Source organism: Mesorhizobium sp. M1169, from assembly GCF_040318345.1.
GTDB lineage: Bacteria > Pseudomonadota > Alphaproteobacteria > Rhizobiales > Rhizobiaceae > Mesorhizobium.
Window position 1 is genome coordinate 113,770 of sequence record NZ_JAMYME010000005.1, and the last position, 115,343, is coordinate 229,112.

The following is a 115,343-nucleotide window of genomic DNA, read 5'->3' on the forward strand; positions in this document are numbered from 1 at the left end:
CCAGTTGCTCGAACGAGCCGGGCGCCATAGCCGCAACCGGCTCGTCAGCGTGCTCGAGGGCGGCTACGATCTGCAGGGATTGGCATTTTCAGTCGCCGCCCATGTCGGGCGGCTGATGAAGGGATAGATGATGGCTGGTGAGACCAACGAGGACGTCAAGGCGATGAGCTTCGAGCAGGCGCTCGAGGCGCTGGAGAGGATCGTCGACGATCTGGAGCGCGGCGACGTTCCGCTCGACCAGTCGATCCGCATCTACGAGCGCGGCGAGGCGCTGAAGGCGCATTGCGATCGGCTGCTGAAGGCGGCCGAGGACAAGGTCGAGAAAATCAGGCTGTCGCGTGACGGCAAGCCGGTGGGGACAGAGCCGTTGGACGCGGATTGAGGCGCGGCGTCGAACGACAATTTTGCTTACCGGCTTTGGACATCATCACGATTGAGGGTAAAACTCATCCCGTTTGAAACGGCTCCAGGATGAGAGGAGATTGCGAAGGATGTGCAGAAACATCAAGACCCTGTTCAATTTCGATCCGCCGGCAACCAATGACGAGGTCCGCGATGCCGCACTTCAGTTTGTCCGCAAGCTGAGCGGAACGACGCGGCCGTCGAAACAGAACCAGCATGCGTTCGACCATGCCGTCGAGGCCATTGCCGCCTCGGCGCGCGAATTGCTCGACAGCCTCGAGACGACGCAGCATCCGCGCAATCGCGAAGAGGTGACGGCCAAGGCGAAGGCCAAATCCGCACTTCGCTTCGCCTGAGGGGACCGCGTGAGCTTCTTTCCCGGAAACGATCCGCAGATGGGCGATGCCTTCGCCAGCGATCAGATCGAGCTGATGGTCATTCCGAATGCCAAGGACATCGGCGGATTTCAGGTTCGCCGCGCCTTGCCGACGGCCAGGCGCCGGCTGGTCGGACCTTTCATCTTCTTCGACCGCATGGGTCCAGCCGTTCTGCGAGCGGGCCAGGCGCTCGACGTGCGTCCGCACCCACATATCGGCCTGTCTACGGTGACTTACCTGTTCGACGGCAAGATCAGGCACCGCGATTCGCTCGGCACCGAGATGGTAATCCAGCCCGGCGATGTGAATTTGATGACCGCCGGCCGTGGCATCGTCCATTCGGAGCGCACGCCGGAAGAACTGCGCGGCGCGCCGATGTCGGTTTCCGGGCTGCAGACATGGCTGGCGCTGCCGGACGGCAAGGAGGAGGTCGCGCCGGTCTTCGAGAACACCGCAGCCCTGCGCCTGCCCGAAGTCGAGGCCGAGGGGGTCAGCGGCCGTGTGATCATCGGTGCGTTTTCCGGACTGCGCTCCCCGGTCGCCACCGCTTCGGACACGCTTTATGCCGATCTCAGGCTGGCGCCGGGTGCCAGCGTGAAAATCCCGGCCGATGCCGAGGAGCGCGCCATCTATACGCTGGAAGGCGAGGTTTCGATATCCGGTGACCGCTTCCCGGCCGAGCGGCTGCTGGTCTTCCGGCCCGGCGACGAAATCGTTGTCTCATCGGAACGCGGCGCCCATTTCATGCTGTTTGGCGGCGCCTCGCTCGGTTCGAAACGCTATATCTGGTGGAATTTCGTATCGTCCTCAAAGGAACGCATCGAGCAGGCGAAAGAAGAATGGAAGACAGGCCGCTTCGATATCGTTCCTGGAGACGAGCAAGAGTTCATCCCGCTGCCCGAAAGCTGATGCGCGTTACCGCCACATTTACATTCGCCGGCCAGCGGCATATTTCACGATGAACAGAAAATCTGACCAGGCTCGCAAACAGTGAACGCAAAGCCCGATACGCCGCTTCTCGACAAGGTCCGCGTCCCAGCCGATTTGCGCACGCTTGCCGAAGGCGACCTGCCGCAGCTTGCGTCAGAGCTTCGCGCCGAACTGATCGACGTCGTTTCCCACACCGGCGGCCATCTCGGCGCCGGCCTTGGCGTGGTCGAGTTGACCGTCGCGCTGCACTACGTCTTTAACACGCCGGACGACCGGCTGATCTGGGACGTCGGCCACCAGGCCTATCCGCACAAGATCCTGACCGGCCGTCGCGACCGCATCCGCACGCTGCGCCAGGAGGGCGGCCTGTCCGGCTTCACCCGTCGCGTCGAGAGCGAATACGATCCGTTCGGCGCAGCCCACTCCTCGACCTCGATTTCAGCCGGCCTCGGCATGGCGATGGCGCGCGATCTGTCCGATGGCCGCAACAATGTCATTGCCGTCATCGGCGACGGCGCCATGTCGGCCGGCATGGCCTATGAGGCGATGAACAATGCCGGCGCGCTCGATGCCCGGCTGATCGTCATCTTGAACGACAACGATATGTCGATCGCTCCGCCGACCGGCGCAATGAGCGCCTATCTGGCCCGTCTGGCGTCGGGCAAGACCTATCTAGGCTTGCGCGATTTCGGCAAGAAGCTGACGTCGTATCTCGGCGAGCGCGCCGATCGCGCCATCAAGCGAGCGGTCGAGCATGCGCGCGGTTACGTCACCGGCGGCACGTTGTTTGAGGAAATGGGGTTCTACCACATCGGCCCGATCGACGGTCACAACCTCGAGCACCTGATCCCGGTGCTGAAGAACGTCCGCGACAATGCCGACGGCCCGGTGCTGATCCACGTCGTGACCCAGAAGGGCAAGGGCTACGCCCCGGCCGAGGCAGCGGCCGACAAATATCATGGCGTCAACAAATTCGACGTCATCACCGGCGCCCAGGCCAAGGCGCCCGCCAATGCGCCGAGCTACACCAAGGTGTTTGCCGAAAGCCTGATCCAGGAGGCCCGAGAGGACGACCGCATCGTCGCCATCACCGCCGCCATGCCGAACGGCACCGGGCTTGACCTGTTCGGCGAAGCGTTTCCGGCGAGGACCTTCGATGTCGGCATTGCCGAGCAGCATGCGGTGACCTTCGCCGCCGGCCTTGCCACGGAAGGCTTCAAGCCTTTCGCGGCGATCTACTCGACCTTTCTGCAGCGCGCCTACGACCAGGTCGTCCACGACGTGGCGATCCAGAAATTGCCGGTGCGCTTTCCGATCGACCGCGCCGGCTTCGTCGGCGCCGATGGTGCCACCCATTGCGGCGCCTTCGACACGACCTTCCTGGCGACGCTGCCCGGTTTCGTCGTCATGGCCGCGGCCGATGAGGCCGAGCTGCGCCACATGGTACGCACCGCTGCAAGCTACGATGACGGCCCGATCGCCTTTCGCTACCCGCGCGGCAACGGCGTTGGTGTCGAGATGCCGCAACGCGGCTCGGTATTGGAGATCGGCAAGGGCCGGATCGTCAGGGAAGGCACCAAGGTTGCGCTGCTTTCCTTCGGCACCAGGCTGCAGGATTGCCTGGCCGCGGCCGAGGAGCTTGGCGCGGCCGGGCTTTCGACCACGGTCGCCGATGCCCGTTTTGCCAAGCCGCTCGACGAGGACCTGATCCGGCGGCTGGCCCGTTCACACGAGATACTGGTGACGGTGGAAGAGGGCGCGGTCGGCGGCTTCGCCAGCCATGTGCTGCAGTTCCTGGCCCATGAAGGGCTGCTGGAGAGCGGCCTGAAGGTGCGCCCGCTGGTGCTGCCCGACACATTTGTCGACCATGCCAAGCCGGAAAAGATGTATGCCGATGCCGGGCTGGACAGCGCCGGCATCGTGCGCACCGTGTTCGTGGCGCTGGGGCATACCGCGCAGGCCCAGCGCGCCTAGTTTTTAGACGCATTTCCCGCGACGCCGAAGCGATTCAACTTGGCTGCAAGATGCTAGCCTGAATCAATATCTCAATTGCTTGAATCAAATTGCCGGCGAACAGTCGTAACCTGCTGTTTACGCTGCCGTTTGGCGATTTGCTTACCGTGTCCTTTGGCCGTTCTTCAACGCTGCCCTGCTAGAAGGCAACCAGGCAGGGGAAAGAAGACCAATGAGATCGCTTTTGGGCGGCATCGCGCTTGCGGCCATCTTCGCCGCGTCGGCCGGGGCCGAAACGCGCTACGACCGCAAACTCGAAGAGGCGGTGATGGGCATCGTCGCCGGCAAGATCGGCGAGATCCGTGGCGGCTTTTCCTACAAGCAGGCGCCGCAATTTGTCGTCATGCCAGATACCTCACCGAAGGCGTCAATTTCCGTTGACCGGCCGCGCATACAGGTCTCCGGCGACAGCAGCGACGGTCTGACGCCGGCCGTCGAACGGCGGGTTTCGCGGACCATATTCTAAAGCATGATCCCGAAGAGACTCTAGAAACTAGAACCACATATCCCGCACACAGCGACCATCTCTCGGCAAATCCTCGAATGCATCGAGACCATCGAAATGGTCGATCGGGAGATCGGCGACGGCCTCGGGCGGCGCAAGCCTCACATTGACGGCGATGCGGTAGCGCCCAGCCGCATCGGGATGCAAACCGCGCCAGGCCAGGACGCAAGCGCAGGTTGGGCAGAAGAGAATCTCAAGCGAAGGATGAGCCTTTCCGACGCGCCGATAGGCGCTTACGGGCCCGGCAAGGCGGATGCGTTCGTCGACATGGTCATAAGCCCAGAGCGTGCCGTAGCGACGGCAAAGTGTGCAATTGCAGGCAGTGATCGAACCGGGATCGCCCTCCAGGGTCCAGTGGGCTGCGCCGCAGTGGCAGGTTCCCGTCAGCATGTTTCCTCCTCCACGTTTCGACGGCTAAACGGCATCTCTTTCTTAGCATTGCGTCGGATCTCGTGCGAGGCTCGACAAACAGCGCAGCGGCTTGATGCGCTCACCCGCCTTGTCTGATCGCCAAATTCCTTGCCATCATCGTTGGCTTTCGCCATGAAGGCCGATGACTTCCCTTCCGCCAGCCAGCATACGCCAGCGGCTCGACGAATTGCTCGTCCAGCGCGGTCTGTTTGCCAGCCGCTCGCGTGCCCGCGACGCGGTCGAGCGCGGCACCGTGACGGTCGATGGCATCGTCGCCCTCAAGCCGGGCCAGGCCGTTCTGCCTGAGTGCAATATTGTCGTTGACGATCCGGCGCAGGGTTACGTGTCGCGCGCCGCACTGAAGCTGAAGGCTGGTCTCGACCATTTCGCCCTCGACCCCACCGGCAGCGAAGCGCTCGATGTCGGCGCCTCGACCGGCGGCTTCACGCAGGTGCTGCTCGAACGCGGCGCGGCGCATGTCACGGCGATCGATGTCGGGCACGGCCAGATGCACTCCGACATCGCCGGCGATCCGCGCGTGACGGTAATTGAAGGCCTGAATGCGCGCGAACTGTCGGCCGCCGATCTCGGCGGCCGTGTGCCGGATTTCATCGTGTCGGATGTCAGCTTCATATCGCTGAAACTGGCGCTGCCGCCGGCGCTTGCCTTGGCCAGGAATAGCGCAAAAGCTGTGTTTCTGGTCAAGCCGCAATTCGAGGCCGGCCGCGAGGCGATCGGCAAGGGCGGCCTGCTGAAGGACCCCTATGATGCGGCGCGCATTGCCGGCCTGATGCAGGACTGGCTCGATGCCATTCCCGGCTGGCGCTCGCTGGGGCTTCATCTGTCACCGATAGAGGGCGGCGACGGCAACCGCGAGTTCCTGCTCGGCGGCATCAAGGACGTCGAGACCCAGAAGCGATGAGCACCCGTTTCACGATCGCGAGGTTGGGCTCGCAGGGCGACGGCATCGCCGAGACGGAAACCGGCGAGGTTTTCATTCCGTTCGCGCTGCCGGGAGAGGTGGTCACCGCCGCGCGGGAGAAAGATCGCGCCACCTTGATGTCGGTCGTTGAGGCTTCGCCGTTGCGGGTCGATCCGCCGTGCCGGCATTTCGGCGCATGCGGCGGCTGCGCCGTCCAGCATCTCGAGACTGAAGCCTATCACCGGTGGAAGCGCGAAAAGGTCGTGCATGCGCTGAAGAGCAAGGGCATCGCTTGCGATGTCGGGGCGCTGGTGCCGTGCGCGCCGCACACGCGCCGCCGCGTCGTCTTCACCGCCCGGCGGAGTGAGGCGGGAATGCAGTTCGGCTTCGTTCGCGCGCTGTCATCCGAGATCATCTCGATCGAGGAATGCCCGATCTCGGCGCCGCAGATCGTCGCTGCGCTCGATCGCTTGAAAGCCCTCGCTGGGCTGATCTGCACCACGACCAAATCGTTCCATGTGGCTGTGACGGTGACCGGTTCCGGCCTCGATGTCGCGGTTCAGGATTCCGGCAAGCTCGGCGAGAACCAGCGCCGCGTCGCTTCCAACTTCGTCATCGCCGAGGGGCTAGCCAGGCTGTCGGTCGACGGCGAGGTCATTATCGAACCAAACAAACCGGTCGTCCTGTTTGGTGGCGTCGCCGTCGCAGTGCCTCCGGGCGCTTTCCTGCAGGCGACCGAGGCTGCCGAACAGGCGATGGCCAACATTGTCGGCCAGCATTTCGCGCGCGCCAAAAAGGTCGCCGATCTCTTCGCCGGCTGCGGCAGCTTCGCGCTGCGCCTGGCCGCAAGATCGGAGGTTCATGCGGTGGAAGGCGATGCGGCAGCACTCGCGGCGCTCGACCGGGCATTCCGTTTCGCCAGCGGCCTGAAGCGGGTGACCGGCGAACGTCGCGACCTGTTCCGGAGGCCGCTCACATTCAAGGAGTTGAATGCCTTTGACGGCGTTGTCTTCGACCCGCCTCGCGCCGGCGCCGAGGACCAGTCGAAGCAGATCGCGCGCTGCGACGTGCCGCTCGTCGCCGCGGTGTCTTGCAATCCGGTAACGCTGGCGCGGGACCTACGCATCCTCATGGACGGCGGCTACGCCCTGAAGAGAGTGACGCCGATCGACCAGTTCCTGTGGTCGCCGCATGTCGAGGCCGTGGCGCTGTTGGAGAAGCCGAGACGAAGGCGCTAGCAGCCAGGGCCTGAAACGCGCACCAAAAAAGCACATTTTTAGCGCACGTCGTTCAGACCGTGCTAGGGAATTGCCATGAGCACCGCAGCCTTCGAAATTTCGCCATCGTGCTTCGGCGAGGAGCGGGCGCCGTTTCTCTCGCCAAGGCGGGTCGCTGAACTGCTAGGGGTCAATACGACAGAACTGGCGGGGCTGACCGGTCTCGCGCGCAACACGCTTGCCGCCGAGTCCGGTGCGCGCAAGGTCGACGCCGCATTGAGTCCCATCGTCCGTATCCTGGCGATGGCCGGCGAGATGGCCGGTGATGAACATCGTGCGGCGATCTGGTTCAAGCATCAGCCGATCCCCGGTTGGGCCGGAAAGACCGCCTACGATCTGGTTCGCGAAGGCAAGACGGACAAGGTGCTTGCCTATCTGGAGGCAGTCCGCTCCGGCATCTATGCCTGAAACCAGGCTGACCCTGTGGCGCGCTTTTGTGCCGCGCTGGGCCGCTGTGAGCTGCTATGCTTCTTGCACGCGTTCGTATCCGGCCGCCTTCGCGGCCCTGACGAACTTGCGGTCAAAAGTCGCGAAGCCAGCGCAGTGAGCGGACTTGCCCAGATGCAGCGCATCAGCGAAATCCAACCCCTGTTCCGAGAGGTCGAGCGCGGACGACACGACCGCCCCGTCTTCCACCTCTACCGTGGGAAGCCCGCTAAACATCCGTAGCGTACGGGCGATTTCAAGCGGCGCAAAACCGTAGGCGCTGCGCAACACCCATTCGACTTCCAGCATCACCGTGACGGCGACAAAGACCGGCTGGCTATCGATCAGCGCCCGGGCGCGGGAAGACTGCGACGGGTGATCGCCCGTCAGGTAGCGGACGATCAGGTTGGTATCAATTGCGAGCATGGCGCCGCCGCGCTTCGGCGAGCACGCCCGCGTCCATTTCCTCCAACGTCTTCGGCCTGCCACTATAGCGCAGCGATCCAAACACGTCCTCTGGCCGTGTCTCGGCGAAGACTGGCGCAGGCTTCAGTAGCACGCCCTCCGGGGTATCCTCGACCAGAAGGCGTGTGCCGGCATGCCATTCCCTCCGTTTCCGGATCGCGCTGGGCAGGATGACCTGTCCCTTGGTCGAGACCGTAGTTACGAGCTTCTTTGCGGCAGCCATCTGCGTACGTCCTTAGGTGTAAGACGAATGTAAGATAGTCGAAGCTCTCCGCAAATTCAAGGCGCAAGCTACTCCTACTTAAAGCGATGACAAGGCAGTGGGCGGCGGGGATCGGTTGTTCCGGAGCGGCGATAATTCGGCGTCAACTCCATCAAACCCTGGTGCCGCCGACTGTCATCTGGTTCATCCTGAGATGCGGCTGGCCGACGCCGACCGGCACGCCCTGTCCGGCCTTGCCACACATGCCGATGCCGGTGTCGAGCTTCATGTCGTTGCCGATCATCGCCACACGATGCATGGCATCCGGCCCGTTGCCGATCAGCATGGCGCCCTTGATCGGTTGCGTCACCTTGCCGTTCTCGATCATGTAGGCTTCGGTGCAGCCGAACACGAACTTGCCCGAAGTGATGTCAACCTGGCCGCCACCGAACGACACGGCATAGATGCCGTTCTTGACCGAGGCGATGATCTCGTCCGGCTCCATGTCGCCCGCTGTCATGTAGGTGTTGGTCATGCGCGGCATAGGCTCGTGCGCGTAACCTTGGCGTCGCCCGTTGCCGGTGGCTTTCATGCCCATCAGCCGGGCGTTCTGGCGGTCCTGCATGTAGCCGACCAGCTTGCCATCGTCGATCAGCACGTTATGGGCCGATGGCGTGCCCTCATCGTCGACGGTAAGCGAGCCACGCCGCTCGGGCAGGGTGCCGTCATCAACGACGGTGACGCCTTTCGCTGCCACCTGCTGGCCAAGCAGGCCGGCAAAGGCCGACGTCTTCTTGCGGTTGAAGTCGCCTTCCAGCCCGTGGCCGACGGCCTCGTGCAACATGACGCCCGGCCAGCCGCTCGACAGCACGATGTCGAAAGTGCCGGCAGGTGCTGGAACCGCTTCGAGATTGACCAGCGCTTGCCGCAATGCCTCCTTGGCCGCGTGCCGCCAGCTGTCCTCGATCAGGAATTCACCAAAATCCTTGCGGCCTCCCATGCCGTAGGAGCCGCTCTCCTGGCGGTCGCCGTCGCCGACCACCACCGACACGTTGATCCTGACCAGCGGACGGATGTCGCGCACCATCTGGCCGTCGGCGCGCATGATCTCGACATGCTGCCAGGAGGCGGCGAGCGACGCCGTCACCTGCCTGACGCGCGGATCCTCGGCCCGCAGCCATGCATCGATTTCCTGAAGCAGCTTGGCCTTGGCCTCGAAGGAAGGCGAGGGGATAGGGTTTCCGTCGCCGTAGAGGTGGCGGTTGGTGCGGGCAGGCGCTGCGGCAAGCGTGCCGGAATAGCCGCTCTTCACCGTCGAAACGGCATCGGCGGCGCGCAGCAGCGAGGCTTCGGAGAGATCGCTGGAATGGGCGTAGCCGCTGGCTTCGCCGGCGACGGCGCGCAGGCCGAAACCCTGGTCGGTGTTGAAATTCGCGGTCTTCAGCTTGCCATTGTCGAACATCAGCGATTCGCTTTCGCTATATTCGAGAAACAGTTCGCCGTCGTCGGCGCCGTTAATAGTCTCGGCAACGATTTGCTTGATGCGATCGTCGGAAATGTCAAATTGGCCGATCAGGCTGTTCATGGCAGGTCCATTCGCAGGAGGATTGTTTCCCACGATGTAGGCGCGAAGGCCCGCACAGACAATCTGAAATGAGATTTGCCGTGACCTCGGCCGGTCAACATCACTGGATCGTCTTACAAGACCCAGTCTCAAGGCAGGGCGGCAAAGCCGTCGGCGAAACCCTTGAGGTCGACGGGAATGCCGATGCCCTCTTCCGGCGTCTGGAAGACGATGAAGGTGGCGGACGTACCGGTCTTCAGCGTGTCGAGCAGCGGCTTTTCCAGGATGACCTCGGCATAGCAGCCGTCCTGGAAACAGCGCACGAAATAGGCGCGGCCGATATCCTTGCCGTCGACATTGAGGCCGAGGCCGTTCGGCAACAGCACGCCGAGCGGCGCCAGCACACGCAGGATTTCGGCCTTGTTGTCGGCTGTGCGCAGCACGACGACGGAAAGACCCATTTCCGGACGGTCCTCGGCGACGACGTTCTGCATCATCACGCATTGTTCGGATGTAGCACCGGCGGGCGTATCGCAGATGATCGACCACGCCCCATGCGTTGACTTCACCGTGCCGCTTGGCTGCGCGGCATTGGCCAGGCCGGCGCCGGACAAGCCTATTGCGGCGGCAACAAAGATGACCTTCGCCAAGGTTCTCGAAAGCCAAGGGTTCATGACGGCTCCATTGCGAATCACGGCACTTTAAGCCGCACTAAACCCAAGTAAAGGACGAGACCCCGGCGATCTGCCCCGACACAGGCGACAATGCGCTTTTCAGTGCCAATTTCGCCCTAATTGCGACAGCTCCGCACGCCGCGCGGCTCATTCTACCCGGATGCCGCTCTGGTGATTCGCGGCGAGCCGTCACCGCACGAAGCCAGCGCCGCACTTGCGCGCAAAAATGCCGCACGGGTTCCGGCGCTCCTTTCTTGCGGAGGCAAATAGAGTATGGTTTGAACCAGCCTTGAATTGTCCGGGATTCCCGTCCCGGCATTGTTCGACATTCTTGCGGTCCGATCGCGAGGAACTGGGAGATGACGAGGGCGATGAAAAAATTCCTGGCAACCGCCAAAATCGTAGCTAGTGCCGCCGCCACGTTGTTTGCCGCTGCATCCGCTCATGCAGCCCAGCCCCAACCTTGGGAAACCAGTTTTCAGCCTCCGGCGACCGACATTATGCGGCAGATCGAGTGGTTCGGGAACTACTCGTTCGCGTTCATCATTGTGATCACCGCCTTGGTGCTTTTCCTGATTGCCTACTGCATTTTGCGGTTCCGGGCGAGCGTCAACCCGACGCCGTCGCGCACCAGCCACAACACGCTGATCGAGGTCATCTGGACTGTCGGTCCCGTCGTCATCCTGCTCTGTCTCGCCATTCCCTCGTTCCAACTGCTGACCGCGCAATACACGCCGCCGGAAGAAGCCAAGCTGACCGTCAAGGCGACCGGCAATCAGTGGAACTGGGACTACGAATACCAGGTCGACAACACGCTTTCCTTTAATTCCGCGATCCTTCAGGATGCCGACAGGGCTGCTGCCGGCAAGGAAGATCGCGCCGCGTATCCGCGCCTGCTCGCCGTCGACAATGAGATGGTGGTGCCGGTCAGCACCATGACCCGCGTGCTGGTGACGGCGACCGACGTCATTCACGCCTTTGCCATGCCGTCCTTCGGTATCAAGACCGATGCGGTGCCGGGCCGCATCAACGAGGTCTGGTTCAAGGCGGACAAGGAAGGCCTCTATTACGGCCAGTGCTCGGAACTCTGCGGCAAGGACCACGCCTTCATGCCGATCGCCATTCGCGTCGTCTCCGATGCACAATACAAGACCTGGCTGGCGGCAGCCAAGACCGACCTTCCCGGCGCCAACAAGGCGCTGATGGCCGAGGTCGATGGCACGAACAAGGTAGCGGCCGCCGGCAACTGATGCCGCGACCAGAAAAGATTCAGGGAACGGAGCCGACCATGGCGCACGCTGCAGCTCACGACGACCACGACCACAAGCCGTATCATGGCTGGGTCCGGTGGGTGTATTCGACCAACCACAAGGACATCGGTACGCTTTATCTGATCTTCGCGATCATGGCGGGCTGCATCGGTGGCGCCTTGTCGGTCGTCATGCGCATGGAATTGCAGGAGCCGGGCATCCAGATATTCACTGGCCTGGCGCAGATGGTCTACGGCATGAATGGCGACGCCGCCATCGACGGGGGCAAGAGCATGTACAATGCTTTCACCACCGCGCATGCGCTGATCATGATCTTCTTCATGGTGATGCCGGCGCTGATCGGCGGCTTTGCCAACTGGATGGTGCCGATCATGATCGGCGCGCCGGATATGGCCTTCCCGCGCATGAACAACGTCTCGTTCTGGCTGCTGCCGCCGGCTTTCATCCTGCTGATTTTCTCGGCCTTCGTCCCGAGTGCGCCCGGCGCCTACGGCGTCGGCGGCGGCTGGACGCTTTATCCGCCATTGTCGACATCGGGCCAGCCCGGACCGGCCATGGACCTGGCGATCCTGTCAATCCACATCGCCGGCGCCTCCTCGATTCTTGGCGCCATCAACTTCATCACCACCATCTTCAACATGCGCGCGCCCGGCATGACCATGCACAAGATGCCGCTTTTCGCCTGGTCTGTGCTGATTACCGCCTTCCTGCTGCTTCTGTCGCTTCCGGTGCTGGCCGGCGGCATCACCATGCTGTTGACCGACCGCAATTTCGGCACCACCTTCTTCGCCCCGGACGGTGGCGGCGATCCGATCCTGTTCCAGCACCTGTTCTGGTTCTTCGGCCATCCGGAGGTCTACATTCTGATCCTGCCGGGTTTCGGTATCATCAGCCATATCATCTCGACCTTTTCGAGGAAGCCGGTGTTCGGCTATCTCGGCATGGCCTATGCGATGGTAGCCATCGGCGCGGTGGGCTTCATCGTCTGGGCCCACCACATGTACACGACGGGCCTATCGCTCGACACCCAGCGCTATTTCGTCTTCGCCACCATGGTCATCGCGGTGCCGACGGGTGTGAAGATCTTCTCGTGGATCGCCACTATGTGGGGCGGGTCGATTTCGCTCAAGACCCCGATGCTGTGGGCGATCGGCTTCATCTTCCTGTTCACTGTTGGCGGCGTCACCGGCGTGCAGCTGGCCAATGCCGGCCTCGACCGCCCGCTGCACGACACCTATTTCGTGGTCGCGCACTTCCACTACGTGCTGTCGCTGGGCGCGGTCTTCGCGATCTTCGCCGGCTGGTACTACTGGTTCCCGAAAATGACCGGCTACATGTATTCGCCGGTGATCGCGAACACCCACTTCTGGGTCACTTTTGTCGGCGTCAACCTGGTCTTTTTCCCGCAGCACTTCCTCGGCCTTTCCGGTATGCCGCGTCGCTATATCGACTATCCGGATGCCTTCGCCGGCTGGAACATGGTGTCGTCCTACGGCTCGTACATCTCGGCTATCGGCGTCGTCATCTTCCTGTTCGGCGTCTTCGAGGCGTTCCAGAAGAAGCGGGTCGCCGGCGCCAATCCTTGGGGCGAGGGTGCGACCACGCTGGAATGGCAACTGCCTTCGCCGCCGCCGTTCCACCAGTGGGAACAGTTGCCGAAGATCAAGTAGGCGGTTGCCTCCTTTAATACGGAGCCGCCGGCCGACCGGCGGTTTTGGCCAACGGAATGATGGACTTAAGTACGCATGGCCCTTGCCGAAGACAGACTGATTGACGAGCCGGGCTTCCGCATGTCGGAAGCGACGGCGGGCGATTTCTTCGCCCTGCTGAAGCCGCGCGTCATGTCGCTGGTGGTGTTCACTGCGTTTGTCGGCATGGTCGCCGCTCCGGTGACCATCAATCCGCTGCTGGCGGTGATCGCGATCCTAGCTATTGCCATCGGCGCCGGCGCCTCCGGTGCGCTCAACATGTGGTATGACGCAGACATCGATGCGGTGATGACGCGCACCGCCGGCCGTCCCGTGCCGGCCGGCCGTATCCGGCCAGGCGAAGCATTGAGTTTCGGGCTGGTGCTGTCGGTTCTGTCGGTGATGACGCTCGGCGTGCTGGTCAACTGGTTGGCAGCATCGCTTCTGGCCTTCACCATCTTTTTCTATGCCGTCATCTATACGATGTGGCTGAAGCGCTGGACGCCGCAGAACATCGTCATCGGCGGGGCTGCCGGTGCCATTCCGCCGGTCATAGGCTGGGCGGCGGTAACCGGATCGGTCAGCGTCGAAAGCTTGGTGCTGTTCCTGGTCATCTTCCTGTGGACGCCACCGCATTTCTGGGCGCTCGCGCTGTTCAAGTCGGATGACTACGCCAAGGCAGGCATTCCGATGATGCCGAATGTCGCCGGCCAGGCCTCGACCAGACGCCAGATCTTTGCCTATGCGCTGGTCCTCGCGCCGGTTGGCGTGCTGCCCTGGGTTCTCGGGTTCACCACGCCGGTCTATGGCATCGTTGCATTGCTGCTCGGCGCCGGCTTCGTCTGGTATGCGTGGAAGGTGCTGCAAATGGCCGATGACGACCGGGCGATGAAGCCGGCCAAGGCCTTGTTCGGCTATTCGCTGCTCTATCTCTTCGCCATCTTCGCCGCCTACCTTGGCGATTGTGTCGTCGCGCGTGCGCTGACCATTGGTGGAGCATGAGCATGGCCGAAAAGAAGCTTGAACTGGTCACGTTGACCGAACGTCAGCAGAAGGCCCGCCGCAATCGCTCGGCCGCAATCGGTTTCGCGCTGGCGGCGCTGGTCGTCATATTCTACGTCGCGACCATCGTGAAATTTGGTCACAGTTTCCCCGGCTCGATGTGAGCTTAACATGACCAGGCAAACAGTCACCGATCCTAAGAAGAAGAATACGAACCGCGTCGTCGCCGGCGTCTGCATCGCGTTCTTCGGCGGCATGATCGGCATGGCCTACGCCGCGGTGCCGCTCTACGCGATGTTCTGCCAGGCGACAGGCTACGGCGGCACCGTCAAACGGGCGACCCAGCAATATGCCGATCGGGTGCTCGATCGCGACATCACCATCCGCTTCGACGCCAACACCGCCGGCGTTCCCTGGCAATTCCAGCCGGTCGCCCGCTCGATCACCATCAAGATCGGCGAAACCGCCGAGGCGCATTTCAGCGCGACCAACAAATTCAGCCGTCCCATCACTGGACGCGCCACCTTCAACGTGCAGCCGGAACTGGCCGGACCTTACTTCAACAAGGTCGAGTGTTTCTGCTTCACCGACACGACGCTGAAGCCGGGCGAGACACTGGACATGCCGGTCGTCTTCTATGTCGATCCCGACATCGTCAACGCGCCGGAATTGAAGGATCTGACGACGATTACCCTGTCCTACACGATGTTCCCGGTCGACAAGACCAAGCCGGTCGCATCATCGGTGCCGGCCGACGGCCGCCGCAACAAGATTTCAGATACCGAAGCAAGCCTCGGGGGTTGATATGGCAGACGCACACGCAAAACCACAACATGACTACCACCTCGTCGACCCGAGCCCGTGGCCGTTCCTGGGCTCCGTCGGGGCGCTGGTGACCGCGTTCGGCGGCGTCTGTTACATGCAATACCTCAAGGGCGGCGATTTCCCGATCTTCGGTTTCAATGTCGCCAATCCATGGCTGTTCTTCATCGGCCTGCTGATCGTCATCTACACGATGTTCGCCTGGTGGTCGGATACGATCAAGGAGGCGCATGAGGGACACCACACCCGTGTCGTGTCGCTGCATCTGCGCTACGGCATGATCATGTTCATCGCCTCCGAGGTGATGTTCTTCGTCGCCTGGTTCTGGGCCTTCTTCGACGCCAGCCTGTTTCCGGGCGAGGTCCATCAATACGCCCGTACTGCCTTCACCGGCGGCGTCTGGCCACCCAAGGGCCTCGAAGTTCTCGACCCTTTCCATCTGCCGCTCTACAACACCGTCATCCTGCTTCTGTCGGGTACCACGGTGACCTGGGCGCACCACTCGCTCATCCACGGCGACCGCAAGGGCCTGATCAATGGCTTGGTGCTGACCGTCGGCCTCGGCATGCTGTTCACGATGGTGCAGGCCTACGAGTACATGCACGCGCCGTTCGGCTTCAGGGATTCGATCTACGGCGCCACCTTCTTCATGGCGACCGGCTTCCATGGTTTCCACGTCATCATCGGCACGATCTTCCTGTTGGTCTGCCTGATCCGCGCCATAAAGGGCGACTTCACGCCCAAGCAGCATTTCGGCTTCGAGGCCGCCGCCTGGTACTGGCACTTCGTGGACGTGGTGTGGCTGTTCCTGTTTGCCTCGATCTACGTCTGGGCATCGAACGGCGCGATGATCGAACCGCACTGAGATCGAACTGAGGAAATCGACAAGGCGGCTGCGGCGACGTGGCCGCCTTATCTTTTGCGGCAAATGCTCCTAGGATGATCCCATGAGCGACGACAAGGCGATCTGGCCACCAATCGATCCGATCTCGGCCGGCTTGCATGGCCGCTGCCCCCGCTGTGGCGAGGGCAAGCTGTTCTCCGGGTTCCTCACGGTCGGCAATCGCTGCACCAATTGCGGCCTCGATTATTCTTTCGCCGATGCTGGTGACGGGCCGGCGGTGTTCGTTATCCTGATCATCGGCTTCATCGTCGTCGGCCTGGCACTGTGGATGGAGGTGACGCTCAATCCGCCGCTCTGGCTGCACCTGCTGCTGTGGATTCCACTGACGCTGGTGCTTTGCCTGGCGGCGCTCAGGCTGATCAAGGGCGTGCTGCTGACGCTGCAATACCGCAACAAGGCGGCCGAGGGCCGACTGGACCGCGGCGAATGAGCGAGGCATCAGGTTCGGTGGCCGGCCGGTCGCGGCCCAAGCGCGCATTGGCGCTCGGCCTGGGTATCGTCGTGTTTTTGATCCTGCTGGCGCTCGGCACCTGGCAGGTTCAGCGCCTGCACTGGAAAGAGGGCCTTCTCGAGACAATAGACCAGCGCACGCATTCGGCGCCCGTGCCATTGGCCGAGGTCGAAAAGCGGTTTGCTGCCGCCGGCGACGTGGACTACACGCCGGTGATAGTGACCGGCACTTTCCTGCATCAAGACGAGCGGCATTTCCTCGCCACCTGGGAAGGCCAGTCCGGTTTCGACGTTTTCACGCCGCTGCAGCTCGACGATGGCCGTTTCGTGCTGATCAACCGCGGCTTCGTGCCCTACGATTTCAAGGATCCAGCCAAGCGGCCGCAGGGGCAGGTAACGGGCAAAGTGACGGTGACAGGGCTCGCCCGCAACCCGCTGCCGGCCAAGCCCTCGATGATGCTTCCCGACAATGACCCGCAGAAGAACATCTTCTACTGGAAGGACCGTGACGCGATGGCCTCGAGCGCCGGCCTGCCGACAGGTGCGGCGCTGGTGCCGATCTTCATCGATGCGAACGCCACGCCCAACCCCGGCGGGCTGCCGGTTGGCGGTGTCACCGTCATCGACCTGCCGAACAGCCATCTGCAATATGCGATAACCTGGTACGGCCTTGCCGCCGCCCTTGCCGGCGTCCTGATCTCCTGGCTCCGCCGCTCGGCGAAAGACCAATGATCGCCGCCACTACCCTTGACAGGGCAGGGCCGCGCACCTCATTTCGCGCCTTGAGCTCAGAAGTCATAGTCCGATCAACCGGCCCACAATCAGCGTAAGATGCAATCATGCTTCACACAAAGCCGCCGCTGACCATCCGGCTCTGCCAGCCCCGCGGTTTCTGTGCGGGCGTTGACCGTGCCATCCAGATCGTCGTGCTGGCGCTGAAGAAATACGGCGCGCCGGTCTATGTCCGCCACGAGATCGTGCACAACCGCTACGTCGTCGAAGGGCTGCAAAGCCTCGGCGCGGTGTTCATCGAGGAGCTCTCCGAGATCCCGCCCGAGCATCGCCAGAGCCCGGTCGTCTTTTCGGCGCATGGCGTGCCGAAATCGGTGCCGGCCGACGCCCAGTCCCGCAACCTGTTCTATCTCGATGCGACTTGCCCGCTGGTCTCGAAAGTCCACAAGCAGGCGATGCGCCATCAGCGGCTTGGCCGCCACGTGCTCTTGATCGGCCATGCCGGGCATCCGGAGGTGATCGGCACAATGGGCCAGTTGCCGGACGGCGCGGTAACTCTGATCGAGACCGAGGCCGACGCCGCAAGCTTCGTGCCCGCAGACCCACAAGCGCTCGGCTTCGTCACCCAGACGACGCTGTCGGTCGAGGATACCGCCGGTATCATCCGCGCCCTGCAGCAGCGTTTTCCCGAGCTGCACGCGCCGGCGGCGGAATCGATCTGTTATGCCACCACCAATCGCCAGGAAGCGGTCAAGGAAACAGCGGCCGGCGCCGATCTCTTCCTGGTTGTCGGCGCACCTAACTCGTCCAACTCGCGGCGCCTGGTCGAAGTGGCCGAGCGCGCCGGCGCCTCGATGTCGCTTCTCGTGCAGCGCGCCTCCGAAATTCCGTGGAATGAGATTGCCGGCATTTCGACGCTCGGCCTGTCGGCGGGCGCCTCGGCGCCGGAGATCATCGTCGACGAGATCGTCGATGCGTTCAGGCAGCGCTTCGACGTGACCATCGAGCTGGCCGTGACGGCGACGGAGACGGAGGACTTTCCGGTGATGCGGGTGTTGCGCGATGTCGAACTGACGGCTGCCGACATGGCCTTCGTCAACGGGGCCGCGTAGCAACGATGGCGGTTTACACCGACGTCAACGAGGGCGAGCTCGGCGCATTCCTCAGGAACTATCCGGTCGGCGACCTCTTGTCCTACAAGGGCATCGCCGAAGGCACCGAAAACTCGAATTTTCTGCTGCACACCAGCAGCGGCTCCTACATCCTGACGCTTTACGAGAAGCGCGTCGACAAGGCTGACCTGCCGTTCTTTCTCGGCCTCATGGCCCACCTCGCCAGAAAGGGCATTTCGTGTCCGCTCCCGGTCACCGCACATGATGGCGGCGTGATCGGAACACTTGCCGGCCGGCCGGCGGTCATCATCACCTTTCTCGAAGGCCTGTCGCTGCGGCGGCCGACGGCTGCACATTGCGGCGAGGTCGGCAAGGCGCTGGCGGCACTGCATCTCGCCGGCGCGGATTTTCCGATGACCCGCCCCAACGCCCTTGCCATCGATGGCTGGCGCAAGCTGTGGAATGCCGCCCGCGCCCGCGCCGACGAGGTCGAGCCGGGACTGGCGGCCGAGGTCGATGCCGATTTCGCCGATTTCGAGCGGAACTGGCCGAACGGTCTGCCGCAAGGCATCATCCATGCTGATCTTTTCCCGGACAATGTGTTTTTCCTCGGCGAGAAACTGTCCGGGCTGATCGACTTCTATTTCGCCTGCAACGACCTCTATGCCTATGACGTTGCCACGTGCCTGAACGCCTGGTGCTTCGAGAAGGATTTTTCCTTCAATCTGACCAAGGGCACGGCGCTGCTTGCCGGCTACCAAAGCGTGCGGCCGTTGAGCAGTGACGAGAAAGCTGCGCTGCCGATGCTGGCGCGCGGTTCGGCGCTGCGCTTCATGCTGACCCGGCTCTACGACTGGCTGACGGTCCCGGACGGCGGCCTGGTGATGAAACGCGACCCGACCGAGTATATCCGCCGGATGCGCTTCCACCGGGCGATCAACTCTCCTTCCGAATATGGACTGACATGACCAAGCGCGTTGAAATCTTCACCGATGGTGCCTGTTCGGGCAATCCCGGGCCTGGCGGCTGGGGCGCAATCCTGCGCTTCAACGGCGCAATCAAGGAGCTCCATGGTGGCGAGGCTCTGACCACCAACAACCGCATGGAGTTGTTGGCGGCCATCTCGGCGCTCAATGCGCTCAAGGAGCCTTGCGTCGTCGATCTTTATACCGACAGTAACTACGTCAAGGACGGTATTTTCGGCTGGATCGACGGCTGGAAGCGCAACGGCTGGAAGACCGCCGCCAGGCAGCCGGTGAAGAATGCCGAGCTGTGGCAGCAGCTCGACGCTGCGCGCAACCGCCACCAGGTCACCTGGCATTGGGTCAAGGGCCATGCCGGCCATCCCGAGAACGAGCGCGCCGACGAATTGGCGCGGCTCGGCATGGCGCCATTCAAGACGAAGTCGGCGAAACCCGTGCTCGCGTCCGTGCCGCCGGAGGAAGGCACCCGCTCCAGGCAATCGGCGGCCAAGAAGGTTCGGCGCTCGACGCAAAGCTATTGAATTCCGGCTGCGGGTCCGCTCTCTGGCAGGAAGAGTTCTTATCATGCCGATTGCATACTACATCACGCATCCCCAGGTTCAGGTCGATGCCAACGTTCCAGTGCCGGAGTGGGGACTGTCCGACATCGGGCGAGCGAGAACATCTGCAATGCTCGATCAGCCGTGGGTTGGGTCGATCCGGCGGATCGTGTCGTCGGGTGAACGCAAGGCGATACAAACCGCCGAGATACTCGGAAGGCATCTCCGCCTTGCAGTCGAGGTGAGGGAACGGATGCATGAGAATGACCGATCGGCAACCGGTTTCCTGCCGCCATCGGAGTTCGAAGCGGTCGCCGACCAATTCTTCGCCAATCCAAACAGCAGCATTCGTGGATGGGAGCGAGCTATCGAAGCCCAGCGTCGTATTCTAAGCGAGGTAGACACTGTGCTACGCACCGACGCCGCTGTCGACGTTGCTTTCATAGGTCACGGAGGTGTCGGAACGCTCCTGCTGCTCTCTTTGAGCGGTCGGGAAATCAGCCGCGAGGCGGATCAGCCAGCGGGCGGTGGGAACTACTTCGCATATGATATCAGCGCGCGTCGCGTTATCCATGGATGGCAGCCGATCGACAGGCCGACGCAGCGCCGCGACGGTTAATTACCTATCGGATCAGAAGAGCGGTGCCGAACAGTCCGATGGCAAACACCATATGCGAAACTAGATTGAGGGCGCGGACCTGCATCGGATTGGGCCGCTTCGAAGCGGCCCAGCCGGCGCCCATGCCGGGCGCCAGCAGAAACCACCCGGCGCCGACGGTGACGATGCCGAGCATAAAAGCCGGCAGGAAGGTCGGCGCGGTGAGCCAGGCCGTTCCGGCCAGCACGACCAGTATGACGCCGTAGACGATGCCGACAGCATAATGAAAGGCCCAGCCAAGTACTGATTCATGCGGGTAGGGCGAGGCCTCGCCAATGTCGTCATGGAAGACCTTGCCTTCCCTGAGATGCCAGACCCAGCGGCCGACCAGCCCCCAGTTCGGCCGCGGTTGAGCAAACGCCTTGTTCAGGAAAATCGCCCAGACATCCATAAGCGCGGTTGCGCCGATGCCGATCGCGAGGCTGCGCCAGACGATGTCAGACATAATCGAGGTCCCCAGAAGCAAGCAGTCCCGAAGGGCCGACGCATGGTCCCGAAAACCGGGTCGGCTTTCGGAATGATCATGCGCCGATGCAAAAGTCAGCGTCCTTTGGACGTTGAGCGCTCGAAGGCGCCCTTTGCCGTGCCTGGCCTAGGCTGTCGCCAGGACGGAAAGCTGTCCGAGAATGTGAGCCGCACCGGATTCGTCGACGCCGGGCTTTGTCTCGACGTTGAGTGCGGTGACCTTGCCGTCATCGACGATCATCGAAAAACGCTTCGAGCGTAGCCCCATGCCGCCGCTGGAGAGGTCGGCGTCGAGGCCGACGGATTTGGCGAAATCGCCATTGCCATCGGCAAGATAAAGGATTTTGCCTTCACCGCCGCTGAAGCGGGCCCAGGCCCCCATAACGTGAACATCGTTGACCGAGACAACGGCGATAGTGTCGACGCCGCGCGCCAGGATGGCGTCGTAATTGTCCAGGTAGCCGGGCAGATGATTGTTGCTGCAGGTCGGCGTGAAGGCGCCTGGAACGCCAAACAGCACGACCTTCTTTCCTGAGAATAGCTCGCCCGTCGTTATCGGCTTTGCACCGTCGGCGGTCATTGTCTTGAAGGTCGCATCGGGCAGTTTGTCGCCAACGGAGATCGTCATGATGGTCCTCGCTTGGAAATGGAAGGGAGTGTCCTTGCGATAGCGAATTAAGGCGCGCCCGGCAACCGTCCAGACGTTGGCATCACGGGAATGGCAACAGGCCTTCGACCGCGCCTGCAGCACTTGTCAGTGTGTAGTGCAGGCCGCCATCGGTTGGCGTTGTCGACGGCCTGTCGAGGATCGGCACAGTAAAGATCAGCTTGCCATCCTTTTCGCTGCGCGCCGGGGCACCGAACATGTAGTCGCGTTCGCCGGCAACGAAGAAGTCGGCGCCCTCGGGGCTGCCCGGAAAGCTCGCTTCGACAATCAGCGTTTCGTGGTCGCCCGGCAGTACGTTTATGCCGAAATCGGGCGTTGCCGTGGCGGGCAGGGTGGCAAGGCCTGCCTTGACCAGTGCCGCGTCCTCGGCGTTGTCCGGATCGGCGCCGGGATCGACGGTCAGCCTTGTCTGCACCGGGATGCAGATGGTTTCGCAGATGCCGAGGAAAATGTCCGCATCGATGACGGCCGGCTGGCCGGGCGCGGCAAGCGTGAACGTCACCGGCAACGAAACCGGGTGGTCGTAGCCGGCCCATTTGCCATAACCGTCGTCGTGGCGCTGCGGCGGCGGAAACGAAAGCGTCGCGTCGGCAATGTTGGTGCTGGCCGAGACGTCGATCTGTGGTGGCACGCCCGCATCGCCCGGATCGCGCCAATAGGTCTTCCAGCCGGGCTTCAGCGCAATGTCGAGGACGCCCTGGAGACGCCCGGCCTCATCGGCCTTGCCGCTCGTCACCAGCCGCACCCTGCCGCCTTCGCTATTGTACCAGGCCGATGAGGAGGCTGAGGCGGGGAGGCCGGTCGCCGATCCAATGGCTACGCCAAGCAGCAGGATTTTCAAGCTTTGCATGGCAATGATTTGATCGTCTGTTGATGGCCGCACAATGATTTCATGACGCCGCCGGCATCATATTTGCGTGACCTTCGATTTACGAGCCTGATCAAATCGGGCGCCGCCCATCTTTTCGACGCCCCGGAAACGCGTTACGCTGTGGCCATGGATTTGTTGCGCCATAAAAGGACGGCCGCAGGACCCGGCTTTCTCGACGATCAGTTCCTGATTGCCATGCCCGGCATGAAGGATGACCGCTTCACGCGCTCTGTCATCTACATTTGCGCGCACAGCGACGAAGGCGCGATGGGGCTGATCATCAACCAGACGCAGCAGATGCTGTTTCCGGACCTGCTCGTGCAACTCGGCATCATGAACGAGCTGGAGGCAATTCGCCTGCCGCCACCGGCGCGCGACTTCGTCGTGCGCAATGGCGGACCGGTGGATCGTAGCCGCGGCTTCGTTCTGCATTCGGGCGACTACCGGGTGGAATCCTCGCTCGCCGTGTCCGACGATGTCTGTCTGACCGCGACCGTCGACATATTGCGCGCCATCTCCTCCGGCCGCGGACCCCGGCGGGCTCTGATGGCGCTTGGCTATGCCGGCTGGGGTGCGGGCCAGCTTGAAAACGAGATCGTCGAGAATGGCTGGCTGACTTGCCCGGCAAGTGCCGAGCTTCTGTTCGACGCCGACATCGATCGCAAATATGACCGGATCCTCGCCTCGATCGGCATTGATCTCGCGCATCTCAGCCTGGCTGCCGGTCACGCCTGAACCTCATTACGTCCTGAAACTTGTCACGCTTGGGTCAACGGATACTGTTCCTTCAGCGTCTTCAGCACCTGGTCGCCCGGCATCGGCGCGCCGAACATGAAGCTCTGCACGTACTCGCAGCCCATCTGCCGCAACTCCAGCGCATCGCTCTCGTCCGAAATGCCTTCGGCGACAACCGACAGGCCGAGTTCATGCGCCATATTGACCATGGATTTGAGCAGCACCGCACGTTTCGGCGTCGCGTCGTCGACGAAGCTCTTGTCGATCTTGATGGTGTCGAATGGAAAGCGCGTCAGATAGGCCAGCGATGAATAGCCGGTGCCGAAATCATCCAGCGACAGGCCGATGCCAAGCTGCTTCAGCTTGGTCAGCACATGGGCGGTCTGCTCGGGATTGTCCATCACCAGCGATTCGGTGAGTTCGAGCCGGAAGCAGCGCGGTTTCAGGTTGGCTCGCGCGATCACCGAGCGGACGTCGCTGACCAGGTCGCGGCGGATGAGCTGACGGCTGGACAGATTGACCGAGACCGACAGCGGCGCATCGCCGATCTGCTTTTGCCATCCCGCCAGGTCTTCGGCAGCCTGTTGCATGGCGAACAGCCCAAGCTGCACGATCAGGCCGCAGTTTTCGGCGACCGGAATGAAATCAGCCGGCGGGATCATGCCGCGACGCGGATGGTCCCAGCGCAGCAGCGCTTCGAAGCCTGCGACGCTGCCGTCCTCCAGCCGCACGATCGGCTGGTAGGCAAGCGTGAATTCGCGTCGTTCGATGGCGCGGCGCAGATCGGACTCGAACTGCAGCCGGTCGGTGCCGACGGTGCGGAAGGCGGGACGGAATGGCTCGATCCGGTCGCCGCCGAAGCGCTTGGCCTGATGCATGGCAAGCTCGGCATCCTTGACCATGTCCTCGGCTGAGGTCTGCGTGGCGGTCCAGGTGATCAGCCCGATCGAGGCGGTCAGCACGATCTCGCGCTTGGCGAAGGTGATCGGGTTGTTGATGGCGTGCTTGATGGCATCGGCAATGCCCGCGATGCGAGCCGGATCCTGCTCCGACAAAAGCATCAGCGCGAACTGGTCGCCGGCAAAGCGCGACAGCGAATCCTTCGGCTTGAGCAGTCGGTGCAGCCGCCGCGCGATGGTCAAAAGGATGGTATCGCCGGCCGAGATGCCGAGCCCGTCATTGACCTGCTTGAACCGGTCGATGTCGATGACGAAGACGGTCGGGCGCACCTTCTCTTCGGTGCGGGCGATCGAAATGATCGCCTCCAGCCGGTTCATGAACAGCTCGCGGTTGGGCAGGCCGGTCAGATTGTCGTGCACGGCGTCATGCAGCAGCCGTTCCTCGGACTTCTTCTGCTCCGTCACGTCGACCATGGTGCCGACGCAGCGGATGACCTCGCCGTCCGAGCCGATCACCGGCCGGGCGCGCAGCGAAAACCAGTGATAGTGCCCGTCGGCGCCGCGCAGGCGGAAGTTTTGCGACACCCGGCCGCGCCGGTGCTCGAGCACCACGTCGAGTGTCGTGCGAAACGTGTCGCGGTCGTCGGCATGCAGCACCGGCAGCCAGTTGCGGGCGGGCCCGCCGAGACTGTTGGGGGCAAGGCCGAGCTGAATGCTGACGTCGGGACGAGTGACGACGCGGTCGCGCAGCACGTCCCAGTCCCACACGGTATCGCCCGATCCGGCAACCGCCAGCGCCTGCCGCTCGAGATCGGAGAACAGGCCCTGATGCAGGGCGCCGCCGGCAAAAGCGTGCTGCATCACCGTGAAGCCGATCAGCAGGATGATGAGGATCAGCCCGCCGCCCAGCGCCGGCTGGGCGATATCGTTGTCCAGCATGCCGGTGATTGCCATCCACGATCCGCATAGCCACAGCAGAACCATCACCCAACTGGGCACCAGCATGATGGCGCGGTCATAACCGCGGATACCGAGGAAGATGATCAGGCCGAGCCCGGTCAGCGCGGTGGCGGCGAAGGACAGCCTGGCAATGCCGGCGGCAACCGCCGGATCGATGATGGCGACACCGGCGATCAGCACCAGCCCGAGAATCCAGACCAGCGCGCCGTAGCTGAAATGGCCGTGCCACCGGTTGAGGTTGAGATAGGCAAACAGGAACACCACGAAGGTCGCCGCGAGCGCCACCTCCGTTCCGGCGCGCCACATCTGCTCATTGCCCGGTGAGATCTCTATGATCTTGTTGAGAAAGCCGAAATCGACGCAGATATAGGCAAGCACCGCCCAGGCTAGGGCCGCCGTTGCCGGGAACATCGAGGTCCCCTTGACGACGAAAAGAATGGTCAGGAACAGCGCCAGCAGGCCGGCAATGCCGATGACGATGCCACGAAACAGCGTGTAGGAATTGACCGAGTCCTTGTAGGATTCAGGGTCCCACAGATAGACCTGCGGCAGCTTGGGCGAGGCGAGCTCGGCGATGAAGGTAATCACCGTTCCCGGGTTCAGCGTGACCCGGAAGACGTCGGCGTCGGGGCTGGTCTGGCGGTCGAGCGCAAAGCCTTCGCTGGGCGTGATCGCGGCGATACGGGTCGAGCCGAGATCCGGCCAGAACAGGCCGGAATTTACCAGCCGGAAATGCGGTGCGACAATCAGCCTGTCGAGCTGCTGGTCGGTGGTATTGGCCAGCGCGAACACCGCCCAGTCACCGCTCGAGCGCGCATCATTTGCCTCGACCTCGATGCGCCGCACGATGCCGTCCGGGCCTGGCGCGGTCGACACCTGAAAATTCTCGCCCTGATTCCGGTAGATCAAGACGGCCCCCGAAAGATCGAGCGCAACGTCGTCGCGGGCGATCTTGATCGGTTCTACGGCAAAGGCCGAGGACGCCGCGCAGAGCGTGACGATTGCCGCCAGCATAAAGGCAAGCAGCGACCCCTTGCGCAGAAAATTCGTCAAAATCAGCCCTTTGTTCCAACGCCCGGCGGATCGTCCGCGATTCGGGCGTATAGGTAATGGTCCTGCCAGATGCCGTTGATCCTGAGATAGGATCGTAGCAGTCCTTCGCGCCGGAATCCGGCTTTTTCAAGCACGCGGATCGACCGGGCGTTGTCGGGAATACAGGCAGCTTCGATCCGGTGCAATCGCAGCGTTTCGAAGGCGAAACGCGTCACCACTCTTACGGCATCGGTCATCAGGCCGCGTCCGCTGAAGCGCTCGCCGATCCAGTAGCCGATATGGCCGCTTTGGGCGACCCCGTGGCGGATATTGCCGAGGGTGATACCGCCGGCCAGCTTGCCGCTGCTTTTCTCGAAGATGAAGAAGGCGATCGCCGTCCCCTGCGCGTAGTCCTCGCGGTAGCGCCCGATACGATGCCGCCACGCCGTGCGGTCGAGTTCGTCAGGGGTCCATCGCGGCTCCCACGGCTCAAGAAAAGCGCGGCTTTCACTGCGCAGCACCGACCACTCGCGATAGTCGTTGGTCAGCGGTACGCGCAGCGTGACAAGCTCGCCCTTCAGTGCCGGCAGGTCGCGGCGAAAGAAAGGGAGCGCGAACACGACGCTCGAATAGGCTTAGACGGCAAGCTTACGGGCAGTGGTCTGCGTGCCCGAAAGCGAATCGAGGATCGCCTCATAGGGCGCGAGCGTACCCACCGGCCCGACGGCTGTAAGCGTCGGCTTGGTCGAAAAAAGCCGCGACGACAGATCCGTCAGCCGCTCGACAGTCAACGCCGCCAGCCGCTCCATCAGCTCTTCCTTGGCGATCGGCCTGCCGAACAGAAGCAACTGCCTGGCGATCTGCGAGGCGCGGCTGGCCGGGCTCTCGGCCGACATGATCAGCCCGGCGCGGTATTGGGCACGCGCCCGGTCGAGCTCCTCCTGCAGGATGTTTTCACCGGCCTTTTGCAGCTCGTCGATGATCACAGGCACCAGCTCGGCAATATCGCTTTGTCCGGTCGCCGCATGGACCCCGAAGACGCCGGTGTCGGAAAAACCCCAATGGAAGGCATAGACCGAATAGCACAGGCCGCGTTTTTCGCGGACTTCCTGGAAAAGTCGCGACGACATGCCGCCGCCCAGGATCATCGACAGGACCTGGGAGGCATAGAAATCGCGGACGTGATAGGCGCGGCCCTCGAAACCCAGCACGATCTGCGCGTCCATCAGGTCGCGGTCCTCGCGAAAATCGCCGCCGACATACTGCGCATATTGCGGGATGGTGCCGTCGGCCTTGCCGCGGAAGCTGCCGAGACGCTTTTCGACCTCGCGCACGAAATCGTCGTGCTTGATATCGCCGGCCGCCACCATCACCATGTTCTCGGCGCCGTACTGTCGTTCGATGAAGTCGTGCAGCTGCTTCGAAGTGAAGGATTTGACGGTTTCCGGCGTGCCAAGAATCGAGCGGCCGATAGTCTGGTGGCGGAAGGCGGTCTCGGTAAAGTGATCGAAAACGACGTCGTCGGGCGTATCGTGCGCGGCGCCGATCTCCTGCAGAATCACATGCTGCTCTCGTTCCAACTCCTGCGGATCGAATTCGGATTCCTGCAGGATGTCGGAAAGGATATCGACGGCCAGCGGCACGTCGTCGCTCAGAACCCTTGCATAATAGGAGGTCGTCTCGACGCTGGTGGCGGCATTGATCTCGCCGCCGACGTCCTCGATCTCCGAGGCGATCTCGAAGGCGCTTCGCCGACTGGTGCCCTTGAAAGCCATGTGCTCGAGCAAGTGCGCCATTCCGTGCTCTTCGTCACGCTCGTTGCGTGCGCCCGACTTGACCCAGGCGCCAAGGGCAACAGATTCGAGGCTTGGAAGGGTTTCGGTGGCGACTGTCAGGCCGTTCGACAGACGGCTTACCTCAACACCCATATGGCAATTACTCCCTAACGCGCCGCCCGCGTGTGGCGGCCGACATAATCTTCCACCATTTTCAGGTCGGATGGAAGTACCGTGTATTTTTCCTCGGCACTCATCAACCCGCCTAGCCATGCAGGCAGGGCAGGCGACACGCCGCTGGCGGCTTCGACGGCGGCGGGAAACTTTGCCGGGTGCGCAGTGCCCAGCACCACCATCGGCACCTCACCCGCAGCCTTGCCGGCGGCCACATGCACGGCCGCGGCGGTATGCGGGTCGAGCAGATAGCCGCTCGCCGCAAGTGTGGTGCGGATGGTGGCGGCGACCTCGTCCATGGTGGCGCGGCCGGCGTCGAATTCGGAGCGGATCTTGGCGATTTCGCCGGCCTCGATGGTGAAGGCGCCGGACTGCTTGAGCCCGTTCATGTAGCGCCGCACGGCCGAGGCATCGCGGCCGGACGCTTCGAACAGCAAGCGTTCGAAGTTCGAAGACACCTGGATGTCCATCGAGGGGGACGTGGTCGAAAAGACCCCCTTCATGCGGTATTCGCCGGTCGCCAGCGTGCGCGCCAGAATATCGTTGTCGTTGGTGGCGATGATCAGCCGTTCGATCGGCAGCCCCATCTTCTTGGCGGCATAGCCGGCGAAGATGTCGCCGAAATTGCCGGTCGGCACGGTGAAGGAAACCGGCCTGTCGGGCGCGCCGAGCGACAGCGCGGAGGAGAAATAATAGACGATCTGGGCCATGATGCGGGCCCAGTTGATCGAGTTGACGCCGGACAGCGATACCCGGTCACGAAAACCGTGGTCGTTGAACATGTCCTTTACCAGGCTCTGGCAGTCGTCGAAATTGCCTTCGATCGCCAACGCATGGACGTTTGCGGCGGTCGAGGTCGTCATCTGCCTCTGCTGTACCGGCGAGACGCGGCCGTGCGGGAAAAGCACGAAGATGTCGGTGCGGTTGCGCCCGGCAAAGGCATCGATGGCGGCCCCTCCGGTGTCGCCGGAGGTGGCGCCGACAATGGTGGCGCGCTGGTCACGCTCGGCCAGCGCATGGTCCATCAGCCGTGCAAGAAGCTGCATCGCCACGTCCTTGAAAGCGAGCGTCGGGCCGTGGAAGAGCTCGAGCACGAAGCTGTTCGGCCCGGTCTGCACCAGCGGGCAGACGGCCTCATGGCGGAAGGTCGCATAGGCTTCGCGCACCAGCCGTTCGAACACCGGCGCCGCGATCTCGCCGCCGAGGAACGGCGACAGCACACGGATGGCAAGATCGGGATAAGCAAGGCCGCGCATGGCGCGGATCTCGGCTGCGGAAAAATGCGGCCAGGCGCTCGGCAGGTAGAGCCCGCCGTCGCGCGCCAGTCCGGCCAGCACCGCGTCGGAAAATCCAAGCGCGGGCGCTTCCCCGCGGGTACTCACATATTGCATCGTCACGTTTCCATTGCTGCCCGGAATTTTCGCCCGCCGCGAGGTGGTGGATTTCTGCGCAGGCTCAGTCGCATTTTTGCCGCGCGGTTGATATACGTCACCGGCTTTGCGAGAGGGAAGTGCAGTTCATGGCGTTTCATTCATTCAACGGTCGTTTTGTCGCGGGTCTGGCGCTCGCCGGCTTTATGCTTGCCGCCGCAGGTTGCCAATCGAGCGACAATGGAATTCTCGGCTTCGGCAAAAAGGATACGACGCCGCCACCGCCACCCGATCCCAAGGTGCTTTCCAGCCAGTTGCAGGCCTATTGCCCGAAAGTGACGTTGCGTGACGGCACCGCCTTCTTCAATACCTACGCCAAGAGCGGTCCGAAGCCGAAGAAAAAAACCGATGTTGCCGCCGAGGAAGCCGCCCAGCCGGCAGCGGACGCGGCAGGCGCCGATCAGCCGGACGATTCCGCCAAGATCATCTATCAGGCTTCGATCACCGATGTGACCCGCGACTGCAGCCGCGCCAACGGCTCCTTGTCGATGAAGATAGCCGTCGCCGGCAAGGTCGTGCCTGGCCCGATGTTCACCCCCGGGACCATCACCATGCCGATCCGCATCGCGGTGATGCACGGCACCGAAGTTCTCTATTCGCAGCTTCACTCCTATCAGGTCCAGGTTACCGATCCTTCGAGTGCCACGCAGTTCGTCTTCACCGATTCCAACGTCGTCGTTCCGGAGCCGACGGCGAAGGACTACCAGGCATATGCCGGGTATGACGAGGGCGCTCCGAAAGTAGGGACAGACAAGCCGAGGAAGAAGAAAGCCGCCGCGACCAACTAAGCCGCTGCATTCGTGCCACGGCGGTTGGAGGCGGCCTCTCAGGCGTCCGCCGACCATTCCGACAGCGCGGCGATCACGCTTTTCAGCTCCGCCCAGCGGCGGATGACCGTTTCCGCGCCGGCCTCGGTCAGCGCATCGGCGTGGCCGGGATAGCTGTGCGCCGCGCCGGTGAAGCCGATGACGCGCATTCCCGCCGTCTTGGCGCCGGTGACGCCATGCACCGAATCCTCGATGACAAAGGTGTTCGCAGGATCGGCCTTGAGCTTTTCCGCGGCGAACCGAAACACGTCCGGCGCCGGCTTGGATTTCCCGGTCGGGGTTTCCAGCGAGGAAAAGATACGGCCGGCAAAGAACGGCAAAAGCTGCACCTTCTCCAGCATGAATTCAATTCGCTCCGAACGCGAATTCGAACAGACGCAGCGCGGCCCTGCTACCGCGGCGACAGCCTCGTGCGCCCCGTCGATGGCACGCACGTCGCTGCGCAGCCGACGATCGACCAGCTGTTCCTCCTTGTCGATCAGCGAGGCCTGGAACGGGATCCGGGACTTTTCCTCGACCCGCATCATGATGTCCTTGAAAGTCAACCCGGCATAGACCTCGGAAATCTCCTCGGCCGATATCTCGTAGCCGGCCGAGGTCAACAGCTCGGCATCGATCCGCGCGGCGATGATTTCGGAATCGACGAGCACGCCGTCGCAATCGAAGATGACAAGGTCTGGCTGGGGCATGGTGATCCGGAAAGCGGGATGAAGGGAATGCCGAGGGCTTTTTGGTCCAAACGGCTCAGGCGGCGCGGCATACACCAACAGGCCGGGCTTCGCAAATTCGGCGGGCTGCTTCACTGAATATTTACGCTGATCGGTAACCATAACGGACAGTAAACAGTAACGCGTGCCTTGGGTGTCACAATGTCTGCCGTGCGTCTTCTCGACGAGCTTTCCGATGTTCCCCAGCAATCCGAGTGGCTGGATACGATCCTGAAGGGCGACTGCGTCGCCGCGCTCGAACGGCTGCCGGAAAAGTCGATCGACGTGATCTTCGCCGATCCGCCCTATAATTTGCAGCTCGATGGCGATCTGCACCGGCCCGATCAATCCAAGGTCGATGCCGTCGATGACCATTGGGACCAGTTCGACAGTTTTGAGGCCTACGACGCCTTCACCCGCGCCTGGCTGCTGGCGGCGCGCCGTGTGTTGAAGCCCAACGGCACGATCTGGGTTATCGGCTCCTACCACAATATTTTCAGGGTCGGCGCCAAGATGCAGGACCTGGGCTTCTGGATCCTCAACGACGTCGTCTGGCGCAAGACCAATCCAATGCCGAATTTCCGTGGCCGCCGTTTCCAGAACGCGCATGAGACGATGATCTGGGCATCGCGCGACCAGAAGGGCAAGGGTTACACATTCAACTACGAGGCGCTGAAGGCGTCGAACGACGACGTCCAGATGCGCTCGGACTGGCTGTTTCCGATCTGCACCGGCGGCGAGCGCCTGAAGAACGACAATGGTGACAAATTGCATCCGACGCAGAAGCCGGAAGCGTTGCTTGCCCGCGTCATGACGGCATCGACCAGGCCGGGCGACATCGTGCTCGACCCGTTCTTCGGTTCAGGCACCACCGGGGCTGTGGCCAAGCGGCTTGGCCGCCACTTCGTCGGCATCGAGCGCGAACAAACCTATATCGATGCCGCCATGGAACGTATCGATGCGGTCCGGCCGCTGGAAGGCGCCAATTTGACGGTACTGACCGGCAAGCGCGCCGAGCCGCGCGTCGCCTTCGTCACCCTTCTCGACAATGGCCTAGTGGCGCCAGGCGCCACGCTCTACGACGCCAAGAAGCGCTGGGCGGCAAAAGTGCGCGCCGACGGCACGCTGGCCATCGGCGACAGTGCCGGGTCGATCCACAAGATCGGCGCCGAGGTCCAGGGGCTGGACGCCTGCAACGGATGGACCTTCTGGCATTATGAGCGCAGCGGCGGCCTGACCCCGATCGACGAGCTTCGCCGCATTGCTCGGCTAGGCATGGAGCGGGCGGGCGCCTGACGGCTTCCGAGTTGCGGCAGATCGGTTAATGCGAAGGCTCAACCAACTCCTGGAACCGATTCAAATCACACTTTGATCCCAAGACTCTCAAGGTCCGCCCTGAGCGTCTTTGCATCGGTGAACAGCACCGACTGCCAGCCCGCCGCCTTGGCGCCGTCGACGTTCTTCTGGCTGTCGTCGATGAACAGCGTCGCTGACGGCTCGAGGCTGAACGCGGCGACGTGGTGGTCATAGATGGCGCGATCCGGCTTGATCTGGCGGATGTCGCCGGAAACGGTGACGCCGCGCGGCCGATTGAGGAAATCGAAGCGCTCGCGGGCCTCGGCGAGCGTATCTGCAGCGAAATTGGTGAGCATCGTCACGTCATGGCCGCTGTCGATCAGGCCGATCATGATGGCGACGCTGTCCTCGTAGGCGTGAGGCACCATCTCGTGCCAGTGCCGGCGGAAATTGCGGATATTTTCGGCGTGCTCGGGATATTGCGCGATCGCCAGCGCTTCGGCCTCTTCCCAACTGCGGCCGCGATCCTGCTCGATGTTCCAATCATGCGTGCAGACATTGTCGAAGAACCATTTCCGTTCGTCGGGATCGGGGATCAAGCGACTGAAGGGCAGGTCCGGATCATAGTGGATCAGCACTTTGCCGATGTCGAAAACGATGTGGCGGATTTCAGTCATTCTTCTCTCTTTCAACGCGGCCGCTGCTTTTTCGTCGCGCCCGGTATCGCCGCTTCGATTACCTTTTTCATGACGCTCGGCAGCGCTTCCCCGGAAATTTCATGGGCCAGCGACCAGAAATGCCCGACCGGGGCGGCAACGTCGGTCTCCGCCTTGAACACGTCGAGTTCAAGCGCAAAATGGGTAAAGATATGGCCGATGCGTCCGGCCTGCTGCCAGTTGCCGGGGAGCGGGGCCGCCGCTTCCGTGGTAGCGCCGTCTATGCGCGCCGTCCAGCCGGTCGTCGGCACCTCAGTCATGCCGCCGAGCAGGCCTTTGTCCGCGCGCTTGCGCAGAAGGATGGCGCCGTCGCACCTGACGGCAACGAAGGCGGCACCGCGGCGTAAGGGTCTTTCGGCCTTGGGCAGGCGGACCGGAAAGCGTTCGGGGTCGCCCGAAATCGTGGCGCTGCAGTCCACCCGAACAGGGCACAGAATGCAGCGGGGCCGGCGCGGCGTGCAGATCATCGCGCCCAGGTCCATCATCGCCTGCGCGAAGTCGCCGGGCCTTGTCGGGGGAACCATGCGTTCGACCTGGCCGCGTATCTCGCCCTTGGCTTCGCCCAGCGGCGTGGCGATCGAAAACAGCCGTGAGACGACCCGTTCGACATTGCCGTCGACGACCGCGGCTGGTCGGTCGAAGGCGATCGCTGCGATCGCCGCCGCCGTATAGGCGCCGATGCCGGGCAGTTCCTTCAAGCCGGACTCGCTGTCCGGAAAGCGGCCGCCTTGCCGCGCGACGAGATCGGCACAGGCTTTGAGGTTACGGGCGCGGGAATAATAGCCGAGCCCGGCCCAGGCCTTCATGACGTCTTCGGTCGGTGCCGCCGCCAGCGCCTGGACCGTTGGCCATTTCTGCACGAACGCCCGAAAATAGGATTTTACCGCCTCGACCGTGGTTTGCTGCAGCATCACCTCGGAAAGCCAGACCAGATAGGGATCGGGCCGCGCCCCGCTCGCCAGCGCGCGCGGTGAAACGCGCCAGGGCAAGTCGCGGTGATGCGCGTCGTACCAGGCAAGCAGCCGGGAGGCGATCTCGACATTGTCTCCGGATACGGCCTTGCGGGTCTGGTCGTGCAGTGCCATTGATCGAGGGTCGGCCCTAATCCATTAGTGCTGAAGCTGGAGAACGCACATGGCAGGGAAAAGGCCCTTCGGCAATCCCGTTCCGGTGAGCGATCTCGCAACCGAGATCCTCGACCCAGTGCTGCGCAAACGGGCCGGTATGTCGATCGGACTGGTCCAGTCATGGGAAGAAATTGCCGGGCCGCGGCTTGCCGGCCGCTCGCGCCCGGAAAAGATCCAGTGGCCGCGCCGCATGCACGAGGACGATCCTTTCGAACCGGCGGTGCTGGTGATTGCCTGCGAGGGTGTGGCGGCGCTGCATCTGCAGCACGAGACCGGCGAGATCATCAACCGGGTCAATGCCTTCCTCGGTTTCAATGCGATCGGCCGGATCAGGATCGTGCAGAAGCCGGTATTGGCGGGCAAGGACAAGCCGAAACCCAGTTTGCGGCCATTGACTGCGGCCGAGAAAGCGAAGCTGTCGGGCACCGTTGGTTTGATCGAGGACGGCGGGCTGCGCGCCTCGCTAGAGCGGCTTGGCGCCACCATTCTCGGTCAAAAGAAACCGTGATCTCGCGCTATCGTGATGGTATGCCCGGATTTGGCGATTGGAATAGGGGCGGTAATGCCTTAATTCGCGCCAACTCTCGCTTTTTGTAGACTTTGCATTGCAAAATCCAACTATTGCCAGGTGATTCGTATGATCCGTTCCTTGTCCCGCAGAAACCTTTTGACTTCGCTGGTCGCAATACCAGCGGTGGCGCTGCTTGCCGCCTGCAGCGACTCGGGCGAGAAAGCCGAGGCGCAGGATGTGAAGCCTGCGGCTCCGGAACCTGCGAAGCCGGCCGCTCCGGCCGCCGCGGCGGCGCCGGAGGCTCAGGGCACGGTCGATATGGCGGCACTGCTGAAGCCCGGCGCATTGCCCGACATGCAACTCGGCAAGGACGATGCAAAGGTCACCATAGTCGAATATGCATCGATGACCTGCCCGCATTGCGCGCATTTCGCCGAGACCACTTTTCCGGAGCTGAAGACGAAATATATCGACACCGGCAAGGCCCGTTACATACTGCGCGAGTTTCCGTTCGATCCCAGCGCCGAGGCCGGTTTCATGCTGGCGCGCTGCTCCAAGGACAACTATTTCCCGATGGTCGACGTGCTGTTCAGGCAGCAGGCGAACTGGGTTGGTGTGAACAATATCAAGGACGCACTGCTGCAAATCGCCAAGCTTGCCGGTTTTACACAGGAGTCCTTCGAGGCCTGCTTGACGGACCAGAAACTTCTGGACGATGTGAGATCCGTCCAGAAGCGCGGCGCCGACGAATTCAAGGTCGATTCCACACCGACCTTTTTCATCAACGGAAAGACCTACAAAGGGGCGATGTCGATTGCGGAAATGTCGGCCATCATCGACCCTCTGCTCTGACGTTTCGGCAGCGCCGAAGCGGCGTCGCTTCGGCGTGCGCACTTCTTTGTCTTGCCGCGGGGTCTCCTTGCAAAACCGCGGAACAGCGTTGCGAAACTTGGCTATGGGCCGGCGCGAATGAAGTTCTCGCGCCTTCGCCTGCTCGGCTTCAAATCCTTCGTCGAACCCGGCGAGTTCGTCATCGAACGCGGCCTGACCGGCATAGTCGGGCCGAACGGCTGCGGCAAGTCGAACCTGGTCGAGGCGCTGCGCTGGGTTATGGGCGAAAGCTCCTACAAGAACATGCGTGCGTCCGGCATGGACGACGTCATCTTTTCCGGTTCGGGAACGCGTCCGGCCCGCAACACCGCCGAAGTCACGCTGTTCCTCGACAATAGCGACCGCACCGCGCCGTCCGCCTTCAACGACGCCGATGAGTTGCAGGTCTCGCGCCGCATCGAGCGCGAGGCCGGCTCGCTCTACCGCATCAACGGCAAGGAGGCTCGCGCCAAGGACGTTCAGCTGCTGTTCGCCGACCAGTCGACCGGCGCCCGCTCGCCCTCGATGGTCGGCCAGGGCCGCATCGGCGAGCTGATCCAGGCAAAGCCGCAGGCGCGCCGCGCGCTGCTGGAAGAGGCGGCCGGAATTTCCGGCCTGCATACGCGCCGCCACGAAGCCGAGCTGCGGCTGAAGGCGGCGGAACAGAACCTCGAAAGGCTGGACGACTTCGTCGGCGAGCTGGAAAGCCAGATCGAAAGCCTGAAACGCCAGGCCCGCCAGGCCTCGCGCTTCAAGAACCTGTCGGCCGACATCCGCAAGGCCGAAGCGACGCTGCTGCATCTGCGCTGGACGCTGGCCAAGACGCAGGAAGGCGAAGCGCGTTCGGCGCTGGCGATTGCCACCGCGCTGGTCGGCGACCGTGCCGCCGCCCAAATGGCTGCCGCCAGGGAACAAGGTATCAACGCCCACCGGCTGCCGGACTTGCGCGATGCGGAAGCCGCTGCCGCCGCCGCCTTCCAGCGTCTGTCGATCGCCAAGGCGCAGATCGAGGAAGAGGCGGGCCGCATCCGCGCCCGCCAGGCAGAGCTCGACCGCCGACTGCAACAGCTCGATGGCGACCTTGCCCGCGAGGAGCGCATGGTCCGCGATAATGCGGATATCCTCGAACGCCTCGCCGCCGAAGAAGCCGCGCTCAATGCCGAAAACGCCGGCGCCGCCGAGCGCGAGGCCAGCACCCGCGCGGCTTTCGAGCAGGCGGCATCGACGCTTGCCTCGAGCGAGGCCAGGCTCGCCGCGCTGACCGCCGAACGGGCGGAGGCTGCCGCCTCGCGCAACCAGATCGAACGGACGCTGCGCGACACCGCTGAGCGCCGCGACCGCTTTGCCCGCCAGCTTGCCGATGTCGACCGCGAACTGTCGGAGATCGTCTCCAGGGTCGCCGGCCTGCCCGATCCCGCCGAGAAGCGGCTACTGGTCGATCAGGCGCTGGCGCTGCTCGAAAAGGCCGAGGCAGCCGCCATTGCCGCCGAACAGGCGGTCGCCGAGGCGCGTGCAGACGAAAGTGCTGCCCGCCCACCGGTTCAGGACACAAACGCCGAACTGGCGCGGATCGAAACCGAGGCCCGCACGCTGGCCAAGATCCTCAACGCCGCCAGCGGCGATCTATTTCCCTCGGTGCTGGAGCAGATCAGCGTCGAGCGTGGCTACGAGACGGCGCTGGGTGCCGCGCTTGGCGAAGATCTCGACGTGCCGCTCGACCGCAGTGCGCCGGTGCATTGGGGCCAGAGCGAAATCCAGCCTGCCGACGCCGCATTGCCCGAAGGCATAAGGAGCCTCGCCAGCGTTGTGCGTGCGCCGGCACAGCTGGCCCGCAGGCTGGCCCAGATCGGCATTGTCGAAGCCGCCGACGGAAGACGGCTGCAGACGCTGCTTGCTTCCGGTCAACGGCTGGTCAGCCGCGAAGGCGCGCTCTGGCGTTGGGACGGCTTCACCGCCAGCGCCGATGCCCCGACCGCCGCCGCGCAGCGGCTGGCGCAGAAAAACCGGCTGGCCGAACTCGATGCCGAAGCAGTCCATGCCACGCGCACCCTGCGCGAAGCTGAACAAGCCCTTGCCCAGGCCGAACAGGCGCTTGCCCAGGCGAGCGAGGCCGAACGCAACGCCCGACAGGCCGGGCGCGACGCCCAGCACGGGCTCGACGCTGCCCGCAATACGCTGGCCGAGGCCGAAAAAGCCGGCGGCGAGCTGTCGAGCCGGCGTGCCGCACTTGACGAGGCGCGCGCACGCATTGTCGACAGCCATGAGGAAACGGCGGCGGCATTCGTCGAGGCGGAAATGCTGCTGCAATACGCGCCCGATCTCGGCGACCTGCAGTTGCAGCTCGAGCAGTCGGCGGCCAACGTCGCCCGCGATCGCGCCGCCCTTGCCGATGCGCGTGCCGTTCACGAGGGCCTGAGGCGGGAAGCCGAGGCACGTGCGCGTCGGCTCGATGCCATCGGCGCGGAACGGCGCAACTGGGTGGAGCGCGCCGAAAACGCCTCGACACAGATCGCGGCGCTCGGCGAACGCAAGGCAGAGGCCGAGGCCGAGCGCGAGCAACTGGCCGACGCCCCCGACGAGATCGACGCCAAGCGGCGCGCCCTGCTGTCGCAACTCGCCGAGGCCGAAAGCCTGCGCAAGGCAGCGGGCGACCGCTTGCAGGAAGCGGAGAACCGCCAGTCCGAGCTGGACAAGGCTGCGACTGCTGCCATCCAGTCGCTGGCCGAGGCGCGCGAATCCCGCGTTCGCGCCGAAGAGCGGCTGACCGCCGCCGACGAGCGTCGGCTGGAAGTCGAGGCGCGCATCCAGGAAACGCTGAACACGCCGCCGCATCTGGTGATCCGCCACACCGGCCTCGAACCCGACAGCCCGACGCCCGAAATGGCCGAGATCGAGCGTCAGCTCGACCGGCTGAAGGTCGAACGCGAACGGCTCGGTGCCGTCAATCTGCGCGCCGAGGAGGAGCAGAAGGAACTGTCGGACCGGCTGGAGACCATCGTCTCCGAGCGCGACGACATCATCGAGGCGATCCGCAAGCTGCGGCAGGCGATCCATAGCCTGAACCGCGAAGGCCGCGAGCGGCTGCTCGCCGCCTTCGAGGTGGTCAACGGCCATTTTCAACGGCTGTTTTCGCATCTGTTCGGCGGCGGCACCGCCGAGCTGCAACTGATCGAGTCCGACGATCCGCTCGAAGCGGGGCTCGAGATCCTGGCGCGTCCGCCCGGCAAGAAGCCGCAGACGATGACGCTGCTGTCCGGCGGCGAGCAGGCGTTGACGGCGATGTCGCTGATCTTCGCCGTGTTCCTGACCAACCCGGCGCCGATCTGCGTGCTCGACGAAGTCGACGCGCCGCTCGATGACCACAATGTCGAGCGTTTCTGCAATCTGATGGACGAAATGGCCGCAACCACCGAAACGCGCTTCGTCATCATCACACACAACCCGATCACCATGGCGCGCATGGACCGGCTGTTTGGGGTGACCATGGCCGAGCAAGGCGTCAGCCAACTGGTGTCGGTTGACCTGCAGGCGGCCGAAGCCATGCGCGAAGCAAGCTGACGCATCAGCTTAATGGTGGTCTCCACCTCGGCTTTCGACTATAGCACGACAAAATGGGCCGGATCTGCCGCTCCAGATGCCGGCCCGGCTATGCGCGTGGAGAAGCTTGTTGCCTATACTTGTCACCGGAGCCGCGGGGTTCATTGGCAGCCACGTTTGCCACCATCTGCTCGACCGGGGAGAAGCGGTCGTCGGCGTCGACAACATGAACGACTATTACGACCTGGCGCTCAAAAAGGGGCGGCTTGCCGGCCTTCTGCCCCATAAGGATTTTTCGTTCCACCAGATCGATATTGCCGAACAGGGCGCGCTTGCAGCCGCTTTGGCCGGGCAAGGCATCGTTAGGATCGTGCACCTTGCCGCGCAGGCGGGCGTGCGCCACTCACTCGACAATCCGCGGCTCTATATCCGCTCCAATGTCATGGGCCACCTCGAAGTGCTCGAATTCTGTCGCGCCGAACCGGCATTCGAGCATCTGGTCTATGCCTCGTCGAGCTCGGTGTATGGCGGCAACCGCAGCGTGCCGTTCAGCGAAGCCGATCAGGTCGACAGGCCCGTTTCGCTTTACGCCGCCACCAAGAAAACCGATGAGTTGATGAGCCACACCTACGCCCATCTGTTCGGCATACCGCAGACCGGCCTGCGGTTTTTCACGGTCTACGGTCCCTGGGGCCGTCCCGACATGGCCTATTGGATGTTCACCCAGGCGATGCTCAAGGGCAAGCCGATCCGGGTCTTCAACAATGGCGAAATGTGGCGCGATTTCACCTACATTGACGATGTTGTGAAGGCGGTTGTCGCCGTGCTCGACAAGCCGCCGGCGGCTGACGTTCCGCCGAACAGGCTCTACAATGTCGGCAACAACCGGCCGGTGCGTCTGGGCGACTTCATCGACATTCTGGAAAGGCTGCTCAAGGTCAAGGCAATCCGCCACAACGAGCCGATGCAGGCGAGCGACGTCGAGAAGACTTACGCCGACATGACCGCGCTGGGGCGGGATTTCGGCTTCAGGCCTAGCGTTTCGATAGAGGACGGGCTGAAGAAGTTTGTCGACTGGTACCGGCCGTACTCGAAGCAGTGATTTGCACCGCTCGCCGTGATGCCTTCAAGCTGACATCTGAAGTGGGGCGCAAGTCGATCCGCAAAAGCATCATTTTGTCCTAACATCCTGTTAACCACATGCTCGCTGAAACGTATCCGATTAACCTTTGAGGCGCTTATGACCGCTATGTTTCGTGGCTTGCTGTTCAGTATGAGCTGTGTGGATGTGCGGATTCGGGGGCTATTTCGGTTCAGTCCGGGATGCGGAAGCTTTGCTTGCGCGCATAACGTCTGCGATCGCCCATCGCGGGCCGGATGAACAAGGGAAATTCGTAGCGCCCGAGGCTGGACTTGGGCATGCGCGGCTGTCGGTGATTGGAATTGGTGATGGCCAGCAGCCGATGTCCGACGAAACCGGCAATTTGACGGTTGCGTTCAACGGCGAGATATTCAACTACGTGGAATTGCGCGAAGGGCTGCTGGCCAAGGGCCGACGCTTCCGCACGTCGAGCGATACCGAAGTTCTCCTGCAGCTGTATGAAGAGATGGGCGAAGACTGCCTGTCGCTCCTGAACGGTGATTTCGCCTTCGCGATTTGGGATAACCGGCGGCGGCGGATGGTGCTTGCAAGAGACCGCATGGGTGTTCGGCCGCTGTTCTACACCAGCAAGGACGGGGTGCTCTACTTTGCGTCGGAGATAAAGGCCCTGCTGACGGTACCCGGCGTCTCGGCCGAAATCGATCCGATTGCACTCGACCAGATCTTTACGCTGTGGGCGCCGATCGCTCCACGCACGGCTTTCCGCAACATCCACGAGCTGGAGCCGGCAAGCGTGATGATCGCGACACAGGGGCAAGTCACGGTCAAACCATATTGGCACCTAGACTACCCGTATCCGGATAGGCAATCGAAGATCACCAATGAGGACGACGCGGCCGAGGAACTGCAGGCCCTGTTGACCGACGCGGTGAGGCTTCGCATGCGCGCCGACGTGCCGGTCGGTTCTTACCTTTCGGGCGGGCTCGATTCATCCCTCGTTTCGGCACTCGCGGCCGGCATGACTCCTCTTAAGCTGCAGACATTTTCCGTGACGTTCGACAGCGCCGAGCATGACGAAAGCGCCTTCCAGACCGAAATGGCGTCAGCACTTGGCACGCGCCATCGAACCATTGCGTGTCGTGCCGGCGATATCGCCGGTGTGTTTCCCGAAGTCATCCGCTTTACCGAGCGGCCGATCATCCGCACGGCCCCAGCCCCCCTCTATCAACTGTCCGGCCTCGTTCGCCAGGCCGGTTTGAAAGTAGTGCTGACAGGCGAAGGCGCCGACGAGGTCTTTGCCGGCTATGATGTCTTCAAGGAAGCGCGGGTTCGCCGTTTCTGCGCGCGACAGCCGGCATCGCGCATAAGGCCACAACTGTTCCGCAAGCTTTATCCCTATCTGCCGGGCCTGCAACAGCAGTCCGTGGAGTACCTGGCTGCGTTCTTCGGAACCGGCAGCGCTGCGCTGGACGATCCGCTGTTCTCGCATCGGCCGCGTTTCAAGACCACATCAGCGGCGAAGATGTTCTTTTCCGGTGACCTGCGCGCGACATTGAAGGGGTATGACGCAGCCGAGGACCTGGCCAGCCGGTTGCCTGGGGCGTTTTCCCGGTGGCATCCGCTGCATCAGGCGCAATATCTAGAAACCCGCTTCCTCCTGCCGGGCTACATTCTCTCCAGCCAGGGTGATCGCATGGCCATGGCGCACGGTATCGAAGGGCGGTTCCCCTTCCTTGACCATCGCTTGGTGGAGTTTGCGGCAAGACTTCCGCCGGAGATGAAGCTGAAGGGACTGGTGGAAAAACACATATTGCGCAAAGTTGCCAGACACCTGCTTCCGGCGGCCATCCGCGAGCGCACCAAACAGCCTTACCGGGCTCCGGAAGCCCGCTCCTTCGTGGGAGCCGGAGAATTGGACTACGTACGCGACTCGCTGAGCGAGGCGAGTATCGCATCCGGAGGACTATTCAACGCCAAGGCGGTGGCGAACCTGCACGAGAAATGCCGCTTGCAGCCAGCGTCCGGATTCCGCGACAATGCGGCTTTCGTCGGCATTTTGTCGGCGCAACTGTGGCAGAAGATTTTCACCGGCGAAAAGGTCGGTGAAGCACGAGCGGCCTGAAAAATCGAGGGAATGAAAAATCATGGTAGCAATCAAGGACAAGGTCAAAACCTTTATCGTCGACAACTTCCTGTTCGGCGACACGTCCTACGAGCTTGCAGACACCGCATCACTGATCGAGAACGGCATCATCGACTCGACGGCCGTGTTGGAGCTAGTGGCATTCATAGAGGATGATTTTGGCATAGCGATGGTCGATGCCGACATCGTACCGGCCAATCTGGATTCGATTGACCGTATCTCAGCCTTCGTTAAGGCAAAAGCAGAAGCGCTGGCAGCATAGGCGCCATCGGTGAGGAGCGTCCGTGCGGATCGAACATTTTCTGACGGCGAAGGCCGCTGCCCATCCAGCCAAAACGGTATTGATCACCGAGCACAAAAGGCTGTGCTACAAAGAGCTGGACGATCTCTCGAGCCGCTTGGCCGCCGCCCTTTTTTTGAATGGCGTCAGGCGCGACGACCGGGTGCTGATCTTCATGGACAATTGCTGGGAGGCTGCGGTTTCGATTTTCGCAGTTCTTAAAGCAGGCGCGACTTTCAGTCCGATCAACGCATCCACCAAGGCCGAAAAGCTAGCCTACATCATCGCCGATTGCGATGCCGCCGCGATCCTCACGCAAGCAAGACTGATGCCCGTGGTCGCCGAGGCGTCCGGATCCTCCGGCGAGACGTCCTCCGGCAAGACCGGCATCTTCGTGGCTTCCACCGTTGCTGCCGATAGCCAATGCCCGGCAGGGGCCACATCCCTGGCGGAGTGCTTGACGGTCCAAGTCAGGGAGATTGACCATCGCGGCGTTGACGTCGATCTTGCGATGTTGATCTACACCTCGGGCTCGACCGGCCGGCCCAAGGGTGTGATGATGACGCACCGCAATTGCGACGCGGCGGCCGACTCCATCACCAACTACCTGCGCAACTCGCCCGACGACATCATCTTGAATGTTCTGCCCCTCGCTTTCGACTACGGCCTCTATCAATTGCTGATGGCCGTCAGGCTCGGCGCCACGCTCGTGCTCGAGAAGTCCTTCGCTTTTCCCCAGGCGGTCTTTGAACGCATCCGCCAGGAAGGCGTCACCGGGCTTCCGCTCGTGCCCACGATGGCAGCGATGATCCTGCAGATGAGGGACCTGGCGCCGGGCTTCCTGCCCAGCCTTCGCTATATTTCCAACACGGCGGCTGCCTTGCCGCCGCCTCACATAGAACGCCTTCGGTTCCTTTTCCCCGGTGTCAGGCTCTATTCGATGTATGGCCTGACGGAATGCAAGCGCTGCACCTATCTGCCGCCCGAGGAGCTCGACCGCCGGCCGGGCTCGGTCGGAATAGCAATTCCGAACACCGAAGCCTTTGTCGTCGACGACGAGGGGCAACGGGTGCCGCCGGGCGTAGCGGGTGAGCTGGTCATTCGCGGGCCGCACGTCATGCAGGGTTATTGGCGAAACGAAGCTGCGACGGCACGAGCCCTGCGCCGGGGTCCGAACCCTTGGGAGAAGGTTCTCTACACCGGCGATCTTTTCAGGGCCGATGAGGAAGGCTTTCTTTATTTCGTCGGCCGCAAGGACGACATCATAAAGTCGCGGGGAGAGAAGGTGGCGCCCAAGGAAGTGGAAGCCGTGCTTCACGCTCATCCGGGCATCGCGGAAGCGGTGGTTGTCGGTGTGCCGGATCCCGTGCTCGGGCATGCGATCGGCGCAGTTATAGTACGGTCCGACCCGGCGCTTACCGAAAAGGATATCATACGTCACTGTGCACGCCACCTTGAGGACTTCATGGTCCCCAAGGTCGTCGAGTTCCGCCGCGAGCTGCCGAAGACCGATACCGGCAAGGTCAGCCGTCGGCTTGCGGCAGAAACCATGGAGGCCGCGCAATGAATGTTCGCCCGACCGAGGATGCGCGGACCTTTCTGGCGCAGGCTCTGGCAATCGACCTGATCACCGAAACGGACCGTATCGTAACGGCCTTGCGCCAGCAGTTGCGCGGGCTTCGCAAGCGGGGCCTTGTGCTCGGTCTTTCGGGCGGGATCGATTCGAGCGTGTCGGTCGCGTTGGCGGCACGAGCCGTCGGCCCCAAGAATGTGCTTTGCCTGTTCATGCCGGAAAGCGATTCCGATCCTGAAAGTCTGCGGCTCGGCCGCCTCGTCGCCGAAACTTTCGGTGTCGAGGCTGTGACGGAGGATATCGGACAGATCCTGCGCGCAATGGGCTGCTACAGGCGTCGCGACGCCTTCATCCGCGAATTGGTCCCGGAATACGGCGAAGGCTGGGCTTCGAAGATCGTGATCGCGAACGCCCTTGAGGGCGGGGGCTACAATATCTCGTCCCTGGTGGTGCAAGACCCGGAGGGCAAGCAGACGAAACTGAGAATGCCGCTGCCTGTCTATCTCGGCGTCGTCGCCGCTACCAATATGAAGCAGCGCACCCGCAAGCAGATTGAATACTATCATGCGGATCGCCTGAACTTCGCCGTTCTTGGAACCCCGAACCGGCTGGAATACGATCAGGGTTTCTTCGTGAAGAACGGTGACGGCGCCGCGGACGTCAAGCCGATTGCCCACCTCTATAAAACACAGGTCTATGCGCTTGCGGCCCATCTCGGTATTCCGGAAGAAATCCGCAACCGGCCTCCGACCACCGATACCTACTCGCTGGCGCAGACCCAGGAGGAGTTCTACTTCTCGCTTCCCTATGACCGTATGGATCTTTGCCTTTACGGTCTCAACAACGGCGTGGCGGCTGAGGTGGTGGGGCAGGCGGCGGGGTTGGCCGCCTCACAAGTGGAACACGTCTGGGCCGATATCATCGCCAAACGCAAGGCGACGCGTTATCTGCACATGCGTCCGCAACTCGTCGAGCAAGTCGAAGAACTCGGTACCTGACCTGCTTCGAGACCGGCCACGTCCCAGGCCGCCGTCATGGCCGAGATGGGCGGGAAGTTGCCGTTCGTCTCATCTGCGAGAACGAGCACGTTGCGCCATATCCGGACCCATGCCAGTGATGCCGTGAATGTTAAGTCTCGGCTCCGATGCCGACGTTCCGCCCGAGTTCGAAGACTGACCGCGACCGTTCTGCGGCCTTCGCATCGACAGCGCCAATGAGCGGCGTCCCACATCCCACTCCTTGTGTCCATTGGGAGGGGTCGTTGTGGACCAAGCCCTACTACCCAGGCTTGTGACGAAGCCGATCCAGCGCGTCTCGAAGTGCATTGGCGGCATCGCCACGCTCGTCAGGGGACATCAGCTCCGGTTCAAGTTCCAACCTGAAGTGCGGCAGCTCGGTCCGAACAGCACGACGAGCGGCCGCCAAATTGGCCTTCAGATCGATGACGCGGTAGGTGGCGACGGGATAGGCGATCCCCTTGACCTGGACTTGCCCCAGTTCTTCACAGTCGATTGCGTCCTTCACTTGCGCAAACGTCTCGTAGGAAATGAGGATTGTCCCCGGCGGCGCCTCCTGCTCCAGGCGCGAGGCGAGATTCACGGCGCCGCCGATTATCGTGTAGTCCATCCGGTCCTCGCTGCCGAAGTTACCGACGGTGCAGTAGTCGGTATGGATGCCGATGCGACAGCGCAGCGGTGTTTCGATCCCCATGTCCCGCCAGACTTCGGCAAGCTCGCTAATCCGCTTTTGCATTGCAAGTGCCATCTGCGCGCAAGCCAGCGCGTCCTCCTTGACGCCGCGAGTCTCGGGATCGCCGAAAAACATCAGGATCGCGTCGCCGACATATTTGTCGATCGTAGCGCCGTGATCCGAAGCAATTTTCGACATTTCCGTCAGATAGTGATTGAGGAGTTGGGTGAGATCCTCGGATTCCATTTTGTCAGTGGTCTCGGTAAAGCCCGCGATATCGGAGAAGCATATTGTCAGTTTCTTCCGCTGGCTGGCGATCCTGACCTCCTGGCGGCCGGTGAATATCGAGCGATACACTTGGGGCGCCAGATACTTCGCCAGCTTGCTGGAAAGCGCCTCCAGAACCACGGATTTCTCAGCGAGGTTCTCCTCCCTTTGCTTCAGCTCAGTGATGTCCGAATAGACGGCGACCGTGCCGCCGGCGCTGATCCGCCGCTCGCTGATCATGACCCATCGCCCGTCGCCTCGCCGCTGCACCCAAGGTTCGCCAGGGTTGCGGTGCCGCGAGAGGCGCTCGGCGACCCACTCCTCGACCCGCCCCTCGGCGTCCCTGATGTAGCCGCGCTCAGCGGATCGGCGAATGATTTGCTCGAATGTCGTGCCGGGCGTCAGTTCGGTCTCCAGACCGGTGTAGAGCAATTCGCGGTAGCGGCTGTTGCTGAGGACGAGCCGGTCCTCCCCGTCGTACAGAGCGAATCCTTCGGAGATGCTTTCGATGGCATCGATGAGCCGCTGACGAGCTTCCGCAACGTCGCGCAGGTTCTTTTCCTCGACCTCGACGGCAGTATCCCGGAAAAGTCTCAGCGCTTCGGCCATGCGCCCGATTTCGTCGCTGCCCGCGGCTGGCAGCGGCGCACGAAGGTTGCCCCCCGCAATCGCGAGCATGCCCTGGCTCACGGCCCCCAGTCGGGCGAGGAGGCTGCGGTCGACATAGAGCCAGACAACCAGAACCGAACTCAGGAGGCTGAGGAAGGCGGAGCCGAGCACAACCGCGGTGCCGTAGCGCTGGACGAGCGCGGCTTCGCGACCGGACGCAGCGATCTCCTGGTCTGCCGTGGCGACCAGGCGATCGACGCCAGCGGTGAGATTGCGCGACAGTCGATTGTTCTCGGCCAGAAGCCTTTCGCCCTGTGCCAGGACAGCAAACTCGTCCTCCCGCGCGTTGGGGATGCTGTCCTCGCCGTCGGTCAAGCCCTTGAACTCATCGACACGCTGCCGAAAGCGGGTCCGCAGCTTTTCGTCGATCTCCGTGGAGACCTTTTCAAGAGCAGTGAGCGAACGGCGTAGCGGAAAAAGGATCAACGCCAGGTCGCCCGGCGTCGGCGCGTTCGCGACCTTCACCAGAGCGTCGTTGACTGCCGAGATCTCCAGCTGCGCCTTCTGCTGGGGGATGTAGGCCGCAATCGCCTGGACCAGGTCGGCCATCGCCGCTGCGCGTCGATCCGGCGACAGCGACGTGTCGGCCGCGACCGCCCGCCATTGCGGCAGCCTGGAATCCATCACTAGGATGCCGGTGGCGACAAGGCGCTGGCTTCCGGTTGTCGTCGCGGCGAGACGGTTCAGGAGCTCCTCCTTGCGGGCGACCACGTCGAGCCGGGCGACAACAAGAGAGTCGAGCTCCTTCAGGTTGCGCCTCAGAACAATCGCGGCTTCCTCAATCTCGGCCAAAGGCACTGTGCCCAACGTGGCGTCCCGGAGGTCCGTGCGCAGGGCCTCAAGGCGGGACATCTCGAGCGCGACGGCAGCCGAGACCTCGCTGTGCTGAGCCCTGCTTGTCGCTGCCAGCACCGATGGCGCGGCAGCAGCGACCCGTTCGGCCTGGCGCGACAGCTGGAGGGAGGCGAGCGCCGACGGCACTCGATCCGTGGTAATTCGGTCCACGACGTCGCCAACCTGGAGGAAGGCATAAAGCGCCGCAGCGGTTGCCAGCACCGCAAGGGCGCTGATCCCGAAAAAGGCGAGCAACAGCCGGCCACGTATGCCGAGGCGTTCAAGCATCTCGGCGAGTCGGAACAGTCCGGCCACACTGGTCTGCATCAGACTAGACATCTCAGCCGGCACGCCGGCGATCAGCGAACCCTATTCAACCGGCACGTACTCTCCGCCGCGCCAGACGTACCAAACCCAGCTCTGCTTCGTGAGGTCGCCCTTGTCGTCGAAATCGACCCGGCCGATCACGGTGTCGAATTCCTGTTCGTGCAGTGCCGCAATGACGGCCTTCGGCTCCAGCGAACCTGCCTTCGAGACCGCCTGGGCCCAAACCTGGACCGCGCAGTAGCTCAACAGCGTGTAGCCCGCGGGTTCGAAATTCTCCGAACGGAACTGCTCAACGACCGCGGCCGCTTCGGGGCTTCGCCTCGCCTCCGCCGGGAACGTGAAGAGGGTCCCCTCCGCCGCGGGGCCGGCGATCAGGGCAAATTCCTCGGTCGCCAAAGCATCTCCGGATATGAGCTGAACCGTGTAGCCACTGTCGTGTGCAGCGCGAGCAATCAGCGCAACCTCGGCATGATACCCACCCACATATAAGGCGGAGACGCCGGCGGTCTGCAACGTAGCGACCTCGGCCGAATAGTCGTCCTTCCCGGGAATGTATGCGTCGTAAACGGCCTCAGTCACGCCCCGCTTGTGCAGCTGCTTCCTGGTCTCGTCGGCGAGACCCTTCCCATAGGTCGAGTTGTCGTGGAGGATCGCAATCTTCTTGTTGCCCCAGCGATCGGCAAGGTAGTTGCCAGCGATGAAACCTTGCGCGTCGTCGCGGCCAATGGTGCGAAAGACATTGGCACGGCCCTGTTCGGTCAGCTGCGGATTGGTCGAGCCTGGGGATATCTCAACGACGCCCGCCTCCTCGTACACTTTTGATGCGGGGATCGAGGCCCCGGAGCAATAATGCCCGACGACGAGCACGACCCCGTCAGCCACCAGCTTCTTGGCGGCCGCCACAGCTTGCTCGGGATCGCAGAAGTCGTCGACCGAGATGAGCCTCACCTTTTGGCCGAGCACGCCGCCCGCCGTGTTGACGTCGGCCACTGCCATCTCCGCGCCGCGCTGTCCCTGCTCGCCGATCCAGGCGAGCCGTCCCGTCATCGCAGCCGAGACGCCGATCAGCACCTCCGCCCGTGCGGAGCTGAACACGGCCGCGAGAACCAAGATCACTATGGCGATGATGCGGTGCATGTGTGCACCCCCTTAACTGTAGCTTACGCCAATCCCGTCAAAGCCGACAGCCCCTTCGGCAAGCGCGACTGTCTCGGGCTGCTATTGCAGCGCACACCCAATTTGGCGAAGCAAGCATACACTGGAATGGCGTGTCATAACTTCGTTCGCTGAGGTCGGAATCGCGCGCCAAATCCGGACGTTACCACTGACCGGAGTGAGCGTCGTGATTGGGTCACGGAGCGTCATGCGACGCTCCCAACTGGATGACGGCAAAGGGTCGAACTCGGTCGTTCAGAGTGATTGGGTTTTGACCCAAGCATTCTGCAGCCAAGTGGAAACGCGCCTAAAATAAATAGTTAGAGCGGGATGCCCGCTTCAACTTGAACGCATCCCGCTCTAGCTGAAGCGGCTCCCGATAAGCCGGCTCCACTGCTCGCCCGCAAGGCCGTTCAGGAAGACTTGCGAGTTCTTCATCGCGTCCAAAAGCTCTGGATCGCGTGAATGTACCACCGTTGAGGCAACGGTCAGGAAAGCAATGCGTCGTCCAAGCATCGCCTCCAGAAGTGCAGGTTGAATACGTCCGCGCAGGCCGCTGACGCCGCGCGCGGCGGCGTGATCGATCAGGCAGTCAATCACCGGGCCCGCCTGGCCGGGGAGGGCGAAGATCTGCAGCACGCGACCAATTTCATACTTCCGTGCGTAGTAGGCGAAAGCGCCGACATTGGTGCCGACTGGCGACGTCACACAAACGTAGACAAGCTCCCCCAGATCCGGCTTTTGTGCCGCATCGGTCAGGATGTGGTCGAGTTGATCTTCCGTCCAGTCAGGCCGCAGGGCGAATTGAGCGGTAAACGGTTCGATGAGCCTGGCAAATGCATGGCTGTCGATTTCGGATGTACGAAATGCTCCGTGGCCTGCCCCGTCCACCGCCACACCCGACCAACGTCGTTCGCTGGACGTCATCCTTCTGCAGTAAAATCGGTCGACTGCACGCGCCAGCGGATTGAGCATTCGCGCAAGCGCCATGCGATTGGCGGAAAGGCTGAGCATGAAGGCCGCGGGGCGCATCACACGGACCCAGTCAAGGCTGTATTGCGGCAGGACCACGCCGCGCAGCCGGGTCCACAATTTCACGGAAATATCGTTGGCCGTCTCGCTGAAGGAGATGTCCTGCGGACCATCCAGGTAAGCTTTCAGCAAGCGGGCGCCGGCCAGCGGGTCGTGCTCATGGTCCTCGACCATGAGCGAGCTACAGATGGCCGCGCGTAGTTGTCGGCCGTTGAACGTCATCGGCAGGACGTGGACGCCGACAAATCCGGAGACGCGACCGGCGTCGTTGACATGGACAAGCGACCGGAGGTTGTCTGCGCAACCGGGCGCATCCAGATAAAACCGTTGCATGTATTCCACGAGAGAGGCCGGCGCTTCGGTCCTCTCCTTCAACAGCACGCGCTGAAACATGTTCGCAACTGCCGGGAGGTCGGCGCCTTGCAAGGCGCGAATGACGCTCAAGCCCGGCTCCCGCCACCAAAGTCCCATCCACCGAGCTTCCGGGCCAAGGCGACGCGAGGCACGAGAACATCGGGCGCGCGTTCCAACTCGACGCCCATGAAGTCGTGCAACCTCGGCCAGTTGGCATCGCCCCGGTGACCGAACGGAGTGCTGAATTGCTGCGGCAAGGTGGAACCCTTTGCTTGACCGACGAAAAACGGCGTCATTGCTGCTAGCAGATTCAGGTAAACCGATATTAAAGTCGTTGCTTTGAATGATAGCGAACCGGGTTTGTCCGGGCCCCATAGCTGGACATCAGCAATTTTGGTTCCTGGCGGACTCTAAACGACCAGCGGCATGAGTTGCGTGCTGCGCGCCGAACCGTTTCGGCTGGCCAAAGTTTCGCGTGGCGGCTCTTGACTGGGAGCGCGGGCGTAATACGGTGAGGACAAATACCGGCTCCGACCGCCGGGCGGCAAGAATGCCTCGTATGCCTCGCCCTGCGGCGGTGGCTGCGGGGCATTGTCATTTTTGAGGCATTGCTTGAAACGGCATATCGACATCGGCATTCTCTATTCGCGGTCCGGCAACTACCGGCTGGTGTCCGAATCCTGCCGTGCGGGTGCGATGAACGCCATCGCCGACGTCAACGGCGATCTCGCTATCCCATTCGAATTCATCCCGATCGAGCGCGACCCGCAGGGCAACATCGATCGCTATGCAAGCGGCTGCGCGGACATTCTCGCCAACAGCGGCGCGCGTCACATCATTGGCTGCGTCACCTCGTGGAGCCGCAAGGAGGTCATTCCAATCCTGGAAAGGGCAGGCGGCACGCTGTGGTACGCCTGCCCGTACGAGGGCTTCGAAGCCAACGAGCATGTCGTCTACACACACGCCTGCCCCAATCAGCATCTCGTACCGCTGCTCGCCTATGTCGTGCCTCGTTTCGGCGCCGATGGCTTCCTGCTCGGTTCCAACTACATCTGGGGCTGGGAGACCAACCGCGTGGCGCGCGACCTGATTGCGGACGCTGGCGGCAAGGTGCTGGGCGAACGCTATCTGCCGCTCGGCGAGGTCGATGTTGCGCGGCTGATCGCGGAGATACAGGCGACGAGACCTGATTTCATTCTGAACAATCTCATCGGCCCTTCTTCTTATGCCTTCATCGCTGCCTATGCGGAGCTTGGCCGGCGCGACCCGCATTTCAGGCCGGAGCGTTGCCCGATCCTGTCCTGCAATCTCACGGAATGCGAATTGCCGGCGCTCAACGGGGCAGGCGATGGCCACCTTTCCGTTGGGCCCTATTTTCACGACATCTCGGGGGCGGATCGCGGTGCGGTTCCAGTGCCTTCCGTCATGCCGGCCTCATCCTTCGAGGCGGCGGCTTATGCCTCGGTGCGCATGCTCGCCGAGATCCTCACCCTTAACCCCGGTGCACAATGGACGGACCTTCCCAAGGTCTTTTCCGAAACATCATTTCGAACGCCGCTGGGCGACATCGCCATCGACCAGCAAACCCAGCATGCTACCTTGCCGGTGCTAATCGGACGTATCGATGGAACATCGTTCAAAACGGTCACACTGACGAAGGGCGTGGCACCCGATCCCTACCTTTCCCGCTATGACCGGACGGAGACGTTCGGGCGGCCACGCCTGCGGGTGGTGTCGTGAGCAAGATGGCGCGTATCCCGAACCTTGGAGGCGCCAGGGCTTTTGTCCTGCATCGTCCACATCCGACCGTGCAGGCGATCACAAGGCAATTGTCGGCCATCGGCCTTGAGGCGATTGGCTTCTGGCCGGAACTGCCGGCCGAAGCCTTGGCGGCGGACTTCGTCTTCTTCGACGTCGATCTCGGCTTTGACGAGCAATTTCCGTGGAAGCCGGGCGAGGCGCCGATGCCGCTGATAGCACTGATCGGCTCCGAGGCGCCGGGGCGCGTCGAATGGGCATTGTCGCACAAGGCCGATGCGCAGTTGCTGAAACCGGTCGGCAATGCCGGCGTCTATAGCGCCCTTTTAATCGCAAGGCAGAGTTTCGAGGCGCGCAAGCTTCTGGCCAGCGAGATTGCCTCGCTTCGTCAGCGGGTCGCGGAGCGCCAGACCATCGTACGCGCGGTAGAGGTCTTGTCGAAGGGCGCCGAGGACGGCCGTGCCTATGCGCAGCTCCGCTCGCTGGCGATGAGCTGGCAAATCAGTGTCGAGGAAGCCGCGCGCAGGATCGTGGCGATGACACAAGAAGAAGGCGACGATGACCAATCCGATCGCGCCTGAGCTTTCGGCCGCGGGGCGTATGCCAGCCAAGCCTCGCGCCGGCGTCTGGCGACGTCTGCTAAAACGGCCTCTCGCTTTGCTCGGCCTCGGGATTATTGCCGTTGTCTTGGCCGGCGCCATTCTTGCACCGTGGCTGACAGGCTACGATCCGAACGAGCAGATGTTCGACGGGCTCACGCTTGAAGGCGCGCCACTGCCGCCGGGAGCCCAGTTCTGGCTGGGCACCGACCTGCTTGGCCGCGACCTGCTGACCCGTCTCCTATTCGGCGCGCGCACGTCGCTGATCATCGGCATCGTCGCCAATGGCGTGGCGCTTCTGATCGGCACGCTGGTCGGCATCACCGCCGGCTATTTCCGCGGCTGGATCGGCAGCGCGCTTATGCGCTTCACCGATTTGATGATGGCTTTCCCGGCGCTGCTGCTCGCCATCTGCCTGGCGGCGGTGCTCCAGCCGAGCCTGTGGATCGTCGCCATGGTGATCGCATTGGTGAACTGGGTGCAGACCGCCCGCGTCATCTACACCGAGACAAGTTCGCTCTCCGAACGCGAGTTCATCGATGCCGAGCGCACCATCGGCGCTAGCGCTCCACGCATCCTGTTCCGCCATATCCTGCCACATCTTTTGCCGACGATCATCGTCTGGGGCACGCTCGGTATTTCGACCACGGTGCTGCTCGAAGCGACGCTCAGCTATCTCGGCATCGGCGTGCAACCGCCGACCGCGTCATGGGGCAACATCATCTTCGAGAACCAGACCTATTTCCAGGCCGCGCCCTGGCTGGTCTTCTTTCCCGGTGCGGCGATCCTGGCACTGGCGCTGGCCTTCAACCTGATCGGTGACGCACTGCGCGACATCCTCGATCCGACGCAAAGGGGGCGGGCATGATCGCCTATCTCGGCCGCCGCGTTGTCCAGTCGGTGCTCATCTTGCTCGGCGTCTCTCTGATCACCTTTGCGCTGCTCTATCTGCTGCCCGCCGATCCCGTCCGCCAGATCGCCGGCCGCAGCGCCACACCCGAGACGGTCGAAAACATCCGCCGGCAGCTCGGCCTCGACCAGCCCTTCGTCGTCCAGTATTGGCACTATCTGACCAGCCTTCTCAGCGGCGACCTGGGGCGCTCCTACATTCAGCGCTCGGAGGTCACGGAGCTTATCGTCTCGCGGCTGCCGGCAAGCCTGCTGCTGATGGTCGGCGCCATTGCCTGCGAAGTCGTGATCGGGCTGACGATGGGCCTCATCGCCGCCGTCAAGCGTGGCACCGCCACCGACCAGTCGCTGATGGTCGCCTCCTTCGTTGGCGTCTCGGCGCCGCAATTCGTCGTCGGCCTGCTGCTGCTTTATGTGTTCGCGGTGCGGCTCGGCTGGTTCCCGATCGGCGGTTACGGCACCTGGCGTCATCTGGTGCTGCCGTCGCTGACCATGGGAATTCTCGGCGCCGGCTGGTACGCCCGCATGATGCGCTCGTCGATGATCGACGTGCTGCGCCAGGACTACGTGCGTACCGCGCGTGCCAAGGGTCTTGCACGCAGCGCCATTATCCTCCGGCACGCGCTGCCCAACGCCATCCTGCCGGTCATCGCCATGATCGGCATCGATATCGGCATCTTCATGGGCGGCATCGTGGTTGTCGAAAGCGTGTTCGGCTGGCCAGGCATCGGCCAGCTAGCCTGGCAGGCCATTCAGCGCATCGACATTCCGATCATCATGGGGGTCACCCTGGTTTCGGCCTTTGCCATCGTGCTCGGCAATCTCCTGGCCGACACTGTCGCACCGTTCATCGATCCACGCATCAAGCTCAGATGAAAACCAAGAAAACCAGAGAAAGGGAACATGACATGAGAAAATATCTGATATCGACCGTGGCGGCATCGGCGCTTGCGCTGGTGCTTGGCATGACAAGCGTACGCGCCGAAGACGCCGTCGATCCGAATGCCAAGCAGGGCGGCGCGATCACCATCACCTACAAGGACGACGTCGCCACGCTCGATCCGGCCATCGGCTATGACTGGCAGAACTGGTCGATGATCAAGAGCCTGTTCGACGGGCTGATGGACTACGAGCCGGGCACCACCAACCTGCGGCCCGACCTTGCCGAGAGCTACGAGATTGCGCCCGACGGCAAGACCTTCACCTTCAAGCTGCGCCACGGAGTGAAGTTCCACAATGGCCGCGAGATGACCGCCGACGACGTGAAATATTCGCTCGACCGGGTCACCAATCCAAAGACACAGAGCCCGGGTGCCGGCTTCTTCGGCTCGATCAAAGGCTATGACAACGTCGCTGCCGGCAAGGCGGAGAGCCTGGCGGGCATAACCGTCGTCGATCCCTACACGATCAAGTTCGAGCTGACCCGGCCCGACGCCACCTTCCTGCATGTCATGGCGATCAACTTCTCGCATGTGGTGCCGAAGGAAGAAGTCGAAAAATACGGCGCAGACTTCGGCAAACATCCGGTCGGAACCGGCGCCTTCAAGCTCGCCGACTGGACGCTCGGCCAGCGCGTCGTATTCGAGCGCAACCCGGATTACTGGCACGAGGGTCTGCCGCATCTCGACAAGATCACCTTTGAGATCGGCCAGGAGCCGATCGTGGCGCTGCTGCGGCTCCAGAAAGGCGAGATCGACGTTCCCGGCGACGGCATTCCGCCGGCGAAATTCCAGGAGGTGATGGCCGATCCCGAGCAGAAGGCCCGTGTCGTCGAGGGCGGCCAGTTGCACACCGGCTATATCACCATGAATACCACCATGGCGCCCTTCGACAACGTGAAGGTGCGGCAGGCGGTCAACATGGCGATCAACAAGGACCGCATCGTCCAGCTGATCAACAACCGTGCGGTGCCGGCCAATCAGCCGTTGCCGCCGTCGATGCCTGGCTATGACAAGGAATTCAAGGGCTATCCCTATGACGTGGCCAAGGCCAAGGCCTTGCTTGCCGAGGCCGGGCATCCCGACGGATTTGACACGCAGCTGTTTGCCATGAACACCGATCCCAACCCGCGCATCGCGCAGGCCATTCAGCAGGATCTGGCGGCGGTCGGCATCAAGGCCAGCATCCAGTCGCTCGCGCAGGCCAACGTCATCGCCGCCGGCGGCGACAAGGCCGGTGCGCCGATGATCTGGTCCGGCGGCATGGCCTGGATCGCCGACTTCCCCGATCCGTCGAACTTCTACGGCCCGATCCTCGGCTGCGCTGGTGCCGTCCCGGGCGGCTGGAACTGGTCGTGGTATTGCAACAAGGAGCTCGACGCCAAGGCGGCCGAAGCCGACTCCATCGTCGACCCGGCCAGGGCTGGCGAACGCGCCAAGATGTGGAGCGAGATCTACGGCAAGATCATGGAAGACGCGCCCTGGGCACCGGTCTTCAACGAGCAGCGTTTCACCATGAAATCAACCCGCATGGGTGGCGCCGACAACCTCTACGTCGACCCGGTCCACATCCCGATCAACTACGACAATGTGTATGTGACCGATGTGCAATAACTGCGACTACACCATCCACGGGCGCCACCATCATTTCGGCTGGGACAATTCCTTTGTCCCGGCCGAACGGGTGGCGCCAGGGGCGACGATCGAGTTCCAGTGCCTGGACTCGTCCGGCGGGCAGCTGACGATGGAGAGCACCGTCGACGACGTTGCTTTGCTCGACTTTGCCAAGGTGAACCCGGTCACTGGGCCAATCTATGTCGACGGGGCAGAACCGGGCGATGCCCTGAAAATCACCATCGAGGCGTTCAAGCCGTCAGGCTTCGGTTGGACGGCGAACATCCCGGGATTCGGTCTGCTGGCGGATGACTTCTCCCAACCGGCACTGAATATCTGGAAGTACGACGCCGCCTCGCTCGAACCGGCGCTGTTCGGCAAGAGCGGCCGGGTGCCGCTCAAGCCCTTCGCCGGCACCATCGGCAATGCCCCGGCTGAGCCGGGTCTGCATTCGGTGGTCCCGCCGCGGCGCGTGGGCGGCAATCTGGACATCCGCGATCTCGCCGCCGGCACGGTGCTCTACCTGCCCGTAGAGGTCGCGGGAGCGTTGTTCTCGGTCGGCGACACGCACGCCGCGCAGGGTGACGGCGAGGTCTGCGGCACGGCGATCGAGAGCCCCATGAACGCCGTGCTGACGCTCGATCTGGTCAAGGATGCCCGGCTGCGGACGCCGCGTTTCACAACGCCCGGTCCGGTGTCGCGGCATCTCGACACCAAGGGCTACGAGGTGACAACCGGTATCGGGCCGGATCTGATGGACGGCGGCAGGAGCGCCGTTTCCCAGATGATCGACCTGCTCTCCGGCCGCTACGGGATGGATCCGGTAGATGCCTATATGCTCGTCTCGGTTTGCGGTGACCTGCGCATCAGCGAGATCGTCGACATGCCCAACTGGGTGGTTTCGTTCTACTTCCCCCGCTGCGTCTTTGAATGAAGGTGGAGGACATCAAACGATCCGGGCAGGCCGCCGCGGAGAGTGGCTCTGTCAGGCCGGTACTCAGCGTCTCAGGCCTGAGCGTCGCCGTGCGCGGCGAGGAGGGCGAGCGCGACGTCGTCTCCGACCTGACATTCGGACTGATGCGCGGCGAAACGCTTTGCATCGCCGGCGAGTCCGGTTCCGGCAAGTCGATGACGGCGTTAGCCATTATGGGCTTGCTGCCACAGCCGGCGGCACGCATCGGGTCAGGCTCCATCCGGCTCGGCGATCAGGATCTCGCGGCTCTCAGCGAGAGCGGCATGCGCCGCATCCGCGGCGACCGTATTGCCATGATCTTTCAGGAACCGATGACATCGCTCAATCCGGTGCTGTCCATCGGCCGTCAGCTCACGGAGGCGATCGAGGCACACACCTCGATGTCGCGCTCCAACTCGCGGCTGAGGGCGCTCGAGGCGCTGAAGGCAGTCCGAATTCCGGATGCCGAACGGCGGCTCGAGCACTATCCTCACGAACTCTCAGGCGGCATGCGCCAGCGCGTGATGATTGCCATGGCTCTGGCCCTGAACCCGGACGTGCTGATCGCCGATGAGCCGACGACCGCCCTCGATGTCACGGTTCAGGGCGAGGTGCTGGAGCTGCTGCGCGACCTGCAGCGCGAGCACGGCACCAGTGTTATCCTGATCACGCACGACATGGGCGTCGTCGCCGAGATGGCGGACCGCGTCATCATCATGCGCGACGGCCGGATGGTCGAGCAGGGCAGGGCGGCTGACATCTTCAATCGCCCGCAGGCCGACTATACACGCGAGCTTCTGGCCGCCGTGCCGCGTATCGGCGGCGGACGGACGGCCGAAGACCGACAAGATGCCGCCAACATGCCGGCCGAGCTTGTATCTGTCAGCGATCTTCACGTCCGCTTCGACCTGCACGGCGGCTTCTTCGGCCGCGTTGACCGCAAGGTGCACGCGGTCGAAGGCGTCAGTTTCTCGATCGCGCCGCACGAAACCCTGTCGCTGGTCGGCGAATCGGGCTGCGGCAAGTCGACGACGGCCAAGGCGATCGCCGGACTGGTGCCCTTCACCGGCAGCATTTCAATCGGCGGCCACGACCTGTCGGCGCTCAGCCGCAAGGAGCGCAAGGCTATCCGCCGCAATGTGCAGATGATCTTTCAGGATCCCTTCGCGTCCCTCGACCCGCGCATGCGGGTAGGCGACCTCGTCGCCGAGCCTCTGCTGATCCACGGCCTCGGCGACAGAGAGCAACGGCATGCCCAGATCGCCGCCCTGTTCGAACGCGTCGGCCTCTCGGCTGACCAGATGGAGCGCTATCCCCACGAATTCTCCGGCGGGCAGCGCCAGCGAATCTGCATTGCGCGGGCGCTGGCGCTGCGACCAAAGCTGATCATTGCCGACGAAAGCGTCTCTGCTCTCGACGTGTCGGTGCAGGCGCGCGTGTTAAGATTGCTGAAGGAGCTGCAGCGCGAATTCGGCGTCGCATATCTCTTCATCTCGCACGACATGGCGGTGGTCGAGAACATCTCCGATCGCGTGGCGGTAATGTATCTGGGGCAGATCGTCGAGATGGGCACCCGCGACCAGATCTTCTCCAACCCGCGCCATCCTTACACAAAGCGGCTGATCGAAGCCGTTCCGGTTCCCGATCCAGGCCGGCGCCGCGGCCGGTTCGCCCGTTTGGACAGCGAAATTCCAAGCGCTGTGCGGCGCATCGGTGACGAGCCCCGGAAACTCAAGCTCGAAGATGTTGGCGACGGCCACCTCGTCGCCACTTGATCGAGCTTAGGCTGCCTCGTCCAGCCAATCCCGCAGAGGCTCGGGGACAGCTGCATATGTGATGTTCGAGCGGCGGAAAATGATCGGCGATGGCGCTGCCGGGGCAGCGCCGCTCGGCGATGCCGAGTTGGCAACATCACCCGTTTACACCTGACATGTTAGCGTGCTAACGCTACGTCCGCATGGATTTTCAACGGAGATCGCATTGGCTTCCCGCTTTGGTCTTTCGGTTGCCCTGACCACACCCTTCGACCCGTCGGGGCAGATAGCGCTCGCGCCGATGATCGCGCATGCCCGAGCCTGCCTTGGCGCCGGCTGCAGCAGCGCGACGCTGTTCGGCACCACCGGCGAAGGAGCCTCGGTCGGCACCGACGAGCGACGGATCGTCACCGAGGCCATGCTGGCGGGCGGTATTCCGCCACATCAGCTCGTCGCCGGAGTGCTGGTCGATGCAGCCGAAGATGCCGCCGATCAGGCCCGGCACGCTTTGCAGCGCGGCGTTCGCAACATTCTGCTCGCTCCGCCGAGCTACTTCAAGAATGTCGGCGAGGACGGGCTGTTCGGATGGTTTTCCGCCGTCTTCGCCGCACTCGGTCCGCTGGCGCGCGACGTGCTGCTCTATAACATCCCCTCAGTCACCATGGTGCCGCTCCCGCTTGGGCTGATCGGCCGGCTGCGCGCCGCTTTTCCCGCTGTGGTGGCCGGGGTGAAGGATTCCGGCGGGGACTGGAGCTACAGTGAGGCGCTGCTTGAGGCGCACGGCGATCTGGTGATCCTCATCGGCGACGAACGGCATCTGGCGAGAAGCGTGCGCCGCGGCGGACAGGGCGCGATTTCCGGCATGGCTAATTTTGTTACCGGCGAAATCCGGGCAATGGTCGAAAACGGAGGCGACGACCCACGCGTCGAAGACTTCGTGCTCGAATTGCTCAAATACCCGGTCACGCCGGCGGTGAAGGTCATGGTCGCGCGCAAGACCGGCGACGAGCGCTGGCTGGCGGTCCGCCCGCCCCTAGAGGCGATCGATCCGCAGGGACAGCGGCAGCTTGCCGCTGCCTACGACAGGCTGTTTGCGACAGAGGCGGCCTGACCGACAAGGCCGGGTTGACCGACAAGGAAGCGAGCTGAAGTGGAAGACGGCAGCGAACCGATCACTCTCCGGGAGAAGGCCTATGCCAGCTTCACGCGGCATTTGCTGGCCCGCGATCTGCGGCCGGGGCAGTTCGTGTCACAGCGCGAACTGGTCGCTTTCACCGGGCTGCCGCTGGGTGCCATTCGCGAGATCGTCCCGCGTCTCGAGGCCGAGGGACTGCTGACCACCATCCCGCAGCGCGGCATGCAGATCGCGCATATCGATATCAATCTGATCCGCGAGGCGTTCCAGTTTCGGTTGTTCATGGAACGCGAGGCAGTGGCGCTATTCACGACCAGCGCTTCTGATGCCGAACTTGCCCGCATGCGGCGCGAACATGAAGAGATGCTGGCTCAAGCTCTCGGGCAGGCGCCGACGCCGGAAATGGAAGCCAAGGCCCAGAACATCGACTGGGCGATGCACGACACCTTCATCAATGCGCTCGGCAACGAGATTATCGCCAAGGCCTATCTGGTCAACTCCGTGAAAATCCGGCTGATCCACCAGGAGCGTTTCCGCATCGACGGTCGTGTGGTGCCGGTGATGCGCGAACATTTGGCGGTCATCGAAGCCATGGAGAGCCGCAATCCGCAAAAAGCGGTTGAAGCGATCAGTCTGCATATCGACAATGCGCGCCGGCTGGCGCTCCAGATCTGAGGAAATATAGCCGCGCCGCGGTTCGCGGCGCATCCACAACGACAGCAACCGGGAGGAAGAAATGTCGTCCAATCTGTTCAACCCAACCAGGAGGCAACTCCTTGCCGGAACCGCGGCGCTAACCGCTGCCGGCCTTGTGGGGCTTCGCCCCGGCTTTGCCGCAGGCGTTGACTGGAAACGCTTTGCCGGGACGACGCTTGACGTCAATCTGGTGAAAAGCCCACGCAGCGACACCATCCTGAAATATCTCGCCGAGTTCGAGGAACTGACCGGCATCAAGGTCAATGCCGAGGCAACGCCCGAGCAGCAGCAGCGCCAGAAGACGGTGATCGAGTTGAGCTCGGGCAAGCCGAGCTTCGACGTCGTGCATCTGAGCTACCACGTGCAGAAGCGCCAGTTCGAGAAGGGTGGCTGGCTGGCCGACATCGCCGGCTATCTCGCCGATCCGTCGCTCACCGACCCGGCGCTGGTCGAAAGCGACTTCGCCGAAGCCGGCATGCTGTTTGCCAAGGACGGCCAGGGCGTGCTGCGCTCGCTACCGTTCTCGGTGGACTACTGGATCCTGTATTGGAACAAGGAGCTGTTCGAGGCCAAGGGCCTCAAATACCCAGAGACCTTCGAGCAACTGGTGGCAGCCGCCGAAGCGCTGACCGACCCCTCGACCAATACATACGGCTTCGTCGCCCGCGGGCTCAAGAACGCAAACACGCCGGTGTGGACGTCGCTGATGCTCGGCTACGACATGACGCCGCTAGATGACAAGGGCAAGCTGCGCACCGAGGCTCCCGAGGCGATCGAGGCGGCCGCGCTCTATCAAAGATTGATGACCAAGTCCGCCCCTCCGGGCGTTACCGGGTTCAACTGGGCCGAAGCACAGTCGGCCTTCCTGCAGGGCAAGATCGGCATGTGGCTCGACGGCGTGGGTTTTGCCCCGCCGATGGAAAATCCGGAAAAATCGAGGGTGGTCGGCAAGGTCGGTTACGGCGTGATGCCCAAGGGTCCCAAGGCGCATGCCTCGGGCACCTTCGGCGACGGGATTGGCGTTACCGCCGCCAGCGAGAAGAAGGAGGCTGCCTATCTGTTCTGCCAGTGGGCGGTATCGCCAACCATGGGTGCACGGCTGTTGCAGGCCGGCGCCGGCGTTCCGTTCCGCAAATCCGTGCTGGAGGATCCCAAGGTGCGCGAAGGCGTTACCATGCCGGCAAGCTGGCTTGATGCCGTGGTCGGCTCGGGCAATATCAGTCGGCTGGCACTGCCGGTCATCATCCCGGTCACGGAATTCCGCGACATCTATGGCGTGGCGCTGACCAACATGATTGCCGGCGCCGATCCCGCCGCGGAGCTGAAGAAGGCCACCGAACAGTTCCAGCCGGTTCTCGACAGGAGCGAGCAGGGCTGATGTCGGCCACCACCCCAGAACAGACCGGGGTGACGATGCCGGTTATCGACGGGAGCCAGACGATCCGGCTGGCTCCCAACTACTGGCCTTTCGTTGTCCCCGCACTTGTCGTCGTCGGCGCCGTCATCGTTTTCCCCTGGGCTTTCACCCTGTGGATGAGCGTCAATCGCTGGACGCTCGGCCAGTCGCGGAGCTTTGCCGGGATGGAAAACTATCTCCGCCTGGCCAGCGACCCACGTTTCTGGGAATCCCTTGTTCATACGTTGACCTACACCTTTCTCTCGGTTGCAGCGCCGATGCTGCTGGGCACTCTGGCCGCCCTGATCTTCGATGCCAGGTTTCCGCTGCGCGGCTTGCTGCGCGGCGTCTTCGTCATGCCGATGATGGCGACACCCGTTGCCGTCGCACTGGTTTGGACAATGATGTTCCATCCTCAGCTTGGCGTGCTCAACTACCTGCTGTCGCTGGTCGGCATCCCGGCTCAGGAATGGATATTCAACGCCAACACGGTCATCCCGTCGCTGGTTGCGGTCGAGACCTGGCAGTGGACGCCGCTGGTCATGCTGATCGTGCTTGGCGGGCTGGCCTCGGTGCCGCGCGAGCCCTTCGAAAGCGCCGAGATCGACGGCGCCAATGCCTGGCAGCAATTCCGCTATCTCACTCTGCCGATGATCGCGCCGTTCCTGATGATCGCGGTCATCATTCGCACCATCGATGCGCTGAAGAGCTTCGACATCATCTACGCGATGACCCAGGGCGGGCCGGGAACGGCGTCGGAGACCATCAACATCTATCTCTACAACACCGCCTTCTCCTACTACGATATCGGCTACGGTTCGGCCATGGCCGTGGTGTTCTTCGTCGTCATCGTGGCCCTGTCTTTTGTCCTGCTGATGCTGCGCCAACGCTCGCAGTGGATTGACACGGAGGGCAAATAGATGAGTTCACGGCTGCTCAACCAGATCGGTCTGTTTTTCGCTGCCTTGGTTTTCGTCTCGCCGGCGATCCTGTTCTTCCTCTGGATGATCTCTCTGTCGCTGAAGTTCGAAATCGACAACGGTGCCTATCCGCCGATCCTGATCCCCGAACGTTTCGCCTGGTCGAACTATGTAAAGGTGTTCGAGGAGAACAATTTCCTGCTCTATCTCTGGAATTCGGTTCTGGTGACCGGTACGGCGACCTTACTGGCACTGTTGATCGGCGTACCGGCCGGTTACGGCATCGCGCGGCTCAAGGCCGAGAGATCCGCCGTCGTCATCATGATCGCCCGCATGACGCCTGGGCTATCCTATCTCATCCCGCTGTTTCTGCTGTTCCAATGGATCGGGATACTCGGCACGCTGTGGCCGCAGATCATCATCCATCTGGTGGTGACGGTGCCGATCGTGGTGTGGGTGATGATCGGTTATTTCGAGACCACGCCGATGGAACTGGAAGAGGCGGCCAACATCGACGGCGCCAGCTCCTGGCAGGTTTTCCGGCTGGTTGCCCTGCCCATCGCCAAGCCGGGCATCGTCGTCGCCTTCATCCTGTCCGTGATCTTCTCGTGGAACAATTTCGTCTTCGGCGTGGTGCTCGCCAGCCGTGAGACGCGCACACTGCCGGTCGCCGTCTACAACATGCTGTCCTACGAGCAGGTGAGCTGGGGGCCGCTCGCCGCGGCGGCGCTGGTGGTGACGTTGCCGGTGCTGATCCTGACCATGTTCGCGCAAAGGCAGATCGTGGCGGGGCTGACCGCCGGCGCCGTCAAGGGCGGTTGAGCGCGCGCCCGGACATCACTCTTTTTCCAGGAAAGATCCAATGGCATCGGTAACGATCAACAACGTGCAGAAGGCCTTCGGGGCCACCAAGATCATTCACGACGTCAGCGTCGACATCGCCGACGGCGAATTCGTCATCCTGGTCGGCCCGTCGGGATGCGGAAAATCGACGCTGCTGCGCATGATCGCAGGCCTTGAGACGATCTCCGGCGGGAAGATCGCCATCGGCGAACGCATGGTCAACAATCTGCGCGCGCGGGACCGGAACATCGCCATGGTGTTCCAGAATTATGCGCTCTATCCGCATATGACCGTTGCCGACAACATGGGCTTTGCCCTCAAGATCAAGAAAGCCGACCCGGCCGACACCGCTGGCCGGGTCCGGAAGGCAGCCGGCATCCTCGGCCTGGAAAAGCTGCTTGACCGCTATCCGCGCCAGCTTTCGGGCGGCCAGCGCCAGCGCGTCGCCATGGGCCGCGCGATCGTACGTGACCCGCAGGTCTTTCTGTTCGACGAGCCGCTCTCCAACCTCGACGCCAAGTTGCGCGTCCAGATGCGCGGCGAGATCAAGGCCCTGCACCAGCGGCTGGGTACCACGACGATCTATGTCACGCACGACCAGATCGAGGCCATGACGATGGCCGACAAGATCGTCGTGCTGCATGACGGCCTGGTCGAGCAGATCGGCGCGCCGCTGGACCTCTACGACCATCCGGCCAACCTCTTCGTTGCCGGTTTCATCGGCTCGCCCGCCATGAACTTCATTGCCGGCCGCATCGAGGAGGGCGTGTTCCGCAGCGCCGGCGGGTTGATCCTGCCGTTGCCGGAAGGCGCCCGGCCGGTGGATGCCGCAGGACGCGAACTCGTCTACGGCATTCGCCCGGAACATATCCGGGCAACCGGGCAAGGCGTGCCGGGCACGATCACGCTTCTCGAGGCGACAGGCTCGGAAATCTTCGCCAGGGTCGACTGCTCCGGTGAAGAAATTTCCTGCCTTTTCCGAGAAAGGCTTGCGCTCAGGCAGGGCGAAGGGGTGCGGATCGAGATCGACCGCGCATGTGCGCATCTGTTCGACGCAGCAACCGGTCGGCGTATCTGACCCAATGGTCTGGTGAATGCGTGGTCGGCCTTAGGTCGGCAACGCGAATTCACCGGCGACTTCGATGGCGCGGCCTTCGCGGGCCGATCTCTGGGCGGGCGAGACCCATGACGACGGCCCACCAGCCGTCTTGCAAGGTCACTTCCACTTTGCCTTGTTCGCGCACCGCAGCGGTGAAGCGGGCGTGCTCGAAATAGTCGAACCGCTAGGGTCGCCTGCCTCGAGCAGCCGGGGGTCGACGGGAATCTCCAGCAGGCGTGGTCCAGGCGGATTGCGCGGACTGACGATCAACTGGGGCACCGGCGCAGGGCCAAGCTGGGTCGGCCAGAAACGGCCTGGTCCGGGAACCAGACATTCGATCTTTCCGTCGCCGCCGACAGCGCAGAGTTGCTCCTGGTAGCGGCTGCCCTCGGCAAACATGCAGAGTTTCCAGCATGGCGCGCGCGCCGCGAGGGCGCTCTCTGCGATCATTGCTGCCACAGGATGATCCGGAAACGCTTCAAAGTGAATTTTCTCGTGGGCGGTCTTCGGCACTACGGAGATCCGCGCCGGATGTTCGCGCGCCTGAATCCGGCTGACCGACAATACGACCTGTGCTGAGGTTCAGTACGAACTACCGATCAGGGCAGATGGGATGTTCGTCCGCGTGATAGCGGCGAGGCGTGAAATCCGCGATCGTTCTGCAGTTCTGCTTTGCTGCAGAGCCGCAGCTCGACGGAGACGTTCTCGTGAACCTGTACTGCGCACCGTGCGTTTGCAGCCTTGCCGAACATCTCGCTCTTCGGGAGGCGGATACCTCCTTCGATAGCGAGCGCATCGACCGGGTGTCGAGGCAATCATGAGCCGAGCCCGCAAGATCGCAATCGCTATCGTCGCCCTTATGGTGATTCCAATGGCAGCTATTTGGAGCTGGCAATGGTTCACGCGGGGCCGGTTCGAGGAAACGACCGATAACGCCTATCTCCGCGGAGACATTACCAGCATCGCGCCGAAGCTCGCCGGTTACGTCGTCGAAGTCGACATAGACGACAATGCCGGTGTGTCAAAGGGTGCTGTCCTGTTTCGCATCGACGACAGCGACTACAAGGCCAAGGCAGAGCAGGCGAAAGCCAACGTCGCCGCCCGGCAGGCGGAAATCGCCAACATCAAGGCGACCCGTGAACTGCAGGACGCATTGATCGCGCAGGCTGAGGCGCAGAAGCAATCTGCCGCAGCCGACCTGCAATTCGCCCGCGCCAACCTGAACCGCTACGTCACGCTGCAGAAGAACGGGACCGCAAGCGATCAGAAGCTGCAGGATGCGCAGGCCGGCCATGACAAGGCAAAGGCATCGCTGGACGGTGCAGAGGCCAATCTGCTGGCTCAAAAATTGAAGCTCGGTGTTCTGGATGCACAGTTGTCCGGTGCGCAGGCAGCCCTGTCCCAGGCACAGGCAGCGCTCGACCTGGCAATGCTCGACCTGGCCAACACCGTCGTGAGGGCCCCGGTCGGCGGCATCGTCGGTAATCGCCAGATCCGTGTCGGCCGTTATGTCACCCCAGGGACAGCAGCCTTGGACATCGTTCCGGTTAACGATGTCTGGATCGTCGCCAACTTCAAGGAAACACAGCTGAAGCAGGTTGAGATCGGCCAACGGGTCCGCGTCATGGTTGATGAATATCCAGATCTGCAAATCGACGGCCTTGTCGACAGCTTCGCTCCCGGTAGCGGCGCGGCATTCAGCCTGCTGCCGCCGGACAACGCCACCGGAAACTTCATCCGCGTCGTCCAACGCGTGCCGGTCAAGATCAGGATGACGCGCAATCCGTTGCCCGGCCGCCTGGTTCCGGGACTCTCGGCTCGTGTTGCCATCACCGTCGGCACCAGGGATGCTCCGGCTGTAGCGCAGGAAATGCAGACAGGCGGGATTGCGGACGGGCGCTCAGCACAATGATGCACCTCGCCGAAACGGCGGCTGTGCAGCGCCATCCCGGTACATTGCGCGCTTGCTTGATAGCAACCGGCGTCGTGCTGGCCGCCTTCATGGACGCGGTCGCATCCACTGCACTGTCCATCGGCCGGATCGACATGCTCGGCGACACCTACGCAACGTTGGACGAACTGGCGATGATCGACGTTGTTTTCATCGCGGCCAAGCTGACGGCGTTCCTTGTCGCTCCGCTACTTGTGACGGCAGCCAGGCCGACCGCCTGCCTGCGCGCGGCGGTTGTCGCCCTTCTGCTGGCATCCGCGGCCTTGACGTTGTCAGTGGACCTCACCTGGATTTGCATCTGCCGCATTGTCCAAGGGCTGGCTGGCGGCACAGTTCTCGTCGCCAGCCAGACACTGCTGTTCTTTCGGTTCCCGCACCGGCATCAGCCGGTCGTTCAGGCGGTTTTTGCCGTAGGCGCCGTCATGGCTCCGACGTCCGTCACGCCAGCCCTGCAGGGCTGGCTTGTCGACCATCTGACCTGGGAGTGGATATTCCTGAGCATCATTCCGCTCGGCATCGTCTCCCTTGTCCTGTTGGCGGCGGACGGCGATCGGACCTTTTGGCGGAAAACCAGGTTTCCTGCCGTCAGGATATTGTTGCTCGGCATCAGCGCCGCGCTTTTGACCTACGTCCTGCTGCAAGGCAGCAGGTTCAACTGGTTCGACGACACCGACATCACCTTCCTTGCCGCAACCGGTATGACGGCTGCCGGCCTCCTGGCCGTCTGGGAGACCCGCTTTCGTTCAGAAGGCTCACTGCTGGCCATCTCGCCCCTTGGCAATCCGGACTTTCGCTTTGGCCTTCTCGTCAGCTTCGTCGCCGGCTCTGCCCTTTCAGGCAGCGCCTATCTTCTTCCGGCTTTTGCCCTCAACGTGCTCGATTTTACCGCGACGGGCGCAGGAGTGCTTCTGCTGCCCAGCGGAGCCATGCTCGCGCTTGGACTTCTGTTGTCCGGCTTCGTCATCCAAAGGACCGGGATGCGCCCGATCACGCTTGCGCCATTTGGCATTCTGCTCTTCGCAGGTGCCATGTGGCTGCTGTCCGCTTCGACGAGCGGTAGCGGATCACCGGACCTGACCCTTGCTCTGCTGCTGCGAGGATTCGGCCTCGGCCTTCTGTTCGTGGCACTGACGCTGGTTACGCTGCAGGGCCTTGCCGCCAATGCGTTGCCGTTTGGCATCGGGCTGTTCAACTTCGGCAAGCAGGTGGGCGGTCTGACCGGCACAGCCCTCTTGCAAACGTATATTGATCACCAGAATGTCCACAACCGGACGATACTGGCGTCCCACCTCGTCAATGGCGATCCAGCCGTAGACCAGCGCTTGAAAGCAACTGCGAACGCTCTGGCGAACAGTGTCGACAGCACTGCGGCGACAAAAGCCGCCCTGCCGCTGCTGCAGCGCGCGCTTGAGAAGCAGGTCGCCACGATCTCGTTCGACGAAGCTTTCTTCGCGCTCGTCCTGCTGTTCGCGGTCGCTGCGCCCTGTCTCATTGTCGCCAAACAATTGCTCGGCCGCCAAGCCGCTCCGCAGAACTAAAACCGCGTCCACGCCCTGTACTTTGGAACAGATGTATTGGTCGGGAGAGGCGTCCAGATTATCTCATGAGCCGTGTTAATCGGACGAGACAGGGATGACGAATGCAGAGGTTTTTCCGGTTTCACTCTGCAGCCGACGAAGAGGCAGCCGAGCGTCTTACCTGTCCGGCTCGTATTCCCAGTGGTAGGTGTTGATGCATCGATCCGCGTCGCTCCTCGCGCGAGGCCATCGTTAGGGCCCCGCAGCGCGATAACTCCGCGCAATGCATGGATTTCCATGAGATGCAGCCGAGGCATGGCGGAACTAGATTTAGGCGGTGAGTTCGCCTGTCCAGATATTGAAAACAAGTGCTATATCAAGCGCTGACCGTCCCAAGGCTTTTTTGTCCGACAGGAGAAGCCAATGACAGCAGCGTCCAACTCACTTGACGAAATCGAGCCCGAAGCAACGCTTGCGCTGCAAATCATCGAGAGCATGCCCGGCCACGCGTGGGCAGCCGATGCCGCCGGAAGATTCACCTATGTCAGCCCAAACACGCTGGCGTTCCTCGGCAACATGCATGAGGATCTCAACACTTCCGAAGACGACGATGATTTCGGCTGGCGTCGAGCCGTCCATCCCGACGATTATGATCCCGTAGCCGCCAGATGGCGGCATTGCCTCGAAACCGGCGATCCCTATGATACCGAGCATCGCCTGCGGCGCGCCGATGGCGTCTATCGCTGGTATCGAAGCTCAGGACGACCATTTCGCGATAGCCAGGGGCGCATCGTTCAATGGTACGGCACGACAATAGACATTGAGGATCAGATGCGGGCCGAGTCAGCATTGCGCGACCGGGAGCGGGAACTCTCGCAGCTCGTGGACATGGTCCCGAGTCACATCTGGCGGCTCGATCCCGATGGCGAGCCGATCTTCTTCAATGGGCGCATGGTCGACTTTCTCGGCCTCGATGTAGCGGATCTGGACCGACCGGGCATGAGCCGGCTGGCGGTGATGCTACAGGCCGCCGTTCATCCGGACGACGCGGCAGCATTCGGCGATGCACTTCGTGGTTGCTTCGCTACCGGTGCGAGCTTCGCCATGCGCTATCGCCTGCGCCGTGCCGATGGCGTCTATCGCTGGATGTCGAGCCGGGCGGAGCCGATGCGCGATGACGCTGGCCGCATCGTCCAGTGGTACGGCCTCTGTCACGACATAGACGATCAGATGCACGCCGAAGCGGCGTTGCGGCAGAGCGAGCAGCAACTTCAGCACATGATCGACGCCGTGCCGGTCCGCATCTGGAGTGTGATGCCGACCGGCGGGCCGGTCTACTTCAACAAGCGATACCAGGACCATTTCCGCTCCGTTATCGCGAACTTTGACGCGCTCGGCGAGCCGGGAATCGAAACGTTGCTGCACGAGGTGATTCATCCCGAAGATGCTCCCGAGGTGCAGCACACGTTGCTGCGGTGTTTCGAAACTGGCGGCGGCTCCGCGATGCGGTTTCGCTGGCGCGAAAAAGACGGCACCTATCGCTGGGCTGAGTGCAGGGTCGAGCCGCGACGCGATGACGACGGAACGGTCGTGCAGTGGTACGGGGTTTCTCTCGACATCGACGATGAGGTGCGCGCGCAGGCGGCGTTGCGCAAAAGTGAGCGGCGCCTTCAGCAGCTGATCGACACCGTGCCCGCTTTGATCTGGAGTACGACACGGGAAGGGACGCCTTCCTACGTCAACAAACGGTTCACCGATGTAACCGGGGCCACGCTCCGCGACATCACCGCCCCGGACGGCTCGCCGTCGCTGAGCGTGATCCATCCAGACGATATCGACACCGCACGGCAGGCGATCCGCCATTCATTCGCAACGGGCGTGCCTTACGTTCAGAGATATCGCCAGAGGCGGGCCGACGGCGGCTATCGCTGGACCGAGACTCGCGCCGAGCCGCTGCGCGACGAAGATGGCAGCATTCTCCAATGGTACGGCGTGAGCGTCGACATCCATGACTTGGTGACCACGCAAGCCGCGTTGCACGACCGGGAACGAGAGCTCTCGCAACTCGTCAACATGGTTCCGAGCTACCTCTGGCGGCTATCTCCCAACGGTGAGCCGACCTTCTTCAACAAGCGCCTGATAGATTTTCTCGGCCTGGACATAGCGGACGCGGAAAAGCCGGACACGAGCCTGCTGGCGGCCTTCATTGCCACCGTCGTCCATCCCGACGATGCAGCCAGCCTGAAGGAAGCACTCGACAGCTGCTTTGCCACCGGCGAGCGCTTCTTCATGAAGTATCGCCTGCGCCGTGCCGATGGCGTTTATCGTTGGATGGAGGGCCGCGCGGAGCCGCTGCGGGACCAGGGTGGACGCATCGTCCAATGGTACGGCCTTACGCACGACATCGACGATCAGCTGCGCGTCGAAGAGGCGCTGCGCGAGAGAGAACGGGCTCTCTGGCAGCTCGTTGAAACACTGCCGGCAATGATCGATTGCGCCGCGCCGGATGGCGAACCGATATATCGAAGCCAGCAGCTCCGCGAATTCCTCGGATACAATCTTGAGGAATTGGACGAAGCGGGAAAGTCCCGGCTGGCTGGCACACTCGACGCCGGTGTTCATCCCGACGACCTGACAGGTGTCAAAGAGAGATATGCCGATTGTCTGTCCACAGGCGAGCCGTATGCGCGACGGCACCGTCTGCGGCGCTTCGATGGTGAATATCGCTGGGTCGAGACGCGCGCCGCGCCGATGCGCAACGCTGAAAGCGCCATAGTGCAGTGGAACGTTATCTGTCTCGACATCGAAAATGAGGTGCGGACACAAGAGGAGCTTCGGCTGGCACAAGAGAGACTTGCGCGTGCGAGCCAGGCGGCGAGCCTTGCCGAACTCTCCGCATCCATCGCTCATGAGGTGAACCAGCCGCTGGCCGCCATCGTCGCCAACTCCAACGCATGCCACCGTTGGCTGTCCGCCGAGCCCCCGAACGTCGAGCGCGCGAAGATCACGGCCGAGCGTATCATCCGCGATGCCAACTCGGCGGCGGATGTCGTCAGCCGCATCCGTGCCTTGTTCAGACCTTCGCTTGAAATGAGAACCAGCACGCCGATCCCCAGCGTCGTTGCCGAAGCACGTGACCTTATGGCCGAGGAAGCCATGCGGCGTCGCGTTCGCATGGACATCGACGTCGAAAGCGACCTTCCGCTGGTTGCGTTCGATCGCGTCCAGATCCAGCAGGTCCTGGTCAACCTCATTCGCAACGGCATGGAGGCGATGGACACCACGGCGGGCGACAAGGTTCTCGGAATGCGCGTGCGCCGGATAGAGGACACGATCCAGACCGAGGTCAGCGACCGCGGCCCGGGTATCGAACGTCCCAACAAGATATTCGAGCCGTTCTTTACAACGAAAGGGAACGGAATGGGCATGGGGCTCGCGATCTCCCGTTCGATCATCGAGTCTCACGGCGGACGCCTTTGGGCGGAGAATAGCGTGCCGCGTGGGGCGATATTCATCTTCACCCTCCCGGTTGAAGCGAAAGCTGCGCAATAACTGGCGGCGCTCAGTAAGCGCTTGGTTTTTCGGCTCTCGGTGAAGGGGCGCCGCCGCCCCGTGCAATGCATGGATTTCCATGAGGTGCGGTTGGGGCGTGGCGGGATTAGGGTGGCGACGTGAGTCCGTCAGCCCAGTCCAGCTATCAAGAGCAAGTGCTACACGAAGCGCCGACAATCTCCAGAGTTTGTTTGTCCGTTAGGGGCACCCGATGACGATAGCGCCCAACTCACTTGGCGAGACCGATTCCAGCGCAACGCTCGCGTTAGCGCATGACTTGAACCGATCCGGACCGGGAAGTGGCCGACCTTTCGCGACGAATGAACCGGGCCTGATTCGCGGCAACATGATCAGCGATCTTGGAAGAGGCAGGTTGTCGCGCGTCTGGTCGCACCGTCCCCAATTCCTGCATCTGGGGCTTTTTATTACGGCCTATGTCCTAGGCTGCGGCTTCGCCCAGTCGCTCGCAATCATACCTGGAACAGGGATTTCCATTTGGCCTCCGAGCGGGCTTTTCATCGCTACTCTTGTCTTCGCCTCCAGGTATAGCTGGCCGTGGTGGGTGCTGGGGGCCTGTGTGGCAGAACTGTTCAGCAACTTCTTGTGGTTCCACACTCCGCTGCCCGCGGCCTTCCTGATCTTTGCCGGCAACGCTCTTGAAGCGGTGGCCGGCGCATGGCTTGTGAACCAGACCTGCAAGCGCCCAGTTCGGCTGGAAACGTTGCGGGACGTTCTCGCATTCGTCGTACTGGCCGCTGGAATTGCGCCAGTTGCAAGCGCAACGGTGGGAAGTGCGGCGCTTGCTTGGTTTGGCATACAATCGCAAACCTTTGTGACGGCTTGGCCGCTGTGGTGGATCGGAGACGCGACGGGAGTCCTGATCGTAGCGCCACTGGCGCTGGTCGTGTTCCAGAACTGGCGCGGAAAAGCGCAGCTCTCGGCAGCGCGATGGATGGAAGCTTGCGTCCTGGGGCTGATCTTTCTTGGTATCGCCGCCCTTTCCTTGAGCGGCTATCTGCCCTTCGCCTACATCATCATGCCGCCTCTTCTTTGGGCCGCGGTGCGTTTTGAGTTCAGAGGCGCCGCCGTAGCATTGACCGTCCTCGCTCTGATCACGGCGGTATTCACGATATCCGGCGCCAGCCAATTTGCCGGCGATCCCGAGTCCCAGAAGCACAACCAGATCATGCTGCAGCTTTTTCTGGCCATCTCTGCATTTTCGGCGCTCGTCGTGGCCGCCATATCCCGGCAGCATCAGGCGGCGGTGCTCACTTTGCGCCAAAGTGTGGAGACCTTGCGGGAGCGGGAGCGAGAACTCTCGTTGCTGGTCGAAATGATCCCCGCTCACATCGCCCGTATGGCGCCCAACGGCGAACCAACCTTCTTCAGCAAGCGCACGACAGACTATGTCGGCCTCAACGACATCGCGGACTGGGACAAGCCGGGCACGAGCCGCCTGGCGACCGTAGTCGCGGCAGCCGTCCATCCCGACGATGGACCCAGGATGAGAGAATGGCTCAGCCGCTCCCTCGCCACCGGCGAACCCTATCCCATAAGGTATCGCCTGCGTCGCGCTGACGGTGTCTACCGCTGGAGGGAGGGTCGCGCCGAGCCGCTGCGGAACCAGAGTGGGGCGATCGTGCAATGGTACACGGCCAGCATCGACATCGACGATGAGGTGCGCGCGCAGGAGGCATTGCGCGACCGGGAGCGGGAGCTCTCGCAGCTTGTCGACATGGTTCCGAGCCACGTTTGGCGCCTGACGCCGGACGGCGAGCCGACCTTTTTCAACAAGCGAATGGTCGACTTTCTCGGCCTTGACGTAACGGATTTGGACAAACAGGGCATCAGCCGGCTGGCGGTGATGATAGCGGCCACCGTCCATCCGGACGACGCAGCAGCATTCGGCGATACGCTCAGTCACTGCCTCGCCACCGGTGAGCGCTTCTCCATGAGGTATCGCTTGCGCCGCGCCGATGGCATCTATCACTGGATGTCGAGCCGGGCGGAGCCGATGCGCGATCACGCTGGCCTGATCGTCCAGTGGTACGGCCTCTGTCACGACATAGACGATCAGATGCAAGCCGAAGAGGCGCTGCGGCGGAGCGAATTGCAGCTTCAGCAGATGATCGACGCTGTGCCGGTCCGCATCTGGAGCGCGGTGCCGACCGGCGGGCCGGTCTACTTCAACAAGCGATACCAGGACCATTTCCGCTCCGTGATCGCCAATTTCGAAACACTCGGAGAGCCGCGCATCGAAGAATTGCTGCAAGAACTGGTTCATCCCGAAGATGCTCCCGAGGTGCTGCGCACGTTGCTGACCTGTTTCGAAACAGGCGGCGGTTCCGCGATGCGGTTTCGCTGGCGCGAAACAGATGGCTATCGCTGGGCGGAGTGCAGGGTCGAGCCGCGGCGAGATGAAGACGGGGCGGTTGTGCAATGGTACGGGGTTTCCCTCGACATCGACAAAGAGGTGCGCGCCCAGGAAGCGCTGCGACAAGCCTCCGACAAACTCGCGCAAGCCACTCAGGCTGCAAGTCTCGCCGAGCTTTCCGCTTCGATCGCGCACGAGGTGAATCAGCCGCTGGCCGCGATCGTCGCCAATTCCCATGCATGCCACCGTTGGCTGTCCGCCGCCCCTCCGAACGTCGAACGCGCGAAGATTACGGCCGAGCGCATAATCCGGGACGCCAATTCGGCGGCGGACGTCGTCAGCCGCATCCGCGCGCTGTTCAAGCAATCCACCGAGACGAGGACCAATGCGACGCTCAGCAGTGTCATCGCAGAGGCACGCGACCTCGTGGCCGAGGAAGCGATGCGGCGGGGCGTTCGCACCAGCGTTGATGTCGGAAGCGACAGTCCGCTAGTCGCGTTCGATCGCGTCCAAATCCAGCAGGTTCTGGTCAATCTCATCCGCAACGGCATGGAGGCGATGGACTCTGGTGCGGATGACGGAGTTATCAGCATCCGCGTGCGCCATATCGGGGATGTTGTCCAGACCGAAGTCAGAGATCGCGGCCGGGGCGTCGAGTTTCCCGACCGGATATTCGAACCGTTCTTTACCACGAAAGAGCAAGGGATGGGCATGGGACTGGCGATCTGCCGTTCGATCATCGAGTCGCACAGCGGGCGTTTATGGGTCGAGAAGAACGAACCACGTGGAGCGACGTTTATCTTCACGTTGCCGATTGAAGCGAAAGCGGCGTCATGACGACGGACGGCCAAATTGTCTTCATCGTTGATGACGATGAACGCATCCGGGAGGCGCTCAGTGAGCTGCTGGCTGCACACGGCATGTGTGCCGTAGCGTTCGGATCGGCGGGCGATTATATCCGCGCTGACAAGCCGGACGTCCCTGCCTGCCTCATCCTCGATATCGAGTTGCCGGATATTAACGGCCTCGATCTGCAGCGGCAGATTGCCGAGGGCGATCATCCGCCGATCGTTTTCCTGACGGGACATGGCGATATCCCGTCCTCGGTGCGTGCGATCAAGCACGGCGCCGTGGATTTCCTGACTAAGCCCTTCAGCGATGCAGACCTCATGGCCGCAATCCATGCGGCGATTGCCCAGGATCGGGTACAGCGATCGGAGCGCGCCGAGCTGGGCGTGTTGAAGCAACGTTATCTCGAGCTGACGCCGCGCGAACGTGAGGTGCTGCCGCTGGTGGTCAGCGGCCTGCTCAACAAGCAGGCCGCCGCTGAACTGGGGATCAGCGAAGTTACGCTGGAAATTCATAGAAGGAACGTCATGCAGAAGATGGTCGCGGCGTCGCTCGCCGACCTCGTTCGCATCGCCGAGCGATTGGGAATACCGATCACGCACTCGCGCCGGGCAGGGGGGAACTGAGGGTGAGCAAGCGGAGGCCTGTCGTGGCGATTGTCGACGATGACCCAAGACTGCTCGAGTCGCTGGAGGACCTTCTGGAGTCCGCCGGCTATATGGCCCGCAGCTTCTCGTCGGCAGGGTCGTTGCTGGTCAGCGGCCTGTCTGGATTGGACATGCTTATCACCGACATCGGGATGCCCGGCATGGACGGCTTTGAACTTCGTGACTTGGTCAAGAAGGCGCGTCCGGATCTGCCTGTGTTCCTGATCACAGGCCGCCACGAGATAGTGGATCAGCACCGCGCCAAGGGCATTGGCAGGCTTTTCCGCAAGCCGTTCGATGGCCAGGCACTGCTTGCGGCGATCGGCGACGCTTTGCGCAACCCAGAAACGGAGGCTAAACATGAGAGTTGACCAATTGCCCTTACCGAGATCGACGCCGTCATCACAGCAGCGAAGGGCTGAAGCCGAGCAGCCGCTGGTCATTATTGTCGATGATGATGCCTCTGTTCGGGAGGCGCTGTCTGAATTGATCCTGTCGGCGGGTTTCCTGCCGGTGTGCTTTACCTCGACCCGTGAATTGCTTGACGCCGACGTGTTGGAGAGCCCCGGCTGCTTGATCCTCGACGTGCGCATGCCAGGGACGAGCGGTCTCGATCTGCAGCACCATCTTGCGAAAAACGGCAACCCCAAACCCATCATCTTCCTGACCGGGCATGGCGACATCCCGATGACTGTCCAGGCGATGAAGGCCGGCGCCGTGGACTTTCTCACCAAACCGGTGCGGGATCAGACGCTGCTTGACGCTGTGATCGCCGGCATTGCGGTGGATGCCAAGCGGCGGGCGGATGCCGTGATCGTCAAGCGCAACATCGAGCGCGTCGAGACGCTGACGCCGCGCGAGCGCGAGGTCCTGCGTGAAGTGGCGCGCGGGCGCCTCAACAAGCAGATCGCCTTCGACCTCGGCATCAGTGAAGTGACGGTCAAGCTTCACCGCGGCAATGTCATGCGCAAGATGGAAGCCGCTTCCATCGGTGAGCTGATCCGGGCGTGGGAAACGCTGCCCGCGCCGATGCGCGAGGTCTAGAATTTGGCACAAGCCGATCCATGCCCCATCCAATAGGATCGCCCGGCGCGCCGGGCCTTTTCAGGTGCTTTCTCAGCGCGCCCAGGCCTTCCTGCCTGTTGATACGCTCGTGCTGCTGCGGGTGATCCTGATGTACATCGGTGGTCCTGTTTGGTGTTTCGCGGCAAGGCCCGCGCCAAACATCGGTTACTACTGAGCGGCGCTCTTTGGCAGCGCCAGCCTGACCGAAAAACTCGCAACATTTCATGCAACAGCAACTGACGCCGGCCATGCCGCGTCGGTCCCCGCGCCGCTACCCAAGCCTAATTGACGTGTGTCTATAAGAGCTTGCCTTAGCCCGGCCCTATCTTCGGCGTGCCTGCCCTGCACCTTGGCATGGTATGACAGATGCTTCCGTAGAGTAGGTTCGCGGCCCGGATCGGTGCATCCTGTTCCTCGCAAGCCATCACGACCGTCGCGTTTCTACCGCTCCTCGCTCGCTCCTCCCCGAACGCGACCGCTCAGGCCGACTCGACGGTCGTGATGGTGAGCAGGATGTTCAAAGCACATGGATGGACATGATGAACAAAGACGGACTTTTCTCCGTCGGCGGATCTCGCCGCGATGTCATGTTGGCAGGCCTGATCTCTACGGCAGCCGCCGGACTGCCCCGCGCTGCTTCGGCAACGAGCCGAAAACAAAACCTTCCCTCTTCCCCCTCAATCAAAGGAACCAAGACGATGAGCACCATCACGACCAAGGATGGCACCAAAATCTACTACAAGGATTGGGGCAAGGGTCCTGTCGTCACGTTTTCGCACGGCTGGCCGCTGAATTCCGACGCCTGGGACGGCCAGATGCTCTTTCTTGCCCATAACGGCTTTCGCGTCGTTGCGCATGACCGGCGCGGCCATGGCCGATCGAGCCAGGCCACGTCCGGCAACGACATGAACGGCTATGCGGATGATCTTGCAGCCGTGATTGAGGCGCTGGATCTCCGGAACGCCACGCTGGTCGGCCATTCGACCGGAGGAGGCGAGGTTGCTCGCTATATCGGACGGCACGGGACGAAGCGGGTGGCCAAGGCTGTTCTTATCGCCGCAGTTCCGCCGATCATGGTGAAGACGCCGGCCAATCCGGAAGGCCTGCCGATCGAGGTATTCGACGGCATAAGGGCTGGCCTCGTCAAGGATCGGTCGCAGTACTACCGGGACCTCGCACCGTTGTTTTATGGCGCGAACAGGCCAGGCGCGAAGGTTTCCCAGGGGACTCTGGATCAGTTCTGGCTCTGGAGTATGCAGGCGGGTCTCGTGAACGCGTACGAAAGCGTCAAGGCGTTCTCCGAGACCGATTTTACCGAGGACCTCAAGAAGTTCGACGTGCCAACCCTCGTCCTGCATGGCGAAGACGACCAGATCGTCCCCGTCAAGGACTCGGCAGTCAAGTCGGCCCGATTGATCAAAGGCGCAAAGGATATCTATTACCCCGGCGCGCCCCACGGGATCACGGCCACGCACCAAGATCAGGTCAATGCTGACCTGCTCGCCTTCATCAAAGGATAGCACACCCTCAGTCACGACCGCATGTTCTCCGCAATCCTTGGAGCCGCCGATGACCACCTTTGGCAATATTTCGCGCGCCCTTAATCGCATTTCGGGTGGCGCGCCAGGTCAAACCTTGTGCGCTCGCATAGGCGAGCGGTGGCCTGAATGCCGGTTCTGTCGGCTCATGTCCCGGATTGTGGAACCGAACCACTGCGCCATCGAGTTAGAGCGCTGGCAAAGGCGCGAAACATATGCTGCGATAGGGCTGCCATTCGAGCAACTTCGCCTGTGCAGCGCGGAGGCGATCGCCGGCGTTCGACACTACGTCGCGCTGTCGGGGGTCGCCGCCGCGCGCTTGTTCTGCCTTGAAGGCCAAAGCGCTCCTCCAAAACGTCAAACTGGCTAAGCGCCGGGAGTTTATCAATCGGTAGCCGTTTGCGATTGCCGCTCATTTTGGCGGTCTCAATTCGGCGTGAAACTTTCTTGGCCAGCAGTTGCGATTATCGCGGCAGCACCGGCGCTATTTTTCGAAGGCAGGAACGAAATGGGCGTACTCTCGGGCAAGATCGCGGTGGTCACCGGCGGGAACAGCGGGATCGGACTATCGGCTGCAAAAATCTTTGCGGCCGAGGGCGCGCAAGTCGTCATTACCGGCCGCCGGCGGCAGGCGGTCGAGGAAGCGGTCGCACAGATCGGGGCAGGCGCGCTGGGCATTCAGGGAAATGTGGCCGACGTGTCGCACCATGACGAGGTAGCGCAACAGATCCGCCAGAGGTTCGGGGCGCTCGACATCTATATGGCGAACGCCGGCATAAACACCATCACGCACTCGGCCGACGTCTCCGAGGCAGAATATGATGCGCAATTTGCCGTCAATACGCGAGGCGTCTTCTTCGGCGTCCAGAAACTGATTCCGGTCATGCGGAATGGCGGCGCAATCATCCTCACAGGCTCGCTGGCCAGGCGAGAAGGTGCTGGACGGTCATGCTGTTTACGCGGGCTCGAAGGCGGCCATAAATGCCTTTGCGCGCGCTTGGGCGATCGAACTGAAGTCTCGCGGCATCCGGGTCAACGTGCTCAGCCCAGGTCCGGTGGATACGGCTATTCTCGATAAGCTGGGCATACCGTTTGAGCAGCGCGGGGTGTTTGAAAAGGCGATGGCGGAGGCAATACCCCTGGGCCGGATGGGGCAGCCGGAAGAGCTGGCAAAAGCCGCCCTGTTCCTTGCCTCGGACGCGAGCAGTTTCGTAACGGGCATCAATCTGCGGGTCGACGGCGGGATGGCAGTGCTCTGAGCCACGACTGCGATGTCGTCGCGCCAATACACTTCCGAATAAATGGCTGAGCAATCGGTCTTCCTCAAGACGATTTTCCGGGAAGCTGCCGCACGAGTCGCGCCAAATAGGTCGGAGGCGAGACGTTTTGTCGACGTGGCGCAAATTGAGCCACGTAAGCAGCAAGTCGCATTGCAGGGATCGACGCGCAAGAGAGAAGTCGGCTCGCCCGATACGGCGGAAGGACAGAGGTCTCGCCCCGGTCCTTCAATTTTCTGTAGGTCGGGATCAGTGACCCCAGATGCCCTGGCCATATTCATCGTTGGGAACAGTCGGCTTGCGTACGGTTTTCGGCACCCCGATATCATTGTTCATTTTTTTGATCGAGGATGTATACATGTTGTAAGACGCAGTCGCAGGCTGCTGGGATCCGTTTGATCCATAGTGGTCGCTTCCGGCAGTGGCGCTTCCTGCTGTAATAACAAGCACGGCGACAGCAAGGACTGTCATTTTCATTTCAGTAACTCCATTGATGGCTTGGATGGTATTCACCCATACAAATATAAATGTCGTGACGCAGCGACACGATCAGACGGTCCGGCTGTTTGATCCATACGAAGGCATTGGGCGATTCAGGCCGAAGGCCAGGGACTATGTCGTTGACGAGAGGAGGCTTTGCGGCGCGCCCTCAGTGTCTGTTCCGGCGACCGCCGACAATGCACACCCGGCATAGATACCTCAATTATGCTGCAGGGCACCTGATCTCCCCGGTGACCTACCCTGCACCTTGGCATTGTATGACAGACCCTTCCGCACAATAGGTTGGCGGGCCGCGTCGGCGCATTCTCCTGAGCATTGGTCACCACAGGCGACACGGGAGAAAGCAAATGCGAAACATAACTCGAGTCCTGGCCCTCACCGCAGCGCTTGCCGCGTCGGGCGGCGGGATGGCGCAGGCCGCGAATTCTCAGCCCAAGCCGACGATCGTACTGGTGCACGGCGCCTTCGCGGAATCGTCGAGCTGGGATGCAGTCATCACCAAGCTCAGCAAAGACGGTTATGTGGCGATAGCCGCAGCTAATCCGCTCCGCGGCGTTGCCAGCGATGCGAAAGCAGTCTCAGCCATCGTCCGGTCGGTTTCGGGGCCGGTCGTGCTGGTGGGGCATTCCTATGGCGGGCCCGTCATCACCGAGGCCGCCAATGGCAATCCCAATGTGAAGGCGTTGGTCTACGTGGCGGGTTTCGCGCCGGATACCGGCGAATCGAGCCTTACGTTGTCCAGCATGTTTCCGGGCAGCACCTTGGGGAGCGCGCTTGCTCCAGTCGCGTTGCCGGACGGCGGGCAAGACCTCTTCATCGCGCCGGCCAAGTTCCGCGCGCAGTTCGCCGCCGACGTTCCGCAAGAGCAGACTTTGCTGATGGCTGCCACTCAACGCCCTGTTGCGCAGGCGGCTCTGGCTGAAGCCTCGGGCGTCGCCTCGTGGAAGACGCTGCCGTCCTACATGATCTACGGCTCGGATGACCGCAACATCCCGGCAGCCGTCATGAGCTTCATGGCCAAGCGTGCGCACGCGGTAAGGACCGTCGTCATCGAGGGTGCGTCCCATGCGCTCATGGTTTCGCATCCCGACGAGGTCACGTCACTCATCGAGGATGCTGCGGCATCGGTCAGTCAGTAGCAGGCCGGAAACGCCCAGCATCCGATCGAGCAACGAAAATAGACACGCAACACCAGGAGACTAGACATGAAGATCGTCGTCATCGGCGGAACCGGGCTGATCGGTTCAAAGACCGTGGAGAGACTGCGAAACAAAGGCCACGACGTACTTGCGGCGTCGCCGAATTCGGGCGTCAACACCGTTACGGGAGAGGGTCTGGCGGCCGCGCTTGCCGGTGCGCAGGTCGTCGTCGACCTCGCGAACTCGCCGTCGTTCGAGGAAAAGGCTGCCCTGGAGTTCTTCTCGGCATCCGGGCGTAATCTTTTTGCCGCCGAAACGGCCGCCGGCGTCCGTCATCACGTGGCGCTGTCGGTCGTCGGTACCGACCGGCTGCAGGGCATGGGCTATTTCCGCGGCAAGTTGCTTCAGGAAAAGCTGATCAGGGAGTCCGGAATTCCCTACACCATCGTTCACGCCACTCAATTCTTCGAATTCACCGCCGCCATCGCAAACACGGGCGCCGTCGGGGATACCATTCATATGTCGCCGGCCTACTTCCAACCCATGGCGGCTGATAATGTTGCCGATGCGATGGCGGACGTCGCGCTTGCCGCGCCGTTGAATGGCATGATCGAAATTGCCGGCCCGGAGCGTGTTCGCATGAGCGAACTTGTCGAGCGCTTCCTGAAGGCCACCAACGACCCGCGCAAAGTCGTCCCGGATTCCGGCGCGCTCTACTACGGCCAAGTGGCAATCGACGATCGAACGCTGGTGCCCGGCGAGAACGCGCGCATCGGCGCCGTGCGTTTCGATGATTGGCTCAGCCGATACACACCACCGAAGTAAGTAGTCATCGGATAGGCCCGCCATTCGCACAACAAGGAGACCAGACATGATCAAAACACTTCTCTGCGCCGCGCTCACCGCCGCTTCCGTCACCGCAGCAATGGCCAATGACGCCGCCAGCGTGAAGCTTGTCTACGACCAGGCTCTGCCAAACGTGCCCGGCAAGAGCATGAAAGCCGTGCTCGTCGAGTACGCGCCTGGGGGTACGTCGCCGGCTCATACCCATCCCAAATCCGCGTTCATCTATGCCACGGTCCTGCAGGGGGCGATCCGAAGCCAGGTCAATGACGGGCCGGTGAAGACTTATCGCGCCGGCGAGAGTTTCTCGGAATTCCCTGGCGACCGTCATGCCGTCAGCGAAAACGCCAGCAAGACGGAAGGCGCTCGTCTGCTTGCTATTTTCGTCGTCGACACCAGCGAGACGGAACTGACGACGAACGCTAAATGAAATCGTAGCCCCGGGACCATCGGGGCGTACGCGAAGGGACGGTCAGTGACATGAATTCGATCGCCATCCGCACACTTGCGGGGATTTTGGTCCCCGATACTCCGCTTGTTGGCCGAGCGATCGAACATGCCCGCGCTCGATGTGAACCCTACCTGTTCAACCACGTGGTCCGATCCTGGCTTTTCGCGGCCCGGATCGGACAGATTCAGAATATCCAGCACGACGCGGAGGTTGTTGCGGTTGCAACCCTGTTGCATGACGTCACGCTCAATGAGGACTTCGCCGGGCCGCGCCGTTTCGAAGTGGAAGGCGCCGATCTCGCCCGCGCCTTCGTTCGGGAGGGCGGCTTCGACGAGCGGCGCGCCCAATTGATCTGGGACAGCGTCGCCCTCAACTCGACGCCGTCGATCGGCCTCTACAAGGAGGCTGAGGTGGCGCTGTGCACAGCCGGCATCTGCCTCGATGTCGTCGGCTTGCAATACAGCCTCGTTTCGTCAGCCGAGATTGCAAAGATCGTTGGCGAATTTCCGCGCCTCGGGATGAAGCGGCGGATGACGCGATGCTTTTGCCATATCGCCGAGATCAGGCCCGAAACCACCTACGACAACTTTGCCCGGGACTTCGGCGAGCGCTTTGTTTCAGGCTACAAGGCGACTTCGGCAGTTGATCTTGTGATGAACGCTCCCTTTGAAGAGTGAGGGCAGTTTCGATCCAGGTTCTATCGACACCGGTCGGTTCAGCCTTGCCCTTCAACTGACCCAAACGCTGTGCGTCTGTCGGATGCATGCGGCAAAGCGAATTGCCGAGGGCAGCGGTCAGGTGCCAATTTCCACCTCCTATACTTCGGTTTAGGCGCCCCAACCCAATCGAGTGGCAATACATATCATCGGCACGATAGCAACAGTTCGTCTCACCGGTCATCCTTACGCTGCAATGGATTGCAAACACCTCAAGGAGATAAGTAATGAATATTGCAGCGCCACCGGTCGCTCCGAAAGGAAAAGCCGTCGCCCAACGCGCGAGTTATGCGGAGCAGTCGCCGGAACTTCTGAAGAAATTTATTGAATTTCTTGGTGCGACGCGAGAGGGGTCGATCGAAGAGCCAATCCGCGACCTTGTTGCAGTCCGAGCCGCGCAGCTGAACGGGTGCACCTTCTGCCTCGATATGCACGTCAAACAGGCGAAGATCCATGGCGAGCGCGAACTGCGCCTTTACCACCTGGCAGCCTGGCGGGATTCGACCTTGTTCGTTCCTCGCGAGCGCGCAGCCTTGGCATGGACGGAAGTCTTGACCAAGCTGCCCGAGCAGGGTGTCCCCGACGAGATCTACGATCGGGTCAGGTCGCAGCTTTCCGAGAAGGAAATCTCCGATCTGACCTTCGTTGTCATGGCGGTCAACTCTTGGAACCGTCTGAACATCGGCTTCAAACCCGTCCCGGGCTCGGGCGATGCGAAGTTTGGCCTGAGCAAAGCAGCACTGAGCTAATCTTTGGAATGGGTCAGAATGGCGCTTGTTTGCGCGCCATTCTGACCGGCCGGACGAAGGCGCCGAGCTCGGCGACCAACACTGGAACCGATCCCAGCCCCGCGGCCGCGGCCGCGAGGCGCTCTCAGGAGGGCGTCATGCGAATTGACAGTCTGCATCCAGTAATATCGGCCCGTCTCATGGTGGTCGATGTCGACGCTCCACTCCGCAGTGCGGCACTCTCACTTTCCAGGCCCGCAATAGGCCTGGTCGTGGTGTGCCACGGCAGTGGGGAGGCGGCAGGCGTGCTGAGCAAGTCCGACCTTGTCCGCCATCTGGCGAATTCAGGGCCAACAGAAGCGCCGATTGCGGCATTGATGAGCCGGTCCATCGTGTCCTGTGGTCCCGATGATGATCTTCATTCAGTCTGGCAGACCATGGCCGCGCAAGGCCTGCAGAATGTGCCGGTGCTCGGGGCCGACTCGAAACCGCTAGGCGTCCTCGATATCCGTGATGCGATGAAGGCGCTCTTCAAACAAGAGGAACTGCAGGAACGGCTGCTTGCCAACTACATCAGCGGGATCGGCTATCAATAGAGCATCGTCTCGCGATTGAATATACGGAAGTATGTATCGGCGTCTTCTTAGATATAGTGGAAAATAAAAGCCATAAATTATAGCGTGTTGAAGCCAATAGGTGCCGACTTAGCCAGCGGGGAACGAAATGTTTCGTCCGGACATAAAAGAAGATGTCTTCGACGGCCCGCCCGATGGCCCTGGAAGTGGTATGTCCGTGCAAATGTCGACGGCCGGCATCGTCCATGACCTGGGCAATCTCATTCAGGTCGCCTCGTCGGCGTTGAACCACCTGGCCCGCGATCCGAGCATCCAAGCGGCTCCGGCGCTCGGGCCTGTAATAGCCGGCGCCAAGACGGCTTTGGAGCGGGCTGGTGGCCTTGTCCGGCAAACCATCAGCCTGGCCCGAGAGAGCCACGCGGAAATCGAATACACAAACGTAGGTGCTTGCCTGGCTGAGATCGAAACCCTCGTACGGAGCGCCTTGGATGCCAATTTCGGTCTTGAGCTTCGGGTTGGGTCCGACCTGCCTTTGGTGAGATGCGATCGCTTTGGATTGCAAAATGCGGTTCTGAATCTTCTGTTCAACGCGCGCGATGCAATGCCTGACGGCGGTTTCATCTCGATCGATGCCGGCTTGGCCTCTGAAAACTCTGCCGCCGGTCAGGTAGACATCCGCGTCGCGGACAACGGTATCGGGATGACCAGCGAGACGATGGTCTGCGCCTTCGATCCGTTCTTCACCACCAAAAGCGAAGGCCTCGGCGGCGTCGGTTTGCCGATGGTGAAGCACTTTGCCGAGCAATCAGGCGGAAGCATCGATATTCAGAGCACACTTGGGGCAGGCACGACCGTCACTCTGCGGTTGCCTGCGATGCGATAGCGGCCCGCCAATCTGCCTCCGGTGACAAACGTGACATACAATCGAGAGATAAAGATGGATGCACAAGTCGTCGAAAACGTCCAACAGCACCGTTTCGAGCTGCCGATCGCCGGCGATATGTTTGCGGCGGCCTATTATCGGCTCGATGCGGGAAGGTTGCGCTGATACACACCGAAGTCCCGTCGGAATTTTCCGGACAAGGGATCGCGTCGCAATTGGCCCAAGGAACCTTCGAACTGCTCCGCAAGACCGGCCGTAAAGCGATCTTGAAATGTCCCTTCATGAGCCGCTTTTTCGCCAAGCACCCGGACTATGCAGATGTCGTCGGCGGCTAGTCATGGGCACGAATGTTGAGGGTTTCCCAAGGATCTATCCAAATGCCTGACGAGTATGATTTGCAGAGATTCGTCAGCGCACAGGATCCGGTCTACGACGACGCGCTGGCCATTCTACGTCGAGGGATGATGTGCACTCCCTACATGGAGTTCATCTGCCCAAGGTTGGCCACAAGGCGAAGTGGTACAGCGCCTGAGCCATATGCAATCACATCGCTCGACGAAGCCAGCGCCTATCTCTCGTTTCCGATCCTCGGAGGCCGTTATCGGGAATGCGTTGGCACCCTGCAACGGCTCTCCGGCCTAAGCGCTCGCGCTGTCTTCGGTGACGTTGATGCGAAGAAGTTGCACGCGTCCCTCACGCTGTTTTCCGAAGCAAGCAACGACGAGTTCCTGCTCGAGACAATCTTCGACGTCTGGTTCGACGGTTTGCTCGATGAGGAAACGATGAACGATCTCTACTTGATGTCGTAGTGGTCTGCCTGCGCCACCCGGCGTAAAGCTGTCGCGGCGCTGAGGTCACCATCCGCTGCCTTATCCCTCACACGCTGCCATCTGGTAGAGGCATGAGCTCGTGCTCTCCCGGCACGCCGGGGAAGCGGCGTTCGCGCCAATCCGCCTTTGCCTGCTCGATCCGTTCGGCTGAAGAGGAGACGAAGTTCCAATAGATACGACGTGGCTCGGCCAGGGGCTCACCTCCTATCAACATCAGTCTCGCCGCATGGAAGGCAGGCGCCTGCAGCACAATCTCAGCGCCGGGCGCCAGAGCTACTAATTCGGCCTCATGAAACGTACCGAGTTGGCCGACAATTCCAACCTCACCGGCGACGATGTAGATCGCACGCTCACGGTGTTCGGGTTTCACCTGGTAGCGCGCACCGCTCGTGAGCACAATTTCGGCATAGACCATGTCGGAGAACGTCCTTACCGGCGAGACCAACCCGTCGGACGCGCCGGCGATCAACGTAAACTCGACGCCGTCGGCACAGATCCTCGGTATTTCGGGAGCGCCAAAATGTGCGACGTCGGCGGCAATTTCTTCATAGCGGGAGGGGAGGGCGATCCAAGCCTGAGCGCCGAAGAGATTGCTTGCCGACGCCCGGACTTCCGGTGGCGTGCGCTCGGAATGGACGATGCCCGACCCGGCCGTCATCCAGTTGACCTCGCCAGGACGGATGGTCTGCACTTTTCCCAAATTGTCGCGATGGACGATCTCGCCATCGATCAGGTAGGTCACGGCCGCAACGCCGATATGCGGATGCGGTCCCATATCGAAACCGTGACCTGCGTCGAATATAGCGGGGCCGAAATGGTCGAACAGGATGAAGGGCCCGATCATCAGGCGATCCGAGGACGGCAATACGCGCCTTATCTTCAGTCCGTCCGCAAAATCACGGATAGCTGGCTGGATGAGTGTATCGATGCCTGTGATACCGCTTTGGCGGATGGTCATGGATCTCTGTCCTTCTGCATGCCTTGTCAGCCAGGTGCTCGAACGCGCTTGAACGAAGCGGCTCGAAAGACTGTCTGAATGGCTTTGAGGAGCGCGAATTTGGAGCTCGCGTGGTGCTGTCCGGCGATGCCGCTTTCATTAAAAGCCGACACCCTCATCGACAGGATCGCAGCAAGATCTTCGGCCATTTCGGGCCTGTCGTGCACCAGAGGCGCAAAGCTTTCCTGGTCTATGTCGTAAACCGTGACAGGGGTCATTGCCCGCAAACTCGACATCTCGCCAATACCGGCGAGCAAGCCGGTCTCGCCGAAGAAATCGCCAGGTGCAAGCCGGGAGATCTCCTGCAGTTGATCATCGTCCTCGCCAATTTGCCGGACGATGACGCCCGTCCGAACGATCATGAGCGACGGCAGCATCTCTCCCTGTCGTGCGATGATTTCGCCCTTATGGTAGGTGCGAACCGAGGCCGCTTTGGCGAGCGAACCCTGCTCGGTATCCGTTAGCGCCGAGAATACCGGTATGGAATTGATGAGTTCGATCGGGGTGAAGCCTTGGGAGGCCGCCGTCTCGTGGCCCGGCCGGTTGGTCATGGCAATCGAGCCCGAAAATGGCTCCGCCAGCAGCATGCCGGTCGACTTTGAATGGCGATAAATGAGATCGAAGATTTCGTTCCGAGCGGCAATTCGCTGGTCGATACTTGCGACGCGAAAAAACAACTCGATCTCGATAGCTGCGGCATCCAGGCTTCTGATGGTGACCGAAGGCGAAGGGTGCTGGAGGATCGAATTGCAGCTCAGCAAGACCGTGCGCATGAGGTCTACGATGATCGCCGGCGTCTTCGTTGGCGCCACCTTGACGGTTACGGCAAGTCCATGGCTCTCGTCCGGACCGCTTAGATTTGTTACCCCGATCTTGGCGAGAAGGCTGTTTGGCAGCGCCACGACATTGTGTGTCGGGGTCAGAAGTTGGGTCGACCGCCAATTGGTCTCGACAACGCGGCCTTCGGTTCCGTCGCCCAGAATGATCCAGTTTCCAAGCACGTAAGGGCGGCCGAGGTTAAGCGCGATCGCCGAAAATACGTCACCAAGCGTATTCTGGAGCGCCAGTCCCAGGATGACGGCAAACACGCCCGACGTGGCAATGAGCGTTCCGACCGGCACTGCAAAGACAAACGCCAGGATCGACAGGAACATTCCAGCGTAGACGACACCGACCACGACGTCCTGCAGGAGACGTGCCTCGCGCGGCTGTCGCTCGAAGACGAGATAGATACGGACAAATCCGATCAGCGCCCAGGCAAGGTGAACCCACCAGAGCAGCTTGACCGAGCCGATGAGGATCGCTCCTCCGGTTGTCTCGTTGTCCCGTGCGGCTTCGTACGGCACGACGCGCAGGTGGAGAACCATGGCCGACATCGCGACGAAAAAGCCGAGTTGGACAACCAGCTTCGCATTGGCGAAGCGTCTGGGGATGAGAGACCAAACGACGATCCCTGCGAGGCCGAGCAACACGATGTAGACCAGAGGAGAGTTCCACCAGTTCATGAACGATCACCGCGATGCCCGGTTCAACGTTTGGTCTCCGGCCCGGCGATCGGGCCTCTGGCGCTGGCCTTGTCTTTTTCGAGAACTGCTTCGGTGATCGAATTCGGCAGCCGTCGCGGCTTTTCGATCAGCCCGAGCACCGGCATGGCGATGATGAAGAAAGCAAAATAGTAAAGCGTCGCCAGTTGGGACATGACGACGTATGCGCCTTCCGCCGGCCGGGAGCCGAGCCAGCCGAGAAAGAGGGCATTGGCAACGAACAGCCAGAAGAGCACCCTGTACCAGGGCCGATAGACCGCCGAGCGCACCTTCGAGGTGTCGAGCCACGGCACCAGGAACAGCACGGCGATCGAGCCGAACATCGCGAGCACGCCGCCGAGCTTGGAATCGATCGGCCCGATATTGAAGGTGATGGCCCGCAGGATCGCGTAAAACGGCAGGAAGTACCATTCCGGCACGATGTGAGCCGGCGTCTTCAGCGGATTGGCGATGCTGTTGTTGTCGGGATGGCCGAGATAGTTCGGCAGGTAGAAGACGAAATAGGCGAAGAAGAACAGGAACACGAGGATGCCGAAGGCATCTTTGACGGTGGCATAGGGCGTGAAGTCCACGACATCGGTTTTCGATTTGACCTCGATGCCGGTCGGATTGTTCTGGCCGACGACGTGAAGCGCCCAGATATGCAAGGTCACCACGCCCGCAAGCACGAATGGCAGCAGGTAATGCAGCGCAAAGAAGCGGTTCAGCGTCGGATTGTCGACCGCGAAGCCGCCGAGCAAAAGCTGCTGGAGCCAGTCGCCGATCAGTGGGATGGCGGTGAAAAAGCTGGTGATGACAGTAGCGCCCCAGAACGACATCTGTCCCCAAGGCAGCACGTAGCCCATGAAGGCCGTCGCCATCATCAGCAGGAGGTTGGTGCAACCGAGCACCCACAGCAGCTCACGCGGCGCCTTGTACGAACCATAGTAGAGCCCGCGGCAGATGTGGAGGTAGACGGCAATGAAGAAGAACGACGCGCCGTTGGAATGGAGATAGCGCAGCAGCCAGCCCGAATTCACGTCGCGCATGATCTGCTCGACCGAGTTGAAGGCCAGCCCCGTATCAGGGGCGTAATGCATCGCCAGCACGATGCCGGTCAGGATCTGTGAAACCAGCATGATCGTGAGAATGCCGCCGAACGTATAGGCATAGTTCAGGTTGCGCGGGACGGGATAGACGATGAAGCTGTCATAGACCAGCCGCGGCAGCGGCAGGCGGGCGTCGAACCAACGTTCGATTCTGGTTTTGGGCGTATAGGTCGAGTGTTTGCCGCCGCTCATCGAAATGCCCCCTGCCTCAGCCGATACGGATCTTGGTGTCGGAAACGAATTGGAACACCGGTACCGCCATGTTCTCGGGTGCCGGCCCCTTCCGGACGCGGCCGGCAGTGTCGTATTGCGAACCATGGCAGGGGCAGAACCAGCCGTCGAAATCGCCTTCCTGACCATGCGGGATGCAGCCAAGATGGGTGCAGACCTGGATCATCACCACCCAGGCTTCCTTGCCCGGCATAGTTCGATTGGCGTCGGTTGCCGGCGCATCGGCCGGCAGGTTGGCGTTGCGGGCAATTGGATCTTTGAGCTCGGCGAGACTGACTGCCTGGCCGTCCTTCCTCTCTTTTTCGGTGCGGTTGCGCACGACAACCGGCTTGCCGTGCCAGTCGACGATCAGCGACGTTCCCGGCGTCAGCGAGGAGACGTCGACCTCGATCGCGGCGGGCGCCTCGACGCGCAATGTGTGCTCGGCTGTGGAGGTTTCGGAAAGGTCGGCCATGATGGCGACTCCTATTGTCGGAAGCTGCGTCATCGCGTTGGTGGCAATCGAGCAAAAGTCAGACCACGGCTTTCGCGTTTCCAGTCTGCTCGTGCCGCGCGGAATATGCCGGCCGTGGCCGGGTGTGAGCCATCGTGCCAACGGCACGTGCGTCCAATACTTTCGTTTAGGATTTCCTGAGCGAAGGACTGGCCGGGCCGGCGATGATGCCATCATGGAAGGTTCTGGATTCCTCCAGATAACCGTTGGCCGCTGAGCTGGCATACGTCCCGGCATTGCGCACGGCGATCCCGAACTTCACCCGACCATACCTCGGCATAGGCACGTCTAGCTGTCGGTGTCGTAGTCGTCGTCTCCGCCAAGTGCGAGTTTCTGGAGCGGTTGTCTCGCGTGGCGCGGGGCAGGTTTTCCGCTCGGCGACGACCAATTGCGGGATTCAATCGGGTTCAGAAAAGGGAAAAGCGGTGAAACTCTACTACAGCCCTCTCGCCTGCAGCCTGGCGGACCACATCGCTCTGGAAGAGGCCGGTGTTTCCTTCGAGCGCGAAAGTGTGAACCTCAAGACCAAACGGACAGGCTCCGGGGATGATTTCACTACCGTCACGCGCAAGGGCTATGTTCCAGCCCTCGTGCTGGATAGCGGCGAAACGCTGACGGAAAATATCGCCGTCCTCGACTGGATTGCGTCGCAATACCCGCCACTGGCAGTGGCGGGGCCGTTGGGCCGTACCCGCCTTCTCGAAGCGCTGACCTACGTCTCAACTGAAATACACCGAAGCTTTAAGCCGATGTGGCACCAAAGCAGCGATGCCGAAAAGGCCAGGGCGAGCGCGACGATTACGAGCCAACTCGAGTTCTTCGCTGACGGGCTCGAGACCGACTATCTGTTCGGCGACAAACCCAGCGTCGCGAATTTTTATCTTTTCGTGATGCTGCTTTGGGCGGCCCGCTTCCACGTCCCTGTTCCCGCGCCTTTGCAAGCCCTTCGCGTCCGAATGGCTGCCCGACCGGCCGTGCGCATCGCAATGGATCGTGAGGGCCTCGTCTGAAGCCGAGGGCGACTTCGAGCATAAGACCAGATGCAACATGTCCTCTCGCCCAAACAGAAGATCAGGAGTCATTCTCATGCTGCCGTTCCTGCGGATGCTACATCTACATCCAGCCGCTTCCAAGCGCGGGGACGGCCTAAGTCTCGAATTTCTGAGGAGGGAAATCGAGGAAACGCTTGACCTGACCGGCATTCAATCAGAGTTCGCCGCACTGCCTCCTGGCCGAGTGTTACAGTGGTTGGTCCGCCGCCCGCAGTCACCATCGAAATAGGCAACATTTCCTGTCGGCCGATGAGGCGGGCGGGTCCGGTCGTTCCTGCTTGTTGGTCATTACAGAGGCTTCATCATGAATGCGAGTAAAGCTCCCGACACGGTCGATCATCGCCGCCGGCGCATTGTTGGTGCTGCAGCAATGACGTTCGCCGCCACCGAACTCGGTTTGAGCGAGCCGGCGGCCACTTGGACGGTCGAGGCGAGGGCGTCCGCGACGCAAGCCAGGCCGGAATCATTCGGCTCGCTCGGGCAGGTCAATGCCGGAAAACTGAGCGTCGGATATGCGGAGCTGGGGCCCGCCGAAGGTGCCCCAGTGATCCTGCTTCATGGCTGGCCTTATGACATTCACACCTACGCCGATGTCGCTCCCCTGCTTGCCGCAAAAGGGTACCGCGTGATTGTGCCCTACCTGCGCGGCTACGGCACTACGCGCTTCCTGTCGGACGAGACGATGCGCAACGGCCAGCAGTCGGCGCTCGCCGCGGATACGATCGCCCTGATGGATGCGCTGGGGATCGAAAAGGCCACGATCGCCGGCTGCGACTGGGGCGCTCGAACGGCCAATGTCGTTGCCGCGCTCTGGCCTGAGCGTTGCAAGGCGATCGTCTCGGTGAGCGGCTATCTCATCGGAAATCAGCAGGTCGGCATGGTGCCGCTGGCACCGGAGGCGGAGCTTCAATGGTGGTATCAGTATTACTTCGCCACCGATCGCGGCCGCGCCGGCTACGAGAAATACACGCGCGATTTCGCCAAACTCATCTGGCAACTCGCTTCGCCGCAGTGGAATTTCGACGATGACATCTTCCAGCGCAGCGCCGCAGCACTGGACAACCCGGATCACGTCAGCATCGTCATTCACAATTACCGCTGGAGGCTCGGCCTGGCACAGGGCGAGCCGGAATATGACGTTCTGGAAAACCGGCTGGCCGAAGCTCCCGTGATCACACTGCCGACCATTACCCTTGAGGGCGATGCCAATGGCGCACCCCATCCCGACAGCAGTTCCTACGCCAAGAAATTCTCGGGCAGATACACGCACCGGATCATCACCGGCGGTATCGGCCACAACTTGCCTCAAGAAGCCCCGCAAGCCTTTGCCCAGGCTGTCATCGACGTCGGCGAATACTGATCAAAATCCATGACGTGCCCCCGACCGTAAGGAATAAAACGGGAAGAGTCCTGGTTCTCGGCACAGCCTCCGGTCCGCTTAGGCGAGAACAGCTCTCCCGCCGACCCAGACTGACGCGATGTTGGCCCTGGAAGCGGAGTAGACGATCTTCTGAAGGATGCCGTCGCCGTCGTCGAGTTCGTCCCACAGGTGAATTGTGCCTCTGGGCGCGGCGGTGTCGACCAGGATCGCATCGAAATGGTAGCCAGGCGAGAATCGCCCCACAGGCAAGCCGAGTGCCGCGCCACCGCCTGCCGTCGCCAGGTGGAAGGACTCGCGAAAGTCGACGCGTGCTGTTCCGGCCGTGCCGCGCGTCTCGGCCGCTAGCGCCGGGTCGGTGCCGGTTTCCAGCATGCGCGACGACATGACCGTCGCGCGCATCGCATCGAACATCGAGGCGCTCGGTCCCCCGGAAATGTCGGTGCCGAGCCCGACCTTGACACCCTTCTCGAGGGCCGCCCTCAACGGGAACACGGCGCCTGCGAAGTAGGCGTTGGAGACGGCGCAGTGCGCCACGGCCGCCTTGCGCACGCGGATCGTCTCCATGTCGGCAAGCGTAATGAAATTGGCGTGCGCGAGCACGCTGCCGGCGCGCAGCAGGCCAAAGCGATCAAGGCTAGACGTGTCGCTGATCCCGTGGCGCTGCAGCACGTAGCCATGCGCCCAGTCGCTCTCCGAGCAATGCGTCTGCACATGGCAGCCGCATTCCTGCGCAAGCGTGCCGAGCCCTTTGAGGGCGGCGTCGGTACAGGAGGGGATGAAGCGCGGCGTAATGACCGGCTTTACCCGTCCCGTGGCATTGTCCGGATGCCCATGCACGTAGTCGATCAGAGCGCGCGTGCCATCGATGGCCGCGTCCGCCGAGGTATCGCGATAGTAGGCCGGGCACTCGTCGGGATTGTCCATCGCCACTTTGCCGACCAGCGCACGTTGCCCCCGTTCGAGGCAAATGTCGACGAGCAGCCTTGTCGCGTCCTGGTGGATGGTTGCGAAGTAGAGCGCTGTGGTCGTGCCATTAGCGATCAGGTCGTCGACCAGCAGGCCGTAGCTGCGCCGCGCGAAGGCGAGATCGGCGTAGCGCGCCTCCAGGGGAAACGTGTGTTTGTGGAGCCAGGCCTCGAGCGGCACGTCCAGCGCCCTGCCGAGCTGCGGATATTGCGGCGCGTGCACGTGAAGATCGACGAAGCCGGGCAGCAGATAACTCTGCGCCGGCAAGGTCGCCAGCGAACCGGTCCGGCGCGCGGCCTCCAGCGCCTCGTCATAGCCGGCATCATGCGGATGCAGCACCGAGGCGATGATGCCTGATTGATCGATTGCGATCAGGGCATGGAGCAACTCTTCCACGAGCCCGCGCTCCGGCGCGTGAAAGCCGCTGGCCAGAAGCGTCTTGCCGCTCAGGTCGCTCACCTGTCCTCCGCCGAAGAACAGCTACGCACTGCCGTCGCGAAGCGCCAGAGCGCGATTGCCCGTCCGTCGATGCCGATGACAATATCGGAAGGGCTGCCGCTCATGCGGCTTGCGCCGTCGTGCCGTAGGTGATGCCCTTCTCCTTCAGCCAGCGGCGATAGGCGATCGACGAGCCGTCGGCCCGCGTCGGGATTTCCGCGCGCGGCTCGAGCGGCAAAAGAAGTGGCCGTTGGTTCTCCAGGATGATGCGGTCCTGCAGGAAGATGAGCTGCTGGAACTGCACAAGTTCGGTCGTGGTCGATACGTCGTCGATCAGGAACATGACGGGGTGCGCGCGGCAGCGGTCCGGATCGAGGGGCTGCACGAACAGACAGATCACGTCCCACCGGGTAGCCGAGTTGGGGCAGGTCTTGTAGAGCATCACCGCGAAAGGATTGGCGACCCGGTACATGTATTGGGTCATGATGCCGCCGGTCGCCGAGAGTGCTGCCTGCGGCTGGAAGAATTCGCAGTTGGTCGCCCACACCTCATCCACGTCGCGGCGGATTTCGGTTGTGTAATGCCGCACTTCCGTGTGCGGCTCGGCGCCCAATATGTCGGTATGGACGAAGGGGAAATGGGCCATGTCGAGGAAATTCTCGACGATGCGCAGGCCGGACGCCTTTACCGCGATCGCTCCGCAAACGACAGGCCGGCGGTCGTCCTCATAGACCTCCGGGATCGACAGCACATCGCCGGCCGGCATGCCGAGCGTGATCCATAGATAGCCGTAGCGTTCCTTGGCCGGGACTTGGCTGCCGTCGCCGGCACGCGACACATTGACCGCGCCTGCCGTATCGCGGGCTACCAATAGATCGATGCCCAGAAGCCGGTTCGGCAACGTGCCGACCGGAATCTCGTTCAGCGCGTCAATGCAATACCATTGGTCGAGGGCCGCCTGCTCCGCAGCTCGCTTAATGGTCATTGTTGCGTCCTTCCTGTGCTATCTCACTGCCGATAGATGCGGTCCATCACAGCCCGGTGGTCGGCCATCGCCGCCTCGACATCGAAAGAGGCGAAGTCGCCTCTCGCGATAATCTGCCGGCCGTTGATGTAGGAATAGTCGACCTTGAAGGGTCCGCAAAGCACCAGCGCGGCGAGCGGGTCGCGCTCGGTGCCGGAAAGGCCGAGTTGGCTGCGTTTGACCGCGATGAAGTCGGCGCACATGCCGGGCGCGAGATGGCCGATGTCATTGCGGCCGAGCAGGGCAGCGCCACCGCGCGTCGCCATTTCGAGGGCCTCGCGCGCGGACAGCGCCGTCGGCGTGCCGCCGAAACCGCCGCGGCCGCCGGGCTTTTCGGAGAGGTAGTGGTGCGGCGCGACACGCTGAAGCATCAGCGCCAGCCGCGCTTCCATGAACAGGTTCGACGTGTCGTTCGAGGCCGAGCCGTCGACGCCAAGGCCGACCTTCACGCCCTTGTCGAGCATCTCGCGGATCTTCGCGATGCCCTGGCCGCAGCGCATGTTAGCCGACGGGCAATGGGCGACCCCGGTGCCGGTTTCGGCGAAGCGGTCGATCTCGTCGCTGGTCATGAAAATCGAGTGGGCGAACCAGACGTCGTCACCGAGCCAGCCGACGGATTCGGCGAACTCGACCGGCCGTTTGCCATAGATTTCGAGGCAGTACTTCTCCTCGAAAAGCTCTTCGGCAAGGTGCGAATGCAGGTTCACGCCCTTGTGGCTGCGCGCCAGCGATGCCGCATCGCGCATCAACTCCGGAGTCACCGAGAACGGCGAGCAAGGAGCCAGGATGATTCGGCTCATCGAATGCCGCGACGCATCGTGATAGCCGCCGATCAGCCGTTCGGCATCCTTCAGGATATCCTCTTCCTTTTCGACGCAGCGATCCGGCGGCAAGCCGCCCTGGCTTTCGCCGCGCGACATGGCTCCACGCGCAGCGTGGAAACGCAGACCGATATCGCGGGCCGCACCGATCGTCGCGTCGAGCGTGCAGTTGTTGGGCAAGATGTAGAGGTGATCGGAGCTGGTCGTGCAGCCCGAATGGATAAGCTCGGCCATCGCTACGCGCGCCGAGACACCTATCGCATCGTCGTCGAGCTCGGCCCAGATCGGATAGAGCGTCTTCAGCCAGACAAGCAGCTCGTCGTTCTGAGCCATCACGCGGGTGAGGTTCTGGTACATATGATGATGCGTGTTCACCATGCCCGGCATGACGACATGGCCCGATAGGTCGAGCACCTCGTCGGCACTGGAGGCACTGAGTTCCGCGGTGGTGCCGACCGCTTCGATGACGTTGTCGTCGATCAACAAGGCGCCGTCGGAAATCTCGCGGCGCGTACCATCGAAGGTGGCGAGCAGATCGATGTTCTTGACAAGCAGGCGGGGCATGACGGTCTCAACGCATGTCGCGGAAATAGGGTTCGCCGAGAGCAGCCGGCGCGGCCATTACCCGGCGCATGCGCTGCCAGGCAAGCACCGGCACGATGATCAGGGCGATCGTGCCGAGATAGGGCAGCATCGACAGGATCGGCGCCGCGATCGGCCAGTTGCGTGCTTGGCCGACGAAGCCGAGCGAGGTGATGAGACCGAACAGCAGAGCGGCCAGCACGGCGTTGAGGGGCCGGTAGCCTGCGAAGATGACGAGAGAGACGGCAATCCAGCCGCGGCCGGCCACGACGCCTTCCGACCAGGAGGGAACGAAGGCAAGCGTGAGGTAAGCGCCGGCGCCGGCCGCCAGCGCCGAGCCCGCGGCGACATACCAGAAGCGGATGCTTTGCACCGAAATACCGGCGGCGTCGGCTGCCGCGGGGTTTTCGCCCACCGCGCGCATGTTCAGCCCGTGGCGCGTGCGGAACATGATGTAGTGCAGCACAACCGGCAGGACGATGTAGATCAGGTAGACAAGGATGTTCTGCGTGAAGATCGCGCGACCGAGCAGCGGGATGTCGCTAAGATAGGGAATAGCGATCGGCGCGAAGGTCGCCGGCGCCGGCATGCCGGAATAGGCGCGACCGATCGTTGCGGCCATGCCTGTGCCCATCAGCGTCAGCGCCAGGCCGCACAACACCTGGTTCGCTTTGACGACGACGGTGCCAAGAGCGAAGACGCAGCCAACGAGGAAACCGACGGCAAGCGCAAGGACGAAGCCGAGCATAGGGTGCGGCGTGGCGACGACGACCGCGATGCCAGTGATTGCACCGAGCGCCATAAGCCCTTCGACCCCGAGATTGACGACGCCGGCGCGCTCGGAGAGCGTCTCGCCCAGCGCCGCCAGCGCCAGCACGCCGCCGGCGAGAATGGAGGTCTGGATCAATCCGGCGATCATGTCCATGGGTGTTTCCTCAGCTCGCGACCGGTTCGGTCCGCGTGATGCGGTAGTGAGCGAGTTCGTTGCCGATCGCCGTGAAGAACAGGATCAGTCCGGTGATGGCGAGCACGGCCGAGACGGTGATGCCTTGCGCCTGCAGGATGATGCCCGAATTCAGGATGACGCCCATCAAAGCCGCGCCTGCGAGCACGCCAAGTGAGGAACCGCGCGCCAGCACCGCGACCATGATGCCGAGATAGCCGAAATTGTTGGAGATGCCGCCCTGCAGGCGATGCACCGTGCCAGCTACTTCCAGCATACCGGCGATGCCGGCGATCGCTCCCGACATCAGCAGGACGACGATCAGGCGGCGGCGGAACGGCATGCCCGCATAAAGCGCCGCGCTTGGATTCGACCCAGCGATCCTTACCTCGTAGCCCCAGCGCGTGTAGTTGAGCAGTCCTGCGATGACAAAAGTGAGCAGGATCGCCAGCGGGAAACCGTAGTGTACGATACCCCAGAATTCAGGCACGTCATGCGGCAGACGTGCAGTGGTCGCGAGCGCATGGCCGCTCGGGTCGAGCCATGGGCCGGTGGCGACGTAATAGACCATCAGCGTCGCCACAAAATTCAGAAGCAGGGTGGTGATGAGTTCGCTGACATCGGCGTAGGCGCGCGCCAGCGTCGGCACCAGTATCCAGAGCAGCCCGCCGAGCGCGCCAGCGGTGAACATAACAGGCAGGATCAGCCAGGTCGGGCCGGGAATGAACAGCGCGACCGCCGTGGCGCTGAAGGCGCCGGCATAGAATTGGCCCTCCGCGCCGATGTTCCAGGCGCCGATTCTCAGCGCTACCCAGACCGACAGGCCGGTCAGGATCAGGGGAGTGACCAGAAGTCCGACGTCTTCCAGCCCGAAGCTCGAGCCAAAAGTCGAGCTGAGCACCTCCCAGGCGAGTTCGACGGGAGCATTGCCGCGAGCGGCCAGAACCAGGCCGGCGACCCCCAGCGCCAGCACGATAGCCAGGGCACGTGCCGCAAAGGCAACGGAGGGCTGCGCGGATGGAACGCGCTGGAGCTTGATCGCCAAGGTCAGTGCTTCCCGGCAGCGGCCTGGGCGCCAGCACTGGACCGCATCTGCCCGCCCATCATCAGGCCGATTTCCTCGATGTCGGTGGAGGCAGTCTCCACCGCGCCCATGATCCTGCCATGGAACATCACGGCGATGCGATCCGACAGGTTGAACAGCTCTTCCAGCTCCTCGGAAATGAAGAGCACACCGACGCCGGCATCGCGCAATTCGACGAGATAGTGCATCATCGTGTTGATCGCTCCGACATCGAGGCCACGGCTCGGATAGGCGGCGATCAGAACCTTGCTTGCGATGCGCATCTCGCGGCGTGCGACGAGGCGCTGCTGATTACCGCCGGAAAGGTTGCGCATGGGCATGCCGAAATTGGGCACCGCAACGGATGCCGCTTCGGCGATCGTGCGCGCGAGAGCAGCCGCTAGGCGCGGTCGGAACGCGAAGCCCTTTGAAACAGGCGCCGACGCATATTCGCGGATTATGGCGTTGTCGGTGATTGAAAGCGCCGGCGCCAGGCCGCTGTGCAGCCGGTCTTCGGGAATGTGGCCGACGCCGAACTTGGCGTAATCGACCGCGCCGGCGGTCGTGACGTCCTTTCCGCCGAGCAGTATCTGGCCCGAGTGGATCGGCCGTAAGCCGGTGACGACCCGGGTCAGCTCCTTCTGGCCGTTGCCGGCCACACCGGCGATGCCGAGAATCTCGCCGGCATGGATGTCGAGCGAAACCTCGTCGAGAAGGATGCCGCCCACGTCGTCACGCGCGACGACGGATTTGAGGCTGAGCACCGGCTCGGCGGAGATGCCGGCCGCGCCTGGCTGCCTGGCACGCAGATTGCTGAGCACGATCTCACGGCCAACCATCAGGCGCGCCAGCATCTTCTCGCCGCAGTCCGCGGTATTTTCGGTGGCCACCTTGCGGCCGCCGCGCAGCACGGTGATGCGGTCTGATATTTCCAGGACCTCGTCGAGCTTGTGGCTGATGAAGATCACCGCATTGCCCCGGGACACGAACTGCTTGAGCGCCTTGAAGAGCTCGCGCGCTTCCGCCGGAGTAAGCACTGCAGTCGGCTCGTCGAGGATAAGAACACGGGCATTGCGCGCGAGCACGCGTAGGATTTCCACGCGCTGCTGCTCGCCGGTCGAAAGATCGGCGACGCGCGCGGATGGCCGTACCGCGAGGTTCAGCTTGTCGGCCAGTGCGGCAGTCCGCGCCTCGAGCACCGACGAGCCAATACGCTTGGGCGTTTCGGACCAGCCGAGATGAATATTCTCGGCGACCGTGAAGGCGGTCACCAGCTTGAAATGCTGGTGGACCATGCCAATACCGGCGGAGATCGCATCGACTGGAGATGCGAAACGCTTGGCATAGCCGTCGACGACGATCTCACCGGCATCCGGCTGATAGATGCCGGTGAGGATGTTCATCAAGGTCGATTTGCCGGCGCCATTCTCGCCGAGCAAGGCGTGGATCTCCCCCGGCATCACGTCCAGGTCGACGTCCTGGTTGGCAACGACGCCGGGGAAATATTTGCTGATGCCCTTGAGCAGCACGAGCGGCGGCGCGCCGAAGCCAGGCTCGTAACGTCCCGGGGAGGTGGACGGCACCTCCATGCCGCCGTAGCGGTGCTCGCTCGAAGCATGATGAACTGGAACAAAATCATTCATCCCGCTTAGCTCTTTGCCTTCTGCCGCATAGTCTATCCGAAAACTCTGCAATCTTTCGGGATCACGCTTGGAGGCCGCTGACGCCTTCGATCGACCAATCCCAGTTGTAGAGTTCCTCTTCGGTCATGCGATGGCCGGCAGCCACCTTGACGTTGCCCTTGGTGTCCTTGATCTCGCCCTCGAACGGGCTCCAGCCGCCGAGAATCTTGTCGCGCACGGCATCGGCCTGCTTTGCGACCTCGGTGGGCACCGTCTCGCCCCAGGCATCGCGGTCGATACCGCCGCCCATCGGCAGGATGGTCTGCGAGGGCGTCCACTTGCCTTCGAGGCGCAGGCGCACCTGGTCGACATAGAATTTCTTGAAGTCGATCGCGATCGAGGAGACGTAGGCCTTCGGCCCGTAGCGGCGGATGTCGGTATTCCACATCACGGCCTTCGCGCCGCGCTGCTCGGCCACCTGCAGATAGCCTGCTTCGTCCATGATGCCGAACAGAAGGTCGGCGCCGTTGTCGATGAGCGCGGTGCCGGCCTGGGTGGCAGCCTGCGGATCGAACCACGAGTTGATGACGATGGTCTGCATCGTGGCGTTGGGATTGACCGAACGGGCGCCCATCAGGAAGGCATTGGTGCCGGAAAAGACCGACGGAACAGGGAAGGAGGCGACGTAGCCGAGCTTGCCGCTCTTGCTCATCAGGCCCGCGGCGACACCGGTGACGTAGGTTGGGTACCAGTGGGCGAGATAGTAGGTCGAGAGATTTTCGAGCGGGTTGCGGCCATCGCATTCATAGAAGGCGACGTCCGGCGAACGCTTGGCCACGTCGTAGAGGAAGTCGCCATAGTTGGAGGTGGCAAACACCATGTTGGCACCTTCCGAGACGAACTGGCGGAAGGTGCGGGTCGCGTCGGCCGAATAGGGGATGCTTTCGACGAACAGCGTCTTCAGCTTCGGGAACGCTTCCTGCACGGCCTTCATGCCCTGGTCGTGGCTCCAGGTCCAGCCTTCATCGGTCACCGGACCGGTGTGGCCGAAGGCGATGACCGCGTTTTCCTCGGCGACGGCGGCGAGCGGCGTCTGTGCATTGGCGGGCGTGATAAGGCCGGATTTCGGCAGGAGCAGCGAGGCGCCGGCCGCGGCGCCCATGTTGAGGAAGCCTCGGCGGGAGAGATTGCGCAGGTCGATCATGCTTCGGTCCTTTGTTCCGTGTCGTGTTCAGTTCGGGAGAGACAGTTCGGTTTCCATGAGGCGGTCGATTTCTGCCGACCAGTCGGCCGACCATGCCTGCTTGATGTCGTCATCGAGCCATGCTGCGGACAGGCCAGCCAGCGCGATCCGCTTCAGTGCCGACGGCCCGAGCGCAAAATTTTCGGCGATCAGCGCGTATTCGCGGTCGAGCGTCGTGGCGAACATGGGCGGATCGTCGGAGTGGATCGTCACGGTAAGCCCGGCCTCGATCATGCGGCGGATCGCGTGGTCGGGCGCGGCGAGGTCACGCCAGACGGTGGTGGCCAGCGTCGTGCTCGGACAGCAGGTGAAGACGATGCCCATCTCCTTGCACTGCTCCATCAGCGCCGGATCGTCGACGACATGGTAGCCGTGGTCGACCCGTCTCAGGCCGAGGACGTCGACGGTATCGCGGACATAGTCCGCCGGGCCATCCTCGCCCGCATGGTTGGTGACATTGAGCCCGGCAGCCCGCGCTCGCTCGACGATGCGCGCAAACATCGGCGGCGGGTTCGGGCGTTCGTCGTAATCGAAGCCGATGCCGATCACCTCAGCCGGGCGCTCGGCCAGAACCATGTCCAGGAAGCGCTCGCCACCTGCCGCGCCGAGCGGCTTCGCATGCGCCGGTATCAGCTTTGCCATAAGCCCATAGCGCTCCTTTGCGCGGTGAAAGCCGTCGAGGATGCCTTCGAGCATAGTCGAATAGGCCACGCCATGAGCCAGATGCGCATGCGGGCTGAAGAACAGTTCGACGTAGCGCGCACCGGCTTTAGCGCAGCGCTCCAGTGCCTCGAAGGTGATGCGAGAGAAATCGTCCGCAGTCCTGATCGAGGCGCAAACCAGATCGTAAATCTTCAGGAAATCCAGCAGGTTGCCGTAGCTGTAGAGCTCCGATGTCAGTCTGCCGTCCGGCAGCGGCACCGCGTTCAGCGCCGCCAGCTCGGCGAATGTCTCCGCGGATACGGCGCCCTCGAGGTGCAAGTGCAACTCGACCTTCGGCATGAGCTGAATGAAACTTGACAACGACATCGACGCTCACTCGCCCGGATCGGCAACCCCAAAGCCGTACCTGGTTTTCTTGGGCGACGGACGGCTGCCGAGTTGTTCGATAATCGCGGCTTTTTCCAACTGTCCGATCACCTGATACGCAACAGATGTCAGGGAAACGGGGCTTGCACAAGCCAAAAAATGATGCCTAACTAGACACATTCTAAAACTGCTTAAAAAATGTGCAGGCCGGGAGAAATATAGGCATGAAGCACCTACGGGAAGCGCAGAACCCTGCGCCTCCGCCTCAAACAACGCGCCTGCGCTTCATCGGCCGACTGGTGTCGTCGAGCTTTGGCGAGTTCGCCGACAGGCGTGCCGCTCGGCTCAATCTCGATCTGCTGGTGCACGAAGCCGCGGACGATTTTTTTGTCGTCCAGGTTTCGGGCCAGCCCGATCTCATCGATGCCTTCGAGATGGCATGTAGCTTGGGGCCAATCGACTGTGTGGTGATGGACTGCGAACGGGCCGAAATTTGGGAATATTCCAGAGGGAAAGACGCAGAATGACGATACGGGCTGGATGGCACCCAGTGGCGCTGTCGGGATCGATCGAGCCGGGCAGTTCGGCCGGAATCCGCCTTGGCGGAAACGAGCTGGTGGTGTGGCGCGACAACAGTGGCGCAGCGCATGTGTGGGAGGATCGCTGCCCGCATCGCGGTATGAAGCTGAGCTTCGGTTTTGTCCGCGGCGATCATATTGCCTGTCTTTATCACGGCTGGCAGTACGATGCGGCCGGCCAGTGCCGATACATTCCGGCCCACCCCGATCTCAGGGTGCCGGCGTCCATTACCGTGTCTGCCCACAGATCGGCCGAGGCGGCTGGGATAGTCTGGACGGCACTGGATCCGGCAGCAGCATTACCCGAACTGCCTGCCTTGCCAGAGGAGGTGGTGCCGGTCCGCAGCCTGTATCTCGACAGTCCCGCCGCAATGGTGATCGATGTCGTGAGGGCCATGCCGCCCAGGCCCTTCTCCCGCGGATCCGGGCTCGCTGATCTGAAGGCGCTGAGCGGGATGCTGTTCAGCCTGACGGTCGGCGAAGACACGTTGCTTCTTGGCCTGCAGGAACTGACCGACAAACGATCGGCCCTGCACGTCGTGATTGACGGACCGGCAGCCAAGTATGCCGGCAAGGGGCAGAAGCATTTCTTCGCTTGGACGAGCGAGCTGCGTCATCATCTCGAGACCGGGCGTACCGGCGCGACCTCGACGACGCGGGCTGCATGATGGCGAGGATCACGCTCTACAACTACGAGCTGGACGAAAACTGCTACAAGGTGCGGCTGGCGCTTTCCATGCTCGGCCTGGAATGGCAGACCGTTGCAGTCGATGCATTTCCGGGGGCGGAGCAGAAGACGCCGCCATTCCTGGCCATGAACCCGGCGGGCAGCCTGCCCATTCTCCGCGACGACGAGGTGACGATGTTCGGCGCCGAGTCCATCATCGTCCATCTGGCGCGCAGCCACGATTCAACGGGTGCATGGCTGCCGGCGGATGGTTCGGATTTCGCCAAGGTGATGCAGTGGCTTTTCTTCGCGGCCGGCGATCTCGGCGTTGCCAGCGCCGCGCGCCGCCATGCCATGTTCGGCGCCGGCGGCGACGAGGCTGCGCTGCGGGCCGGTGCCGCGCACGCACTCCGCGCCATGGACGACCATATGACCGCGCGGGGTTTCGAGAAGAAAGAATGGTTCGCTGCGGACCGCCCGACCATCGCCGACATCGCGCTTTTTCCGGCGTTTGCGCTGAGCCGCGATTTCGGCGTCGACCATGACGAGTATCCGGCGCTGCGCCGCTGGGTGCGTCGCTTCCGCGCGGTTCCCGGCTTCACGACCATGCCGGGCATCCCCGATTACCATTGACGCCCAACATTCGACGAGAACGAGGCAAGCAACAGAATGACCTCTCTCACGCGCTTTTCCGTCCAGCCGCTCTCGTCCATGACCCGGCGGCTGGCCGGCGTCGCTTCCGGGCGAGCCGATCCCGATCTGGTCATTGCCGGCGCACGCGTGTTGTCGACCTATTCGGAGCGCGTGCTTCCAGGCCGCGAGATCTGGTTGTCGGGAGGGCGGATCGCCGCTGTGAAGCCGGCCGGCACTTATAAGGGCGGCAGCGCCAGGATATATGACGCCAGGGGCGGCATCGTCGCCCCCGGCCTGGTCGATCCGCACATCCACATCGAATCCTCGATGGTGACGGCCTGCGCCTATGCCGAGGCGGCGCTGCTCAACGGCACCACGACCCTCTTCTGCGACAGCCACGAGATCGGCAACGTCATGGACGTTGCTGGCATCGAGGCGATGCTGGAGGACGCGCGCCTGGCGCCGTTGTCCATTTTCCTGACGGTTCCGAGCACCGTCCCGGCAACTTCGCCGTTGCTGGAAACGGCCGGTGGCGACCTGACAGCCGAGAAGGTCGGCGCATTGTTCGACAAATGGCCGGAAGCCGTGGCGCTAGGCGAGAAGATGGATTTCGTGCCAGTGGCTATGGGCGATGAACGCAGCCATGCCATCCTCGCTGCGGCGCTGCGGCGCTGAGACGCGGCCGCCCGGTGTCGGGACACGTCTATGGACGCGAATTCGTGTCGGCCTATGCGGCCTCCGGCGTCACCGATACCCATGAGGCGATCGACCGCGAGATCGCCGACGACATGCTCGAGGCCGGCATCTGGCTGTTCCTGCGCGGCGGCCCGCCGACGACGCCGTGGCACAGCCTGCCCGCAGCGATCAAGACGATCACGGAGCTCGGAGCCTCGCACAAGCGCATCGCGGTCTGCACCGACGACCGCGATGCTGACGACCTGATGCTCTTCGGCCTTGACTGGGTGACGCGCGAGGCGATGAAGGCCGGCATGACGCCGGAGCAGGCCTGGTCTATGGGCTCACTGCATGGCGCGACGCGCTTCGGCATGGAAGGCGAAATCGGAGGCCTCGGTGGCGGCCGCCGTGCCGACCTGGTGCTGCTCGACGACGGCTTCGATCCCGTCAGCACGTGGTATGGTGGCGAGCTCGTCGTCGATGATGGCAAGATCACGCCGCTGCTCGACCAGGCCCTCTCGACCCGCTACCGCTATCCGGACGCGGCCTACTGCACAGTGAAGCTGCCGAAGCAGATCAAGCTGACGCCGGACCTGCCAACCGGCAAGGTGGTGGCGCACACCATCCGCACCGAATTGCCGGGGATCACGCTCGGCCACCAGAAGATCACGCTCGATCCGGCCAACGACTGGCAGAACCATTTCGACCGCCACGGCCTGTGCTTCGTCACCGTGGTCGAGCGCCATGGCAAGTCGGACGGCAACGTCGCCTACGGGCTGCTCAGCAATTTCACGCTGAAACGCGGCGCCGTCGCATCGTCTGTCGGCCACGACAGCCACAACATCATCATCGCCGGCCTCAACGAGGCCGACATGCAGGTGGCGCTGCGGGCGATCGAGGAAACGCAAGGCGGCGTCTGTGTCGTCGTCGACGGCAAAGTAACCGCCATGGTCGAACTGCCGATCGCCGGTCTGCTGTCCGACAAGCGCGTCACCGAGGTCGCGGAGGAGGTGAAGGTCCTCAAGCGGGAATGGCAGGCGGCCGGCTGCTGCATCCCCTATATGGGCTTCAACCTCATCCCGCTCTCGGTCATCCCCGAAATCCGCATCACCGACAAAGGTCTCGTGCTGGTGCCGGAAATGGAGATCGTCCCCGCCTTCGAGGCCGCCTGAGTGGATCCCTTCCGGCTTGGCCTGGTCTCACCGCGCATCCATTATTTCCAAATGGTCGCGCGGCTGGGCTCGGTGCGCCAGACCGCGCAGGCGCTCAACGTGGCGCCATCCTCCATCAGCCGCGTCATCAAGAGCCTGGAGGACGAACTGGGCACACCGCTCTTCGAACGCGTGCGCCAGCGACTGAAACTGACCAGCGCAGGCGAGCTTCTGCTCTACCACGCGCGTCAGAGCATCACCGAGTTGGCCCGCGCCTCGTCCGAGATCAACGATCTCAGTGGCCTCAACCGCGGCTCGTTGTCCGTGGCAGTCGTGGAGAGCGCGGCGCGCGGGCTGGTGCCGAACGCGCTGAAGGAATTCTGGAAGCGCCATCCGCGGATATCGGTCGATGTGCATGTCGCCGGGTCGCAGCGCGCCTGCGATGCGGTTGCCGACGGCGAATGCGATCTGGCGCTTGCTTTCGACGTGCGCGTGCCGCGCAACGTGCGCAAGATCGCGAGCACGCCTCTGCCGCTGGGCGTCGTCGCTCATCCGGACAGCCGCCTTGCCGGCCGCAAGCAAGTGAAGCTGTTCGATCTTGCCGGCGAACAGGTCATCGTCTCGGACAACAGCCTTGCTTTGGGCATTTCGATCGACGATGCGATCGGGCGCTCCATGATCGACATCACGCGACGGTCACGGACCAACTCGATCGGACTGATGACCGAGATGGTGCGCCTCAACCTCGGCGTGGTGCTTCGCACCAAGCTCGGCATCGAACCGGAAGTGGCTGACGGATCGCTCGTTTTCGTGCCGTTGCGCGATTCGCGCATGAACCCGCACCGGCTGATGCTGCTCGCCCGGCTGGAACGCGAAATGTCGGATGCGGCCTCCGCATTCGCCGCGCTGCTGGCCCGCATGGTCGAGGCGTTGCATGATTAGTTGTTGCATTTTGCGCATCGATAAAGAGAGTAATTTGTCCCTATCTCGAACAACTGAGCTTTGCGAGACTTCCCGGCCGAAGGGGATGTCATGAAGCAGAGTGCGGTCGACGCGGTCATTCGGGGGCTTAAGCGGGCGGGAGTGAGCATCGTCTGCTACCTGCCCGATTCGCTGTTCAAGGAGCTCTACCCGGCCCTTGATGCCGATCCGGATATTCGCACGATCCGCGTCACCAACGAGGGTGAGGGCGCGGCGATCTGTGGCGGGGTCTTCCTGTCGGGCAAGCGCGCGGCGCTGGTCATGGAAAATTCCGGCTTGCGCGCCTCGGTCGAGCCGCTGGCCCGCATGGGCCTTGGAGCCGGCATCCCGGTCATGATGCTGATGAGCTATCGCGGCGAGCTCGGCGAGAACAACTGGTGGGCAGTCCCGCATGGCATCACCATGGAGCCGGTGCTGAACGCGCTGCGCGTGCCGTACCGGATCGTCACGGAGGAGGCGAAGATCGAGCGCGCCATCCTTGACGCCTATTCCTGGTCCTATGCGTCCTATTACCATTCGGCTGTGGCGCTCGGCGGCGAGGTGGTGCGGTGAGACGCTTCGACTGCATGAAGGCGCTCGCCGCGCGGCTGAAGGATGAGCTGGTGATCCTTTCGCTCGGCGGCAGCGTCGACGAGTGGTACAACGCCGCGCCGCATATGCGCGAGGCGAGCCTGTTCCAGCAGCAACTCGGCTGCGTCACGCCGCAGGCCTTCGGGCTCGCCGCCGGCCTGCCGCACCGCCGCGTCATTTCGCTCGATACGGATGGCGGCCTGCTCTTCAACCTGGGCATTCTGGCCACGCTCGGAAACGAGCAGCCGAAGAACCTCTTCGTCGTGGTCTGGGACAATGAGTGCTACCAGTCGATCGGCGGCCCGCCGACCCATACCGCGCTGGGCCGCGTCGACCTTGCCGCGATCGCGCGCGGCGCCGGCGTCGAGAATGCCTATACGGCGCGCACGGTGGAGGAGTTCGACGCACATTGTGCAAGGGGGCTCGCCATGGAGGCACCCTATGTGGTGGTCGCCAAGGTCTCGGGAACGGTCCAGCCGGACATCAAGCGCAAACACAGCGACGGCCGCGAGGACAAGTATATCTTCGTCCGCCATGTCGAGGCGAGCGAAGGCATCGTCATCATGGGCCCGAGCGAGCACAACTGACGAGATCATGGGCACCCTCGGACCTGTCGTCCCCCGACGCGCACTGAAACGCAGCTACGATTACGTGGTGGTCGGCTCGGGTTCCGGTGGCTGTGCGGTGACGCGGCGACTGGTCGATGCCGGCGCCGACGTCCTCCTGATCGAGGCCGGCCCGACGGGTCTTGGGTTCGAAGAGATCGAGGACCCCGGCAAGTGGGTGCCGCTTGGCCGCAGCACCTATGACTGGGGCTATGATTATGCTCCGACACTGAGGGTGAATGGGCGTACCATCGGCATCCCGCGCGGGCGCCTGCTTGGCGGCTCAAGCGCCATCAACGCGATGATGTGGTATCGCGGCCATCCGCAAGATTACGATGCCTGGGAGGCTGGCGGCGCCAAGGGCTGGAGCTTCGCCGACGTGCTGCCCTATTTCCGGCGCTGCGAGGACTGGCGCGACGGTGCAAGCGAGTTTCGCGGAGCGGGCGGTCCGCTCCATATCGAGCGGCCGGCGGCGCTGCACCCGGTCGCGCAGGCGCTGATCGATGGCGCGGCCGAAATCGGCATCCCCGTAATCGACGATCCGAACGGCCCCAGCAACGAGGGGGCGGCGGCCGCGAATTTCAACATCTGCGACGGCAAGCGCTGGAGTTCGGCGACGGGCTATCTCGTGCCGATCCTGGATCACCCGATGCTGACGGTGCTGACCGGATCCGCGGCCATCAGCCTGACGGTCGAAGGCAGCCGATGCGTCGCGGTCAAGCACCTCGTCGGCGGCGAAATCTGCGAAACGCGCGCGCAAGAGAGCATCGTGCTCGCGGCCGGGGCCATCGACACGCCGCGCCTGCTGATGCTGTCGGGCATCGGCGATCCGATCGAACTGCAGCGCCTTGGCATTGCGCTCGTTCGCGCCCTGCCGGGTGTCGGCAGGAATCTTCAGGACCATCCGCTGGCGCAGGCCTGCGTCTTCCGCGCGAAACGACCGATCGGACCGATAGTGGGCAATGGCGGTGGCTCGATGGTCAACTGGAAGTCGCGGCCGGACCTGCCGCGGCCCGACCTGCATGCCTTCCCCGTCCAGGGCAACAGCGCCGAACCGGCGATCCGCGCGCGCTACGATCTATCCGGCGATGTCTTTTCCTTCGGTGCGGGCCTGATGCGCTCGAAGAGCGTCGGGCACTTGAAGTTGCTCGACGGCAAGCCCGGCGGACCGCTCGAAATCCAACCGAACTTTCTGGCGGAACCGGAAGATCTCGACGCCATGGTCACTGCGGTCGAGATGGTGATGGAGATGGCGGCTGCAAAGGCGAACGCCGGTCTCTTCAGCAACTTTGCCGCACCTGACCGCCGACTGACCCGCACCGAGACAATCGCCTTCATCCGCGAGGCGTGCACGACGTTCTTCCACACCTGCGGAACAGCCAAGATGGGCGAGGACGCGATGGCCGTCGTCGACAGCCGTCTCGCCGTGCACGGGCTGGACGGCCTGCACGTTGCCGATGCCTCGGTGATCCCAACGATCCCGACCTGCAACACCCACGCGCCCGCCACGATGATCGGCGAGCGCGCCGCCGATTTCCTGCTCGCGGCGGCAGCTTGAGGATGTCATGACCGACGGACCGCACACGGAGTACCCGCGATGACCCAAGGTCTCATCCTCGCTGCCGACACGCTGCTCACCATGGATGAAGATAACCACGTGTTGCCTGATGGCGCCGTGCTGGTCGAGGATGGTCGTATCGCCGCGGTCAGCGCACTCGCAGCATTGCGCGCTGCGTATCCGGCCGTGGCCGTGAAGAAACTCGACAATGCGGTGCTTTTGCCTGGGCTGGTCAATGCGCATGCGCATTCCGGTTTTTTGCGCGGCACGGCGGAGCACCTGCCGGTTTGGGACTGGCTGACGCTCCATATCAATCCGATGCATCGCGTGCTGCAGCCGCACGAGGCCGAGGCGGCATCGTGGCTCTGCTACGCGGAATCCGTGCTTGGCGGCACGACCACCGTCGTCGACATGTGGCGGTTCATGGAAGGCAGCGCCAGGGCGGCCGAGGCGATCGGCAACCGCCTGGTCGCCGTGCCTTACGTCGGCGAGCATCCCGACTACAACTACTTCGACACGCTCGACATGAACGAGGCGATGATCAAGGGCTGGCATCGCAAGGCGGGCGGCCGTATCAATGTGTGGGTCGGGCTGGAGCATCTGTTTTATGCCGACGAAACCGGCCAACGCCGGGCGATCGAACTCGCAAGGAAACACGACACCGGCTTCCACACGCATTGCAGCGAGGCCGAGATCGAGATCGCGGAATTTAAGCGGCGCTACGGCAAACGCCCGATGTTCGCGCTGGACGACCTTGGCTTCTTCGAAACGCCGCGCGCCATGATCGCCCACGCCGTCTGGCTCGATCGGGAAGAGATCGAGCTTATTTCCAAGCGCCGCGTTTCGGTGGCCCACAATCCTGTTTCCAACATGAAGCTGGCAAGCGGCATCGCGTTGGTGGCCGAGATGCTGAAGGCCGGCGTGCCTGTCGGGATCGGCACCGACGGCGAGAAGGAGAACAACAATTTCGATATGTTCGAAGAGATGAAGGTGACTTCGCTGCTGGGCAAGCTGAAGGACTTCGACGCCGCCGCCATGGATAGCTGGCAGGTGCTGCGCATGGCCACCATTCTCGGCGCCAGGGCGATCGGTCTCGACCACGAGATCGGCTCGATTGAAGTCGGCAAGCGCGCCGACATCATCGCGGTCCGCACCGATACGCCGCGCATGACGCCGGTCTTCCGCGACGGACCTTATTTCAACTTCCATCACAATCTTGTCCACGCCGTGCGCGGCAGCGACGTGTCTTTGACGATGGTCGATGGCGAGATCCTGGCCGAGGACGGCGCGCTGCGCACCGGCGACCTGCGCGAGATCATCGCCGAAATCCATCGCGTCGCGCCTGGCCTGTTCGCCCGGCGCGCCGCTTTCCTTGCCCAGAATTCCGGCGGCAGCCTGCAATGGACTCAATAGGACGGGCCTCGGTGATGAAGACGACGGACAGGGCGGCACTGGACGATTGGTACGCGGTGGAGACGGTCGCCGACCTGGATGGCGCGCCGAGCCATACGCGGCTGCTCGGCCAGGACATCGAACTGGTCCGTGACATCACGGGCGAAATCACGGTTCGGGAGGTCCTGGACGACGGCAACCGCGGCCCCGCGCTGCCCGTCCGGCAGCGCTACGGCTGCGTCTGGACGACGCTGGGCCTGCCCGGGAAGGAAATCTTCGAGATCGCCGAGGCATCGGAACCCGACCGCCGCTACGTGCCCTGCGGCTGGGTGACGATGCGGGCTTCGGGTTTGCGTGTCGTGGAGAACTTCCTCGACATGGCGCATTTCCCCTTCGTGCATACCGACATTCTCGGCTCGGAGCCGCACACGGAGGTGCCTGCGTACCTGAGCGAGATACGTCGCGACGTGGACGAGGTCTGGGCGACCAACTGCACGTTCTTCCAGCCGCGCATCGCCGCCACGGAAAGCTCAGGCGCGTTCGTGCATCTGACCTATCGCGTGCCGAGCCCATTCGTGGTGATGCTCTATCGCGTGTGCCCCGTGGCGCCGGACCGGCTCGACGCAATCGCGCTGTTCATCCAGCCCATCGAGGAAGACCTCTGCCGCGCCCAGCCGGTCATGTATCTCGTCGACTCGGCTTCGACGCAGACGGCGTTGCTCAACTTCGAACAGGTCATCTTCCTGCAAGACCGGCTCATCGTGGAGAACCAGCGGCCGCTGCGCCTTCCACTCGAGCCGCGGATGGAAATCCCGACCCGCGCCGACGGGTCCTCCATCGCCTACCGCCGCTGGCTGAAGGAAAAAGGCATCCGTTTCGGCACGACCGCGAGAGCCACATGACCGAGCCGGGTCTCCAGGTGCTTCGCCCGACCTCCGTTGCCGACGCGCTGTCATTGGCAGGCGAGGGCGCGTCGCAACTGGTCGCCGGGGGCACGGCGCTGCAGCTCGGCTGGGCGAAGGGCCTGCCAAAGCCGCGGCGCCTCATCGACATCGGCCGTATCGCCTGCCTGAAGGGCATCCAACCGGCCGACGACGGCTTTCGCATCGGCGCACTGACGACACTGGGTGCCTTGGAGCGTGACCGGGCGATAGGCGAGAATTTGCCTCTGCTCGCGGCCGCAGTCCGCGCCACGGCGGGACCCGCCGTCCGCAATCTCGCAACGCTGGGCGGCAACGTCGCGGGGCGCACGGGTTGCCTTCTGCCGGCCCTGCTCGCTTCCGACGCCAAGCTGGAGATCGCCTCACCGGCCGGACACGCCGTCGTGCCGCTCGCGCAATGGCTGGCTGACACGCCATCAATGGACCTCATCGAGGCGGTCATTGTTCGACCGCAACCTACCGCTCGCTGGGCCCATCGCAAAGTCGGCCTGCGCGCCGCATTCACCCCAAGCGTGGCCGGTGTCGCCGGGCTGGTCGAGACAGCGTATGATCGCATCACCGTCGCGCGGCTCGCGGCCAGCGGAGGCGGGCAAGCGGCCCGGCTCAGTCGCGCTGAAGCACTGCTTGTCGGCCGCCGCCTGCAGGAGATCGATTGGGCCGAGCTGCACGCCGCAATTCTCGGAGAGGCGCCGGCGATCGATGATGCATGGCGGTCCGACCGCTATCGGCGCAGTGTCGTGGCGAATGCGCTGGTCTTCGGGCTTGGCGGAAAGTTGTCCCAAGGAGCACATTCGCCGCGCCGGCGGACCGTGCCGTCCGGAAATCCACCTGCCGAAATTCTCGTGTCGCGATCGGAGATCGGCGCACGCTGGCACCAGCGGCCGGACGTTGCGCCGAAAATCGCAGGCAGGCTCGAATACCTGACCGACCATCGCGAGCCCGCCATGCTGGTCGGGCGCATTCGGCGTGCCGGCATTCCCCATGCAAGGATCGTTTCCATCGATACGAGCGCGGCCGAGGCGCTGCCAGGAGTCGCGGCGGTTGTCACGCACCGCGACATCGCCGGCAGCAATGCCTTCGGCATTGTCGTGCAGGATCAGCCTGCACTGTGCTTCGACAAGGTCCGCTATTTCGGCGACGCTGTTGCTGCCGTTGCCGCTGTTGACACGAAGACGGCCGAACGCGCGCTTGCTCTCGTCAGCGTCGAATACGAGCCGCTGCAAATTGTGAGCGATCCCCAACAGGCACTCGCCGCTGGAGCCGAGCCGGTCCACGCCTCAGGCAATCTACAGTGCAGCTTCGAGTTCACGCGTGGCGATGCCGCCGCGACTTTTGCCAAGGCAGCTCATATCGTCGAGGCTGTCTACGAAACGCCGAGCCAGATGCACGGCTTTATGGAGACGGAGGGCGGCTACGCTTTCGTCTGCACGGATGGTACCCTGAACGTCTTTGCCGGTGGGCAGCATGGCCGCCGCGACCGCATGCAGCTCTCGCGCATCCTCGGTATGCCGCAAGAGCGGATACGGGTGGTCACCAGCCCGACTGGCGGCGCCTTCGGCGGCAAGGACGAGCTGACCGTGCAGCCGGCCCTGGCCCTGCTGGCGCTGAAGACCGGACGCGCCGTACGGCTGCATCTCGACCGGGCGGAATCCGTCATCGCGGGTACCAAGCGCAATGCCATGCACATCCATATGCGCACCGCCTGCGACGCCGAGGGTCGTCTGCTCGCCCAACAGGTGGATGTGATCGCGGATGCCGGCGCCTACGCGTCGCTCGGTCCGGGCGTGCTTGAGACGGCGCTCGAACACGCCTGCGGGCCATATGTCGTTCCCAACGTCCTCAGCTCGGGCAGGCTCGCCTATACCAATAACGGCGTCTGCGGCGCGTTTCGTGGCTTCGGTGCCAACCAGATGGCCTTCGCGGTAGAGTGCCAGCTGGACCGGCTGGCCGAAGCCGCCGACATCGACATTATCGAGATACGGCGCCGCAATTTGCGCGAGCCTGGCACGCGAGGCCATCTCGGCCAGCAGGTCGCGCCGTCCGAACGTCTGGCCGAGATGCTACAAGCCGCCGCTGCTGACTCGATCTGGGCCAAGCCGCGTGGTCCGTCGTTCGACGGCTCTGAGACGATCGGCGTCGGGATGGCGATGAACTATCAAGGCAATGGACTAGGCACGCTGCCGCCGGACCCGGCCGGAGGCGCGTTGCGCTTGGCTCCGGATGGCATGATCGAAGCGCTCTATGGCCTGGACGAGATGGGACAAGGCCTGCTCACCTCGGTGAAGGCCGCGGTCGCCGGAGCGCTCGGCTGCGGCCGCGACGATGTCCGGCCGGTCACCGGTGATACGGCGGCGACGCCCGAATCCGGCTCCTCCACCGCCTCGCGCGGCACTCACGTGGTTTGGCGGGTCGCAGCAGTCGCCGCACCACCTTTTACGCGCGACCTCCTGGCAGCAGCGGGCCAGCTGCTTTGCCGCGAAGCCGGGACGCTGGCGCTGGCACCCGGCGGTATCGTCGAGCGACATTCCAACAGCGGGTCACTGCTCTTGAGTTTCGCCGAGCTTGCCGAGGCGTTGCCTCCCGACCGGCTGCCAGCTGCTGCCGTCAGCTTCGAGTTTCCGAAATCGGACTATCTGGAAGGCAATGCACGCCTGATCTTCGCCTTCGGCGCGA

General features: G+C 62.6%; 107 protein-coding genes and 2 pseudogenes (2 of these 109 only partly in view). 76 read left to right on the forward strand and 33 right to left on the reverse strand.

Translation table 11 applies throughout. The annotated features are described in order from the left end of the window. The 6 genes from NKH41_RS07275 to NKH41_RS07300 form a co-directional block, all read left to right on the forward strand. Positions 1–127 carry the final stretch of a histone deacetylase family protein gene (locus tag NKH41_RS07275; RefSeq protein WP_352768694.1) on the forward strand. Its footprint begins 800 nt before the window's first position, so 127 of the gene's 927 nt are visible here — the last part of the coding sequence; the start codon falls outside the window, past its left edge; the stop codon is at positions 125–127. 3 nt (positions 128–130) lie between these two features. Next, positions 131–382, forward strand: a complete 252-nt coding sequence (locus tag NKH41_RS07280; RefSeq protein ID WP_031211056.1) for an exodeoxyribonuclease VII small subunit — start codon at positions 131–133, stop codon at positions 380–382. A gap of 109 nt (positions 383–491) precedes the next feature. Then, on the forward strand, positions 492–758 hold the full coding sequence (locus NKH41_RS07285; RefSeq protein WP_352768737.1) for a DUF2277 domain-containing protein: 267 nt from the start codon (positions 492–494) through the stop codon (positions 756–758). A gap of 9 nt (positions 759–767) precedes the next feature. Next, on the forward strand, positions 768–1,688 hold the full coding sequence (locus NKH41_RS07290; RefSeq protein ID WP_352540104.1) for a pirin family protein: 921 nt from the start codon (positions 768–770) through the stop codon (positions 1,686–1,688). Positions 1,689–1,769: 81 nt separating this feature from the next. Further along, on the forward strand, positions 1,770–3,683 hold the full coding sequence (gene dxs, locus NKH41_RS07295) for a 1-deoxy-D-xylulose-5-phosphate synthase (RefSeq protein ID WP_023674120.1): 1,914 nt from the start codon (positions 1,770–1,772) through the stop codon (positions 3,681–3,683). Positions 3,684–3,894: 211 nt separating this feature from the next. Further along, positions 3,895–4,188 carry a hypothetical protein gene (locus NKH41_RS07300; RefSeq protein ID WP_352768735.1) on the forward strand — a complete coding sequence of 98 codons (294 nt, stop codon included), beginning with the start codon at positions 3,895–3,897 and terminating at the stop codon, positions 4,186–4,188. A gap of 27 nt (positions 4,189–4,215) precedes the next feature. Here NKH41_RS07300 and NKH41_RS07305 read toward each other — a convergent pair whose 3' ends face one another. Continuing rightward, complete coding sequence (locus tag NKH41_RS07305) at positions 4,216–4,617, reverse strand: GFA family protein (protein WP_352449893.1); 402 nt, start codon at positions 4,615–4,617, stop codon at positions 4,216–4,218. 163 nt (positions 4,618–4,780) lie between these two features. Between NKH41_RS07305 and NKH41_RS07310 the strand changes: the two genes are divergently transcribed. The 3 genes from NKH41_RS07310 (at position 4,781) to NKH41_RS07320 (ending at position 7,245) form a co-directional block, all read left to right on the forward strand. Further along, entirely contained in the window at positions 4,781–5,560 is a 780-nt protein-coding gene (locus tag NKH41_RS07310) for a TlyA family RNA methyltransferase (RefSeq protein ID WP_352777531.1), read from the forward strand. Continuing rightward, positions 5,557–6,798, forward strand: coding sequence for a class I SAM-dependent RNA methyltransferase (locus NKH41_RS07315; protein WP_352768729.1), 1,242 nt, complete (start codon positions 5,557–5,559; stop codon positions 6,796–6,798). Before NKH41_RS07310 ends, NKH41_RS07315 begins: the two co-directional genes overlap by 4 nt. A 75-nt stretch (positions 6,799–6,873) precedes the next feature. Beyond that, complete coding sequence (locus NKH41_RS07320) at positions 6,874–7,245, forward strand: antitoxin Xre/MbcA/ParS toxin-binding domain-containing protein (RefSeq protein WP_352470658.1); 372 nt, start codon at positions 6,874–6,876, stop codon at positions 7,243–7,245. A gap of 54 nt (positions 7,246–7,299) precedes the next feature. Here the strand turns inward: NKH41_RS07320 and NKH41_RS07325 are convergent, their stop codons facing one another. From NKH41_RS07325 to NKH41_RS07340, 4 genes are all read right to left on the reverse strand, one after another. Then, a complete protein-coding gene (locus tag NKH41_RS07325; RefSeq protein ID WP_352768727.1) occupies positions 7,300–7,689 on the reverse strand; it encodes a type II toxin-antitoxin system VapC family toxin in 390 nt (129 codons plus the stop codon). Beyond that, positions 7,676–7,951, reverse strand: coding sequence for an AbrB/MazE/SpoVT family DNA-binding domain-containing protein (locus NKH41_RS07330; protein ID WP_352449889.1), 276 nt, complete (start codon positions 7,949–7,951; stop codon positions 7,676–7,678). The genes NKH41_RS07325 and NKH41_RS07330 overlap by 14 nt, the downstream gene beginning before the upstream one ends. Before the next feature lie 151 nt (positions 7,952–8,102). Further along, positions 8,103–9,515, reverse strand: a complete 1,413-nt coding sequence (gene tldD / locus NKH41_RS07335; RefSeq protein WP_352501957.1) for a metalloprotease TldD — start codon at positions 9,513–9,515, stop codon at positions 8,103–8,105. Between the two features lie 128 nt (positions 9,516–9,643). Then, on the reverse strand, positions 9,644–10,168 hold the full coding sequence (locus tag NKH41_RS07340; RefSeq protein ID WP_352449887.1) for an invasion associated locus B family protein: 525 nt from the start codon (positions 10,166–10,168) through the stop codon (positions 9,644–9,646). A 371-nt stretch (positions 10,169–10,539) separates the two neighbouring features. Between NKH41_RS07340 and coxB the strand changes: the two genes are divergently transcribed. From coxB to NKH41_RS07400, 12 genes are all read left to right on the forward strand, one after another. Next, a complete protein-coding gene (gene coxB / locus NKH41_RS07345; protein WP_352449886.1) occupies positions 10,540–11,418 on the forward strand; it encodes a cytochrome c oxidase subunit II in 879 nt (292 codons plus the stop codon). Positions 11,419–11,456: 38 nt separating this feature from the next. Beyond that, positions 11,457–13,109 (forward strand): cytochrome c oxidase subunit I, encoded by a 1,653-nt coding sequence (ctaD, locus tag NKH41_RS07350; protein WP_352470655.1) that lies wholly within the window; start codon positions 11,457–11,459, stop codon positions 13,107–13,109. A gap of 75 nt (positions 13,110–13,184) precedes the next feature. Further along, positions 13,185–14,129, forward strand: coding sequence for a heme o synthase (locus tag NKH41_RS07355; protein WP_352768724.1), 945 nt, complete (start codon positions 13,185–13,187; stop codon positions 14,127–14,129). Then, positions 14,126–14,293, forward strand: coding sequence for a cytochrome c oxidase system small membrane protein (locus tag NKH41_RS07360; RefSeq protein WP_023674135.1), 168 nt, complete (start codon positions 14,126–14,128; stop codon positions 14,291–14,293). The genes NKH41_RS07355 and NKH41_RS07360 overlap by 4 nt, the downstream gene beginning before the upstream one ends. Before the next feature lie 7 nt (positions 14,294–14,300). Then, on the forward strand, positions 14,301–14,933 hold the full coding sequence (locus NKH41_RS07365) for a cytochrome c oxidase assembly protein (protein WP_352593359.1): 633 nt from the start codon (positions 14,301–14,303) through the stop codon (positions 14,931–14,933). Between the two features lies 1 nt (position 14,934). Beyond that, complete coding sequence (locus NKH41_RS07370) at positions 14,935–15,816, forward strand: cytochrome c oxidase subunit 3 (protein ID WP_352449883.1); 882 nt, start codon at positions 14,935–14,937, stop codon at positions 15,814–15,816. Between the two features lie 82 nt (positions 15,817–15,898). Next, complete coding sequence (locus NKH41_RS07375; RefSeq protein WP_352470653.1) at positions 15,899–16,285, forward strand: DUF983 domain-containing protein; 387 nt, start codon at positions 15,899–15,901, stop codon at positions 16,283–16,285. Beyond that, positions 16,282–17,037, forward strand: coding sequence for an SURF1 family protein (locus NKH41_RS07380; protein WP_352768721.1), 756 nt, complete (start codon positions 16,282–16,284; stop codon positions 17,035–17,037). The genes NKH41_RS07375 and NKH41_RS07380 overlap by 4 nt, the downstream gene beginning before the upstream one ends. Before the next feature lie 107 nt (positions 17,038–17,144). Continuing rightward, positions 17,145–18,149: a 4-hydroxy-3-methylbut-2-enyl diphosphate reductase gene (ispH, locus tag NKH41_RS07385; protein WP_254818458.1), complete on the forward strand. Its 1,005-nt coding sequence runs from the start codon at positions 17,145–17,147 to the stop codon at positions 18,147–18,149. Between the two features lie 5 nt (positions 18,150–18,154). Then, the gene (locus tag NKH41_RS07390; RefSeq protein WP_352456890.1) at positions 18,155–19,117 is read left to right on the forward strand and encodes a homoserine kinase; all 963 of its coding nucleotides are present in this window, start codon (positions 18,155–18,157) and stop codon (positions 19,115–19,117) included. Further along, entirely contained in the window at positions 19,114–19,653 is a 540-nt protein-coding gene (gene rnhA, locus NKH41_RS07395; RefSeq protein ID WP_352768720.1) for a ribonuclease HI, read from the forward strand. The genes NKH41_RS07390 and rnhA overlap by 4 nt, the downstream gene beginning before the upstream one ends. Positions 19,654–19,696: 43 nt before the next feature. Further along, positions 19,697–20,290, forward strand: coding sequence for a histidine phosphatase family protein (locus tag NKH41_RS07400; protein ID WP_352501953.1), 594 nt, complete (start codon positions 19,697–19,699; stop codon positions 20,288–20,290). Between the two features lie 4 nt (positions 20,291–20,294). Here the strand turns inward: NKH41_RS07400 and NKH41_RS07405 are convergent, their stop codons facing one another. The 3 genes from NKH41_RS07405 to NKH41_RS07415 form a co-directional block, all read right to left on the reverse strand. Continuing rightward, entirely contained in the window at positions 20,295–20,774 is a 480-nt protein-coding gene (locus NKH41_RS07405; RefSeq protein WP_352768716.1) for a DUF2938 domain-containing protein, read from the reverse strand. Positions 20,775–20,921: 147 nt separating this feature from the next. After that, complete coding sequence (locus NKH41_RS07410; RefSeq protein ID WP_352470649.1) at positions 20,922–21,422, reverse strand: peroxiredoxin; 501 nt, start codon at positions 21,420–21,422, stop codon at positions 20,922–20,924. 82 nt (positions 21,423–21,504) lie between these two features. Further along, complete coding sequence (locus NKH41_RS07415; protein WP_352456894.1) at positions 21,505–22,311, reverse strand: protein-disulfide reductase DsbD domain-containing protein; 807 nt, start codon at positions 22,309–22,311, stop codon at positions 21,505–21,507. A 147-nt stretch (positions 22,312–22,458) separates the two neighbouring features. Here NKH41_RS07415 and NKH41_RS07420 point away from each other — a divergent pair, with 147 nt between their 5' ends. Next, on the forward strand, positions 22,459–23,067 hold the full coding sequence (locus tag NKH41_RS07420; RefSeq protein WP_031211061.1) for a YqgE/AlgH family protein: 609 nt from the start codon (positions 22,459–22,461) through the stop codon (positions 23,065–23,067). Positions 23,068–23,090: 23 nt separating this feature from the next. Here the strand turns inward: NKH41_RS07420 and NKH41_RS07425 are convergent, their stop codons facing one another. The 4 genes from NKH41_RS07425 to thrC are packed head-to-tail and all read right to left on the reverse strand — an operon-like array spanning position 23,091 to position 29,298. Further along, a complete protein-coding gene (locus NKH41_RS07425) occupies positions 23,091–25,979 on the reverse strand; it encodes an EAL domain-containing protein (protein ID WP_352470648.1) in 2,889 nt (962 codons plus the stop codon). Between the two features lie 2 nt (positions 25,980–25,981). Continuing rightward, positions 25,982–26,578, reverse strand: a complete 597-nt coding sequence (locus tag NKH41_RS07430; protein WP_352470647.1) for a GNAT family N-acetyltransferase — start codon at positions 26,576–26,578, stop codon at positions 25,982–25,984. A 15-nt stretch (positions 26,579–26,593) separates the two neighbouring features. Beyond that, the gene (locus NKH41_RS07435) at positions 26,594–27,886 is read right to left on the reverse strand and encodes a M16 family metallopeptidase (RefSeq protein ID WP_352768715.1); all 1,293 of its coding nucleotides are present in this window, start codon (positions 27,884–27,886) and stop codon (positions 26,594–26,596) included. A 14-nt stretch (positions 27,887–27,900) separates the two neighbouring features. Next, positions 27,901–29,298, reverse strand: coding sequence for a threonine synthase (thrC, locus tag NKH41_RS07440; protein ID WP_352768713.1), 1,398 nt, complete (start codon positions 29,296–29,298; stop codon positions 27,901–27,903). 128 nt (positions 29,299–29,426) lie between these two features. On the opposite strand from thrC, the gene NKH41_RS07445 reads away from it, so the two are divergent. Beyond that, a complete protein-coding gene (locus NKH41_RS07445) occupies positions 29,427–30,125 on the forward strand; it encodes a hypothetical protein (RefSeq protein WP_352768710.1) in 699 nt (232 codons plus the stop codon). Between the two features lie 38 nt (positions 30,126–30,163). Here NKH41_RS07445 and NKH41_RS07450 read toward each other — a convergent pair whose 3' ends face one another. Beyond that, positions 30,164–30,853, reverse strand: a complete 690-nt coding sequence (locus NKH41_RS07450) for an HAD family hydrolase (RefSeq protein ID WP_352768708.1) — start codon at positions 30,851–30,853, stop codon at positions 30,164–30,166. Between the two features lie 180 nt (positions 30,854–31,033). Between NKH41_RS07450 and NKH41_RS07455 the strand changes: the two genes are divergently transcribed. Beyond that, on the forward strand, positions 31,034–32,167 hold the full coding sequence (locus tag NKH41_RS07455; protein ID WP_352470643.1) for a site-specific DNA-methyltransferase: 1,134 nt from the start codon (positions 31,034–31,036) through the stop codon (positions 32,165–32,167). A gap of 65 nt (positions 32,168–32,232) precedes the next feature. Here NKH41_RS07455 and NKH41_RS07460 read toward each other — a convergent pair whose 3' ends face one another. Both NKH41_RS07460 and mutY read right to left on the reverse strand, forming a co-directional pair. Continuing rightward, positions 32,233–32,844, reverse strand: coding sequence for an HAD family hydrolase (locus NKH41_RS07460; RefSeq protein ID WP_352470642.1), 612 nt, complete (start codon positions 32,842–32,844; stop codon positions 32,233–32,235). An 11-nt stretch (positions 32,845–32,855) separates the two neighbouring features. Then, positions 32,856–33,968, reverse strand: a complete 1,113-nt coding sequence (gene mutY / locus NKH41_RS07465) for an A/G-specific adenine glycosylase (RefSeq protein WP_352768705.1) — start codon at positions 33,966–33,968, stop codon at positions 32,856–32,858. Between the two features lie 49 nt (positions 33,969–34,017). Between mutY and NKH41_RS07470 the strand changes: the two genes are divergently transcribed. From NKH41_RS07470 to nadE, 8 genes are all read left to right on the forward strand, one after another. Beyond that, positions 34,018–34,518: a DUF721 domain-containing protein gene (locus tag NKH41_RS07470; protein WP_352768702.1), complete on the forward strand. Its 501-nt coding sequence runs from the start codon at positions 34,018–34,020 to the stop codon at positions 34,516–34,518. Between the two features lie 129 nt (positions 34,519–34,647). Then, positions 34,648–35,373: a DsbA family protein gene (locus NKH41_RS07475; protein WP_352932358.1), complete on the forward strand. Its 726-nt coding sequence runs from the start codon at positions 34,648–34,650 to the stop codon at positions 35,371–35,373. 117 nt (positions 35,374–35,490) lie between these two features. After that, entirely contained in the window at positions 35,491–38,949 is a 3,459-nt protein-coding gene (smc, locus tag NKH41_RS07480; RefSeq protein WP_352768698.1) for a chromosome segregation protein SMC, read from the forward strand. 109 nt (positions 38,950–39,058) lie between these two features. After that, positions 39,059–40,030 carry an NAD-dependent epimerase/dehydratase family protein gene (locus NKH41_RS07485; RefSeq protein WP_352768695.1) on the forward strand — a complete coding sequence of 324 codons (972 nt, stop codon included), beginning with the start codon at positions 39,059–39,061 and terminating at the stop codon, positions 40,028–40,030. A 184-nt stretch (positions 40,031–40,214) separates the two neighbouring features. Then, positions 40,215–42,152, forward strand: coding sequence for an asparagine synthase (glutamine-hydrolyzing) (gene asnB / locus NKH41_RS07490; RefSeq protein WP_352768693.1), 1,938 nt, complete (start codon positions 40,215–40,217; stop codon positions 42,150–42,152). A 19-nt stretch (positions 42,153–42,171) separates the two neighbouring features. Beyond that, positions 42,172–42,435, forward strand: a complete 264-nt coding sequence (locus NKH41_RS07495) for an acyl carrier protein (RefSeq protein WP_352470706.1) — start codon at positions 42,172–42,174, stop codon at positions 42,433–42,435. 22 nt (positions 42,436–42,457) lie between these two features. Beyond that, positions 42,458–44,020 carry a class I adenylate-forming enzyme family protein gene (locus NKH41_RS07500; protein WP_352768690.1) on the forward strand — a complete coding sequence of 521 codons (1,563 nt, stop codon included), beginning with the start codon at positions 42,458–42,460 and terminating at the stop codon, positions 44,018–44,020. After that, a complete protein-coding gene (gene nadE, locus NKH41_RS07505; RefSeq protein WP_352768687.1) occupies positions 44,017–45,024 on the forward strand; it encodes an NAD(+) synthase in 1,008 nt (335 codons plus the stop codon). The genes NKH41_RS07500 and nadE overlap by 4 nt, the downstream gene beginning before the upstream one ends. A 280-nt stretch (positions 45,025–45,304) precedes the next feature. Here the strand turns inward: nadE and NKH41_RS07510 are convergent, their stop codons facing one another. From NKH41_RS07510 to NKH41_RS07520, 3 genes are all read right to left on the reverse strand, one after another. Then, entirely contained in the window at positions 45,305–47,773 is a 2,469-nt protein-coding gene (locus NKH41_RS07510; protein WP_352768933.1) for an adenylate/guanylate cyclase domain-containing protein, read from the reverse strand. Between the two features lie 81 nt (positions 47,774–47,854). Beyond that, positions 47,855–48,949, reverse strand: coding sequence for a branched-chain amino acid ABC transporter substrate-binding protein (locus NKH41_RS07515; RefSeq protein WP_352932363.1), 1,095 nt, complete (start codon positions 48,947–48,949; stop codon positions 47,855–47,857). A 378-nt stretch (positions 48,950–49,327) separates the two neighbouring features. Then, a complete protein-coding gene (locus tag NKH41_RS07520; protein WP_352470632.1) occupies positions 49,328–50,443 on the reverse strand; it encodes a hypothetical protein in 1,116 nt (371 codons plus the stop codon). Positions 50,444–50,965: 522 nt separating this feature from the next. On the opposite strand from NKH41_RS07520, the gene NKH41_RS07525 reads away from it, so the two are divergent. From NKH41_RS07525 to NKH41_RS07585, 13 genes are all read left to right on the forward strand, one after another. Next, the gene (locus NKH41_RS07525; protein ID WP_352470631.1) at positions 50,966–52,093 is read left to right on the forward strand and encodes a transporter substrate-binding protein; all 1,128 of its coding nucleotides are present in this window, start codon (positions 50,966–50,968) and stop codon (positions 52,091–52,093) included. Then, positions 52,090–52,692, forward strand: coding sequence for an ANTAR domain-containing response regulator (locus NKH41_RS07530; protein WP_352455770.1), 603 nt, complete (start codon positions 52,090–52,092; stop codon positions 52,690–52,692). The genes NKH41_RS07525 and NKH41_RS07530 overlap by 4 nt, the downstream gene beginning before the upstream one ends. Before the next feature lie 19 nt (positions 52,693–52,711). Further along, a complete protein-coding gene (locus tag NKH41_RS07535; protein WP_352470704.1) occupies positions 52,712–53,578 on the forward strand; it encodes an ABC transporter permease in 867 nt (288 codons plus the stop codon). Continuing rightward, a complete protein-coding gene (locus NKH41_RS07540) occupies positions 53,575–54,495 on the forward strand; it encodes an ABC transporter permease (RefSeq protein ID WP_352502518.1) in 921 nt (306 codons plus the stop codon). Before NKH41_RS07535 ends, NKH41_RS07540 begins: the two co-directional genes overlap by 4 nt. Positions 54,496–54,527: 32 nt before the next feature. Beyond that, a complete protein-coding gene (locus NKH41_RS07545) occupies positions 54,528–56,171 on the forward strand; it encodes an ABC transporter substrate-binding protein (protein WP_352768681.1) in 1,644 nt (547 codons plus the stop codon). Then, on the forward strand, positions 56,161–57,105 hold the full coding sequence (locus tag NKH41_RS07550) for an acetamidase/formamidase family protein (RefSeq protein WP_352768679.1): 945 nt from the start codon (positions 56,161–56,163) through the stop codon (positions 57,103–57,105). The genes NKH41_RS07545 and NKH41_RS07550 overlap by 11 nt, the downstream gene beginning before the upstream one ends. Further along, entirely contained in the window at positions 57,102–58,898 is a 1,797-nt protein-coding gene (locus NKH41_RS07555) for an ABC transporter ATP-binding protein (protein ID WP_352768676.1), read from the forward strand. The genes NKH41_RS07550 and NKH41_RS07555 overlap by 4 nt, the downstream gene beginning before the upstream one ends. Positions 58,899–59,103: 205 nt before the next feature. Beyond that, positions 59,104–59,988 (forward strand): dihydrodipicolinate synthase family protein, encoded by an 885-nt coding sequence (locus tag NKH41_RS07560; RefSeq protein ID WP_352768673.1) that lies wholly within the window; start codon positions 59,104–59,106, stop codon positions 59,986–59,988. A gap of 39 nt (positions 59,989–60,027) precedes the next feature. Next, complete coding sequence (locus NKH41_RS07565) at positions 60,028–60,687, forward strand: GntR family transcriptional regulator (RefSeq protein ID WP_023674176.1); 660 nt, start codon at positions 60,028–60,030, stop codon at positions 60,685–60,687. 61 nt (positions 60,688–60,748) lie between these two features. Beyond that, positions 60,749–62,086 (forward strand): extracellular solute-binding protein, encoded by a 1,338-nt coding sequence (locus tag NKH41_RS07570; protein WP_023674177.1) that lies wholly within the window; start codon positions 60,749–60,751, stop codon positions 62,084–62,086. 35 nt (positions 62,087–62,121) lie between these two features. Then, a complete protein-coding gene (locus NKH41_RS07575) occupies positions 62,122–63,024 on the forward strand; it encodes a carbohydrate ABC transporter permease (protein ID WP_352476784.1) in 903 nt (300 codons plus the stop codon). Beyond that, positions 63,025–63,846, forward strand: a complete 822-nt coding sequence (locus NKH41_RS07580; RefSeq protein ID WP_023674179.1) for a carbohydrate ABC transporter permease — start codon at positions 63,025–63,027, stop codon at positions 63,844–63,846. It begins immediately after the preceding gene. A 40-nt stretch (positions 63,847–63,886) separates the two neighbouring features. Continuing rightward, complete coding sequence (locus NKH41_RS07585; RefSeq protein WP_352768671.1) at positions 63,887–64,945, forward strand: ABC transporter ATP-binding protein; 1,059 nt, start codon at positions 63,887–63,889, stop codon at positions 64,943–64,945. 138 nt (positions 64,946–65,083) lie between these two features. On the opposite strand, the gene NKH41_RS07590 is transcribed toward NKH41_RS07585, so the two are convergent. Further along, positions 65,084–65,530 carry a hypothetical protein gene (locus tag NKH41_RS07590; RefSeq protein WP_352777557.1) on the reverse strand — a complete coding sequence of 149 codons (447 nt, stop codon included), beginning with the start codon at positions 65,528–65,530 and terminating at the stop codon, positions 65,084–65,086. Positions 65,531–65,783: 253 nt separating this feature from the next. Between NKH41_RS07590 and NKH41_RS07595 the strand changes: the two genes are divergently transcribed. The 9 genes and pseudogenes from NKH41_RS07595 (at position 65,784) to NKH41_RS07635 (ending at position 79,718) form a co-directional block, all read left to right on the forward strand. After that, on the forward strand, positions 65,784–66,878 hold the full coding sequence (locus NKH41_RS07595; RefSeq protein WP_352768665.1) for an HlyD family secretion protein: 1,095 nt from the start codon (positions 65,784–65,786) through the stop codon (positions 66,876–66,878). 74 nt (positions 66,879–66,952) lie between these two features. After that, on the forward strand, positions 66,953–68,455 hold the full coding sequence (locus NKH41_RS07600) for an MFS transporter (RefSeq protein WP_352768663.1): 1,503 nt from the start codon (positions 66,953–66,955) through the stop codon (positions 68,453–68,455). A 402-nt stretch (positions 68,456–68,857) separates the two neighbouring features. Next, positions 68,858–71,986, forward strand: coding sequence for a PAS domain-containing protein (locus tag NKH41_RS07605; RefSeq protein WP_352768660.1), 3,129 nt, complete (start codon positions 68,858–68,860; stop codon positions 71,984–71,986). A 373-nt stretch (positions 71,987–72,359) separates the two neighbouring features. Then, entirely contained in the window at positions 72,360–75,197 is a 2,838-nt protein-coding gene (locus tag NKH41_RS07610) for a sensor histidine kinase (RefSeq protein WP_352768930.1), read from the forward strand. Beyond that, positions 75,194–75,835 carry a response regulator transcription factor gene (locus tag NKH41_RS07615; RefSeq protein WP_352470618.1) on the forward strand — a complete coding sequence of 214 codons (642 nt, stop codon included), beginning with the start codon at positions 75,194–75,196 and terminating at the stop codon, positions 75,833–75,835. The genes NKH41_RS07610 and NKH41_RS07615 overlap by 4 nt, the downstream gene beginning before the upstream one ends. Before the next feature lie 2 nt (positions 75,836–75,837). Next, entirely contained in the window at positions 75,838–76,227 is a 390-nt protein-coding gene (locus NKH41_RS07620; protein WP_352768657.1) for a response regulator, read from the forward strand. After that, positions 76,217–76,900: a response regulator transcription factor gene (locus NKH41_RS07625; RefSeq protein WP_031211078.1), complete on the forward strand. Its 684-nt coding sequence runs from the start codon at positions 76,217–76,219 to the stop codon at positions 76,898–76,900. Before NKH41_RS07620 ends, NKH41_RS07625 begins: the two co-directional genes overlap by 11 nt. Positions 76,901–77,460: 560 nt before the next feature. Further along, entirely contained in the window at positions 77,461–78,441 is a 981-nt protein-coding gene (locus NKH41_RS07630; protein ID WP_502895672.1) for an alpha/beta fold hydrolase, read from the forward strand. Between the two features lie 526 nt (positions 78,442–78,967). Further along, positions 78,968–79,718, forward strand: a pseudogene (locus NKH41_RS07635) (glucose 1-dehydrogenase). Positions 79,719–79,985: 267 nt separating this feature from the next. Here the strand turns inward: NKH41_RS07635 and NKH41_RS07640 are convergent. Further along, on the reverse strand, positions 79,986–80,213 hold the full coding sequence (locus NKH41_RS07640) for a DUF680 domain-containing protein (protein ID WP_352612459.1): 228 nt from the start codon (positions 80,211–80,213) through the stop codon (positions 79,986–79,988). A gap of 371 nt (positions 80,214–80,584) precedes the next feature. Here NKH41_RS07640 and NKH41_RS07645 point away from each other — a divergent pair, with 371 nt between their 5' ends. From NKH41_RS07645 to NKH41_RS07685, 9 genes are all read left to right on the forward strand, one after another. Continuing rightward, complete coding sequence (locus NKH41_RS07645; RefSeq protein WP_352768652.1) at positions 80,585–81,376, forward strand: alpha/beta fold hydrolase; 792 nt, start codon at positions 80,585–80,587, stop codon at positions 81,374–81,376. A 66-nt stretch (positions 81,377–81,442) separates the two neighbouring features. After that, a complete protein-coding gene (locus NKH41_RS07650) occupies positions 81,443–82,201 on the forward strand; it encodes an SDR family oxidoreductase (protein ID WP_352768650.1) in 759 nt (252 codons plus the stop codon). Between the two features lie 46 nt (positions 82,202–82,247). Next, a complete protein-coding gene (locus tag NKH41_RS07655; RefSeq protein WP_352470610.1) occupies positions 82,248–82,649 on the forward strand; it encodes a cupin domain-containing protein in 402 nt (133 codons plus the stop codon). Between the two features lie 50 nt (positions 82,650–82,699). Beyond that, positions 82,700–83,347, forward strand: a complete 648-nt coding sequence (locus NKH41_RS07660; protein ID WP_352681194.1) for an HD domain-containing protein — start codon at positions 82,700–82,702, stop codon at positions 83,345–83,347. Positions 83,348–83,613: 266 nt separating this feature from the next. Beyond that, positions 83,614–84,135 carry a carboxymuconolactone decarboxylase family protein gene (locus tag NKH41_RS07665; protein WP_352449835.1) on the forward strand — a complete coding sequence of 174 codons (522 nt, stop codon included), beginning with the start codon at positions 83,614–83,616 and terminating at the stop codon, positions 84,133–84,135. A gap of 137 nt (positions 84,136–84,272) precedes the next feature. Beyond that, a complete protein-coding gene (locus NKH41_RS07670; protein WP_352455793.1) occupies positions 84,273–84,710 on the forward strand; it encodes a CBS domain-containing protein in 438 nt (145 codons plus the stop codon). A gap of 127 nt (positions 84,711–84,837) precedes the next feature. Then, positions 84,838–85,572, forward strand: coding sequence for a sensor histidine kinase (locus NKH41_RS07675; RefSeq protein ID WP_352612467.1), 735 nt, complete (start codon positions 84,838–84,840; stop codon positions 85,570–85,572). 203 nt (positions 85,573–85,775) lie between these two features. Further along, a complete protein-coding gene (locus NKH41_RS07680) occupies positions 85,776–85,907 on the forward strand; it encodes an N-acetyltransferase (RefSeq protein ID WP_352932403.1) in 132 nt (43 codons plus the stop codon). Between the two features lie 42 nt (positions 85,908–85,949). Next, positions 85,950–86,381: a DUF1810 domain-containing protein gene (locus NKH41_RS07685; protein WP_352612469.1), complete on the forward strand. Its 432-nt coding sequence runs from the start codon at positions 85,950–85,952 to the stop codon at positions 86,379–86,381. A 67-nt stretch (positions 86,382–86,448) separates the two neighbouring features. Here the strand turns inward: NKH41_RS07685 and NKH41_RS07690 are convergent, their stop codons facing one another. From NKH41_RS07690 to NKH41_RS07710, 5 genes are all read right to left on the reverse strand, one after another. Next, entirely contained in the window at positions 86,449–87,360 is a 912-nt protein-coding gene (locus NKH41_RS07690; protein WP_352612471.1) for a pirin family protein, read from the reverse strand. 26 nt (positions 87,361–87,386) lie between these two features. Beyond that, positions 87,387–88,904 (reverse strand): mechanosensitive ion channel family protein, encoded by a 1,518-nt coding sequence (locus NKH41_RS07695; RefSeq protein ID WP_352768647.1) that lies wholly within the window; start codon positions 88,902–88,904, stop codon positions 87,387–87,389. Between the two features lie 23 nt (positions 88,905–88,927). Continuing rightward, positions 88,928–90,223, reverse strand: coding sequence for a cytochrome b (locus NKH41_RS07700; protein WP_352768644.1), 1,296 nt, complete (start codon positions 90,221–90,223; stop codon positions 88,928–88,930). A 16-nt stretch (positions 90,224–90,239) separates the two neighbouring features. Then, positions 90,240–90,821 carry a ubiquinol-cytochrome c reductase iron-sulfur subunit gene (gene petA, locus NKH41_RS07705; RefSeq protein ID WP_502895671.1) on the reverse strand — a complete coding sequence of 194 codons (582 nt, stop codon included), beginning with the start codon at positions 90,819–90,821 and terminating at the stop codon, positions 90,240–90,242. Positions 90,822–90,882: 61 nt separating this feature from the next. After that, complete coding sequence (locus NKH41_RS07710; RefSeq protein ID WP_352771627.1) at positions 90,883–91,017, reverse strand: hypothetical protein; 135 nt, start codon at positions 91,015–91,017, stop codon at positions 90,883–90,885. A 163-nt stretch (positions 91,018–91,180) separates the two neighbouring features. Here NKH41_RS07710 and NKH41_RS07715 point away from each other — a divergent pair, with 163 nt between their 5' ends. Then, on the forward strand, positions 91,181–91,765 hold the full coding sequence (locus NKH41_RS07715) for a glutathione binding-like protein (RefSeq protein WP_352768641.1): 585 nt from the start codon (positions 91,181–91,183) through the stop codon (positions 91,763–91,765). A 346-nt stretch (positions 91,766–92,111) separates the two neighbouring features. Further along, entirely contained in the window at positions 92,112–93,167 is a 1,056-nt protein-coding gene (locus tag NKH41_RS07720) for an alpha/beta fold hydrolase (protein WP_352768638.1), read from the forward strand. 78 nt (positions 93,168–93,245) lie between these two features. On the opposite strand, the gene guaD is transcribed toward NKH41_RS07720, so the two are convergent. The 8 genes from guaD to add all read right to left on the reverse strand — a co-directional run bounded on the left by guaD (position 93,246) and on the right by add (position 102,919). Continuing rightward, on the reverse strand, positions 93,246–94,613 hold the full coding sequence (gene guaD / locus NKH41_RS07725) for a guanine deaminase (RefSeq protein ID WP_352470600.1): 1,368 nt from the start codon (positions 94,611–94,613) through the stop codon (positions 93,246–93,248). A gap of 100 nt (positions 94,614–94,713) precedes the next feature. Further along, positions 94,714–95,577, reverse strand: a complete 864-nt coding sequence (locus NKH41_RS07730; protein ID WP_352768634.1) for an aromatic ring-hydroxylating dioxygenase subunit alpha — start codon at positions 95,575–95,577, stop codon at positions 94,714–94,716. 23 nt (positions 95,578–95,600) lie between these two features. After that, positions 95,601–97,001: an 8-oxoguanine deaminase gene (locus NKH41_RS07735; protein WP_352768631.1), complete on the reverse strand. Its 1,401-nt coding sequence runs from the start codon at positions 96,999–97,001 to the stop codon at positions 95,601–95,603. A 7-nt stretch (positions 97,002–97,008) separates the two neighbouring features. Continuing rightward, positions 97,009–97,944, reverse strand: a complete 936-nt coding sequence (locus NKH41_RS07740) for an ABC transporter permease (RefSeq protein WP_023674225.1) — start codon at positions 97,942–97,944, stop codon at positions 97,009–97,011. 10 nt (positions 97,945–97,954) lie between these two features. Then, positions 97,955–99,007 (reverse strand): ABC transporter permease, encoded by a 1,053-nt coding sequence (locus tag NKH41_RS07745; protein WP_502895669.1) that lies wholly within the window; start codon positions 99,005–99,007, stop codon positions 97,955–97,957. A 2-nt stretch (positions 99,008–99,009) separates the two neighbouring features. Next, the gene (locus NKH41_RS07750) at positions 99,010–100,614 is read right to left on the reverse strand and encodes an ABC transporter ATP-binding protein (protein ID WP_352768926.1); all 1,605 of its coding nucleotides are present in this window, start codon (positions 100,612–100,614) and stop codon (positions 99,010–99,012) included. Positions 100,615–100,729: 115 nt separating this feature from the next. Then, positions 100,730–101,851: a BMP family ABC transporter substrate-binding protein gene (locus tag NKH41_RS07755; protein WP_352540084.1), complete on the reverse strand. Its 1,122-nt coding sequence runs from the start codon at positions 101,849–101,851 to the stop codon at positions 100,730–100,732. 27 nt (positions 101,852–101,878) lie between these two features. Then, a complete protein-coding gene (gene add, locus NKH41_RS07760; protein WP_352684648.1) occupies positions 101,879–102,919 on the reverse strand; it encodes an adenosine deaminase in 1,041 nt (346 codons plus the stop codon). Positions 102,920–103,143: 224 nt separating this feature from the next. Here add and NKH41_RS07765 point away from each other — a divergent pair, with 224 nt between their 5' ends. The 11 genes and pseudogenes from NKH41_RS07765 to NKH41_RS07815 all read left to right on the forward strand — a co-directional run. Next, positions 103,144–103,446 carry a hypothetical protein gene (locus tag NKH41_RS07765; RefSeq protein WP_352768629.1) on the forward strand — a complete coding sequence of 101 codons (303 nt, stop codon included), beginning with the start codon at positions 103,144–103,146 and terminating at the stop codon, positions 103,444–103,446. A gap of 23 nt (positions 103,447–103,469) precedes the next feature. Next, the gene (locus NKH41_RS07770; RefSeq protein WP_352502546.1) at positions 103,470–104,165 is read left to right on the forward strand and encodes a Rieske 2Fe-2S domain-containing protein; all 696 of its coding nucleotides are present in this window, start codon (positions 103,470–103,472) and stop codon (positions 104,163–104,165) included. Beyond that, positions 104,162–104,797, forward strand: a complete 636-nt coding sequence (locus NKH41_RS07775) for a glutathione S-transferase family protein (protein ID WP_352502547.1) — start codon at positions 104,162–104,164, stop codon at positions 104,795–104,797. The genes NKH41_RS07770 and NKH41_RS07775 overlap by 4 nt, the downstream gene beginning before the upstream one ends. Before the next feature lie 36 nt (positions 104,798–104,833). Beyond that, positions 104,834–106,644: pseudogene (locus tag NKH41_RS07780) on the forward strand (adenine deaminase C-terminal domain-containing protein). Continuing rightward, on the forward strand, positions 106,645–107,565 hold the full coding sequence (locus NKH41_RS07785) for a LysR family transcriptional regulator (RefSeq protein WP_352768626.1): 921 nt from the start codon (positions 106,645–106,647) through the stop codon (positions 107,563–107,565). Positions 107,566–107,655: 90 nt separating this feature from the next. Next, the gene (locus NKH41_RS07790; RefSeq protein WP_352470589.1) at positions 107,656–108,156 is read left to right on the forward strand and encodes a thiamine pyrophosphate-binding protein; all 501 of its coding nucleotides are present in this window, start codon (positions 107,656–107,658) and stop codon (positions 108,154–108,156) included. After that, entirely contained in the window at positions 108,153–108,761 is a 609-nt protein-coding gene (locus tag NKH41_RS07795; protein ID WP_352768624.1) for a thiamine pyrophosphate-dependent enzyme, read from the forward strand. Before NKH41_RS07790 ends, NKH41_RS07795 begins: the two co-directional genes overlap by 4 nt. A 7-nt stretch (positions 108,762–108,768) precedes the next feature. Continuing rightward, entirely contained in the window at positions 108,769–110,337 is a 1,569-nt protein-coding gene (locus NKH41_RS07800) for a GMC family oxidoreductase (protein WP_352768622.1), read from the forward strand. 39 nt (positions 110,338–110,376) lie between these two features. Continuing rightward, positions 110,377–111,750 carry an amidohydrolase family protein gene (locus NKH41_RS07805; RefSeq protein WP_352768619.1) on the forward strand — a complete coding sequence of 458 codons (1,374 nt, stop codon included), beginning with the start codon at positions 110,377–110,379 and terminating at the stop codon, positions 111,748–111,750. Positions 111,751–111,764: 14 nt separating this feature from the next. Next, positions 111,765–112,631 (forward strand): aromatic ring-hydroxylating dioxygenase subunit alpha, encoded by an 867-nt coding sequence (locus tag NKH41_RS07810; RefSeq protein ID WP_352768923.1) that lies wholly within the window; start codon positions 111,765–111,767, stop codon positions 112,629–112,631. Beyond that, a protein-coding gene (locus NKH41_RS07815; protein WP_352768618.1) for a molybdopterin cofactor-binding domain-containing protein crosses the window boundary here: on the forward strand, positions 112,628–115,343 show its 5' portion. 431 nt of this gene lie beyond the right edge of the window; only the first 2,716 of its 3,147 coding nucleotides appear in the window; the start codon lies at positions 112,628–112,630; the stop codon falls past the right edge of the window. Before NKH41_RS07810 ends, NKH41_RS07815 begins: the two co-directional genes overlap by 4 nt.

Excerpts from the sequence above, each read along its gene's own strand:
- ctaD (WP_352470655.1), top strand. The coding sequence starts at position 11,457 with ATGGCGCACGCTGCAGCTCACGACGACCACGACCACAAGCCGTATCAT.
- NKH41_RS07470 (WP_352768702.1), top strand. The coding sequence starts at position 34,018 with ATGGCAGGGAAAAGGCCCTTCGGCAATCCCGTTCCGGTGAGCGATCTC.
- NKH41_RS07775 (WP_352502547.1), top strand. The coding sequence starts at position 104,162 with ATGATGGCGAGGATCACGCTCTACAACTACGAGCTGGACGAAAACTGC.
- NKH41_RS07660 (WP_352681194.1), top strand. The coding sequence starts at position 82,700 with ATGAATTCGATCGCCATCCGCACACTTGCGGGGATTTTGGTCCCCGAT.
- NKH41_RS07310 (WP_352777531.1), top strand. The coding sequence starts at position 4,781 with ATGACTTCCCTTCCGCCAGCCAGCATACGCCAGCGGCTCGACGAATTG.
- coxB (WP_352449886.1), top strand. The coding sequence starts at position 10,540 with ATGAAAAAATTCCTGGCAACCGCCAAAATCGTAGCTAGTGCCGCCGCC.
- mutY (WP_352768705.1), bottom strand. The coding sequence starts at position 33,968 with ATGGCACTGCACGACCAGACCCGCAAGGCCGTATCCGGAGACAATGTC.
- NKH41_RS07625 (WP_031211078.1), top strand. The coding sequence starts at position 76,217 with ATGAGAGTTGACCAATTGCCCTTACCGAGATCGACGCCGTCATCACAG.
- NKH41_RS07640 (WP_352612459.1), bottom strand. The coding sequence starts at position 80,213 with ATGAAAATGACAGTCCTTGCTGTCGCCGTGCTTGTTATTACAGCAGGA.
- NKH41_RS07320 (WP_352470658.1), top strand. The coding sequence starts at position 6,874 with ATGAGCACCGCAGCCTTCGAAATTTCGCCATCGTGCTTCGGCGAGGAG.
- NKH41_RS07315 (WP_352768729.1), top strand. The coding sequence starts at position 5,557 with ATGAGCACCCGTTTCACGATCGCGAGGTTGGGCTCGCAGGGCGACGGC.
- NKH41_RS07755 (WP_352540084.1), bottom strand. The coding sequence starts at position 101,851 with ATGATCGACCTGCGCAATCTCTCCCGCCGAGGCTTCCTCAACATGGGC.
- NKH41_RS07535 (WP_352470704.1), top strand. The coding sequence starts at position 52,712 with ATGCCAGCCAAGCCTCGCGCCGGCGTCTGGCGACGTCTGCTAAAACGG.
- NKH41_RS07360 (WP_023674135.1), top strand. The coding sequence starts at position 14,126 with ATGAGCATGGCCGAAAAGAAGCTTGAACTGGTCACGTTGACCGAACGT.
- NKH41_RS07665 (WP_352449835.1), top strand. The coding sequence starts at position 83,614 with ATGAATATTGCAGCGCCACCGGTCGCTCCGAAAGGAAAAGCCGTCGCC.
- NKH41_RS07455 (WP_352470643.1), top strand. The coding sequence starts at position 31,034 with ATGTCTGCCGTGCGTCTTCTCGACGAGCTTTCCGATGTTCCCCAGCAA.
- NKH41_RS07765 (WP_352768629.1), top strand. The coding sequence starts at position 103,144 with ATGAAGCACCTACGGGAAGCGCAGAACCCTGCGCCTCCGCCTCAAACA.
- NKH41_RS07370 (WP_352449883.1), top strand. The coding sequence starts at position 14,935 with ATGGCAGACGCACACGCAAAACCACAACATGACTACCACCTCGTCGAC.
- NKH41_RS07580 (WP_023674179.1), top strand. The coding sequence starts at position 63,025 with ATGAGTTCACGGCTGCTCAACCAGATCGGTCTGTTTTTCGCTGCCTTG.
- NKH41_RS07575 (WP_352476784.1), top strand. The coding sequence starts at position 62,122 with ATGCCGGTTATCGACGGGAGCCAGACGATCCGGCTGGCTCCCAACTAC.
- NKH41_RS07375 (WP_352470653.1), top strand. The coding sequence starts at position 15,899 with ATGAGCGACGACAAGGCGATCTGGCCACCAATCGATCCGATCTCGGCC.
- NKH41_RS07585 (WP_352768671.1), top strand. The coding sequence starts at position 63,887 with ATGGCATCGGTAACGATCAACAACGTGCAGAAGGCCTTCGGGGCCACC.
- NKH41_RS07405 (WP_352768716.1), bottom strand. The coding sequence starts at position 20,774 with ATGTCTGACATCGTCTGGCGCAGCCTCGCGATCGGCATCGGCGCAACC.
- NKH41_RS07605 (WP_352768660.1), top strand. The coding sequence starts at position 68,858 with ATGACAGCAGCGTCCAACTCACTTGACGAAATCGAGCCCGAAGCAACG.
- NKH41_RS07735 (WP_352768631.1), bottom strand. The coding sequence starts at position 97,001 with ATGCCCCGCCTGCTTGTCAAGAACATCGATCTGCTCGCCACCTTCGAT.
- NKH41_RS07595 (WP_352768665.1), top strand. The coding sequence starts at position 65,784 with ATGAGCCGAGCCCGCAAGATCGCAATCGCTATCGTCGCCCTTATGGTG.
- NKH41_RS07695 (WP_352768647.1), bottom strand. The coding sequence starts at position 88,904 with ATGAACTGGTGGAACTCTCCTCTGGTCTACATCGTGTTGCTCGGCCTC.
- NKH41_RS07305 (WP_352449893.1), bottom strand. The coding sequence starts at position 4,617 with ATGCTGACGGGAACCTGCCACTGCGGCGCAGCCCACTGGACCCTGGAG.
- NKH41_RS07510 (WP_352768933.1), bottom strand. The coding sequence starts at position 47,773 with ATGCTTGAACGCCTCGGCATACGTGGCCGGCTGTTGCTCGCCTTTTTC.
- NKH41_RS07675 (WP_352612467.1), top strand. The coding sequence starts at position 84,838 with ATGTTTCGTCCGGACATAAAAGAAGATGTCTTCGACGGCCCGCCCGAT.
- NKH41_RS07750 (WP_352768926.1), bottom strand. The coding sequence starts at position 100,614 with ATGGAGGTGCCGTCCACCTCCCCGGGACGTTACGAGCCTGGCTTCGGC.
- thrC (WP_352768713.1), bottom strand. The coding sequence starts at position 29,298 with ATGCAATATGTGAGTACCCGCGGGGAAGCGCCCGCGCTTGGATTTTCC.
- NKH41_RS07805 (WP_352768619.1), top strand. The coding sequence starts at position 110,377 with ATGACCCAAGGTCTCATCCTCGCTGCCGACACGCTGCTCACCATGGAT.
- NKH41_RS07550 (WP_352768679.1), top strand. The coding sequence starts at position 56,161 with ATGTGCAATAACTGCGACTACACCATCCACGGGCGCCACCATCATTTC.
- NKH41_RS07615 (WP_352470618.1), top strand. The coding sequence starts at position 75,194 with ATGACGACGGACGGCCAAATTGTCTTCATCGTTGATGACGATGAACGC.
- NKH41_RS07280 (WP_031211056.1), top strand. The coding sequence starts at position 131 with ATGGCTGGTGAGACCAACGAGGACGTCAAGGCGATGAGCTTCGAGCAG.
- NKH41_RS07390 (WP_352456890.1), top strand. The coding sequence starts at position 18,155 with ATGGCGGTTTACACCGACGTCAACGAGGGCGAGCTCGGCGCATTCCTC.
- NKH41_RS07540 (WP_352502518.1), top strand. The coding sequence starts at position 53,575 with ATGATCGCCTATCTCGGCCGCCGCGTTGTCCAGTCGGTGCTCATCTTG.
- nadE (WP_352768687.1), top strand. The coding sequence starts at position 44,017 with ATGAATGTTCGCCCGACCGAGGATGCGCGGACCTTTCTGGCGCAGGCT.
- NKH41_RS07790 (WP_352470589.1), top strand. The coding sequence starts at position 107,656 with ATGAAGCAGAGTGCGGTCGACGCGGTCATTCGGGGGCTTAAGCGGGCG.
- NKH41_RS07450 (WP_352768708.1), bottom strand. The coding sequence starts at position 30,853 with ATGCCCCAGCCAGACCTTGTCATCTTCGATTGCGACGGCGTGCTCGTC.
- smc (WP_352768698.1), top strand. The coding sequence starts at position 35,491 with ATGAAGTTCTCGCGCCTTCGCCTGCTCGGCTTCAAATCCTTCGTCGAA.
- NKH41_RS07670 (WP_352455793.1), top strand. The coding sequence starts at position 84,273 with ATGCGAATTGACAGTCTGCATCCAGTAATATCGGCCCGTCTCATGGTG.
- NKH41_RS07415 (WP_352456894.1), bottom strand. The coding sequence starts at position 22,311 with ATGCAAAGCTTGAAAATCCTGCTGCTTGGCGTAGCCATTGGATCGGCG.
- NKH41_RS07300 (WP_352768735.1), top strand. The coding sequence starts at position 3,895 with ATGAGATCGCTTTTGGGCGGCATCGCGCTTGCGGCCATCTTCGCCGCG.
- NKH41_RS07700 (WP_352768644.1), bottom strand. The coding sequence starts at position 90,223 with ATGAGCGGCGGCAAACACTCGACCTATACGCCCAAAACCAGAATCGAA.
- NKH41_RS07720 (WP_352768638.1), top strand. The coding sequence starts at position 92,112 with ATGAATGCGAGTAAAGCTCCCGACACGGTCGATCATCGCCGCCGGCGC.
- NKH41_RS07740 (WP_023674225.1), bottom strand. The coding sequence starts at position 97,944 with ATGGACATGATCGCCGGATTGATCCAGACCTCCATTCTCGCCGGCGGC.
- NKH41_RS07445 (WP_352768710.1), top strand. The coding sequence starts at position 29,427 with ATGGCGTTTCATTCATTCAACGGTCGTTTTGTCGCGGGTCTGGCGCTC.
- NKH41_RS07285 (WP_352768737.1), top strand. The coding sequence starts at position 492 with ATGTGCAGAAACATCAAGACCCTGTTCAATTTCGATCCGCCGGCAACC.
- NKH41_RS07400 (WP_352501953.1), top strand. The coding sequence starts at position 19,697 with ATGCCGATTGCATACTACATCACGCATCCCCAGGTTCAGGTCGATGCC.
- NKH41_RS07545 (WP_352768681.1), top strand. The coding sequence starts at position 54,528 with ATGAGAAAATATCTGATATCGACCGTGGCGGCATCGGCGCTTGCGCTG.
- rnhA (WP_352768720.1), top strand. The coding sequence starts at position 19,114 with ATGACCAAGCGCGTTGAAATCTTCACCGATGGTGCCTGTTCGGGCAAT.
- NKH41_RS07380 (WP_352768721.1), top strand. The coding sequence starts at position 16,282 with ATGAGCGAGGCATCAGGTTCGGTGGCCGGCCGGTCGCGGCCCAAGCGC.
- NKH41_RS07340 (WP_352449887.1), bottom strand. The coding sequence starts at position 10,168 with ATGAACCCTTGGCTTTCGAGAACCTTGGCGAAGGTCATCTTTGTTGCC.
- NKH41_RS07570 (WP_023674177.1), top strand. The coding sequence starts at position 60,749 with ATGTCGTCCAATCTGTTCAACCCAACCAGGAGGCAACTCCTTGCCGGA.
- NKH41_RS07410 (WP_352470649.1), bottom strand. The coding sequence starts at position 21,422 with ATGACGATCTCCGTTGGCGACAAACTGCCCGATGCGACCTTCAAGACA.
- NKH41_RS07690 (WP_352612471.1), bottom strand. The coding sequence starts at position 87,360 with ATGACCATCCGCCAAAGCGGTATCACAGGCATCGATACACTCATCCAG.
- add (WP_352684648.1), bottom strand. The coding sequence starts at position 102,919 with ATGTCGTTGTCAAGTTTCATTCAGCTCATGCCGAAGGTCGAGTTGCAC.
- NKH41_RS07330 (WP_352449889.1), bottom strand. The coding sequence starts at position 7,951 with ATGGCTGCCGCAAAGAAGCTCGTAACTACGGTCTCGACCAAGGGACAG.
- ispH (WP_254818458.1), top strand. The coding sequence starts at position 17,145 with ATGCTTCACACAAAGCCGCCGCTGACCATCCGGCTCTGCCAGCCCCGC.
- NKH41_RS07650 (WP_352768650.1), top strand. The coding sequence starts at position 81,443 with ATGAAGATCGTCGTCATCGGCGGAACCGGGCTGATCGGTTCAAAGACC.
- asnB (WP_352768693.1), top strand. The coding sequence starts at position 40,215 with ATGTGCGGATTCGGGGGCTATTTCGGTTCAGTCCGGGATGCGGAAGCT.
- tldD (WP_352501957.1), bottom strand. The coding sequence starts at position 9,515 with ATGAACAGCCTGATCGGCCAATTTGACATTTCCGACGATCGCATCAAG.
- NKH41_RS07685 (WP_352612469.1), top strand. The coding sequence starts at position 85,950 with ATGCCTGACGAGTATGATTTGCAGAGATTCGTCAGCGCACAGGATCCG.
- NKH41_RS07475 (WP_352932358.1), top strand. The coding sequence starts at position 34,648 with ATGATCCGTTCCTTGTCCCGCAGAAACCTTTTGACTTCGCTGGTCGCA.
- NKH41_RS07325 (WP_352768727.1), bottom strand. The coding sequence starts at position 7,689 with ATGCTCGCAATTGATACCAACCTGATCGTCCGCTACCTGACGGGCGAT.
- NKH41_RS07435 (WP_352768715.1), bottom strand. The coding sequence starts at position 27,886 with ATGGGTGTTGAGGTAAGCCGTCTGTCGAACGGCCTGACAGTCGCCACC.
- NKH41_RS07515 (WP_352932363.1), bottom strand. The coding sequence starts at position 48,949 with ATGCACCGCATCATCGCCATAGTGATCTTGGTTCTCGCGGCCGTGTTC.
- NKH41_RS07655 (WP_352470610.1), top strand. The coding sequence starts at position 82,248 with ATGATCAAAACACTTCTCTGCGCCGCGCTCACCGCCGCTTCCGTCACC.
- NKH41_RS07800 (WP_352768622.1), top strand. The coding sequence starts at position 108,769 with ATGGGCACCCTCGGACCTGTCGTCCCCCGACGCGCACTGAAACGCAGC.
- NKH41_RS07810 (WP_352768923.1), top strand. The coding sequence starts at position 111,765 with ATGAAGACGACGGACAGGGCGGCACTGGACGATTGGTACGCGGTGGAG.
- NKH41_RS07365 (WP_352593359.1), top strand. The coding sequence starts at position 14,301 with ATGACCAGGCAAACAGTCACCGATCCTAAGAAGAAGAATACGAACCGC.
- NKH41_RS07555 (WP_352768676.1), top strand. The coding sequence starts at position 57,102 with ATGAAGGTGGAGGACATCAAACGATCCGGGCAGGCCGCCGCGGAGAGT.
- NKH41_RS07645 (WP_352768652.1), top strand. The coding sequence starts at position 80,585 with ATGCGAAACATAACTCGAGTCCTGGCCCTCACCGCAGCGCTTGCCGCG.
- NKH41_RS07730 (WP_352768634.1), bottom strand. The coding sequence starts at position 95,577 with ATGACCATTAAGCGAGCTGCGGAGCAGGCGGCCCTCGACCAATGGTAT.
- NKH41_RS07460 (WP_352470642.1), bottom strand. The coding sequence starts at position 32,844 with ATGACTGAAATCCGCCACATCGTTTTCGACATCGGCAAAGTGCTGATC.
- NKH41_RS07355 (WP_352768724.1), top strand. The coding sequence starts at position 13,185 with ATGGCCCTTGCCGAAGACAGACTGATTGACGAGCCGGGCTTCCGCATG.
- NKH41_RS07420 (WP_031211061.1), top strand. The coding sequence starts at position 22,459 with ATGGATTTGTTGCGCCATAAAAGGACGGCCGCAGGACCCGGCTTTCTC.
- NKH41_RS07630 (WP_502895672.1), top strand. The coding sequence starts at position 77,461 with ATGAACAAAGACGGACTTTTCTCCGTCGGCGGATCTCGCCGCGATGTC.